Source organism: Neokomagataea thailandica NBRC 106555 (genome assembly GCF_001598495.1).
Classification (GTDB): Bacteria; Pseudomonadota; Alphaproteobacteria; order Acetobacterales; family Acetobacteraceae; genus Gluconobacter; species Gluconobacter thailandicus_A.
Genome location: NZ_BCZB01000003.1, coordinates 57324 through 172666 on the forward strand (window position 1 = coordinate 57324; position 115343 = coordinate 172666).

The 115343-nt window shown below is 48.5% G+C and carries 95 protein-coding genes, 4 tRNA genes and 1 pseudogene (2 of these 100 cut by a window edge); 62 read left to right on the forward strand and 38 right to left on the reverse strand.

Annotated elements, in window-relative coordinates; translation table 11 throughout:
* The 5 genes from NTH01S_RS01520 to NTH01S_RS01540 form a co-directional block, all read left to right on the forward strand.
* Window positions 1–494: the 3' portion of a GntR family transcriptional regulator gene (locus NTH01S_RS01520; protein ID WP_245642051.1), read on the forward strand. 211 nt of this gene lie to the left of the window's left edge; only the last 494 of its 705 coding nucleotides appear in the window; its start codon lies off the left edge, out of view; the stop codon is at window positions 492–494.
* A 195-nt stretch (window positions 495–689) separates the two neighbouring features.
* A complete protein-coding gene (locus tag NTH01S_RS01525) occupies window positions 690–1952 on the forward strand; it encodes an allantoate amidohydrolase (RefSeq protein WP_068168331.1) in 1263 nt (420 codons plus the stop codon).
* A gap of 4 nt (window positions 1953–1956) precedes the next feature.
* Window positions 1957–3186: a pyridoxal-phosphate-dependent aminotransferase family protein gene (locus NTH01S_RS01530; protein ID WP_068168336.1), complete on the forward strand. Its 1230-nt coding sequence runs from the start codon at window positions 1957–1959 to the stop codon at window positions 3184–3186.
* Complete coding sequence (gene puuE / locus NTH01S_RS01535) at window positions 3183–4079, forward strand: allantoinase PuuE (protein ID WP_068168340.1); 897 nt, start codon at window positions 3183–3185, stop codon at window positions 4077–4079. The genes NTH01S_RS01530 and puuE overlap by 4 nt, the downstream gene beginning before the upstream one ends.
* Before the next feature lie 59 nt (window positions 4080–4138).
* Window positions 4139–5725 (forward strand): gamma-glutamyltransferase family protein, encoded by a 1587-nt coding sequence (locus NTH01S_RS01540; RefSeq protein WP_245642053.1) that lies wholly within the window; start codon window positions 4139–4141, stop codon window positions 5723–5725.
* Window positions 5726–5907: 182 nt separating this feature from the next.
* On the opposite strand, the gene guaD is transcribed toward NTH01S_RS01540, so the two are convergent.
* Window positions 5908–7230, reverse strand: a complete 1323-nt coding sequence (guaD, locus tag NTH01S_RS01545; protein WP_068168342.1) for a guanine deaminase — start codon at window positions 7228–7230, stop codon at window positions 5908–5910.
* A 39-nt stretch (window positions 7231–7269) separates the two neighbouring features.
* On the reverse strand, window positions 7270–8202 hold the full coding sequence (locus NTH01S_RS01550; protein ID WP_068168346.1) for a LysR family transcriptional regulator: 933 nt from the start codon (window positions 8200–8202) through the stop codon (window positions 7270–7272).
* Window positions 8203–8327: 125 nt separating this feature from the next.
* Here NTH01S_RS01550 and NTH01S_RS01555 point away from each other — a divergent pair, with 125 nt between their 5' ends.
* Genes NTH01S_RS01555 through NTH01S_RS01575 form a run of 5 tightly spaced genes read left to right on the forward strand, consistent with a single transcriptional unit; the run spans window position 8328 to window position 13094 of the window.
* Window positions 8328–9368, forward strand: a complete 1041-nt coding sequence (locus NTH01S_RS01555; RefSeq protein WP_068168348.1) for an aromatic ring-hydroxylating oxygenase subunit alpha — start codon at window positions 8328–8330, stop codon at window positions 9366–9368.
* A gap of 50 nt (window positions 9369–9418) precedes the next feature.
* Window positions 9419–10879, forward strand: coding sequence for an NAD(P)-binding domain-containing protein (locus NTH01S_RS01560; protein ID WP_068168351.1), 1461 nt, complete (start codon window positions 9419–9421; stop codon window positions 10877–10879).
* Window positions 10879–11394, forward strand: a complete 516-nt coding sequence (gene uraD, locus NTH01S_RS01565) for a 2-oxo-4-hydroxy-4-carboxy-5-ureidoimidazoline decarboxylase (protein WP_068168354.1) — start codon at window positions 10879–10881, stop codon at window positions 11392–11394. The genes NTH01S_RS01560 and uraD overlap by 1 nt, the downstream gene beginning before the upstream one ends.
* Window positions 11391–11723, forward strand: coding sequence for a hydroxyisourate hydrolase (uraH, locus tag NTH01S_RS01570; protein WP_068168356.1), 333 nt, complete (start codon window positions 11391–11393; stop codon window positions 11721–11723). Before uraD ends, uraH begins: the two co-directional genes overlap by 4 nt.
* 6 nt (window positions 11724–11729) lie before the next feature.
* A complete protein-coding gene (locus tag NTH01S_RS01575; protein ID WP_068168360.1) occupies window positions 11730–13094 on the forward strand; it encodes a nucleobase:cation symporter-2 family protein in 1365 nt (454 codons plus the stop codon).
* A gap of 211 nt (window positions 13095–13305) precedes the next feature.
* On the opposite strand, the gene NTH01S_RS01580 is transcribed toward NTH01S_RS01575, so the two are convergent.
* The 6 genes from NTH01S_RS01580 to NTH01S_RS01610 all read right to left on the reverse strand — a co-directional run bounded on the left by NTH01S_RS01580 (window position 13306) and on the right by NTH01S_RS01610 (window position 20895).
* Entirely contained in the window at window positions 13306–14697 is a 1392-nt protein-coding gene (locus NTH01S_RS01580; RefSeq protein WP_245642055.1) for a carbohydrate porin, read from the reverse strand.
* A gap of 10 nt (window positions 14698–14707) precedes the next feature.
* Window positions 14708–15673, reverse strand: a complete 966-nt coding sequence (locus NTH01S_RS01585) for a 2-hydroxyacid dehydrogenase (RefSeq protein ID WP_068168362.1) — start codon at window positions 15671–15673, stop codon at window positions 14708–14710.
* A 26-nt stretch (window positions 15674–15699) separates the two neighbouring features.
* A complete protein-coding gene (locus NTH01S_RS01590; protein ID WP_157070828.1) occupies window positions 15700–16497 on the reverse strand; it encodes a 2-keto-4-pentenoate hydratase in 798 nt (265 codons plus the stop codon).
* A 35-nt stretch (window positions 16498–16532) separates the two neighbouring features.
* Complete coding sequence (locus tag NTH01S_RS01595) at window positions 16533–17951, reverse strand: MFS transporter (RefSeq protein WP_084366849.1); 1419 nt, start codon at window positions 17949–17951, stop codon at window positions 16533–16535.
* Window positions 17948–18952 (reverse strand): Gfo/Idh/MocA family protein, encoded by a 1005-nt coding sequence (locus NTH01S_RS01600; RefSeq protein WP_068168366.1) that lies wholly within the window; start codon window positions 18950–18952, stop codon window positions 17948–17950. The genes NTH01S_RS01595 and NTH01S_RS01600 overlap by 4 nt, the downstream gene beginning before the upstream one ends.
* Window positions 18953–19734: 782 nt before the next feature.
* Window positions 19735–20895 (reverse strand): lactonase family protein, encoded by a 1161-nt coding sequence (locus NTH01S_RS01610; protein WP_068168375.1) that lies wholly within the window; start codon window positions 20893–20895, stop codon window positions 19735–19737.
* 515 nt (window positions 20896–21410) lie between these two features.
* Between NTH01S_RS01610 and NTH01S_RS01615 the strand changes: the two genes are divergently transcribed.
* The gene (locus NTH01S_RS01615) at window positions 21411–22871 is read left to right on the forward strand and encodes a catalase (RefSeq protein ID WP_068168377.1); all 1461 of its coding nucleotides are present in this window, start codon (window positions 21411–21413) and stop codon (window positions 22869–22871) included.
* A 526-nt stretch (window positions 22872–23397) separates the two neighbouring features.
* Here NTH01S_RS01615 and NTH01S_RS01620 read toward each other — a convergent pair.
* From NTH01S_RS01620 to NTH01S_RS01655, 9 genes are all read right to left on the reverse strand, one after another.
* Window positions 23398–26658: a TonB-dependent receptor domain-containing protein gene (locus NTH01S_RS01620; RefSeq protein WP_068168381.1), complete on the reverse strand. Its 3261-nt coding sequence runs from the start codon at window positions 26656–26658 to the stop codon at window positions 23398–23400.
* A gap of 455 nt (window positions 26659–27113) precedes the next feature.
* Complete coding sequence (locus tag NTH01S_RS01625; protein ID WP_068168384.1) at window positions 27114–28154, reverse strand: L-idonate 5-dehydrogenase; 1041 nt, start codon at window positions 28152–28154, stop codon at window positions 27114–27116.
* Window positions 28155–28601: 447 nt separating this feature from the next.
* A complete protein-coding gene (locus NTH01S_RS11970) occupies window positions 28602–28967 on the reverse strand; it encodes a DDE-type integrase/transposase/recombinase (RefSeq protein ID WP_218015967.1) in 366 nt (121 codons plus the stop codon).
* Between the two features lie 52 nt (window positions 28968–29019).
* Window positions 29020–29259, reverse strand: a complete 240-nt coding sequence (locus NTH01S_RS12200) for a DUF6538 domain-containing protein (protein WP_370664289.1) — start codon at window positions 29257–29259, stop codon at window positions 29020–29022.
* Window positions 29260–29352: 93 nt separating this feature from the next.
* Window positions 29353–29438: transfer RNA gene (locus tag NTH01S_RS01635), tRNA-Leu, on the reverse strand.
* Between the two features lie 9 nt (window positions 29439–29447).
* On the reverse strand, window positions 29448–30128 hold the full coding sequence (locus NTH01S_RS01640; protein ID WP_068168387.1) for a M48 family metallopeptidase: 681 nt from the start codon (window positions 30126–30128) through the stop codon (window positions 29448–29450).
* An 18-nt stretch (window positions 30129–30146) separates the two neighbouring features.
* Entirely contained in the window at window positions 30147–30626 is a 480-nt protein-coding gene (locus tag NTH01S_RS01645) for a YcgN family cysteine cluster protein (RefSeq protein ID WP_068168664.1), read from the reverse strand.
* A gap of 409 nt (window positions 30627–31035) precedes the next feature.
* Entirely contained in the window at window positions 31036–31722 is a 687-nt protein-coding gene (locus tag NTH01S_RS01650) for an extracellular solute-binding protein (protein ID WP_169802028.1), read from the reverse strand.
* Window positions 31723–32182: 460 nt separating this feature from the next.
* Window positions 32183–33328, reverse strand: a complete 1146-nt coding sequence (locus NTH01S_RS01655) for an ABC transporter ATP-binding protein (protein ID WP_068168393.1) — start codon at window positions 33326–33328, stop codon at window positions 32183–32185.
* A 77-nt stretch (window positions 33329–33405) separates the two neighbouring features.
* Between NTH01S_RS01655 and NTH01S_RS01660 the strand changes: the two genes are divergently transcribed.
* From NTH01S_RS01660 to NTH01S_RS01695, 9 genes are all read left to right on the forward strand, one after another.
* The gene (locus tag NTH01S_RS01660) at window positions 33406–33684 is read left to right on the forward strand and encodes a hypothetical protein (protein ID WP_068168399.1); all 279 of its coding nucleotides are present in this window, start codon (window positions 33406–33408) and stop codon (window positions 33682–33684) included.
* A 77-nt stretch (window positions 33685–33761) separates the two neighbouring features.
* On the forward strand, window positions 33762–34196 hold the full coding sequence (locus NTH01S_RS01665) for a hypothetical protein (RefSeq protein WP_068168401.1): 435 nt from the start codon (window positions 33762–33764) through the stop codon (window positions 34194–34196).
* A 60-nt stretch (window positions 34197–34256) separates the two neighbouring features.
* The gene (locus tag NTH01S_RS01670; RefSeq protein WP_068168404.1) at window positions 34257–34451 is read left to right on the forward strand and encodes a DUF1656 domain-containing protein; all 195 of its coding nucleotides are present in this window, start codon (window positions 34257–34259) and stop codon (window positions 34449–34451) included.
* A 72-nt stretch (window positions 34452–34523) separates the two neighbouring features.
* The gene (locus tag NTH01S_RS01675) at window positions 34524–35435 is read left to right on the forward strand and encodes an efflux RND transporter periplasmic adaptor subunit (RefSeq protein WP_068168407.1); all 912 of its coding nucleotides are present in this window, start codon (window positions 34524–34526) and stop codon (window positions 35433–35435) included.
* Between the two features lie 2 nt (window positions 35436–35437).
* Window positions 35438–36943, forward strand: coding sequence for an efflux transporter outer membrane subunit (locus NTH01S_RS01680; protein WP_068168409.1), 1506 nt, complete (start codon window positions 35438–35440; stop codon window positions 36941–36943).
* 82 nt (window positions 36944–37025) lie between these two features.
* Window positions 37026–37190, forward strand: coding sequence for a hypothetical protein (locus NTH01S_RS11840; RefSeq protein ID WP_169802029.1), 165 nt, complete (start codon window positions 37026–37028; stop codon window positions 37188–37190).
* The gene (locus NTH01S_RS01685; RefSeq protein ID WP_068168412.1) at window positions 37187–38068 is read left to right on the forward strand and encodes a DnaJ C-terminal domain-containing protein; all 882 of its coding nucleotides are present in this window, start codon (window positions 37187–37189) and stop codon (window positions 38066–38068) included. Before NTH01S_RS11840 ends, NTH01S_RS01685 begins: the two co-directional genes overlap by 4 nt.
* A 101-nt stretch (window positions 38069–38169) precedes the next feature.
* Window positions 38170–39600 carry a peptide MFS transporter gene (locus NTH01S_RS01690; RefSeq protein WP_068168415.1) on the forward strand — a complete coding sequence of 477 codons (1431 nt, stop codon included), beginning with the start codon at window positions 38170–38172 and terminating at the stop codon, window positions 39598–39600.
* A gap of 50 nt (window positions 39601–39650) precedes the next feature.
* The gene (locus tag NTH01S_RS01695; RefSeq protein ID WP_068168419.1) at window positions 39651–41132 is read left to right on the forward strand and encodes a glycosyltransferase family 2 protein; all 1482 of its coding nucleotides are present in this window, start codon (window positions 39651–39653) and stop codon (window positions 41130–41132) included.
* Here NTH01S_RS01695 and NTH01S_RS01700 read toward each other — a convergent pair.
* The 3 genes from NTH01S_RS01700 to NTH01S_RS01710 are packed head-to-tail and all read right to left on the reverse strand — an operon-like array spanning window position 41119 to window position 43993.
* Window positions 41119–42129, reverse strand: coding sequence for a zinc-binding alcohol dehydrogenase family protein (locus NTH01S_RS01700; RefSeq protein ID WP_068168421.1), 1011 nt, complete (start codon window positions 42127–42129; stop codon window positions 41119–41121). The genes NTH01S_RS01695 and NTH01S_RS01700 overlap by 14 nt on opposite strands.
* Before the next feature lie 28 nt (window positions 42130–42157).
* A complete protein-coding gene (gene ubiM, locus NTH01S_RS01705) occupies window positions 42158–43342 on the reverse strand; it encodes a 5-demethoxyubiquinol-8 5-hydroxylase UbiM (RefSeq protein WP_068168425.1) in 1185 nt (394 codons plus the stop codon).
* 3 nt (window positions 43343–43345) lie between these two features.
* On the reverse strand, window positions 43346–43993 hold the full coding sequence (locus NTH01S_RS01710; protein ID WP_084366857.1) for a nitroreductase family protein: 648 nt from the start codon (window positions 43991–43993) through the stop codon (window positions 43346–43348).
* Between the two features lie 47 nt (window positions 43994–44040).
* Between NTH01S_RS01710 and hisB the strand changes: the two genes are divergently transcribed.
* From hisB to NTH01S_RS01750, 8 genes are all read left to right on the forward strand, one after another.
* A complete protein-coding gene (gene hisB / locus NTH01S_RS01715; protein ID WP_068168428.1) occupies window positions 44041–44637 on the forward strand; it encodes an imidazoleglycerol-phosphate dehydratase HisB in 597 nt (198 codons plus the stop codon).
* Window positions 44634–45017, forward strand: coding sequence for a hypothetical protein (locus tag NTH01S_RS01720; protein WP_068168430.1), 384 nt, complete (start codon window positions 44634–44636; stop codon window positions 45015–45017). The genes hisB and NTH01S_RS01720 overlap by 4 nt, the downstream gene beginning before the upstream one ends.
* On the forward strand, window positions 45002–45640 hold the full coding sequence (hisH, locus tag NTH01S_RS01725; protein ID WP_068168433.1) for an imidazole glycerol phosphate synthase subunit HisH: 639 nt from the start codon (window positions 45002–45004) through the stop codon (window positions 45638–45640). The genes NTH01S_RS01720 and hisH overlap by 16 nt, the downstream gene beginning before the upstream one ends.
* Window positions 45628–46962 carry a 1-(5-phosphoribosyl)-5-[(5-phosphoribosylamino)methylideneamino]imidazole-4-carboxamide isomerase gene (gene hisA, locus NTH01S_RS01730; RefSeq protein ID WP_068168436.1) on the forward strand — a complete coding sequence of 445 codons (1335 nt, stop codon included), beginning with the start codon at window positions 45628–45630 and terminating at the stop codon, window positions 46960–46962. Before hisH ends, hisA begins: the two co-directional genes overlap by 13 nt.
* Entirely contained in the window at window positions 46956–47717 is a 762-nt protein-coding gene (hisF, locus tag NTH01S_RS01735; RefSeq protein ID WP_068168437.1) for an imidazole glycerol phosphate synthase subunit HisF, read from the forward strand. The genes hisA and hisF overlap by 7 nt, the downstream gene beginning before the upstream one ends.
* A 4-nt stretch (window positions 47718–47721) precedes the next feature.
* Complete coding sequence (locus tag NTH01S_RS01740) at window positions 47722–48087, forward strand: phosphoribosyl-ATP diphosphatase (RefSeq protein WP_068168440.1); 366 nt, start codon at window positions 47722–47724, stop codon at window positions 48085–48087.
* A gap of 11 nt (window positions 48088–48098) precedes the next feature.
* A complete protein-coding gene (locus tag NTH01S_RS01745; protein WP_068168444.1) occupies window positions 48099–48464 on the forward strand; it encodes a histidine triad nucleotide-binding protein in 366 nt (121 codons plus the stop codon).
* Window positions 48465–48512: 48 nt separating this feature from the next.
* Window positions 48513–48588, forward strand: a tRNA-Glu gene (locus NTH01S_RS01750).
* Window positions 48589–50291: 1703 nt separating this feature from the next.
* Here the strand turns inward: NTH01S_RS01750 and NTH01S_RS01755 are convergent.
* On the reverse strand, window positions 50292–52457 hold the full coding sequence (locus NTH01S_RS01755) for a Hint domain-containing protein (protein ID WP_084366859.1): 2166 nt from the start codon (window positions 52455–52457) through the stop codon (window positions 50292–50294).
* Between the two features lie 999 nt (window positions 52458–53456).
* Between NTH01S_RS01755 and NTH01S_RS01760 the strand changes: the two genes are divergently transcribed.
* The 10 genes and pseudogenes from NTH01S_RS01760 (at window position 53457) to NTH01S_RS01805 (ending at window position 72258) form a co-directional block, all read left to right on the forward strand.
* Complete coding sequence (locus tag NTH01S_RS01760; protein ID WP_169802030.1) at window positions 53457–57371, forward strand: beta strand repeat-containing protein; 3915 nt, start codon at window positions 53457–53459, stop codon at window positions 57369–57371.
* Complete coding sequence (locus NTH01S_RS01765; protein ID WP_068168456.1) at window positions 57371–59149, forward strand: ShlB/FhaC/HecB family hemolysin secretion/activation protein; 1779 nt, start codon at window positions 57371–57373, stop codon at window positions 59147–59149. The genes NTH01S_RS01760 and NTH01S_RS01765 overlap by 1 nt, the downstream gene beginning before the upstream one ends.
* Window positions 59150–59360: 211 nt before the next feature.
* Window positions 59361–61004, forward strand: coding sequence for a glycoside hydrolase family 68 protein (locus NTH01S_RS01770; RefSeq protein WP_084366863.1), 1644 nt, complete (start codon window positions 59361–59363; stop codon window positions 61002–61004).
* Window positions 61005–61741: 737 nt separating this feature from the next.
* Window positions 61742–62923: an acyl-CoA dehydrogenase family protein gene (locus NTH01S_RS01775; RefSeq protein WP_068168459.1), complete on the forward strand. Its 1182-nt coding sequence runs from the start codon at window positions 61742–61744 to the stop codon at window positions 62921–62923.
* Window positions 62887–64299: an NtaA/DmoA family FMN-dependent monooxygenase gene (locus NTH01S_RS01780; protein ID WP_245642063.1), complete on the forward strand. Its 1413-nt coding sequence runs from the start codon at window positions 62887–62889 to the stop codon at window positions 64297–64299. The genes NTH01S_RS01775 and NTH01S_RS01780 overlap by 37 nt, the downstream gene beginning before the upstream one ends.
* Complete coding sequence (ssuD, locus tag NTH01S_RS01785) at window positions 64296–65468, forward strand: FMNH2-dependent alkanesulfonate monooxygenase (RefSeq protein WP_068168462.1); 1173 nt, start codon at window positions 64296–64298, stop codon at window positions 65466–65468. The genes NTH01S_RS01780 and ssuD overlap by 4 nt, the downstream gene beginning before the upstream one ends.
* A complete protein-coding gene (locus NTH01S_RS01790) occupies window positions 65465–66781 on the forward strand; it encodes an FAD/NAD(P)-binding protein (protein WP_068168465.1) in 1317 nt (438 codons plus the stop codon). The genes ssuD and NTH01S_RS01790 overlap by 4 nt, the downstream gene beginning before the upstream one ends.
* Entirely contained in the window at window positions 66778–68223 is a 1446-nt protein-coding gene (locus NTH01S_RS01795) for an MFS transporter (protein ID WP_068168468.1), read from the forward strand. Before NTH01S_RS01790 ends, NTH01S_RS01795 begins: the two co-directional genes overlap by 4 nt.
* Window positions 68224–68732: 509 nt before the next feature.
* Window positions 68733–70820, forward strand: a pseudogene (locus NTH01S_RS01800) (TonB-dependent receptor family protein); the annotation flags it as partial.
* Window positions 70821–70878: 58 nt separating this feature from the next.
* On the forward strand, window positions 70879–72258 hold the full coding sequence (locus tag NTH01S_RS01805; RefSeq protein ID WP_174523592.1) for an LLM class flavin-dependent oxidoreductase: 1380 nt from the start codon (window positions 70879–70881) through the stop codon (window positions 72256–72258).
* Window positions 72259–72403: 145 nt separating this feature from the next.
* On the opposite strand, the gene NTH01S_RS01810 is transcribed toward NTH01S_RS01805, so the two are convergent.
* The 7 genes from NTH01S_RS01810 to NTH01S_RS01840 form a co-directional block, all read right to left on the reverse strand.
* The gene (locus NTH01S_RS01810; RefSeq protein WP_068168469.1) at window positions 72404–73804 is read right to left on the reverse strand and encodes a c-type cytochrome; all 1401 of its coding nucleotides are present in this window, start codon (window positions 73802–73804) and stop codon (window positions 72404–72406) included.
* 3 nt (window positions 73805–73807) lie between these two features.
* Complete coding sequence (locus NTH01S_RS01815) at window positions 73808–75469, reverse strand: GMC family oxidoreductase (protein WP_068168473.1); 1662 nt, start codon at window positions 75467–75469, stop codon at window positions 73808–73810.
* Between the two features lie 4 nt (window positions 75470–75473).
* Window positions 75474–76109, reverse strand: a complete 636-nt coding sequence (locus tag NTH01S_RS01820) for a sugar dehydrogenase complex small subunit (RefSeq protein ID WP_157070830.1) — start codon at window positions 76107–76109, stop codon at window positions 75474–75476.
* A gap of 252 nt (window positions 76110–76361) precedes the next feature.
* A tRNA-Ser gene (locus NTH01S_RS01825) sits at window positions 76362–76452 on the reverse strand.
* An 18-nt stretch (window positions 76453–76470) separates the two neighbouring features.
* The gene (locus NTH01S_RS01830) at window positions 76471–77127 is read right to left on the reverse strand and encodes a phosphoribosylanthranilate isomerase (RefSeq protein ID WP_068168479.1); all 657 of its coding nucleotides are present in this window, start codon (window positions 77125–77127) and stop codon (window positions 76471–76473) included.
* Window positions 77128–77137: 10 nt separating this feature from the next.
* Entirely contained in the window at window positions 77138–77848 is a 711-nt protein-coding gene (gene pyrF / locus NTH01S_RS01835) for an orotidine-5'-phosphate decarboxylase (protein ID WP_068168482.1), read from the reverse strand.
* Between the two features lie 13 nt (window positions 77849–77861).
* Window positions 77862–78191 carry a lipopolysaccharide assembly protein LapA domain-containing protein gene (locus tag NTH01S_RS01840; protein WP_068168485.1) on the reverse strand — a complete coding sequence of 110 codons (330 nt, stop codon included), beginning with the start codon at window positions 78189–78191 and terminating at the stop codon, window positions 77862–77864.
* Between the two features lie 348 nt (window positions 78192–78539).
* Between NTH01S_RS01840 and NTH01S_RS01845 the strand changes: the two genes are divergently transcribed.
* Genes NTH01S_RS01845 through NTH01S_RS01865 form a run of 5 tightly spaced genes read left to right on the forward strand, consistent with a single transcriptional unit; the run spans window position 78540 to window position 85413 of the window.
* Complete coding sequence (locus NTH01S_RS01845) at window positions 78540–79049, forward strand: protein-export chaperone SecB (protein WP_068168488.1); 510 nt, start codon at window positions 78540–78542, stop codon at window positions 79047–79049.
* Window positions 79050–79100: 51 nt separating this feature from the next.
* Entirely contained in the window at window positions 79101–82292 is a 3192-nt protein-coding gene (locus NTH01S_RS01850; protein ID WP_068168492.1) for a glycosyltransferase, read from the forward strand.
* Window positions 82293–82295: 3 nt separating this feature from the next.
* A complete protein-coding gene (locus tag NTH01S_RS01855; RefSeq protein WP_068168493.1) occupies window positions 82296–83708 on the forward strand; it encodes a M20/M25/M40 family metallo-hydrolase in 1413 nt (470 codons plus the stop codon).
* Complete coding sequence (gene pdxA / locus NTH01S_RS01860; RefSeq protein WP_068168496.1) at window positions 83705–84706, forward strand: 4-hydroxythreonine-4-phosphate dehydrogenase PdxA; 1002 nt, start codon at window positions 83705–83707, stop codon at window positions 84704–84706. Before NTH01S_RS01855 ends, pdxA begins: the two co-directional genes overlap by 4 nt.
* Window positions 84703–85413 (forward strand): pyridoxine 5'-phosphate synthase, encoded by a 711-nt coding sequence (locus tag NTH01S_RS01865; RefSeq protein ID WP_068168497.1) that lies wholly within the window; start codon window positions 84703–84705, stop codon window positions 85411–85413. Before pdxA ends, NTH01S_RS01865 begins: the two co-directional genes overlap by 4 nt.
* Before the next feature lie 40 nt (window positions 85414–85453).
* On the opposite strand, the gene NTH01S_RS01870 is transcribed toward NTH01S_RS01865, so the two are convergent.
* Window positions 85454–86050: a hypothetical protein gene (locus NTH01S_RS01870; RefSeq protein WP_068168499.1), complete on the reverse strand. Its 597-nt coding sequence runs from the start codon at window positions 86048–86050 to the stop codon at window positions 85454–85456.
* A 265-nt stretch (window positions 86051–86315) separates the two neighbouring features.
* Here NTH01S_RS01870 and NTH01S_RS01875 point away from each other — a divergent pair, with 265 nt between their 5' ends.
* Window positions 86316–86540 carry a DUF3126 family protein gene (locus tag NTH01S_RS01875; RefSeq protein ID WP_068168502.1) on the forward strand — a complete coding sequence of 75 codons (225 nt, stop codon included), beginning with the start codon at window positions 86316–86318 and terminating at the stop codon, window positions 86538–86540.
* A 7-nt stretch (window positions 86541–86547) separates the two neighbouring features.
* Here the strand turns inward: NTH01S_RS01875 and NTH01S_RS01880 are convergent, their stop codons facing one another.
* Window positions 86548–87108 (reverse strand): DUF2939 domain-containing protein, encoded by a 561-nt coding sequence (locus NTH01S_RS01880; protein ID WP_068168505.1) that lies wholly within the window; start codon window positions 87106–87108, stop codon window positions 86548–86550.
* Between the two features lie 92 nt (window positions 87109–87200).
* On the opposite strand from NTH01S_RS01880, the gene NTH01S_RS01885 reads away from it, so the two are divergent.
* The 4 genes from NTH01S_RS01885 (at window position 87201) to pyk (ending at window position 90810) form a co-directional block, all read left to right on the forward strand.
* Window positions 87201–87980, forward strand: a complete 780-nt coding sequence (locus tag NTH01S_RS01885; RefSeq protein ID WP_084366869.1) for a HesA/MoeB/ThiF family protein — start codon at window positions 87201–87203, stop codon at window positions 87978–87980.
* Window positions 87980–88357, forward strand: coding sequence for a DsrE/DsrF/DrsH-like family protein (locus NTH01S_RS01890; RefSeq protein WP_068168511.1), 378 nt, complete (start codon window positions 87980–87982; stop codon window positions 88355–88357). The genes NTH01S_RS01885 and NTH01S_RS01890 overlap by 1 nt, the downstream gene beginning before the upstream one ends.
* Window positions 88358–88450: 93 nt before the next feature.
* A complete protein-coding gene (locus NTH01S_RS01895; RefSeq protein WP_370664290.1) occupies window positions 88451–89353 on the forward strand; it encodes an SH3 domain-containing protein in 903 nt (300 codons plus the stop codon).
* A 26-nt stretch (window positions 89354–89379) separates the two neighbouring features.
* Window positions 89380–90810: a pyruvate kinase gene (gene pyk, locus NTH01S_RS01900; protein WP_068168515.1), complete on the forward strand. Its 1431-nt coding sequence runs from the start codon at window positions 89380–89382 to the stop codon at window positions 90808–90810.
* A 43-nt stretch (window positions 90811–90853) separates the two neighbouring features.
* Here the strand turns inward: pyk and NTH01S_RS01905 are convergent, their stop codons facing one another.
* Both NTH01S_RS01905 and NTH01S_RS01910 read right to left on the reverse strand, forming a co-directional pair.
* The gene (locus NTH01S_RS01905) at window positions 90854–91732 is read right to left on the reverse strand and encodes a prephenate dehydrogenase/arogenate dehydrogenase family protein (RefSeq protein ID WP_068168521.1); all 879 of its coding nucleotides are present in this window, start codon (window positions 91730–91732) and stop codon (window positions 90854–90856) included.
* A 27-nt stretch (window positions 91733–91759) separates the two neighbouring features.
* Window positions 91760–92794, reverse strand: coding sequence for a lysylphosphatidylglycerol synthase domain-containing protein (locus NTH01S_RS01910; protein WP_068168524.1), 1035 nt, complete (start codon window positions 92792–92794; stop codon window positions 91760–91762).
* A gap of 154 nt (window positions 92795–92948) precedes the next feature.
* Here NTH01S_RS01910 and hpnA point away from each other — a divergent pair, with 154 nt between their 5' ends.
* From hpnA to NTH01S_RS01925, 3 genes are read left to right on the forward strand one after another with little or no spacing between them, the layout of a single operon-like run.
* A complete protein-coding gene (gene hpnA / locus NTH01S_RS01915) occupies window positions 92949–93944 on the forward strand; it encodes a hopanoid-associated sugar epimerase (RefSeq protein ID WP_068168527.1) in 996 nt (331 codons plus the stop codon).
* Window positions 93944–95089 carry a glycosyltransferase gene (locus NTH01S_RS01920; RefSeq protein WP_068168531.1) on the forward strand — a complete coding sequence of 382 codons (1146 nt, stop codon included), beginning with the start codon at window positions 93944–93946 and terminating at the stop codon, window positions 95087–95089. Before hpnA ends, NTH01S_RS01920 begins: the two co-directional genes overlap by 1 nt.
* On the forward strand, window positions 95086–95940 hold the full coding sequence (locus NTH01S_RS01925; protein ID WP_068168534.1) for a squalene/phytoene synthase family protein: 855 nt from the start codon (window positions 95086–95088) through the stop codon (window positions 95938–95940). Before NTH01S_RS01920 ends, NTH01S_RS01925 begins: the two co-directional genes overlap by 4 nt.
* A 58-nt stretch (window positions 95941–95998) precedes the next feature.
* On the opposite strand, the gene NTH01S_RS01930 is transcribed toward NTH01S_RS01925, so the two are convergent.
* Window positions 95999–97177, reverse strand: coding sequence for a pyridoxal phosphate-dependent aminotransferase (locus NTH01S_RS01930; RefSeq protein ID WP_068168537.1), 1179 nt, complete (start codon window positions 97175–97177; stop codon window positions 95999–96001).
* Window positions 97178–97434: 257 nt separating this feature from the next.
* Between NTH01S_RS01930 and hpnD the strand changes: the two genes are divergently transcribed.
* From hpnD to NTH01S_RS01950, 4 genes are all read left to right on the forward strand, one after another.
* Window positions 97435–98310, forward strand: coding sequence for a presqualene diphosphate synthase HpnD (gene hpnD, locus NTH01S_RS01935; protein ID WP_068168685.1), 876 nt, complete (start codon window positions 97435–97437; stop codon window positions 98308–98310).
* A 20-nt stretch (window positions 98311–98330) separates the two neighbouring features.
* Window positions 98331–99635, forward strand: a complete 1305-nt coding sequence (hpnE, locus tag NTH01S_RS01940; protein WP_068168542.1) for a hydroxysqualene dehydroxylase HpnE — start codon at window positions 98331–98333, stop codon at window positions 99633–99635.
* 131 nt (window positions 99636–99766) lie between these two features.
* Entirely contained in the window at window positions 99767–101740 is a 1974-nt protein-coding gene (shc, locus tag NTH01S_RS01945) for a squalene--hopene cyclase (protein ID WP_068168544.1), read from the forward strand.
* A complete protein-coding gene (locus NTH01S_RS01950) occupies window positions 101740–102378 on the forward strand; it encodes a phosphorylase family protein (RefSeq protein ID WP_068168548.1) in 639 nt (212 codons plus the stop codon). Before shc ends, NTH01S_RS01950 begins: the two co-directional genes overlap by 1 nt.
* A 54-nt stretch (window positions 102379–102432) precedes the next feature.
* Here NTH01S_RS01950 and NTH01S_RS01955 read toward each other — a convergent pair whose 3' ends face one another.
* On the reverse strand, window positions 102433–103233 hold the full coding sequence (locus NTH01S_RS01955) for an RlmE family RNA methyltransferase (protein WP_068168551.1): 801 nt from the start codon (window positions 103231–103233) through the stop codon (window positions 102433–102435).
* Complete coding sequence (locus NTH01S_RS01960; protein ID WP_174523595.1) at window positions 103230–104363, reverse strand: Ppx/GppA phosphatase family protein; 1134 nt, start codon at window positions 104361–104363, stop codon at window positions 103230–103232. Before NTH01S_RS01960 ends, NTH01S_RS01955 begins: the two co-directional genes overlap by 4 nt.
* A 159-nt stretch (window positions 104364–104522) precedes the next feature.
* Between NTH01S_RS01960 and NTH01S_RS01965 the strand changes: the two genes are divergently transcribed.
* The 3 genes from NTH01S_RS01965 (at window position 104523) to NTH01S_RS01975 (ending at window position 107610) form a co-directional block, all read left to right on the forward strand.
* Window positions 104523–104596 (forward strand) — tRNA-Gln (locus tag NTH01S_RS01965).
* A gap of 158 nt (window positions 104597–104754) precedes the next feature.
* A complete protein-coding gene (guaB, locus tag NTH01S_RS01970; RefSeq protein ID WP_068168554.1) occupies window positions 104755–106236 on the forward strand; it encodes an IMP dehydrogenase in 1482 nt (493 codons plus the stop codon).
* 57 nt (window positions 106237–106293) lie between these two features.
* On the forward strand, window positions 106294–107610 hold the full coding sequence (locus NTH01S_RS01975) for an RsmB/NOP family class I SAM-dependent RNA methyltransferase (RefSeq protein WP_068168557.1): 1317 nt from the start codon (window positions 106294–106296) through the stop codon (window positions 107608–107610).
* Here NTH01S_RS01975 and NTH01S_RS01980 read toward each other — a convergent pair.
* Complete coding sequence (locus tag NTH01S_RS01980; RefSeq protein WP_068168559.1) at window positions 107570–108067, reverse strand: GNAT family N-acetyltransferase; 498 nt, start codon at window positions 108065–108067, stop codon at window positions 107570–107572. The genes NTH01S_RS01975 and NTH01S_RS01980 overlap by 41 nt on opposite strands.
* Before the next feature lie 102 nt (window positions 108068–108169).
* Between NTH01S_RS01980 and NTH01S_RS01985 the strand changes: the two genes are divergently transcribed.
* Entirely contained in the window at window positions 108170–109996 is a 1827-nt protein-coding gene (locus NTH01S_RS01985) for a cation:proton antiporter (protein WP_068168563.1), read from the forward strand.
* On the opposite strand, the gene NTH01S_RS01990 is transcribed toward NTH01S_RS01985, so the two are convergent.
* Window positions 109978–110496 carry a L,D-transpeptidase family protein gene (locus tag NTH01S_RS01990; protein WP_068168566.1) on the reverse strand — a complete coding sequence of 173 codons (519 nt, stop codon included), beginning with the start codon at window positions 110494–110496 and terminating at the stop codon, window positions 109978–109980. The two genes, NTH01S_RS01985 and NTH01S_RS01990, sit on opposite strands and share 19 nt — an antisense overlap.
* Window positions 110497–110652: 156 nt before the next feature.
* Between NTH01S_RS01990 and NTH01S_RS01995 the strand changes: the two genes are divergently transcribed.
* The gene (locus NTH01S_RS01995; RefSeq protein ID WP_068168569.1) at window positions 110653–111378 is read left to right on the forward strand and encodes a response regulator transcription factor; all 726 of its coding nucleotides are present in this window, start codon (window positions 110653–110655) and stop codon (window positions 111376–111378) included.
* A 9-nt stretch (window positions 111379–111387) separates the two neighbouring features.
* Here NTH01S_RS01995 and NTH01S_RS02000 read toward each other — a convergent pair whose 3' ends face one another.
* The gene (locus tag NTH01S_RS02000) at window positions 111388–112188 is read right to left on the reverse strand and encodes an exodeoxyribonuclease III (protein WP_068168571.1); all 801 of its coding nucleotides are present in this window, start codon (window positions 112186–112188) and stop codon (window positions 111388–111390) included.
* An 88-nt stretch (window positions 112189–112276) separates the two neighbouring features.
* Between NTH01S_RS02000 and NTH01S_RS02005 the strand changes: the two genes are divergently transcribed.
* Both NTH01S_RS02005 and uvrC read left to right on the forward strand, forming a co-directional pair.
* Window positions 112277–113293, forward strand: coding sequence for a dipeptidase (locus tag NTH01S_RS02005; protein ID WP_068168575.1), 1017 nt, complete (start codon window positions 112277–112279; stop codon window positions 113291–113293).
* Between the two features lie 286 nt (window positions 113294–113579).
* Window positions 113580–115343 carry the 5' portion of an excinuclease ABC subunit UvrC gene (uvrC, locus tag NTH01S_RS02010; RefSeq protein WP_068168687.1) on the forward strand. It continues 171 nt past the right edge of the window, so only the first 1764 of its 1935 coding nucleotides appear in the window; its start codon is at window positions 113580–113582; its stop codon lies beyond the right edge, outside the window.

Genomic DNA, 115343 nt, shown 5'->3' on the forward strand with positions numbered 1-115343 from the left:
GCCCAGGTAAGGGGGCAATGGTGGCAAGGCCGGGGCCAGAAGATGCACAACATATTTTAGAAGCGCGGCGTGTTTTGGAAGTAGGGCTCCTAGAGCATCCTTGTCGTACGTTGACGGTCGAAAATTATGCGCATTTGAAAGCGATTATCGATAAAGAACAGCAGAGCCACGAAAAAGGGGATGCTCTAGAACTTATTCGTTTGTCGGGGCAGTTTCACCTTGATTTGACAGTATTGGTGGGAAATCAGGTAATTGCAGAAATACAACGTGAACTCATTTTACGTACGTCTTTAATTATTGCGCTTTTCGAGCGCCAAAAAGCGACATGTTGTTTGACCGTTGATCATGGGATGATTTTGGATGCTGTATGGCAGGGTCGCTTACACGAAGCCTCTCGTTTGATGGGGCGGCATTTATTAGAGATTGAACACAACCTTGACTTTAAAATGTCACCACCACCGGCAACGTCTTTGACGGCATTATTGCCGAGGTGAGATGGGTTGTTCTATTTTTTAGAACGGTGGGATCTGAAATTGGATATATCTAAGAATGGTAATGGTGTGTGATAGTTTTGCAGCCGTTTTTTATGTGCCTTCGCTGAGGGCATATGAGGTTGCTAGGCCGCGCAGTAATACGGAAGAGTGAGGTTAAGTGTCTGACGTAAACTCTATATTGTGTTTGTTCTGTGTATGAGTGAGATGATGACAACGGGGCAGAATGTCGTTGCGCGCTGTCGTTTATTGAGTGCAGGTGTTTACTCTGAAACGCAAGATGGTCTTTTTCGACCTTGGCTATCAGATTCTTTCTTTCAGGCGCAGGCAATACTCTCTGAATGGATGATTCAGGCGGGGATGCAGGTACGTTATGACGCTGCCGGTAATCTTATAGGGCGATATGAAGCGTGCATTCCGGGGCAGGCTGCAATTTTGTTCGGGTCACATATTGATACGGTTGCGAATGGTGGCTGCTTTGATGGATTATTAGGGGTCATACTTGCAATCTCTGTGGTTGAGCAGCTTTCTCAGGCTCAAAAACGTTATCCTTTTGCGATTGAGATTATTGCATTTGGGGATGAAGAAGGTTCAGCATTTCCGGTTTCCATGATGACCTCTAGGGCCGTGAGCGGTGAGGTTAATCCGGAAGATTGGGCCTTGATAGGCCCGAGTGGTACTGTCGCTGAGGTGATGCGTGCGCGGGGGTTGTCGTGCTCAGATTTATCAAAAGCAGGGCGTAACGCGGAAGATATTATAGCGTTTGTGGAGGCGCATATTGAGCAGGGGCCTGTTTTGGAGGCGCAGGAATTCTCACTTGCGGCGGTACGTTCGATTGCAGCGCAGCGCCGTGGCACGGTCACGATTATTGGGCATGCGGGGCATGCGGGTACATTGCCGATGGTGATGCGTCGTGATGCTTTGGCGGCGGCAGCTGAAGCTGTGCTGAGTGTTGAGCGTGTTGCTGTAGAGTTTCCGTATGGGGCCGAAGGTGGTCTTGTTGCTACGGTGGGGCGTTTAGAAGTTTTTCCAGGCGGCAGCAATGTTGTGGCAGATCGGGTGGAGTTTTCATTGGACGTCAGGGCCGGTGCGCGATCGTTACGTGACGCTGCGGTTCAGCAGATAGAAAATGCGTTTCGGGATTTGGCGCAGCGTCGTGGCGTGACGCTGTCATGCGCATGGCAGCAAGATTTGGAGGGGGCGGAATGTGATCCGACCTTGGTGCGGATGATGCAGAAAGCTGCCGAATCTGAGGGGGGGAGTGATGTTGCGCTGGTCAGTGGCGCGGGTCACGATACTATGGTGATGGCGCGGCGTTGGCCTTCCGTTATGTTGTTTATACGTAGCCCCGGCGGCATCAGTCATCACCCAGATGAAACAGTGTTGGAAGACGATGTTGATGCGGCCCATCGGACACTTCTTGGTTTTCTTGAACGTTTGAACCTTAATCAAAAGAATTAGAGCTATGCCACCGATTTTTCCTGTTCTTGATATGCCGCAGCGTCTTTTGATGGGGGCGGGGCCGTGTAATGTTCATCCGCGCGTTTTGCGTGCGATGGCGTGTGATGTTATTGGGCAGATGGACCCAGAAATGACAGCGTGCATGGATGAAACGGCCGAGCTTTATCGGCAAGTGTTTCGTACGCGTAACCGCCATACACTCTTGATTGATGGCACAGCTCGGGCCGCTATTGAGGCGGCTTTGGTGTCTTTAGTGACGCCGGGTATGAAGGTAGTGGTGCTGCGTATTGGACGCTTCGGCCTTTTATTGGCAGAAATTATTGAACGTGTTGGTGGGATCGTGTGTCCGGTTGATGTGCCTTGGGGGGAGGTTGTTTCAACCGAAGCGGTTAGGGCAGCGATTGAGCAGCATAAACCGGGGTTACTGGTTAGTGTTCATGGTGATACATCTACCACGACAGCGCAGCCTTTGGCGGAGATTGGTACGCTGTGTCGAGACAATAATGTTTTGTTTTATGTGGATGCTACTGCGACATTGGGCGGAATGCCTTTAGAAGTGGATGCTTGGGGTATTGATGTGGCAACGGGTGGCTTGCAGAAGTGCTTGGGCGGCCCACCCGGTAGTGCGCCAATTACGATGTCAGAACGTGCTGTTGAGGCGATTATGGCGCGTAGACATGATGAAGCGGGTATTCGTAGTGCTGCCCCACAGGGAGAGGGGCCGGTTATCCGTTCCAATTATTTTGATTTGGCGATGATTATTAATTACTGGTCTGCTGAACGTATTAATCATCATACAGAAGCGACGAGCATGCTGTATGCCGCACGTGAAGCGGCCCAAGTTGCTTTGGAAGAGGGGATGGATGCACGCTTCGCGCGCCATGCCCGTGCAGGGGCGGCGGTTGTTGCGGGTATCCGTGCTATGGGGTTACGCGTCTATGGTGATGATAGCACGCGCATGAGTAACGTAACGGGAGTGTGGGTGCCTGAGGGGTGTGACCCTAACCGGGTACGTTCTTTGCTACGTACTGAGTTTGAAATTGAGATTGTCTCGTCCTTTGGGCCGCTTACTGGAAAAATTTGGCGCATTGGTGCCATGGGTGTGAATGCGGCAAAGCATAAAATTCTACTGACGTTAGCCGCACTGGAAGCTGTTTTGGCTGGAGAGGGCGTGGAGGTTGTGCGTGGTGCTGGTATTGATGCAGCACGGGCGGCTTGGGAGGCGCATTCATGAGTGTATATCCGCGCGATATGATTGGATATGGGGCAACACCTCCAGATCCAAAATGGCCAAATGGCGCGCGTTTAGCGTTGCAATTTGTTGTGAATTATGAAGAAGGTGCTGAAAATACGATCTTGCACGGGGATGCCGGGTCAGAAGCTTTTTTATCCGAAATGGTGGGCACACAGTCGATTATCGGTGCGCGCTGTATGCAGATGGAAAGTCTGTATGAGTATGGGGCGCGTGCGGGGTTTTGGCGTTTATATCGTCTGTTTCAGCAGGCTGGTTTTCCGGTAACGGTGTTTGGTGTGGCGCTAGCTTTGGCGCGCAACCCAGATGTTGTGGCGGCGATGAAAGATGCGCAGTGGGAAATTGCGAGCCATGGTTTGCGTTGGATTGATTACCAGCATATTCCAGAAGAAATTGAGCGGGCGCATATTCGTGAAGCTATTGCGTTACACGAAAAAGTAACGGGATCACGACCGCAAGGTTGGTACCAAGGGCGAACGAGTCCGCAAACGGCGCGTTTGGCAATGGAAGAAGGGCCGTTTGTTTATGACGCGGACTCTTATGCAGATGACCTGCCCTATTATCATGAGATTAATTGCCAGCAGCAACTGATTGTTCCGTATACGCTGGATGCAAATGATATGAAATTTGCAGCGCTGAATGGCTTTACGGAAGGAGAGCAGTTTTTTCGTTATTTGCGCGATCATTTTGACCAGCTTTACGCAGAGGGTGGGCGGATGATGTCTGTGGGGCTTCATTGCCGCCTTGCAGGTAAGCCAGCGCGTGCACGTGCTTTGGCAAAATTCATTGAGCATGTACAAGCGCATGATGGGGTGTGGGTTGCGACGCGACTGGATATAGCCCGGCATTGGCTGACACATTTTCCTGCACGCTAGGACTAAGTGGGGCTTTACGTGATGGTGGAGCCTCTATCAAAGAGAAAGAGTTTAGAGTTATGCAAACTCCGTTTTCACGTCGTGGGATGGTGAGTGCACCACACCATTTGGCCAGTCAGGCGGGGTTAGATATTTTGAAAGCTGGTGGCACCGCTATTGAGGCGACTGTTGCCATGGCAGCAACGTTATCTGCTGTTTACCCTCATATGACGGGGTTAGGTGGAGATGCGTTTTGGCTTATTTTGTGGCCGGATGGGCGTAATGTTTCAATTGAGGCATGTGGTGCTTTAGCGCATGCTGCCGATGCGGCATTCTATGCTGGTTATGACCAGATCCCGTGGCGTGGCGGTTTGGCTGCAAATACTGTTGCGGGTACGGTCGCAGGATGGGAAAAAGCTCTACAGATGAGTGCGGAACAGCAGCCTAATTTGCCTTTGGAGCGTTTATTGCGTGATGCAATTTATTATGCGGAACATGGGCGTGTTGTTACGCAGGGTGAGGCTGATTTATTAAAGGAAAAACAGTCTGAATTGATAGGTAATACTGCGTTTGCAGAACAGTTTTATCCTAATGGGGAGCCCCTCGAAGCGGGGAGTGTTCAGGCCATGCCGGGTTTGGCTAAGACACTTAAAATTTTGTTGCGTGATGGTTTGCGGTCCTTTTATGAAGGGGCAATAGCGCGAATGATTGCTGAAGATCTTGCGGATGTTGGCAGTCCTGTGCGGTATGAAGATGGCGCAGAATATAATGCAGCGTTAAAAGAACCTTTGATGGTTGAGTATTCTTGTGGTCATATTTTAAATACCGCTCCACCTACGCAAGGGGTGGCATCATTATTGATTTTGGCTTTGCAGGATCGTTTGCGGCCATGTGGCGAAGCGGAGAGTGCTGATTATATTCATGGATTGGTGGAAGCGACCAAAATATCTTTTCAATATAGAAATAAAAATATAGATGGCCGATTGGAGGCTGAGCAGCATGCTCGGGATTTATTAAATAATACGGCGGCTCTTGATGATAGCGCTGCAAAAATTGATATGAAAACGTCTCTACCGTGGAATGAACAAACTCAATGGGGCGATACGACGTGGATGGGGGCGGTGGATCATCATGGTATCGCGGTGAGTTTTATTCAGAGTATTTATTTTGAGTTCGGTTCTGGAATTTTGTTGCCGCAAACTGGTTTGATTTGGCAAAATCGAGGCACTTCTTTTCGGTTGGCCAAAGCGGGGTGGAATGCTTTAACCCCGGGGCAAAAGCCGTTTCATACGCTCAACCCGGCTGCAGCACGCTTAAAAGATGGTCGGGTGATGGTTTATGGAACGATGGGTGGCGAAGGGCAGCCGCAAACGCAGGCGGTTATTTTTAGCCGATATGTTCAGCACGGCATATCTTTGCAGGAGGCTGTTTGTCGCCCGCGTTGGTTGTTGGGTCGTACATGGGGAGAAGAAAGTACATCTTTAAAAATGGAGCCTGGTTTTCATGCTGACGTATTGGATGAATTACGCCAACGAGGCCATGATGTTGAGTTACTTTCTACTCGGTCGGGGTTGATGGGGCACGCAGGTGCCTTGGTGCGGTATCAGGGGGGGCGTTTAGAAGGGGCAACGGACCCGCGTAGTGACGGTGCTGTTGCCGCATGGTGATAATGAGATGTTTATTTGATTTCTATTCATGTATTTTTAGAAATAGTTTTAATTTGTTTTATTTATTGAATTAATATAGATAAATTTATATTGATATGGAAATATATATTTTGGTATAAAATTTATTATTATGTAAATGAGGATTGGTAATGAATTTATGTGTATCATGTTTTTCTGCTCAGTTATGGGGTAGAAGATTTTTGATAGACTTTTTTTCCGGCGACATAGGTGGCTGAGATGCTCCGGTCATCGCCTAACATCATGAGCGCGAAAAGTATGTCGGAGAGGTTATCGGCGCTTTGAGTGCGTATGCGCCCCAATGGGGTGGCAGCTGGGTCTAGCACGCAAAGATCAGCGAAATGGCCGGGAATAATGTTTCCAATTTGATCGTCTAAGCCGAGTGCTTCCGCGCCACCGACGGTTGCGAGCCAGAGGCCCTGTGCGGGGTGTAAAGAGGTGTTTAATCCTTGGGCCACTTTATAACTATCGGATAAGACTTGTAATAATGACAGGGTTGGGCCTGCGCCAATGTCGCTGCCAAGACCAGTTTTTACACGACGTTCAGGTTTTAATGCTCGAAAGAGTGGAAAAGAACCTGAGCCGAGGAATTGGTTTGAAGACGGGCAGTGGGCAATGGAGCAGCCTGTATCGTGGCAGCGTTGGAAATCTTCTTCCCGTGCATGGACGGCATGAGCAAGAATGGAGCGGGGGCGTAAAAGTCCTGCTTTATCATAGACATCAAGGTAAGAATGACGGTGCGGGAAGAGGTCTTTTACCCACGCAATTTCGGCTTTGTTTTCAAGCAGATGTGTGTGCATGAAGACATCGTGGTGTTCGGACAAGAGCGTACCTGCTGCGTCAAGCTGTGCTTCTGTGCTGGTAGGGGCAAATCGTGGGGTGACGGCATAGAGTTGACGGTGGGTGCCGTGCCATCGTTGAATAAGGGTTTGTGAATCATCGTAAGCTTTTTGTGCGGTATCGCGGAGGTTATCGGGGGCGTTACGGTCCATTAAGACTTTTCCGGCAACCATGCATGTGTTGAGTTTGCTTGATTCCGTGAAGAAAGCATTTACAGATTCAGGGTGGACCGTACAGAATACTGCTGCCGTAGTGGTGCCTGCTTTTAAGAGTTCAGACAGAAAAGAGCGGGCGATGGTGTGGGCGTAATCTGGGTCTGAAAAACGGGCCTCTACGGGGAAAACATAATTGTTCAGCCAGCTTAAAAGCTGTTCACCATAAGAGGCGACCATAGGAAGCTGAGGGTAGTGAACGTGTGTATCCACCATGCCGGCCATGAGGAGTTGATTAGGATAATGATCAATGGGTGTGTGTGCTGACAGCTTGGTACGCCCGTTGTCCCATGAGGATACAGAATGGATGCGTCCTTCTTCGATAATGATAAGGCCATCGTCTTCGTAGTGAAGAGCGGATAGGGGGGCATCATTGGTGAAAGGGTTGTCTTTAAAAGACAGAAAAGGAGCGCGAATGGCGGATTGTTGGGGCATGCTGTCTGTATCCGTTTTATTGAATATGTATCGGTGGATTTAGGCGTCTTTCATAAGGTTCTGCATATTCTCCTGTAGCTCTAAGAAGTGAATTTCTATTTTTTGTAGGAGCAACCGAGCGGCGCTGGAGAGGGTTCTTGAGCGATCCACGCATAAAGCGGCTGTGAGTGGCGTTAATTTTTCATTCGAAATATGCGTGAAGGCAATTTTTGTCTCTTCAACTTCTTCCATGACATCTGCGTAGCTCATGATGCTGATACCATAATTCTTGCAGATCATAGATTTAATCATATCGATGCTGTCCGATGATAGGACCTCATTCATTTCTATTCCGGTTTCAATTTCTAAAATGTCAATTTTGCGGCGCAAGGCCAGTGGTAGAGCAGGTGCGATAATATCGTGTTCCATACAGGCGCTAAAGCGTTGATGTTTCTTATAAGAGAGAGGGTGCCCAGGTGGGCTTATAAAGCCGAGGGGAAATTCAATATATGAACGTACGATTAGGTCACGTACGTTGCCAGGATCAAATAAAATTGCCAGATCGGCTTCACCGCGTGCGAGGGCCGGGCCGATGTCTTTGCTGTTTCGAACAAATATATTTACGACGATACCAGGATGTGTCAGGCGAAGGTTTCGGATTAACCGAGGCATAAAGCCGCGTGTCATCGCGTTTGGGATCATAAGATTCACTGAGCCGCGCCGTAGTCCTTTCAGGTCATCCACCTGAGTGAGAAAACTATCCATGTCTTTGGTCCAGCGCTTGGCTTGGTCCAGCAGCATCTCGCCTGCGGTTGTCAGGCGTAGGCCTGTGGGTAGGCGTTCAAAGAGTGGGGTGCCGAGTGTTTGTTCGCCTTGAAGGATTTGTCGATCAATGGCGGAGGCGGAAATTCTCAGGTTTTCGGATGCTTTTCGGATCGATTGGTGTTGTGCAACGGCAATGAAATAGCGCAGAAAGCGTGAAAATGCCGGCATGTAGGTGTTCTCTTTTTTAGAATGAAAAAGACGAAAATTAGATATATCTTAGAATGTCTCGTACGTGAAATAGTCTTTGTGCATGTTGTGTGTGTTATGTCTATCCGAAGCTGAGAGCGTGTTATATGTCCGAATGTCTTAAAAACTCAGTGCAATTACCCCGTAACTGCACGTTTGAGCCGGAAGACTGGGAAATTCTCTCTCATTTTTGGTACCCAATCGCTCTTGCGCGAGAGGTCGAAGCAAAGCCTTTGGGGGTGACCCTTCTGGATGAAACCCTTGTTGTCTATCGTGCGGGTACAGAAATTGTGGTTGCGCAGGATCTGTGTCCACATCGTGGGGTGCCGCTCAGCATGGGGCAGGGGGATGGAAAAACGATTGCCTGTGCGTATCATGGCTTTCGTTTTGGAGAAGGGGGGCGCTGTGTACGTATTCCTGCGCACCCAACCGCCAATATCCCTAAAAACATGAATCTGCAAAGTTATCCCGTTAAGGAACAATATGGCTTAATCTGGACGTGCTTGGCGGATGATGGCACGCGCTCCGTTCCGGATATGCCGCATTGGGATGAGGCTGAATTCCAGCAAATTACATGCCCCTCTATTGATATTGCGGGATTTGCTGGAAGGCAGGTTGAGGGCTTTTTAGATGTCGCACATTTTGCTTTTGTGCATACGGAGACATTCGCCGATCCCGGTAATGCAGAAGTTCCAGCTTATATGCCTAAATTTACGCAGGAAGGCTTTGAAGCGCAGTATCGTAGTACGGTTGGTAATTACCCGATTGGTGTTTGCGGCAGTGCGCCAGAGGGTTTCGAGTGGTTGCGGCATTTTCGTTTGTCTGTGCCATTTACCGCGACGCTTGAGATCCATTTTCCAGAGGGAGCCCGTTTGGTGATTATGAATGCAGCTTCTCCTGTATCTGCGCGAAAAACGCGCATGTTTGCGCCGATCTGCCGGAATTTTGATAAAGAATTGCCTGTGCAGGATGTCTATGATTTCAACCTACGTGTTTTTGAGGAAGATCGTTTGTTGGTGGAAGCGCAAAAACCAGAATGTTTGCCACTAGATCCAACCTTGGAAGCGCATGTGATGGCTGATCGTAGTTCTATCGCCTATAGGCGGAGTTTGAGGGATTTGGGGCTAAGTCGATTCTTTATTGCGTAAATGTTGTGTGTGTTATCAAAATATCTTTTTGACCTGTGATTAAGGCTTTAATGACTGTGAAACATGGTGCTGCTGACCGTTTAAAAGAGCTCTCTGCTAAGGCGAAGGAAGATCTGGCAAAAATTGCTTATGCTAGTGGTGAGTGGTCTCTTACAAGGCAGCATAAGGGGCAGCATGTTCTCGATGTCGCGATTATTGGGGCGGGGCAAGGCGGCCTTGCTGCGTCTTTTGCTTTGCGCCGCTTAGGGGTTACGAATACTCAAATTTTTGAACGTGCGTCTGAGGGGAAAGAGGGGCCGTGGACGACGTTTGCTCGGATGATCACGTTGCGTACACCGAAGCACGTAACCGGGCCAGACCTTGGTATTCCTTCATTAACACCACAGTCATGGTTTGAAGCGCGCTATGGTGCGGATGCATGGCGAAAGCTGGACAAAATTCCCCGTCAGGATTGGCAATCTTATTTGGATTGGTTGCGGCAGACATTAGCGTTGCCGGTAGAGTATGGTGCGGCTCTTACCCATATTGGCTGGGAGGATGGCGTAATTCGTTTAACCCTAAATGGCATTGAAGGGCAGCGCGACGTTTTTACGCGGAAGCTGGTGCTTGCCACGGGGATTGATGGCGGGGGAGAATGGTTTATCCCGGAATTTATTAAAAATAATGTGCCAAAAGAGTATTATGCACATACGCATGAGGCAATTGATTTTGAAGCTTTGCGCGGTAAGCGTATTGGGGTTTTAGGGGCTGGTGCCTCGGCTTTTGATAATGCAGCAACGGCTCTAGAGGCCGGTGCTGGGCGGGTAGAGTTGGCTTTTCGACGGAAAGAGTTGCCTAAGGTTAACCCTTACCGTTGGATGGAAAATGCTGGATTTTTAGCGCATTTTGCGAAGCTTCCAGATATTACAAGATGGCGGTTTATGAATCATATTTATGGGTTAAACCAACCGCCTCCACAAGATACATTTTGGCGTTGCCGTCAGTTTGAAAGTTTTACATTATTGCCCGCTACACCATGGCTCTCTGCATCGGTGTCAGAAGACGGGAAAACGGTAGAGGTTCAAACGCCGGATGGTGTGCGTGTTTATGACTTTTTGATCGTTGGGACAGGATTTACCGTTGACTTGGCACGGCGCCCTGAAATGTGCGATGTGGCGCCTGCTGTTGCGTGCTGGCAGGATCGTTTTTCCGCCCCCAAAGGGGAGGAGAATGCATTATTATCTTGCCATCCATATCTGGGAGATCACTTCCAATTTTTACCGAAAGATCCTCAGTCTCCACAAGCCGATATGTTGTCTGCGATCCATAATTTTACCTTCTCAGCAACGCCGAGTATGGGGCTCAGTGGGTCTTCTATTAGTGGTATGCGCTTTGGTGTTGAGCGTCTTGCGCGAGGGATCGCGGAGGATCTTTTTGTTCAGGATGGAGATTTGCATCTAGGGAGTTTGTTGTCTTATCAGGCGGCAGAACTCATCAGTTTAGAGCCTCCGCCAGAGGGATGGGGCGAATAATGGCGCAATTAACATTGGACGCTGTCAATCAGTTGTCACGCGGCTCTTTTATAGAGTGCTTTGGTGGTATTTATGAGCATTCGCCGTGGATTGCAGATAAGGCGTATGATTTTCATCCGTTTACGTCGTTTCAAGCGATGAAAAAGATTTTTTCGGATATTATTCAAAGGGCAGGCTTAGAGCGGCAGATGAGATTGGTGCGCGCACATCCTGAACTTGGTCATCGTGCAGGTATTGATCCGGAGTTGAGTCCTGAATCCACATTAGAGCAGGGGCAGGCTGGGTTGGATCGTTTGACGCAGAAGGAATATGACCAGTTTAAGCGTTTAAATGATGCGTATACCGCCCGGTTCCGGATGCCGTTTGTTATTTGTGTACGCCAGGCTAATAAGAATCTTATCTTGGATGCCATGGAAAAGCGGCTTATGAGCACGCCTGAAGCTGAATTAAAAACGGCTTTGGAACATATTGACCGCATTGCAGATTTGCGCCTTCAAGATCAGGTTATGTTATGAGCTCTCTTTCAACACATGTATTGGACACTGTGTCTGGCCTTCCTGCAGAGGGGGTAAGCTTGCGCTTATATCTGGCGCAAGAAGTTTTGTTTGAAGGGGTAACCAATAGCGATGGTCGTTGCCCCGCCCTCCGAGACATCTCGTTAAACGCTGGAACATATCGTTTAGAGTTTGAGGTCGGAGCCTATTTCCGGGACGTACACGCAGTTTTGGAAGAGCCAGTTTTTTTAGAGACCGTACCGATTGTTTTTGGCTTGCCCGGAGGACGACATGCTCATGTTCCTCTGCTGGTATCTCCTTATAGTTATTCAACGTATCGTGGAAGCTAAGAAAGTATGACAGTAAATACTCATGAAGTAGCTTCTGAGCGCCATCCGGTTGACCAAATACCGTCTTGGTGGAAGACGATTGCTTTTGGTTTGCAGCATGTGCTCACGTTTTATGCTGCTGCTGTGGCTGTTCCTGTGCTTCTGGCAAGTGCATTAAAATTACCTAAAGACGTTTTGGAGCATTTGATTAGTGCAGATTTGTTTACGTGTGGGATTGCATCTCTTATTCAAGCGGTAGGTATTGGTCGGATTGGTGTACGGCTACCTCTTTTGCAGGGGGTGTCTTTTACATCTTTAGCGCCAATGATTGCGATTGGTGCGGCAGGTCCTGGGGGTGTTGATGGGCTTCGTGATGTATATGGGGCTGTTATAGCATCTGGAATTATTACATTTTTTATAGCGCCATGGTTTGCTCGGTTGGCACGTTTTTTGCCTCCAGTTGTCACTGGGACGGTTATTTTGGTGATTGGTATGACGCTTCTTCCAGTCGCAACGAATGATATTTTCGCAGAAAGTGTTGTCGTCGGAGGGCATGGTTATCTGAAGGGGCTGTATTATGGTCTTGGAACGTTATTATGCATACTGGCTATACAGAGGTTCGGACGAGGTTTTTTTGCGAGCATCGCTGTTCTGGTTGGGCTCGTTATTGGAACTATTGTAGCATGGTGCGTAGGTGATGCGCATTTCGCAGATGTTGTCAAAGCTGATAATTTTGCGATGACGATGCCATTCCATTTTGGTTTGCCCCATTTTCAGATTGTTCCGATCGTATCGATTATCATTGTTATGATGGTAAGCCTGATGGAAACCTGCGGCAATCTTTATGCCGTTGGTGAGATTGTTGATAAGCCTATTACGAGGCGGGATATTATTAGCGCAGTGCGTGCAGATGGGGTGGCGACGTGTTTGGGTGGGATTTTTAATTCATTTCCCTATACATGTTTTGCAGAAAACGTTGGGCTCGTTCGTTTAACGCAGGTGAAAAGTCGTTGGGTTGTGGCAAGTGCTGCGTGTATTATGATTGTTTTAGGATGTATCCCCAAACTTTCAGCCATTGTGGCGGGAATACCTTTGGCGGTTCTTGGGGGAGCATCTTTGGCGATGTTCGCGGCTGTGGCGGTCGTGGGAGTACAGATGTTGTCGCGTGCGCGTTTGGACCGGCCTAATAATGTTATTATTGTTGGCACGAGTTTAGCGCTATCCTCTCTCATGACGACGCAGCCTCACCTGATTGCTGATTTACCAAGTTGGGCGCAGGTTATTTTTGGTAGTGGTATTCCTGTAGGAGCATTTTCCGCTTTGTCTCTTCATATATTATTTAATTGCTTACCATCACGGCAATCGGGTCAGATTTTAGATGAAGTAGACTAGAGGTATATAATATATACGTATAGACACGCTTCGCTTCATTAAAATGATCTGCCGTAAAAATTTTTGGCTACACAACGCAATGATCGAATGATAAAGTGACGTTCTCTCCAATATCTTGCCTTTAGTAACTATAGGTTTCTCTTTTGTGGTGGTGAGATATTGGTATCACGTAATTATTTACATCGTAGTGTGAATATAAAAATATTGAAACTTATAGGGTTGCGTGCAATTTAAATCCGAGAGCATCAATGTTTTTTTTATTACTTTGTAAGTTAGGATTCCATATATGCTGATAATCAGGCTGTATAGCAAATCCATGATAGATATGGATATTGTATGTTACTTCTAAAGACATGACGTGGCTCTGTGGAAAAATACCTCTTCGAAAATTATAATTAATCCATTGATTACGGTTTAACTCAGGGCTAGCGAAGGTTTCTGACCATTCTATGCCAAACGTATCATGCGGTCTTCTGGAGAAGATGCCGCTATCAACAATTCCAGCGTAGTATTGATAGCTGTATGGACCATTATTGCTTTGGTTTCGTGTAAAACCCGTTAGCATATATAATCCGTTTAAAGGCCCATGACCATGACGGATAAGCATTTGATCTGCTTGTACCCATAATTGGGTTTTGCCATTTGTCCATCGGTATGGTCGCCCGGTTAATGCGGCGGGTTGGTTGACACTATCAAAGTAATTGTCTCGGTAATTTGAACTATCGTATGCGATACCAATTTTGTAGTGTCCAACGAGTTCATTGGGGCCGAAGGATGGAATTAGGCCAATTTCTGTTGGTAAATAAAATCCAGTATACCGGTTCAGGCTCATATTAAACCCGGTTCGATCATAGCGTATGGTATTTAAGCCGGGATTAACACCATATAAGCCAGTTTGTATATAAAGACCATGGAGCGGCCAGTAACGGATGCGTGCACCCCATGTTGATCCGGGATATGTGCCATAACCAGGCGAGCCACGAGTGAGGGATTTAGGAATACCACAATTTGCTTTATTCATAAAATTACAAAAAAGTGGCGAATTGGCAAAGTCTATATTAACAGGCATTTTCCCAAATGCGATTTGTAGCCGTTTATTGGCGAGATCTTGTGTGCCGTAAATATAGACAAGATGCACAGCGACATTTCCTCCACCGCCGTAAATTTCTTGAAAGCCGTTGAGCGAATTATCTCCCAAATCCCCGGCGAGATTACGGCCTGCGCGGTTAATAATGACAGCGTGTGTGATGAAGCCTTTCCAGCCAATTAATTTTTCCCAATTGAGGTCAAGCTCTAAGCCTATTTGGTGTGCATAGGCGGCTTTTCCTCCACCGCCGCCGTTAAGGGCCATAATGCTTTCTGTTGTATAATCCAGAACAAGACCAATTCCTTTTTTGTTCAGTCCACGTAGTAATTCTCCCCACGGGGTTAGCATATGCTCTACAGGTGGTGTGAATGGTGTATTCGCGTAGGCTGTGGGGGTATCGAGAGAGAATAACGGGGATGTTAGGGAAACGGGGCCGCGATATTGCGCCCGTGCCTGTTGGAAGAGGCACGGTATTCCTGCGCATAGAAGCATCGCGAGGAGAAGTGACCGGCGCATTTGAATTGCCTTATGAAGCAGTTGTACTAGCGCCTGATGAGGGCGTCTTTGGAAGGACGGGAGAGATAAGCGGGCGACCTGAAAAATGCGCTAAAAGGTTATCGACAACGCATTGTCCCATTGTCAGGCGTGTCTCGACGGTTGCACTCGCACGGTGTGGTTGTAAAACGACATTCTCCATGGAGAGGAGGGCTTCTGGTACGTTGGGTTCATGCTCAAAGACATCTAGAGCGGCAGCGCCGAGTACACCGTTTTGCAGGGCTGTAATGAGTGCTGTTTCATCAACAAGGCTGCCACGAGAGACATTGATGAGTAACCCTTTAGGGCCGAGTGCCTCTAGAATGTTTTGATTGATGCTGTGGTAGGTTTGAGGGGTCGCGCTGGCGGAAAGAACAAGAATATCATTCTTCTGGGCGAGTTCGAGAAGAGACGGTACAAAATACGCGTTATTTAAGTGTAGGTTGTGGGTGTGATGATACGATACAGGCATATCAAAGCCATAAGCACGACGAGCAACAGCTTTTCCTACATGCCCCATACCAAAGATACCTAGACGTTTTCCGCTCGCTTTATGGGCCAGAGGAAGCGTATTCTTGCCCCATTGCCGCGTACGGATAAAGTGATCTCCTGTAGGGACCTGTCTGAGGGCAGAAAGAAGAAGGGCAAAAGCGAGATCCGCCACATCATCGGTCAAAATACCGGGTGTCGTGGTGACGTGGATGCCACGGCGTACTGTTTCGTTGAGGTTTACGGCATCGGTCCCAACACCATTGATGGCGATGATTTCTAGCGCAGGTAGGGCCGCGAGAAGTGGGGCCGGTACGCCAGTGGCTCCCCCCGTAGCAATGGCTTGGATCCTCGGGGCGATGGGGAGTACCGCTTCAAGTGAATGATAGGGGTGTACGGTGAAAGCGTCCCGCAGGGCGCTTTCAATCGTGGGCATCATAGGTTCTATGAGCAAGAGATGCGGTTTCATGGGCGATAAAACTCTGTAAGAGGACTTTAGGGAAGATGAACGGTAATGCTGCCGAGAGAAGCGAACTTCGCTTTGGCAGTGGTGCCTGCTTCAACGAATATCGTTCCGGTCGTGGAGCCTGTGGTGACAATGTCTCCCGCTTTGATCGGAAAGCCTTGTGCGGCTGCATGTTTTGCAAGCCATACAAGCATGCGCAGGGGATCTCCTGCGGAGTTACCTCCTTTATGCTCGGCGAGGAGCTGTGCGTTGGCCGTAAGGCGTACGGGTTCTTCTACGGGGGTTAATGAGGCCCAATCTGTGAGGGCATCTCCATAAATTAAGGCGCCGTGATTGCCTTGGTCTGCGAGGTGGAGCAAGGCGGTTTGTGTTCCTATTTTACGAAAACGCGTATCACAAATTTCGATAGCCGGATGTGCGCTGATGATGGCGGAAAAAACCTCTTCGCGCGTTACATCATCCTTTGGGGCGGGCAAGTCTTTTCCAAAACGGTAAACAATCTCTGCTTCAACGCCGTAAAAATGGCAGAGCTCTTTTGGCAGGGTGGTTTCACCTTGAAATAAAGTGGCGGCATGAATGGGGGCGCTGAATGGCTCTGCTGTCGGGGTGGGGGCGCCCACTTTCCAGCCACGGACAGGGCCGAGCGTTTTGCTCATTGCTGTCGCAACAGATTTTTGTATGGCGTAGGCTTCGGACGCTGTTTGTGGCGCATAAGGGAAGGGTGTTTCAAGAATAGGTTGGTGGTTGAGGCGAGCCTCGATGAGGGCCTGTGCGCATAGGTCTAGAGCGGTTTTTTGGTCATGAGAGGCAGTGTTAAGAGCGGTCATACGGCACCTATGTAAGAGAGAGAAAAAGGAGGAAGTCAGAAGCTATCGGCTTCAGATAAAAGGTCTCGGTCTTTTGTCTCGGGAATGTAAAAGGTAGCGATGATGGCTAAAATAGAGAGAAAGACCACGTATAGAGAAAGAGGGATCCAAGCATATAAGCCACTTTGTACGCCACCGATGTGGAAGCGTGAGAAAAGGGCGATTAATGCTTCTCCGACCATAGGGGAAATACCGCCGGCTATGACGGAGGAAAATTCGCGCGTGAAGGATACGGCGGTATAGCGGTGGTAAACGCCGAACATTTCAGGAAGAAAAGCCCCCTGGGTTCCAAACATTCCCCAAGTAGCGATACCGAGCGCTATGGCTAGGGCAATCAAGGAAAAAATAGGGTTACCACGGCTGAAAGTATACCAAACGGGTATGGCTGTAATGGCTTGTAGTATAGCGAAAGCTCGGTAAACGCGGGTGCGGCCGTACCGATCGCTGAGATATCCAGCACCAGGAATAGTCATTGCGCCGACGAGAGCTGCGCCAATGAGGGCAAGAGTTCCCCAGCGTCCCCCCATACCTACGGTGTGTACGAGATAGCTGATAGCGAGGACTTGGTATATTGATGAGCCGCCATTTTCAGCCATACGCAGTCCGAGGCCACCGAGAATAGGGCGCCGCGACGCTGTTAATATGTCACGCAAAGAGCGCTTTTGACGTGGTGCGGTCTCTTCTTCATTTTGGGCTTTATGAAAGGCTGGTGATTCTTTCAAATGCAAGCGCATATAAAGAGCGATGACCAACAAAATGAGACTGAAGAGAAATGGAACGCGCCATAACCAAGTCTCGGCAATGTTGGGAACACCGACGAGCATAAAAAAATAAATGAGACCGGCGCAGACGGTGCCCATTTGGATACCCAAAAATGGTAAGGCTGCAAAATAACCACGGCGGCCGCGCGGGGCGCTCTCCGTCATCATCACGGCTGCGCCGGCTTGTTCCGCACCTGCACCGAGGCCCTGCAAAATACGCATAGTAATGAGCAGTAAGGGCGCGGCAATGCCGATGTGCGCGTAGGACGGAATGAGGCCAATGCCGGCGCTGGCAAAGCCCATAAGGGTAACGGTGATGAGGAGGACCACTTTGCGGCCTACTCTATCTCCCAAACGGCCAAAAATAACGCCACCGATCGGCCGGACGGCAAAACCGATGAAATAAGTAGCGAAACTCGCTACGAGCCCCATGCTTGGTATGCTGCTGGGGAAGAATAGGGGGCCGAAGACGAGCGCTGCCGCTAGAGAATATAACGCAAAGTCATAATATTCCATGGCGCTACCGATGGAACATGTCCACGCTGTGCGGCGCAGTTCAGCCAAAGGCATGGGAGTACGATCATGGTGTTCAGCTACGTCTACTATGCTCTGATCAGGAGGCGTTGAGGCGTTAAGCGCTGTGAAAGTGTTCATGGGAGGTGTACTTCTACCTGACGCCCTGTCTGGATGGCAGTTTTCAAGGCGAGTGCAATATGGAGGGCAGCACGGCCGTCCTGTCCTGTCGCTGCGGGGGTATCTTGGCCGATAATGGCCTTTCTGAAGCGCTCAAGTGCATAATAATACAGGTTATGATGTACGATTGGGATGGCATGTTCGCCGGTTGTATTTCGGAGGTGAAGGGAGCCGATAGGTTTTTGACTCATACAGTCCCGCGCAATGAGAGCGCCTGTTTCGCCAAAGACTTCCACGCCACCCGGTGCAGAAGGAACGGCGTAAGAGCCATGAATTTGTACGAGCAGATCTCCGGGAAAGCGAAGGACAGCCATAATCCCATCTTCTACACCGCGTGTGCCGCGTCGTCCGCTTTGTGACATGGCAAAAACATGGGTGGGGTCTGACCCCAATAGAAAACGTAGTGTGTCAATGTCGTGGATTGTGCTATCGAGTATTAACCCGCCATCTGTAGAATTAACCCGCCAACCTGCATTGCTAGGGTCAATAAAATTGGCATGGAATACGCGTACAGTATTTAACTGACCGATCGATCCATCATGTATTTTTTGGCGCAGAGCCTGATGCACGGCAGAACAGCGCAGGTGATGATTGGTTCCGAATACGACCCCTGATTTCTGTGCTGCTTTTATGATGGATGAAGCTTCTGAAAGGGTAAGTGCTAAGGGTTTTTCGCATAGTATATGCTTACCTGCTAAGGCTGAAGCCATTGCCTGCGCATAATGTTTGGCGTTATGCGTGCTGATATAGACAGCGTGAATGTCCGGGTCTTCAAGGATGTCTGACAGGTGGGTGGTGCTGTGTGGGATGTGGTGTTTCCGGGCAAATGCTGTGCCACGTTCAGCATCACTGCTGAGCACCGACTTAATGGAAAAGCTAGGTTGAGAGCGGATTGCATCAATCATCCATTCGTTTGCCACATTACTCGCTCCAATAAGAGCCCATTGCATGTGTTCTGTCATGAAATCTGTCCTACTTTACCGCTACAGAAGGGTGAGAACAGCGTTACCACATTGTAGAATAATGATTACTTCACATATTTATGTTCGTGCTCAGTAAGCTATACAGTTTACGATAAAATATCCTTATTTTCTGTGATTAAATCTAATTATTAAGTCGTAAAAAGAAAAATACTATCGCGATTAAGTGATGAGTTACCTCTTGAAAGGTTCTCATCAGATATTGGAGGCGCGCAATGGTTCTATGGCGGTCGATGGAATGCCTTACGCCAGAAGTAGGAGAGGCAGTAACGGTTACCCTAACGTGGAAGTGTTGGGTTTGTTCGTATCGTGAAGCTGATGAAACGACTCCTGATGAGCCGCAGGTTTGGCCTGTGCAATCCTCTTATTCAAGGAGGCGCAGTGCTGCGTATGAGGAAACCTGTTTTTGAACCCGCATAATGCCATAGTTTTTGCTAAGATCGGATAGATCATAGCTATGTCATTAGAATGGGTTAGGGAGATAAGAGTATCAATATGACAGAGCAATAGATCTTCTTTTATAGACATTGCCATTTTCAATGGGAAGGGTTGGTCTTTGATATATTTGTGTTCTATTTAATTCTAGATATACTGGGGAAAACGGTTCGGATGTTTCACATTGAAGCCCTATAAAGGGTGAGCGGTCTGTATGCGTCTATGACCACTCATGGGGCTGATAACATGTGCAGTGTGGTACGATAATGCGGATGTTCCCACTAACGCTGTTCGGCATATGGTTGTAGGTTTTTTTAATTACTATGCCTTCAACGTTGACGTTCAAGATTTGCTCCAGATCCCGGAAGGGGGGTATCGCCCTGAACGCTGAGGGTTGTGCCGTTCCATGATAGCGTTCTTAACATATGATCTACACCACCTTGGGTGAGGATTTGTGTGCCATCTGGCGAGAAAATTAGTCCTTGCGGCCAGAGAGGGCCCGGAGCCTGAGCAAGCTGTGTTAAATGGCCGTTTGACAGTCGGAAGACTGTTACGATACCGCGTGCGTGATAAAGGGGGGAGGCGTCAGGCATAGCGGAGCCGTTCTGTGAAACGACGGCGAGATATTGTCCGTCAGGCGAAATATCCGTTCCCTCTGGTGCGTTTGGCACCATAACACGGTCAACCTCTTTGAGGTTGGGTGTCTGTAGATCAAGCATAACAATGCTTCCGGGTTTACCGTGACCATGCCCGAGGACATTTACAGACATGTAATGGCCGTCTGGAGTGATACGTAAAGTCCATGCGCCCGGGGAGAGGGGGAGGGGGTTTGGTTCAACTTGAAGGTGATCACCATTCAAGTTGATGGTATAAATAAGATCACCTTTCCATAAGCTCACAAAAGCACGTTTGCCATCGGGGGCAATGGTGACACCACCAACGAACCCGCCTTTGACCGGTAGAGTGACGTTTTGGGCGTGTGACAGACGGCCATCCACAGCGCGGAACCACGTAATAGAACCAGATTTTCCGTTTGCGACAAGCATATGCTGCCCATCCGGTGAGAGGCGTAATGTTGTTGCGCCTGGCTGGGAGCGTGTCGTTTGTATAACCCGTATTGGGGTGGCTTGTAGGTCAATGACACTAATCTGATCATTCGGGATGATTTTATCTTCAAGCCTATTGGGCTGTGCGGCAGAGCTAAGATATGCGTAATGGCCATCAGGAGAGATGGTTAAAGCCGTTGGAGGACCTACTACGCTTGCTGCTGCGGGGATACTACCCGTGACGTGCCATAAATTATCTTTTTCTCGGGCGATTTTACTTAATGTGTCTGGGAGTATGTGAGGTGGAAGGATTTGTACGCCGTTTTGTAGTAATGTGTGGCCGTCATTTGCAGAAAGTACGATCTGAGCATGAACAGGGGTGGCGCTTAGGAAGAAATATGGAGAGAGTAACCCAACCCAAAAGAAGGTGCGTATAGGGCTCATGTTAGATGCCTTGCTTAATTATCATGTTATTGATGTTAAAACTCATATAATTGATCATTAAACAAATAAAATTCTCGTTACCGAATGAAATATATTTTAAATAATACTGTGATATTATTCTTAAAAAAGACATAACTGATCTATGATTTGTAATATATTTATATGAAATGCGTTAGATACTGATTGATTCGATCACGGAAAAGAAAAATTTGTTTTGCAAGATCATGCTCGGTGGTTTCGGTTTTCTTTTATTGGCGAAGGATAATGCCTGCTGGTTGGAGAAAATGGGTATAAATGTCCAGATGTTCAGCAGCATGTAACTTATATGTGCTGTTAATAATCATTATAAATCTCCAATCGTGAGTTATATATTATTGATTTATATATACGGAATAATATATTTATTATTGTATCTAATTCTCAAAAAATTAAATAAAAATGTTTCTTCATGGGAACTTAAAAGTCCTAATCTCTTTTTGGTGGAGTATGCTTCACTTTGGGCGGAGAGACATTCTATGTCTACGGATCATCTGAAAACAGCGACAACGGATGCTGGGGCACCAGTTTCCAGCACTGAGAATTCATTAAGCGTTGGTGCTGATGGGCCTATCGTTTTACACGATCATTATTTGATCGAACAAATGGCGGCGTTTAACCGTGAAATGATACCGGATCGTCAGCCGCACGCTAAAGGTGGTGGGGCTTTTGGGTATTTTGAAGTTACGCATGATGTAAGCTGTTATACTAAAGCAAATTTTTTGCAAAAAGGCCAAAAGACGGACGTTGTCATTCGCTTTTCTACCGTTGCAGGTGAGGCGGGTAGCCCAGATACATGGCGTGATCCTCGGGGCTTCTCGGTAAAATTCTATACCGAGGAGGGAAATTTTGACATGGTGGGTAACAACACGCCTGTCTTCTTTATTCGTGATCCCATGAAATTCCAGCATTTTATTCATTCGCAGAAGCGCCGTGCGGATAGTGGACTGCGTGATAATGATATGCAGTGGGATTTTTGGACACTCTGCCCAGAAACAGCCCACCAGGTCACGTGGCTTATGGGTGACCGTGGTATTCCGGCGACATGGCGCCATATGGACGGTTTCTCAAGCCACACTTACATGTGGATTAATGATGAGGGGGAGCGTTTTTGGGTAAAGTACCACTTTAAAACGGATCAAGGTATTAAGTGTCTTACACAAGACCAAGCGGATCAATTAGCGGGGAGCGATGCGGATTACCACCGTCGTGACCTTTTTGAATCTATTAAGCGTGGTGAGTATCCAAGCTGGACGCTTAAAATGCAAATCATGCCTTACGAAGAGGCTAAAACCTATAAAATCAACCCCTTTGATCTCACCAAGGTATGGCCTCAAAGTGAATATCCTTTGATTGAAGTGGGTAAACTTGTTCTTGACCGTAACCCAACGGATTTCTTTACTCAGATTGAGCAAGCGGCTTTTGAGCCGAATAACTATGTACCGGGTACGGGGCTCTCACCGGATAAGATGCTTCTGGGTCGCTCTTTTGCTTATGCGGATGCCCACCGTGCGCGTTTAGGGGGGAATTATAAGCAAATCCCCGTGAATGCCCCTAAGTGTCCTGTCCACTCTTATTCCAAGGGTGGAGCCATGCGTAGTGTGAACACTTCTGATCCCGTGTATTCACCGAACACAAAGGGTGGACCAGTCAGTAACCCTGGGCGCTATCCTGAAGATGCTGTATGGGCTGTTGATGGTGAGTTTGTCAGAGCTGCTTATACACTGCGCGCTGAGGATAATGATTTTAGCCAAGCTCAGAAACTCGTGAATGACGTGATGGATGACGCTGCACGTGAGCGCCTCGTTCAAAACGTTGTTGGGCATATTTTGGGGGGAGTGCAAGAGCCTGTTCTGTCTCGTGTATTTGAGTATTGGAAGAATGTTGATTCTCAATTGGGACAGCGTATTCAGGATGAGGTGTTGAGAAAACAAAAATAATTTTTCTTGTAATATGGCTCTTAAAGAGGTTAATAAGCCGATGAGGGCCATATTTTTATTTATTTTTTATTTCTATTTGTGGTTTATTTACTTTGAGATAAATTTTACTCTATAAAAAAACGGACTTACGAAGTGCCGGACCTTTTCGGTCAGATGAATGAATTTTGGTAAAATAACCTCTGGTTGAACCGTTATGTAAAAAATATAATTTTCCACTGCGGAGTGTACCTTTTAAAGGCTTGCTGTGAGTGCGGCCAATTTCATTTTCTAAATATGAAGTTAATTTAAGTATTATATTTTCATTTGCGACTGTCTTATTATTATTTTGAATAATTATAAGGTGTATTTTTTATATATCTGTCAGGACAATTTTTATTGTGCTTATAGGATAGGTTCATGCCGCTTGGGAGAGATGTCACTTAAGCTGTAATGTGGGCAGTGCTTTGGGTTATCAAATATATAAAAACGGCCCAACACGAGGCTGGGCCGTTTCACGGGGTACGGTTTTAGACTTTAGGTCGTAACCTTAGAAAACATCCGCATGGAAACCAAAGAGGAACGAGCGGCCGATAATGGCTTGGGCATATCGGTTGACGCTACCAACATATGGGAAGGGTGGGTGTTCTCCTGTGATATTGTTGACGTTAAAGAAGACAGTATATTTCTTGGCAAACTGATAGGACATGTTCGTATTGAACATGAAAAACTGGTTAAAGAATGGATATTGGTAAGTGCTGAGCGGGTTTTGGACGCTTTGCTGAGACTTGCCGTACCACTGTGTCTGCCATTGGAAGCTAAACGGACCACGCATATAGGTGAGGTTCGCTGTCATATTATCTTTGGGGGTTGTGCTTGTGCCGTATTGTTGTGTGACAACTCCACCAATGCTTTGGTTGCTTAAGAAATAATGCAGTTCTGTTGCGTGCAGATCAAGCGAGCCTGCGTTATCTGGTAAGCCTAGGCGGGAGAGCTCTAGGTTATAATCCACCATGAACTGAGCAACACGGCTTTCGATGCCCCCGATATTTTGGAAGCTGTCATTAAAGTTTGTAATTTGGTGCGTTGTTGCGTCACGGGTGATTAGGCTGCAATAAGGGCTGCTATTATAGCCTGATGTGTCGTAGCAGGCATCCATGATATATTGCACGCCCGGTTGTTGGATTGCGCCCGTCAAGCGCACATCAATATAGTCACCTTGAATGGTCAGACCCGGAATGAAATGTGGGGTAAAGACGAAACCTGCACTGACGGACGTTCCCACTTCGTTTTGAAGATGGCGGTTACCACCTGCACGGCCTTCCACTGTGGCATTGCTAATGAGTGACTGGAAGCCTTTTGGCACGCCGGCCGCGGCGCAGTTTGCAGCACGAATGGCAGGGTTGGAGCCGCCATTGATATAGTTTGTATCGCACGGGTCGTTACCGTATTCAAAATCGGTGCTTTGTGGTGCGAATAGTTCTGCCGTACCGGGGGCACGCAGGGAGCGCGTATAGTTTCCACGGAATGTCAGGTCTTTAAATGGTGAGAGTGACGCACCACCAGTATAGGACCAGTAAGACCCCGTCATGTTGTTATAAATATAACGGGCAGAGGAGTTCATTGAAGCATGATAAATGAGGGGAATGTTCATGCTTGGCTTGACGAGTGGAATATCCATCTCGGTAAAGCCTTCATGGGTGTGGTAGCTGCCATAGGTTGAGGGTTGGCACGTAGCGTAGCCGTATTGTTGTTGGCAATTGCCATTAACAATGACGCCTTGGTTAAAGGCATCAGGCTCGAAATTAAATGCCTCCCGGCGGTGTTCATAACCAATGAGCCACTGCACACCGCCGCCCGGTAAGTGGAACAGCGTGGTATGGGCCGTGAGGTTGACATCAAGCTGTGTGTTGCGGGTTGCAACAGATGCAGGGGATGTAATGTAGTTGACGGCGCTCTGGCTGGCTTGACCATTACCAAAAAGGTTAAGCGGTGAGCAACTGGCGCTTTTTGTTGCCATGGGTGAATTTGTATAGCCGGGCATGCAGATGATATTTCCGGCGGAATCTGTTGTGGCGTTTAAGGCATTAGCAAAGTTTTGGTTATTAACCTGATCTTGGAACGTTACGCTTGAGTTGTCACCGTAATTTGCGTTTGCATCCCATTCAACCTTACGCCCTAAGACGCTGAAATCTCCCTTAAAGCCGCCTACCAAGCGGTACATTTCATTTTTGGTTGTATAACGGCCGCTATAAATATCTGTTGATGCGCGGGCCATGTAGAATTGATTTGTGGGTGAACCAGCTGCGGCCAGGCCATTGGCAATGGTCGCTTGTTCTGCAGAGGTCAAGAACGGGTTATTCGTGTTCATGATGAGGTTGCCCGCCGGCATGCCAGCAGAAGCAAAGCTGGCAGTGCTGTAATATGGCTGGCCGATGGTATTGGTTGAATCATATCGGTCATACCATGCTTCACCATAAGCCGTTATATGATCCGTAATATCATAGTGGGCAAGACTGGTGAGGGCCACGCGGCCGGTTTGATCAAGTAAGTTCGCAAAACGTGATTGAGGAAAACCGTTACCGCCCGATACGGTGTAGGGGGAGGCGGGGGAGTTTGCCGTATCATATGTAATGGGGATAAGGCTTTTCCCATTTGGAGAAAACTGCAATACCTGACCTGCGGCGTTGGTAATCCCGGCTTGAGGCGCAATACCCGTGCCGGCAGCATTTTGACCAAAAGGCATGGCGTCAGAGGTTACAGGAATACCGGATTGGGTGTAGATAATATCGCGCTGGTTGCGGGCCAAGCCTTGGCTGTATGATTGACCAGAGACAGCAAGGTTGAAAGGGGAATCCGTACCATACCAGTAAGGCCGTGCATCTGCGGGAAGGCCGTATTGCTTTGTATATTCGACATCAAGCGTTACGTTGCCACGGTCATGGTTGAAGTTATGCCCGCCTAAGAACTCTACTTTATCATTCACGGCGTCCAAGTCTTGGCTCCAGCCCGCTTGACCGTTAACGTGAAGCCCCTCAACATTTTGCTTAAGCTGCATATTGACCGCGCCTGCAATCGCATCAGCACCATATGTTGGTGAGCCACCTGTTGCGAGGGTATCGACACGGTCAATCAGGCCGTCTGGAATTTCGGTAACGTCCACGGCGTCACCAGAGACATTCCCATAGAGGGACGCAGAGGCACCGGACACAAAGCGGTGTCCGTTGACAAGAGTTAGTGTACGTTCAGAGCCCATGTTGAGCAGGTTGAGGAAGGTTTGTCCTGCACCTGACCCGCCGCCAGTGCCAAATGGCGTGGCTGCACCAACGGCGAAAGCTGGGTTTTCCGTAAGGAGCGCAGTGCCAACATTGGTATAGCCGCGGCGCTGAATTTGTGCGCCCGATACTGAAACGATCGGTTGAATCGCGTCAATGGAGTTCCGAATAAGGCGGGAACCCACCACTTTTACTTCTTCGACGCCACCGGCTTCGACGGCCCCTGTTGCATCAATTTTGGGGGCTGCTGTTAGTAATGTCTTTTTTTGCGCGCTGGATGGAATGGAGTTTGCTGTTTGAAGTGTTTGAGGCGCGTTGGGCGAAGATGTTTTGGCTGGGGTATTATGCGCTATAGAGGCGCGCTTTGTTTTCTTCGCGTGAGAAACGGCTTTATGTTTTGCGCCTGATATGGCTGCTGCGTTGCCCATGGCAGGGAGTGCTGCATATGAAATACCTGCGCACAGGCATACTTTGAAAGCCACTTGGTAAAGGGTGGATAAGTTGATGGTCTTCTTTTTATGTAAAATCGTAGGCATTAATGGCTCCGCACGCTATATGCCACAGGCAATGTCATTTCGTTTCGATGATTGCATGGAGAATTTGTTTTCTCTACCGAAATAATACACGAAAAATCACTGTATTTCTAAATGTGTCATTTTTGTCGCAATATGTTGCGGGACGCTACGGTTTTATTAATTAATTTTTAAATACGTCTTTTTGTCTGATTTTGTAAGGGGGAATAATTATATTAACCATTTGAATTTATTGTAATAATTTTATTTTAAGGTGACTATTACCTACATATTGTAGGAACAAAATGTCTTTCTCAAAAAATAGTAGCCAGTCGATATGGGGGGCTTGAAAAACATAACCGTCAGGAGGTTTAGCATGAGAAAATTATTGATAAAACGATACGATGCAACATTGATTGTGTTGACATACCCCAGCAGGTGGTAGGGGTATGTTGCTTGACCTCGATGTGATGTAATCATTACATTTCTAAAATAACTTTAGACGATTTTTTCCTATCCATTGATAATGCAAAAGCTTCGGAGTATTGTTCCAGTGGAAAGCTCCTCGTAATGAGATGCGCGGCAATCCATGGATTATTTGCAAGAATGTGTAGGGCATTTTCAAATTCGTGATCAAAGCGGAACGTGCCGCGATAATCAATCTCACGAGCGATGATTTGTGATAGAGGGGCGGAAACATCACCGGGTGGAAACATGCCGACCTGTATGAGCGTGCCGCCTTTTTGTGTCCGCATAATGGCATTGGAGAGCGCTGTACTGGCACCTGTTGCCTCAAAGACAATGTCATATTCATCTTCATGTACTGCCTGGGACGTATTGAAGACTGCTGTCGCTCCAAGATGATGCGCGATAGTGAGGGCAAAATCGTGTAGGTCTGTTGCGACAATGGATTGCGCACCGCCAACCTTTAAACCTGCAACGATGAGGGAGCCGATGGGGCCTGCACCCTGGACCATAACCTTTTTTCCACGGATGTCTCCAGCGCGTGCAATAGCATGCAGGGCGACGGAAAAAGGTTCTGCCATGCTTGCCGCTTTGACATCTAGCCCTGCTGGCAGTGCGTGTAGCTGTGTTGATTGTACAACCATGTGCCGACGAAAACCCCCGTCCGTGTGGGGGTACCGCGCAGCACTGCCAAAGAAACACATATTACGACAAAGATGGCGCATGCCGCGCATACACTCCGGGCAATGACCGCAAGGGCGCGCCGGATGAATGGCAACGGCCTCTCCCACTTGGAAGCGGCTTTCTCCGGGGCCTAAAGCTTCCACAAACCCTGATACTTCATGACCAAGAATCATTGGTTCTTTGAGGACGGAGGCTCCAACACCGCCATGCATCAAATAATGCATATCGGATCCACAGATTCCGCCCCAAGCCAAGCGTATAAGGGTCTGCCCTTCAAGGGGAGGGGCTAGGGGTAATGTATCAAGGCGCAGATCACCTTTTTGGTGAATAACGAGCGCTTCTGTTGTGGTGTTATGTTTAATATCGAACATACTCGACTCCTTTAGCGATAAAGAGTTATGCGAGTGAAATAATTATTATATAATTTTTATGTTTTCATCTCACATTTATGAGATTACTTATCCTTTATGTTTAAATTTTATCGTCAATTATTTATTCAACATCTCGTATGCGGACATTTAACAACCCTTTGACTGTGTAAAGGGGCATGGTGCTGTTATATTATTTTTTTTGAGCTGAAGGCTCCTGACTTTGAGCGTATTTAAGCTACGAGAAAGGTTGCAGTATTACACGGTGCGAAGGCTTGGAGGTGATGAATATGTTGTGTGAGAGCGTTGGCGCTAACGGCGGGTGGAACGAAGAGATTACAGATGGCAGCGAAAACGGAGATGAATCTCTGACAGCCGTTCGGTAATCGGCATTTTTGCATGACTTTCTCACGTTTTCGCAGTGGTAATCAGCCCTTTGTAGGAAATATGTCAGACAGACCGGCCGAGTTTACGTTTGGTGGCTCCATAAAATTTCAGCTTAGCTGTAATCATGGGGCGCGGACGTACTCCTTGTTGACGCAAAAGGCACCTCAATGAACTCCTAGCGACCTTGGCATTATGGCGTGTTTGTAGAATTTCATCAAGGACATAACCGTCTTGGTCAACGATATGCCGCAGCCCATGGATCTGGCTACCAATGACAATCCTGACTTCGTCCAGATGCCATATATCACCGCGTCTGGCGGGTTTTCGCTGTAAACGACGGGCATAACCCGCACCAAACTTAATGCTCCAGCGACGGATTGTCTTATGCGACACCACAACCCTACGCTCTAGAACTGTCTCCTCGATCAAATGAAAGTTCAGAGGAAAACGGAGATACAGCCACACTGCATGTGCGATCACTTCACACGGAAAACGGTGCCGTTTGTAGCCCATTAGCGTTTTGTGAAATTTCGTTAGACACGATTTTCAGTCCTGAAAATAGATTATTTGTCAATTGATAAATTGCACATGAGCGATTTTTTGCAACAGATTTATTATTGGTATCGAGTGCTATCCAAATCTCACCTTTTCCCAAAACTGGACGTAAGGGAAGGGGTACTTTCTGCCTGAATGAGTATCCTGATTCGCGTCTGATAATCACTGAAAAGCCATTGAGTGTAGCAACTCGGTGTAGCAAAACCGAGTTAAGGTTTAAGGAAACCTGAAAAACTCTAATGATTTCAATGAATTAAAGTGGTGCGAGCTGCGGGACTCGAACCCGCACGCCCATTCGGACTCAAGATTTTAAGTCTTGTGCGTCTACCATTCCGCCAAGCTCGCACTGCGTTGCTAGGGAACCCGTAACAACGCAGGCCCGTTTTGGCGCAACCAGCGCTCGGCTGCAAGCCTTCCTGAGCATCCTTTTGAAAAAAAATGATCAACATGGCCCCAAAATGCCGGACTGTGATCAAAATGCGTCAGATGTGAGAGCTCATGCACCATAATATAAGACTGAACAGTGGGTGGACACATAATTAAGCGCCAGCTCAACATGATCCGTCCTGCACGGGTGCAGCTACCCCATCGGCTTCGTACGTTACGAATATCAATTTTGATAACGTGAGCATTCATGCGCTGCGCTTCTTCTTGCAACAGAACGGGTAAATTCTTATTTGCAAGCGCTCTTAGAAAACGTTGCACGCGGCTTTCTACATGCTCGCTGTGACCACTGACCTGTAAGCCATTCGATGTCAGCACACATCCCTGACGTGCCATAGGTGCATGATATATCGGCGTTGGCACGCCATTGAGTAATACAGAACCGCCATCCCCCAGAAAGGGAGGTGCAGGAAGGCTAGCATTGGCTTTGTTAATCCAATCCTCGTGCTGTCGAATGAACGACCTTACATATTGCTGCGTCAGGTGTGCGGGGTAAGCTGCTATCACGCAGCCAGATGTAGGGTCAGCGCGCAAGGTAATACGGCGTGCACGTTTTGATGGGCGCAACTGAACGGAAGGAACTGGTACCACGCCTAGAATACCTTAATGTTATTTTATACGGGATGGTGACGCTGAGTTCTCGGGCCATTCGCCAGGCCAGTCCACAATATGATCTTCTAATAAACCTGCGCGGCGCTCGCTAATACAGCGCTGAGAAACGGAAGCACCGCTCTGATGTACGCCATCTCTGGTGCCTGACCGCAAAGGGTGCCACTCAGGTAAATCATAACCCTCTTTAATGAGTTGATATGAGCAACTCGGGGGAAGCCAATCAAGATCTGCGAGGATTTTGGGGGTTAATGTTACGCAATCTGGAACTTTGCGGTGTCGTTTTGCGTAATCTGTACAAAGGCACGTTTGTGTATCTAAGAGGCGGCAGGCAACATTTGTGTGAGCAATCTCGTTCGTATCTTCGTCTCTTAACTTATGCAGACAGCACCGCCCGCAGCCATCACATAAAGATTCCCACTCATCGGCAGTCATCTTCTCTAGCGGAACGTGCCGCCAAAAATCAGTTTTATCGGTCACCAGAATGCTCTGTACAAAATTATTACAAATACCGTGATGCATACCGAAATTGTCAAAGGTACAGCAAGGAGCGGAAACCATAATTTTTGAAGTCGTACAGAAGGTGTTGCCCCTAACCCAAGTGCTGCTCTCTCCGTCCCAGAAGGAAGAGATAGATAACGTGCGACGCAAGGAAACATAACAATGGGAGAATTTAATACTCCATAAATTATGGGGAAATAGGATGCGCCCAAATTATCTCTAAGGTAGATGTATATGAAGAATGACACCATCATGAGCGGCAATAAAGTTATTAATCCTATAATTTTTAAGATATTTTTTGGAATAAATCGTACACATAGAGTTCCTAATAAGGATCCCATTATAATGCCGCATAAAAAAAGACTTATAAAAATAAAAAAAGAGTCTATCATTGTGGCGTGTTCCTACTAAACCAATTTAGAAAGCGCTTTTCCAGCGCAGGTCCGTTTTCCTTCCAGAATGCGTCATCGACATTCAGTGTATTCTGTACCGTTGCTGTGGGGGTATTTTTTTCGAAATGATCAATAGTTTTTATCGTATTAATGATATTTTTTTCTGCATCATTTGAAACATTTTGTGGAATTGCCCAGAATAATGATATTTTCAGGCTATGATTCATTTGTGTGCCGAAGGTAGGTTCTGTTTTGACGTGAGAGAAAGGCGTAATTTCTTCTAACGGGGCGCTCGTCATCAGAGCGCTACGTTGTTGCATAATGTGATGAGCATCACTCGGGGTGCGCCACCATATTATGTAGGGCCTTAAAAGGTCCAGCTTATGAAAAGCACGCTCAACGCCTGATGGAGATGATAAAAGCGTATAAACACTCTCTGGCGCTACGCCATCAGCCAAAAGGGTAATTTCCAAGGTCGTACGCGCACCAAAGTATAAGCCACGCCGACCGGGGTGTCTGGCAATATCCCAAAAATCCTGCCAGTCTGGGGCGGTTGTTAAGCGTGACCGATCCCAAGCAAGAGCTAGTGTTTGTGTGCCTGCTGGCATGCCACAGTCTGCTGGGGATTCCAGAGAATGGAACCAATGCTGCAAACACCCAGTTTCTAGCTGACTGCCATTCATTAAAACAGCCCCCCAAAGGGCCGGGATGGTTTGCGTCATTTTTTCAAGAGTAGCATCTGCTCCATCCCACTCTGTAAGGGGATATGAAGTGATAGGCGAGGAGAGGGTGCCCGCAAAAATACTACCTTCTGGGAGGGCAATTCTTAATTGTGAAACTGCTACAGGTTTCTGTCCTGTATGCGGGTGAGTATGTCGATGTGGAGAATTGAAATGCCCTCTATGGTGAACGGCAGTACGAGCATACACCTGAGGGATAAAGGGCGTACATATTAAAGCCGCACTTAAGCCGCAGGACGCAATGCGCCCGATATGCTTCTTTATGGCAGCCCGTAGAATCATAGCGTATGAAGCTCCTTATAAGGACCGCGTGGAGCGTAAAGAGGCAAAAAGAGCAACAGAATCATTCACCTAAAAAATTTATATACAAAAGAACATCTTTGAGGGGATATATCACGCAACGCTAGTATAGGTCGACCTCTAACGGGAATACCGTGGCTTGGGCTGCTGGCCATGCTATCGTCGTCTGAGTGCCATTTTTGGGAATTTTTTGCGCCTGTATGGGCGGACGATGTATTTCGATATCAGTTCCATCAGCACATCGTACTTTCATGCGGATATGGTCGCCAAGGTGAAGAGTCTCAATAAGGGTGCCTTGTACTGGCGGAAGCTCGTCGTCACTGGAAATCAGGTTTTTTCCAAAAAATGGGGAGATACGGTCTGGGCGCACACATACCATACACGTATCGCCAATATGTAATTTATGAGCGTGCTCATGCAGCGAAGAGCTTGCTTCCACAACACCGCCACAGGCTAAATGCACCGTATAAATATCATCATACTCATCAGTGATTTGGCCGGTAAGGGCATTGGCATTGCCAAACAATGTTGCAACATAAGCGCTGATTGGGCGCTCATATAATATGGACGCTGGTGCTGACTGTAATAGCGTGCGGCCATTAAAGAGGGCTATGATACCATCAGAACGTAATGCAATTTCTTGACGCCCCTCTGAACGAATAATGCTTAATCCCAATGCTCTTTGCAGACGGGTTAGTAAGGCTTCCACTCGCCGTGCAGCAGGCACAGTGAGGCTTGAAAGGGGGTCGTCCAGTAATAATACATCTCCCTTGTACGCAAGGGCTCGGGCTAGTTTTGTGCGCAGTTGTTTTTCAGTAGAGAGCATTTTGGGTAGAAGCGTAGCAACATCATCAAGACCCAACAGAGAGATCAGATGCGCGGTGTTCGCTGCGGCCGTTCCTTTGTCCTGCTGCTGCGCTCGACACGCAAAGTTGATATTCGCTCGTACAGTAAGGTGCGGAAAGAGCGGATCTCGTTCACTTACTAAAGCGATGCGGCGCTTGCCCGCAGGGCAGGGTGTGATATCGACCCCATTCAAGGTGAGGCGGCCACCGATACAAGGTTGAAAACCTGCGATAATATCGAGAAGTAGCGCGAGCGCGGCCATATCGGTTCCTAGAAGAACCAGCGTTTCACCTTTTATCAATTCAAGATCGCAAGCCTTATCCTGAAGGCCGATACGCAAATTCTCCACCTTGAAGAGGGCGGAAGGGGCGGGTTTGTGCGTGTTCTGAAGGCGGGCGACCATGAAACTTCCCGTGGCGATAAGGCGTTAAGATCAAAGAGAATGCCACGTCTAGGGCACTCATACGTGAGGATTTGAACATGAGCGAAGATCGCGTCAAGGAAAACGTCGAACAGGTGCGCTATGAAGCACAAGAACATATTGAAAGTTTGCGTGCGCAGGTGGAGCAGGTGTTAAAAGATATTGTGACCCCTAATCTGTTGAAAGCTGCGGATAAAACGGATGTGGCCGTTGCAAATGCGCGGAAATTCAAGGATTATGAAATTGAAAATGTATCGACGCGTGTACGCGCTCAACCAATCGCGGCTATTTTAATTTCTGCAGCTATTGGTTTTGTGGCTGGTCGTTTTTCACGGTAAAGTCCGTTTTCTGGCCTTTCCGTTCTAACGACCACGAGAGCGCTGCCCGTCTTGTCAAGAAAGGTTGTTAACCCTTCATGAAACCGCTTGAACTTGGTCAAGAAGTCCTTTCCGCACAAGGGCAAATCCTTTCACGAACTGCTTTGCGTGTTGCGCGGCGTGCTGCTTTTGGCGTTGTTGCGCTGACATTCCTCTTTTTCTTCGTGATTGCTTTACACGGTCTCCTTTGGGCATTGTGTTTAGATGTGGCGGGTTTGAGCCACGTGAAAGCTGCCTTGTGCGTGCTTGGTTTTGATTTCTTCTTTATCGTATTGTTTGGCGCTTTGGCGGCATGGTCAATTCCAGACTTGGTAACGATTGAAGCGCGTATTCGTCGAGATCGTAAGTTAATGGAATTGAAGCAAGCTATTGCGTTGTCTACCCTTACGGGTATTTTACTCGGCCCCGTAGGGCGAGGAACGGCGGGAGGGGTATTCTCACTGTTTAAGAAAATTCTGCGCCGTAAAGGCTAACAAGTAAGGGGGCTTTAAGGCCCCCTTACTTGTTTGTAGTCTTGAGGAAAGCACAGAATCATGCTCGCAGAGTTTGATATTTTTGGGGTCTTTGTAGCCCCTATTTCGGTATACGCACTTATTGCCCTAATCATTACGTTGGTTTTAAGGCGTATTCTTTGGAAAACAGGCATTTTATCATGGTTTTGGCATGTGCCACTTTTTGAAATTGCTTTCTTTGTTTGTACATTGTGCTTATTGCTGATGTACGTATAAAGGTTAAGAGATTGGATTACATCGCAAGACAGTCCATGCTGACTTGTAAGACTACGTTAGGATGAAGGGGCCATGCACCGCCTCCGCCGTATTTCAAGTTTTGTGTTAACATTCCTCGTTGTTGTTGCCGCTCTCATACTGGGGCGCGTGATGTGGCAAATTTACGAGCTTTCTCCTTGGACCCGTGATGGGCGGGTGCGTGTATATGTTGTTAATGCAGCCCCTGAAGTCTCAGGCACAGTCATCTCCGTTCCTGTTATTGATAACCAGTATGTCCATCGTGGTGACCCGCTCTTTGTGCTGGACCCTCTGCGTTTCCGGCTTGATATTGCCTCCGCACGAGCAAAATTGGCTCAAGTAAAAGCAGAGCTTGCCTTGCGGGAAGCTGATGCCCGACGCCGCCACGGCTTAGGGGGGTTAGTCTCGGCCGAAGAGGAAGAAGACTTTAACGCTCGCGTAGATGTGCAAAAAGGCTATGTCGATGCCGCCAAGGCAGCCTTAGATACGGCTGAGTTGAACCTACAGCGCTCAACCGTATATGCATCAGTTGATGGTTACGTAACGAACCTGAATTTGCGCGTAGGGAATTACGCGCATGCTGGTCAATCGGGGATGGCTATTATTGATGCTCATTCTTTTTGGATTAATGGCTATTTTGAAGAGACTAAACTCCATGGTGTTCGCTTAGGTGATCACGCTTCTGTAAAGCTTATGGGGTATCATGATCTTGCTTCGGCACATGTTGTGAGTATTGGTCGAGGTATTAATGATGAAAATGGCACTTCTGACCATTTGGGTTTGCCGGATGTGAATCCTATTTTTACGTGGGTTCGTCTCGCGCAACGTATCCCTGTTAGGCTGGAATTCGACCGTGTGCCAGACAGCGTTACGCTGGTAGCAGGTATGACAGGAACAATTACCATCGGTGATACCCCTCATGGTATGCATGGTCGCTTGACCACTTGGCTACAGAATCATCTTTAAATATGCGCTCTTTTCATTGTTTAACTGTTTTCGGTTGTGTGGCTCTTCTGAGTGTTGGAGGGTGCCGTGTAGGGCCTAATTTTACGCCCGATCACTTTACACCGCCGTCAGCTTTCACGGATCAGGGTAAGCCGATAACGGCTGAAGAAAGAGCGCGGACGGAAGCTGCTCTTAAAGATTGGTGGCGTCTCTTCAAAGACCCAATTTTAGATAATCTGGTGCAGAGCGCCATCAAAGGGAATTACAACCTTCAAATCGCCGCACAACACGTTGTTGTAGAACAAGCATTGCGGCGTGAAGCTGCATCAGCGTGGTATCCACAGTTAGATGCAACTGCGGGCGGTGGCGATGATCGTTATTCTATTTCTGTCGATAACTGGCCCTTGCGTCCAGGTAACCCTGCGAACCAACCACATGCCTCCGTTCTAACATATGGAGCTCGTGCCAGTTGGGAAATTGACCTTTTCGGTCATATTAGCCGCCAAGTTGAAGCGCAGTCACATGAAATTACGGTGTCCGTCGAAGAGCAGCGCGCTTTACTTGTTGCTATATTATCTGAACTCGCCTCTGATTATGTGGCCCTAAGAGGGGTTCAGGCACGCTTAGATGTTGTAGAACATGATATCGGCATTGCTTCTGACACGCTCGCCCTAACACAGCGTTTATATACAAAAGGGTTGGCCAATTCTTTAGATGTTGCGCAAGTGACAGCAAGTCAGCGCATGGATGAAGCACGCATTCCGCCGCTACATGCTGAGCAAGATCGTCTCATTCACGCGATCGCTGTGTTAACGGGTGAAATGCCGGGTTCATTGGAAAATACGTTAAAACAAAGACGCCCAATGCCTGAAGTGCCTGAACTGCCAGCAGCACTGCCGTCTGAAGTTATCGCGCAGCGTGCTGATATCCGAGCGCAAGAAGCGCGTTATGCTGCGGCGACTGCGCGTGTCGGTGTGGCTGTTACGCAGCTTTATCCACGCTTTGTGATTCCTATGACGTTTAATCCGAATGCTTCAGCGATGTACCAAGCCTTTCAGCTTGGTGCTATGAGCTGGAGTGTGATGATGTTGGCATCTGTGCCTTTAATGCATGGCGGACGAAATAACGCTGCCATTATTCAAGCACATGCTGAAGCTGAGGCTGATCGCCTATCCTATAGACAAACAGTACTTAAATCATTTCAAGAAGTAGAAGACTCATTAAGTGATTGGGAACAAGACGAAGAACTTGTTAAGCACTACGAGCAGGCTGTACACGCTTCGAAGCTTGCACAGAGTAGAGCGCAGAAACGTTATACTGTCGGTCTGACAAGTATTTTAGATGTTTTATCGACCAACCGGTTGGCACTCCGTGCTGAAGAAAGCCGTACACTAGCTCAAGCAGCACGTTTGCGTGATGCGGTAACATTATACACAGCTATTGGTGCGGGCTGGCAAGGGTATAAGCCCCCTGAGCTTCCTGTAAGTTTAAAACAACAGAGTATTTGGGCGCGTGCTTTCTCACCATAAATGGTAACAAAAGCTTTGTTTTTCTATTGAAACTGAACTCTAAACACCACAAATTGCGGTCAGATATAATGAAGGTACGACGATGAGCAATCACTATGACGAGCACCCGGTGGAAGATTTTTTAAAGCCAAAAATTGCCTCTCTGATCAATGAGGCGCGTGCTGCAGGGTATCCTCAAGACGTTATCGTGGCGGTATTGATTGATTTGTTAGACAATGACACATGCGAAGGAGGCCCGGCATTATGAAGGACCCTTATGCCATCTTGGGAATTAATAAAAGCGCAACAGATAAAGATATTCGCAGTGCGTATCGTCGTTTAGCAAAACAATATCATCCAGATCACAATCCCAATAATGTAGAAGCAGAAGAAAAATTCAAAGCTGTGGGGCAGGCCTATAATATCCTTGGCGATAAGGAGAAGCGTGAGCAATTTGATCGAGGAGAAATTGGCGCTGACGGTCAAGCTCATGGTCCGTTCGGTGCAGGAGGGTTTGGTAGTAGACAGGGCTTCCATCAGGAAGATTTAGGTTCATTCTTTTCTGATATGTTCGGGGGTGGTTTCAGCGGTGATTTCCAAGCTGGTGGAACCGCAGGGCGCCGCACTTCAAAAGGCTCCGACCGACGTTACGAAGTGAGCATTACTTTCGTACAAGCAATACTAGGAACGACATTAGATCTTGCTCTTGGGGAGGGTGGACATACAGAAGTTAAAGTACCGCCAGGGCTGGAGGATGGACAAACGTTACGCGTGCGTGGGAAAGGGGCACCGGGCCGAACAATGCGGCCGGGGCAACCTGGTATTCCAGGAGACGCTCTTATTACAGTTTCTGTAAAAGAGGATGCGCGCTTTACCCGAAGTGGGCGCAATATCCGCATGGTACAAAGCGTACCACTCAAAATTGCTGTCCTAGGTGGTAAGGTTACAATAGATACGCCAGCCGGTGCTGTAACCGTAAAAATCCCTAAGCACTCGGATAGTGGTAAAATTCTACGTTTAGGCGGACGCGGCGTTGGAGCATCACGTCAGAACCCTGCTGGAGATTTGTTGGTAACATTACAAATTCAAGTTGGGGATTTGGCTACGGAATTAGAGCCATTTTTAGAAAGTCTTCCGGAGGCGTAGAGGTCCTTTTATATTTTTGCCTCTTGTCGCCAGGGCTCTGTTTGGCGCAAGGTGTAATGAGATTTTTAATTTAGGATTTCAACGCCTTGCAGCCAAAAATAGTGCCGACTTCTCTTCAACGGCATCGTGGATTTTCAGTCGTACTTGCCATTGAGTTGTGGGAACGCTTTGGTTTTTATGGCATGCAGGCTGTACTCACCATCTTTATGGTTGAGCAGCTTCACCTGAGTGATTACCGTGTCAATATGCTCTTAGGAGCATCATCCGCTTTAATGTATATTATGCCCGTTTTAGGCGGTGCTCTTGGGGATCGCGTAATTGGTTCTCGTCGTGCCATGTTGGTTGGCGCTTTAGGGCTTATGTTAGGTTATGTGTGTTTAGCTCTCCTGCCACAATCTCTGACGTATCTGTGCATCTCTTTATCGTTTATTTCTGTTGGCAATGGTCTTTTTAAGCCCAATGCGGGAAACATCGTCAGAAAAATATATGAAGGAGATAATGAATTGTTGGATACTATATTCACAATATATTATATGTGCGTAAATATAGGTTCAACTATATCCATTTTACTTATGCCTTGGATACAGTCTTATTTTGGTCCGAGATCAGCATTTTTATTTTGTGCTATAGGATTGTTGATTGGGATATTATATTATTGTATCAAATCATCTCATTTAGACATTTTGAATTTAGAGAATTATAAGAAGAAAAATACAAAAAACATCATCTCTGTTATTTTTGGAGCCTTTCTCTCTGTTATTGTATGCAATGTTATTCTGCAAAATGCTTGGGTTGCCCAAAAAGGGATTATTTTATCTGCAACATTGGTATTTTTATTTTGGATATTTATTTATATAAAATCAAAAGAAGAAGAAAGGAAAAAACTTATTATAAGCTATTTTTTATCTATTTTGGGATCTTTTTATTATATTTTCTACCAGCAGAGCATTACCTCCTTGACGCTTTATACAATGAGAGATGTTTCTGGTGATTTTACGCTTTGTGGAAAAACTTTATGGCATTTTACGCCGGGACAATTTCAGTCTTTGAATCCGATGTGGATACTTTTATTAAGCCCCTTACTTGCTTGGTTATATCAAAAGATCGGTAAAATACAAAAAAATCCAAGTATTTTACAAAAAATGCTCATCGGATATGGTGTATTGTCTTTGGCATTTTATTTATGGTGGCAATCTAGTCTGAAGGGAGGAAATCATATTTCTCCATGGGTTATGGTGGGGGGCTATGGATGCATGTCTATGGCGGAATTATTAACGGGCGGTTTAGGATTGGCTGTCGTCGCGCGCTATACCCCCGCTCGATTGGGGGGGGTAGTAAGTGGATCTGTGTATGCTCTTTGGGGTATTGCGATGTATGTAGGGAGTATCATTGCTAACCTCGTAAGTGATTCATCTAGAACCCTTATAGGAGCGGCGATATATGCAGATCTTTTTAGAGAGTTATGCTTCGCCTCCATGATAATTTTTCTCTCAGGCATTGTATTGCATAAGTTGGGGGGTATATTTTTCTAGTATGAAGGGTTAATTTTTTTGTATGAGTGCGCTATGAGGTCTTTAAGTTAATGGAATTTAATCCCCTCCCGCGCGTAGCTGTTGTTGCTATTGTTCGTGATGAAGCTACAGATATTCTAAGCTGGCTTGGATGGTATATTAAGCTCGGTGTCGAAACACTGGTTATCTTCGATGACGGTTCATCGGATGGAACGGAGCGTATCATCGCAGATGCGGTGTATACTCATGATATTCGTTTATATAAAATTGAAAATGGGAATGGGGCGCATATAGAGCGTCAAAAAAATATTTATCTGTATGCTTTGAAAGAGCTTAAAAAAACACATGATTGGGTAGGTTTTTTTGATTCTGATGAATACTTATATTTAGAAAATTCATATTCAATTCCCGCTTATTTAGAAAAAATATCTCAAAATGTTGGTGCTATAGGTTTCCACTGGTGCAATTATGGAAGTTCGGGTCATGTCTTAAAACCGAACACATCACTTATCCACGCGTTTGATCACCATTCGCACTCCAATGAAACAATTAACCGACATATAAAGACTCTTCTGCGTACAGATAGTTGGTCTGGCGAATGGGAAAACGTTCATTGTTTTCCCTTGCAACGCGGTAGATATGTTGATGCATCCGGTAACGATATTGAGTGGAGCACTCTAAAGGGCGTGACAGCGCACCCACCGACATGGGAGGGGGGACGTATACTACATTACCAAACACGCAGTATGGAGCACTACGTCGAAAGAGCTAAGCGTCGTAAAGATATAGAACTGCACGTATATAATTTTTTTCAGTCAGACTGTAATGAACTATATTATCAGGAACCTAAAAAATATATTGATGATGTGAATAAATGGTCTCGTAAAGTTCTCGACTATTCATATATGCGCGCTTTAAATACATTGATAAATTTAATTAAAATAGAAAAAACAGAAAATATATCAGGTATTAATTTTAATATATTTGAACTTACCAATATAAACGGAGATGGATTGTGCTTTGAAAAAAATAGAATTATTACTCAAAAAAATAGGTATAATTTAGATGGAAAATTATTCGTCATTTACTCGGGGGAGTTTTTGGGTGATTATGTTTATATATTCTGCTGCAATCAATATGGTTATTTAAATAATATAAATTTATATGATAACTATGCGATAGGAGTAAGTTTTACAAAGCTGATAGCTACCTTATCGGGAGAAGGAAATAATCTCTTATTACAGAGAATAGAGAATAAAAAATATCTACGCTTGCGGGGTGACGAGAATTACCCTGTTGAAACAATAAATTACTCCGAAATTGATGAAAATTCCTTATTCTCATTTAAGGATTATGATAAAAAATCAATAAATGTTTCCTTATTTATACTCCTACAAGACGCGCTTTCGAAGAAAATTACTCTAAAAACCTTGGTACGCATTGCGCAGCGAGATCTGAAAAATACAGTATCACTATTGCCGTTGCTTATTCCAAATTTACCACAGGCTGATAGAGAAAAGTTCGAAACAGTATTAGGGTTTAAAATCCAGTAAGCACGGTTTTTCCTATAGTCATACCGCTTTCTTGGGCCTGATGCGCCGTTAAAAGATTGGGTAGTGTTATTGGTCCCAAATTCGTATGACAGGTGCTTCGTAACAGTCCTGTTTCCACTAAAGACGTAATTTGAGAAAGAATATGGCCTTGTGCAGCCATATCTGGTGTATCAAAAAGCGGCCGTGTAAACATAAACTCCCAATGCACGGATAATGACTTACGCTTGAATGGCATAATATCAAAACTTCCTGGATCATCAATTAAGGCCAAAGAACCTTGAGGGGACAGAATTTTTAAAATGGCGTCTTTATGCTTTGCTGTGTGTGTGAGGCTTGCAACGTAACGGACTTCTGGGATGCCAATACGCTTTAACTCTTGATCGAGAGGGCGAGTGTGGTTGATGATATGGTGTGCCCCCATTTCTTCACACCATTTATACGTTTCTGGGCGTGAAGCTGTTGCGATAACGCGCAATCCTGTTAAACGGCGCGCGAGTTGAATAAGAATAGACCCAACACCACCTGCGCCGCCGATGATCAGAAGACTATCACCAGAAAAAATACTGCCATTCGGCACACGCAAGCGATCGAACAATAATTCCCACGCAGTAATTGCCGTTAAAGGCATGGCTGCAGCCTGATAATCATCGAGTGTCTTAGGAGCATGTGCAATCAACCGCTCATCCACTGCTTGATACTGAGCGTTACTGCCTGCGCGTGAGGCGCTCCCAGCATAAAACACACGATCTCCCGAGCGGAAGTTATAAACATTTCCTCCGGTAGCAACGATGGTTCCGCACGCATCGTAGCCGAGAATACGTGCACGCTCTTCGGGTGGATTTATCTGACGTAGTTTGGTATCGACGGGATTAACAGAAACAGCCGAAATCTCGACAATAACATCATGAAGTCCCGGTTCAGGCGTAGGGACAGACAATTCGACTAAGGCATCACTATCTGCCAGATTTGTCGCACGTAGATGCCCAAAAGCTTTCATAACCTATATCCTTTTAATGTATAAATAATTATTTTTGTCTGTCCATTAACATACCGGTAATCGCCTTTTTAAAAGGCATCAGATGATTGGCTAGGTTAAGTCCTAAACGGCGAACCACCATAGCAGGGCGGCTATCACGCGTATATAAAGTGGCTATTGCGTTAGTGCCTGCATAGAGGGGTAATGTTGCACGTCTATGTTGACGTTCATATTGCATTAACACGCGTGTAGTCCCCGCATCACCGGGGCCATTAGCAATAGCACGCGCCAAGGTTTCTTGCGCACGCAAACCTAAATTAAAGCCATGCGCTGTAATTGGATGCATACCAACGGCCGCATCGCCAATCAGTGCTAAACGTGCTGCCCTAAAACGATGAGCAAAAACGGTTTTCAAGGGATAAGAACAGCGTTCACTGTCCAAAGACAGTTCGCCCAGACGGCCACCGGAGCGTTGTGTGATCTCAGCGTTGAAGGCTTCTTCATCACATATGCTCAGACGATCAATGTCTTCTTTTTCTAAAGTAAGAACGAGGGAAGAGACATGCCTCGCCCGCTCATCAGGAGCGACTGGCAAGAATGCGATTGTTTGCCCTGCATCAAACCACTGTAAAGCTGTATGGTCATGTGGCTTCTGATGACGGACCCGGCATACAAGAATACTACGCTTAAAGTCGTCAATAATTGCGCCGATACCGGCAGATTCACGCATGCGGGAAAAGCGACCATCTGCAGCGACGATCAAATCTGCTGTTAAGGCCTCTCCGCCATTCAGCACCACTCGCGCCGAACGTTCAGTATGTACAGTTTGTTCAATGTGAGTACCGGCACGAATGGTTAAACGTGGCGTTCGTGCCGCGATACGATACAATGATTGGCGGATAAAGTGATTGGCCACCATAAAGCCAAGAGCATTTGGTCCGTCTTTTGGAGCATTAAAGATCAACGGAAGAGTATGATCTTTTCCCGTCTCCACGCGTGCTGTATGCATGGGGCAAATAACATTCTCTGGTATTTCATCCCATGCTCCAGCACGTTTTAACCAATGGGCAGCATGATGTGTTAGAGCGATTTCACGTCCATCAAAAGGCGGGTCCGCTAGAATGCTTTGTGGCGAACGTTCAAGTATGCAAACTTGCCGTCCATCACGGGCTAGTGAAATACCGCAAGCCAAACCAGTGGGGCCACCGCCAATAATGATGACGTCGTAATGCATGTTCTAGCCTTCATCTGCCGCAAAAGAGACCGGTTTGCCCTGCCATAAGGCCATATAAGATTCAATATCTGGGCGGCGTTTCTTGGGGATATCTCCAGACGGCGTACCAATGAGCAAAAGCCCCTCAAGGCGGTGTGGTGCAGGAAGGCCCAAGTTTTCTAGAAAAGAACGGTCTTTTTGGAACGCTCCAGTGACCCACACACCACCAAACCCTTCCACGTGCAGCGCGTTAAGAACATTCATGGCGCCCGCAGCAAGAGCCATTTCTTGTTCAACAACCGGGATTTTCGCTTCTGGTTGAGCATGAAAGCCAAGCGCTATAATCGCCGGCATTGTACGCATACGCTCACGGCGCCTTAAGCGATTAGCTTCCGGCATATCGGGGGATTGACGCAAAAGTGCTTCATAAAACTGGGAGGCAAAGGACTCACGGTATGCTCCGGTGATGACCGTATAACGCCAAGGACGGAGTCTTCCATGATCAGGGGCGCGTAATCCTGCTGAGAGGATACGAGCAAGCTGGTTACCAGCAGGGGCAGGCTCAACGAGTTGATCAGTTGAGGCGCGTGAGAGAAGGGCATCGAGAACAGATTGGCTCATATAAAGAGATATGGAACGGACCGTCCATTCCGCCAAGGGGAAAGATTGCATGCCGGAAGAGCGTGGCAATAACTGCCCGGGTGGTGTAACAATACCGTATGAACGATACACGTCACGCAGAGCTGGCGCGCGCGACCAGCGAAACCGATATCTCCATTGCTCTTACCTTGGATGGTGAAGGACGCTCTGACATCCAAACAGGCATTGGTTTTTTTGACCATATGCTGACTGCCCTTGCACGTCACGGCGGTTTAGATCTGACCGTGCATGCTAAGGGGGATCTGCACATTGACGGTCATCATACAGTTGAAGATATCGGAATCGTACTGGGGCAGGTTCTACGTCAAGCCGTTGGGGACAAGCGCGGTATTGAACGCTTTGGTCATGCTTTGGTGCCATTAGATGAGGCCTTGTGTGAAGCTGTAGTTGATCTGTCCGGCCGTCCTTACCTCGCGTGGAATGTTATATTCACACGTGAGAAAATCGGTGAGATGGACACAGAACTCTTTGAAGAATTTTTCCGGGCGTTTGCTATGTCTGCCCATATTGCTCTGCACCTGACCACCAAGTCCGGCACAAACGCTCATCATATTGCAGAGAGCACCTTTAAGGCTGTGGCGCGTGCTTTAAGAATGGCTATTTCCCGTGACCCACGTGCAATCGGCACCATCCCATCTACAAAGGGGGTGCTGTGAAAACGTATCGAGCTTTTATCTCCCCTGCAGCTGATATTGTGCTTGTGAAGCAAGGGGGGGCTCGTCGTGTTCTGCTCTTGGGGCCACTCGGCCTTTTATGGCTTGGGTCTTGGATAGGGGCACTATGCGCAGCCTCAATAGAGATCCTCGCGTTAAAATTTTGTCCCATGCCATATGAATGGGCTGTACTCTGTGCCTGCCATTTTATATTCGCCGTTTTCTTTCCCGAACTGCGCCAATGGGAATTAACATTGGCTGGATACAACCATTATGAGGGAGACATGATCATCGCTCCCAATCATAATCAAGCCTTGCTGCGTATACTGGACCGCCAAGTCTTCACTGATGCACCACCGGAGCTGCCATGCGTGTTGTCGTAATTGATTATAACGGAGGCAATCTTGCGTCTGCTGCCGAGGCGGCCCGCAAGTCTGCTGCACGTTTTGACCTGAACGCTGATGTCGTCATCTCACGTGAACCTCATACCATTCTTAATGCTGACCGCCTTATTTTGCCCGGGCAGGGTGCTATGGCCGATTGCGCCAAAGGGTTAGGTCAGGAGTTACGCGGCTTATTAGAAGAAGCAACAGCAAACGGCACCCCCTTTCTGGGGATTTGCGTTGGCATGCAGCTCATGTGTGACTACGGTGTTGAATACGGACGCACAGAAGGTCTGGGGTGGATTTCTGGCTCTATTCAGCGCATGAGCGAGGCTGAAAAAAACAATTTACGCTTGCCACATATGGGCTGGAACACACTCGACTTTACACCGGGCCAGCATCATCTGACCAAAGGGCTAACACCGGGAGAGCACGGGTATTTTGTGCATTCTTATGCCCTTCATAACGGTGACCAGAGTGACCTCGTGGCGAGCAGTCATTATGGCGAACAAGTGCCAGCTATTGTTGCGCGTGGTAATCGTTGCGGCACGCAATTTCACGTAGAGAAAAGCCAAGATGTTGGCCTGATGATCATGGGTAATTTTCTTAAATGGGACGTGTAAAGATCGTTTGTGAACGTGTCTCTTCAGGGTTATCTGAAGATGACTTGGAAATGCTGTGTGAAGCCGCGCTTGCGGGTATTTTAGATGGCGGTGGGTTTGGGTGGGTTCGCCCGCCGAGTAGAGACGTTCTGAAACGCTATTTTGAAGGCTTACAACTCGTTCAAGAGCGCCATCTTTACGTGATACGTGACGAAGAGGGCCTTATCTGTGGTGCAGGGCAGTTAGTACGCCCTCCCGCCAGCTATGAAGCACATGCAGCGACAGCCACGCTGACCGCCTTTTTTATTGCTCCCTATGCACGTGGGCGCGGGTTAGGAAAAACATTAATAGCAACCATGCTCCAAGGAGCAAAAGCCATTGGTTGCAAAGTTGTAAATTGTGATGTTCGTGAAACACATAGTGGTGCAATTCGTCTCTTTCGTTCGTTTGGCTTCGAACAATGGGGGACACATCCTTATTACGCCCGGATCGGAGGCCAGACAGTGCGCGGTATTTTTCTTTCCAAACTTCTTGCAGATGACCATGAAGCAGCAGAGTGGCGTATGTCTCCCGAAACGGGCGTGACGCATGGAACAGTACGTAAACCCCTGACGCTCTATCCTGCGATTGATTTAAAAGATGGTGCTTGCGTACGGTTGCGGCGCGGTGAAATGGATGATGCGACACATTATTCTGATGACCCCGGCGCTCAAGCAAAGACTTTTGCTGATGCGGGTTGCCAATATCTCCATGTCGTTGATTTAAATGGTGCTTTTGCTGGCCGATCAGTCAATTACGCTGCCATTGAAGCTATTGTCCGCGCCACGGACCTTCCAGTTCAGTTAGGGGGAGGGATACGCGATATGGAAGGGATTGAGCGTTGGCTTTCTGCCGGTGTGGAGCGTGTTATTTTGGGCTCCGTTGCTGTGAAAGATCCAGAGCTGGTGCGCCAGGCGGCTCGTGCTTTCCCTGGGCGCATCGTCGCCGGAATTGATGCTCGTCATGGTAAAGTCGCGACAGAAGGTTGGGCTGAAGTCTCTGAACTTGAGGCCAATGACCTCGCATTGCGGATGGAAGATGCCGGCGTATCGGCGGTTATTTTCACCGAAATCAGTCGTGATGGTATGCTAGCAGGGCTTGACCTTGAGCAAACGGCAGCTATGGCGAAGTCTCTGTCTATTCCAGTCATTGCAAGCGGCGGCGTGGGAACATTAGAGCATTTGCGGGCTCTACGTGATATCGCGCAGGATGTGCCGGGGATCTCAGGCGCCATTGTGGGGCGGGCCCTTTATGATGGCCGCGTACACTTAGATGAAGCGTTGGAGTTGTTTAAATCATGTTAAAGCTCCGCGTTATTCCCTGCCTTGACGTGAAAGACGGCAGGGTCGTTAAAGGCGTAAACTTTGTCTCCCTTCGCGATGCTGGAGATCCCGTTGAGCAGGCCAAGCTCTACGATGCGGCTGGCGCGGATGAACTGACCTTTTTGGATATTACCGCTAGCGTTGAGAACCGTGATACGATTTTAGATGTCGTACGGCGTACAGCAGAAGCCATCTGCCTGCCTTTAACCGTTGGCGGTGGCGTTCGTAGCTGTGACGATATGCGGCGCCTTTTGCTCTCTGGCGCAGATAAATGTGCCGTAAACTCTGCGGCAATTCGTAATCCCAATCTCATTGCAGAAGCGGCAGAACGTTTTGGCTCTCAGTGTATCGTTGTGGCTATTGATGCGCGTTCAAACGGGAAGGGGGGATGGGAAGTTTACGCCAAGGGCGGCCGAGAACCAACCGGGCTAGATGCCATTGAATGGGCTAAGCGTATGGCGGATCTAGGTGCCGGAGAAATTCTTCTAACAAGTATGGACCGAGACGGCACAAAAGCAGGGTTTGATTTGGATCTCTTACGTGCTGTGTGCGGTGCTGTGACGGTTCCAGTCGTTGCATCCGGTGGTGTGGGGACTGCGGAACATTTTGTGGATGGCGCACATGCCGGTGCAAGTGCATTGCTTGCCGCTAGTGTATTCCACTTTGGCCAATTAAGCGTTGGCGACGTTAAAAAAACAATGAAAGAAGCTGGGTTACCAGTTCGTATAGGGAGATAAAATTATGGCAAAAGCCGATAAAAAAATTGAAAGCGTCCCCGTAGACCATATTTTACACCGCCTCTACGAGACTGTTCTCTCGCGTCGTGGCACAGACCCAAATTTAAGTCACTCTGCTCGCCTCATGGCGCGTGGCCGGAATAAAGTCGCTCAAAAATTTGGGGAAGAGGCAGTTGAATGTCTCATTGAAGCCGTAAATGGTAACCGCAAAGAACTGATTAGTGAGAGTGCTGATGTTCTCTATCATTTGATCGTCATGCTAGTTGATTGTGGTGTATCTCTTGATGATGTGTGGAAAGAACTCAAGCGTCGAGAGGGTGTAAGTGGTATTACTGAAAAGTTGTCTCGTCCCCAGAAAAAGCCTGAATAAGGATTTCCAACGTGACCTACGATCAAAATAATATATTTTCCCGTATTTTACGGGACGAGATTCCCTGTAATAAAGTATATGAAAATGAATATGCACTTGCATTTCATGACATAGCACCACATGCACCTGTACATATTTTGGTTATTCCTAAAGGAGCATATGAATCTATTATTGATTTCAGCGCACATGCTTCATCTGATGAAGTTTCAGGCTTTTGGAAAGCCGTCTCTCATGTTGCGGACCAGCAGGGCATCACGAAAGATGGTTGCCGCATTCTTAGTAATGTTGGCGCCAATGGCGGGCAAGAAGTCCCCCATTTTCACGTACATCTGCTCGGCGGCGTTTTCTTGGGGCCAATTTTGTTCAAAAAACTGTAAAACTACTTGCATGGAGTGGTAGAGCCTGATAAAAGCCGCTTCACTCTAGTCCCGTTCGTCTAGAGGCCTAGGACACCGCCCTCTCACGGCGGCAACACGGGTTCGAATCCCGTACGGGACACCATGTAAAATCTAATAAAATTAAGGATTTTGCACGGTTCTTCATTATGAATGTTGTCTATCATAATACAACTTGCGTAAAGTACGCGTAAGAAGAACAAAACAACATAACTCAAGAAACAAAAAAGCAAACCGATTGACCTCGATCACGGCACTCAGATACTTCACCGGATAATGCTCTACCGTATCCGGAAGCTTAAAATCGCTGATGGCAATGCCGTAAGTGAGGGTTTAATCCGTGTTGAGCGTGCTGGGCTTTTGTTTGTCGGCTCTGCTTAAAAATTCCTAGCAGCTATAGTGTTCCGTGTCGGCGAAATGCCCTCGTATCATTGTTCTTATTGATCGCTCGGTTCAGATATTCTCATCCCGATATAGATCCCATCAACGCGCTAGATTCTGGAAATCCTGTGTATCTCCAATACCAATATAAGCGCTTGTCCATTGTCTAGTGCTGAACTCAGCGATAAATCATTGAATGATCGATGTTGATACCACGCTCAGCCAGCATGGCTTATACCCGTGAGCGTTCAAAGAAATACATCACCATAAAATAACGCCCCTTGAAAGCACTCTTATCAATAGCCCTGCCTCAAAACCCAGCGAGTTTCCAAATAAGTGCTAAAACTTTATGACAGGGCTCGTCTAGGGCATGTGGGAGAGGTTTTGATCGCGACATGTCTAGCATATTTTGGAAGCAGAAATGCCGAGTGTCATTGCCTTAAATGCTTCGCCGAGCAGGCCAGATATTATTTTATCCGCAGCTGAGCTCCTACAGGTCGCAGGTGCTGAAGTCTCATGGGAGCAAGCTTGTCATCAAGCGGAGTGGCAATGGAGTGAAAAATTACCTTCAGTCATTTCAGAGAAGCGGCGACAAGGAGCTTCGGCGCTGGCTTTGTCAATATATCCCATTGTTTCGGCATCGGGGGTAATGTTTGGTCACTCTGAGGAATGATGTAACGCACGGGCGGGCCTACAAGAACCCGCATGGGCTCCCGTCCCGGAACGAAGCAGTGCTACAGCCGGTAAATTAATTACCTTGTCACCGTGCGTTATGCCTATATACATAGCGAAATTATAAAAGAGAAATTAAGCATGGCGAGAATCACCCTGACGGGAATTTTTGAGCCTATACACGCTAATCTCTAAAAGGGATGTTGGATATTGGTCGTGGTCCGCAAGCTACCTTGCAAGCTGTTGGTCATGTTGTGTTGAATTCCATCCGTGATTGTATTCGTCGATAGCTTCAGCTTGATAGTAGCGAATTTCTGCTTCTTAACTTGGTTTATGTGCTGACGAAGAAGGGTCCGGGCATTTTACGTGGTCCTAATTTTAAAAAAGGACTTGATGAGTCGTTGACGGTCAGGTGACGGGCAATGTTCTACGCTGAAAAAAGGGGGGGAATAAGGTGTATGCGGGTGTGCATCAGTTTAGTATGGTGATTCAGTCGAAAAATGACAGCCCAGAAAATGCTGCAAGTTGATTGCCAAGCTCGTTCAGCCGAGTGAGGCGTTCGTCGACTAAGTCATTTAATCATCGCCTCCATATCGTCAGTATATGAGAAGGGAGGCAGTGAGAAGCAGCCCGCTAATAGATCGTTTTCAAAATTTTTATATGAAAAAATCACGAAATAAAATTATTTAACACTATATAAATCATATTATATTCAATATGCGCAAATATATAAATTTGCGCATATTGAATTGAAAATTAAGCGATAATACCCATTTCTTCGAATATTTCTTCCGACAGGAGATATGGACCTTCATTTTTTATTTGAATAGCCAGCATACCGAAGGTGTTAGGCGCACGTTTTCCTAAAGGCAAAAGAGCATCACCATTTGTCCAGCGGGCATTTTTCTCTTCAAGAGAAACCCAACCCACCAACTCTTTTTCTGCGAGATGAGTGGTGATGTTATGCGTCTGTGCTCCATCAAATAAGGTAATTTCACCAACAGAAACACCAAAATAGCGTCGATCATCAACAAATGGACCAATCACATCGTGAGGGCGACTTGCGTTAGAAACGATACGTACTGTCTCAATGCCGCTTGGGATCATAAACATGACTCGCCCGTTATATTGACGTGAAGCCCGTATTACAGATCCATTTTCTGTCATGAGATACATATTGCTCTCATAAGAAAGGGGGATAGCATTAGCTAAAACAGGGTAGCCGGACTTATTCGCGCGCTTTTCAATTTCACGAAAGATTGGTTCAACAAATTCACGCGCAACTCCTAAAGGTGCCGCAGCATCTTCCTCCCAAGTCAGTTCACGACTATGAGGAATAGACATTACAGCATGGTTTTGGCTGAAATAACGGCGACTACCCGTATCGAGATAGCTTTCTGTCAGCATTCCATCAGAATTAATTACAGAATGTTCTTCAGTTTCAATATGATAATAATCATATGATGCAAATGATTGATCATACACAATGGAACTGCCATTCACGAGCATGCGCGCAGGTATAAACTTCCCTTTCAAAAATAAGCAATGCTCTGATGTGATCAGTAAGTCTTTAAAAGGAACATTCTCTGCAATAGCGTCTTTAAGTATCCGTACGGGATACCCGGATTTATCATTAGGAAGGTGCGGGCGGGTATGGCAGGTAGACTGTCCAGCCCAAGTCACACGACGTATAACCTCTTCTCCATTCACATAAGCAATAATTTCATCACCAATACTTAAGTTTTCAACCGCACATAATGTATCTTTTGTGCGTATTAGGGTTCCCGGTAAAAAACAGGGCGTTGTCCCTTCATATGTTACAACACCACCGGCGCTATCTGAAAATTGACCTGTATATCCTTTTCCAACATCAAAGTTATATAAATTTGATCCACTGGTAATTGTTAAAATTCCAGTATCATTACTGTAGTTTAGTGTTCCTGGGATATGAACATTAAACTGATCACCTTGACTGAAGCCTCTTAAAGCACCAACAAAACTACGTCCATTAATAATATCAAGAGTATTATTTCCACCACTAAAATTAAAAACTTGTCCTTGACCAGAGTTTATCCCATTTAATGTGAGTCGCGATCCTTGTGAGAGGTTAACTTGACCTGTTTCTGCCCCGCTTGATGCTAAAGAATTAAATAAAGTTAAATTTCCATTAATAATATCGATTTCACCATTGTTAATATAGCTGCCAGAACCTCCAATAATTGATAAATTACCTCCACCGTTACCTTGTTCCGAGTATTTCCAAATGCCTGTGTTAATAAACCCTCCAGATCCAACTGATGTAATGGATGTAGATCCCCCGGATAGATTTAAATTGAATTTTCCAGAGTTATTAATTCCTTTGAAATTTAAATTAAAAGTTGAACCACTTGTTGCGGTAGAATTATCTATTGAAAATACACCGTTGTTTGTAAAATAATCTGTTAAATTACCCCAGTTTGCAGAAAAACCAGTGCCTCCATTATCAGCTATTTTTACGGTACCATTGTTTATGAATTTTCCTAAATAAAAAGCGTTTACTGTAGATGCGCCTGATAAATCTATATCAATTAAGCTGGAAGAATCATTTATTATAGATTTATAGGATAATACTATAGATGAACCCGTTGTGGCATTTTTATCAATGATAATAATCTGGCCAGAATTTTGGGATAAAGTTGTATTAGCCCCATCACCAATTCGGACGGTAGATCCAGATGCGCTTGTGGATGTTATATATGAAATAATACCATTATTGTTTAAATTTCCTTGGAAGTTTAAAGTTCCTCCACCGGGAGGAGTAAACAAAAACTGCGCCCCAGAGTTGTTATTTATAGTGTATGCCACACCAGATACTACGTTGTAAATATCTGAAGATTTAACACTTATATTATTGGTTCCGCCAGTTGGAGAAATTATAGCCATAACGAATCATTCCTGGTGATTAAAAAACAAACAACAAATATATAAAAATTTTTACCCTGAAAAGAAAAAGTTTGTTTTTAATTAACTTATTTCATATATATATCGATAAAAAATTTTAAAGAAATGATATTTAAAATTGTTATTTGAAATAATAAAATTTATAAATTAAGTTAATAACTATAAATTTTTAATTTTTATTAATAAATTTAATGACAATTTACTTTTGTGTGTGTTGAATTTTTTTCATATTTTGATGAGCATTTAAATTTAAATGGTCGTGATAAGGATTTATGTTTTAAATTTAGTTATGGAAAGACGTTGTCTTCTTTCATTAATGACCGAATCGGAGATGATGGACGTGCCGGATGAGGGTGTGTCCATTGGGAGGGGCGCTGCCTGGTTTGGCGTTGTTTGCAGCGTAAAATGGGGACAAATTCCGTACTGAGATTTAGGTGTTAGCAACGAATTGTCTCATGCGGCCCCGCGTGCGTAGTATTTTTTCATCAAGCGACAGCACTGAGGAAGCCGAAAATATAGTCATACAATATGAGTAATTATCTGCACGAAAAATGGTGTCGTTTGTAATGAACTGGAGGCGCATTGGTCACGGTCATTCAGTGCATGAAATTGAAGGTGACATCATTATTAATCAATAATACCAAACAACAGCCTAAAATTTAAATACAGATCTATAATATATTTCAATTTAAGGGTAACATCATGAAGTAAATACATTGATATGAGGGGTATTATAGCCTTTGAGGCGTTAAAAATCAAACTAAAAATGGATGGGATTTAATTTTGCCACAGATCTTTCATTGCATCGATCGCTATAAAATAATTGGTTTTTGAACTTTTCCTCTTTTAAAAATCATATCATTTTACTATAGGGCCTTTTAATAAATTGATATTTAACAAGGCCCCGAGCATGATTATAAAAAAATACTATTTTTAAGTGGATTTTCAGCTTTAACACCTTTGGTCGCTTTGGGGCAGAGTTTGCCGTCCGGGGGGCATTATATTGCCGGGAATGGTAACATTTCATCCGCTACGAGTGGGGTGACTGTGAATCAAAATAGTTCACGGGGAATTATCGACTGGCATAATTTTTCTATTGGGCAAGGTGGCATTGTTCAATTTAATAACGGTAAGGGTGCCACGTTAAATCGTGTGACGGGTGAACAGGCAACGGCCATTCAGGGGCGCTTAGGTGCAACTGGAAGTATCTTTTTGATTAACCCTAATGGTGTTGTCATTGGACAAAATGGGCAGGTTGTTACCGGCGGAAGCTTTGTTGCATCAACGCGTGATGTATCAAATGCGAATTTCATGCAGAGTGGAGATCTGCAATTCGCAGGCAACTCTTCCGGGAAAGTGGTGAACAAAGGTCATATTCTCAGTGATAAAGGTAATGTTGTTCTAATTGGCGCGTCGGTTGAAAATAAAGGGACGATTTCATCCGGTCAAGGAACAGTCGCTTTGGCTGCGGGTGATACCGTTATGCTAAAAGAGAGTTCTGGCCCGGATAGTCTCTATATTGTAGTGAAGGGGAATGGGCAAGGAAATGTTCTAAATACAGGGGATATTCGCGCCGCCGCCGCTAAATTAGAAGCCGCACGAGGTAACGTGTATGCTCTGGCAGGAAACCATCAAGGTCTTATTCAAGCCGCAGGGACATCACAGGTTAATGGTCAGGTATGGTTAACGGCGCCCCAAGGGAAGGTTGTCGTTAAAGATACAGTCATTTCAGCGCATAATGTTTCTGGCTCTGGTGGATCTGTTACCGCAAATGGTCATGACGTCATCATCGGTCAAAATGGCACGATTGATGTTTCGGCCGTGCAAGGCGGTAAAAATGGGGGGCGGATCCTTGTCGGGGTAGATGGTGCAGGTGGCGCACATCTTGCGCGCACGACACACATTGCTGCAGGCGCTTCATTGAAGGCATCGGGTAAGGAGAGTGGTCAAGGCGGTTTCATTGAGACGTCTGGTCATAATTTGCAGGTTGATAAAGCCGTTATTGATGCCGGGAAAGGAGGGAATTGGTTCCTGGACCCGGATGACCTGACGATTGACGCCAACGCGGCTGGAACTATTTCTTCTGCATTGAATGCAGGCACGAATGTTAGCGAGCAAACCACAGCAACTGTTTCGAGTGGTGTCGGGAATGTAAGCGCAGGACAAGGTGACATTACACTCGCCGCACCTATATCGTGGGGCAGTGATGCAACCTTAGCGCTCTCTGCTTGGCGGAATGTGAATGTTAATGCGCCAGTAACGATTTCTGGAAATGGCACATTAAACATTACCACGAATGGTGCTGGAGCCACGGCTAATCCCGGCGGCCTGAACTTTGCGGGTGGTTCTGTTCATTTTACGGCCCCCGTAGGCGGAGCCTTGCTCATTAATGCTCAGCCTTATACCCTTGTGCGTGATGTTGCATCGTTGCAGAACGTACAGGACACGGGTTACTACGCTTTAGCTAATAATATTGATGTGAGTAGTGCAACAGGGTTCACTCCAATTGCGCAAGATGGCTTTACAGGCACCTTTAATGGGCTGGGTAATACGCTTTCTAATCTGAATATTAATTCTAATGCATATTCTGTCGGTTTGTTTGGACAAATTGCCTCGGGTGGTTTGGTCACAGATTTGCATATGAATAATGCGCAGGTGAGTGGATCAGGGTCTTATACAGGCGCTCTCGCTGGCATGAACTCTGGGACGATTGCGAATAGTTCTGTAAGTGGCTCTATAAATGCGGCAGTATCAGGTGTTCCAGCTCTTGTCGGTGGCTTGGTTGGTTATACGACGGGTGTTTTAAGTAATATATACTCCTCCATGACTATTTCTGTATCGGGTGATACGGCGAATGTGGTTGGTGGTGTGACAGGTTGGAACACCGGCTCCATCAATGGCAGCACCACAACGGGGAATACTTCCGTTCAGGGAAGTGGCTCTAATATTGTTGGTGGTTTTGCGGGACAGAATGATGGGCAAATTACCCAGTCTAGTGCGGCAGGCTCTGTTACCTTCGCGGCAGATTCAGCGAATGGCGTAAGCGTACCAAGTACAATTGGTGGTTTTGCGGGCTACAATACGGGGACTATAGATCACGTCTTCGCGTCTGGCGCTGTGTCTAACCAAGGGACAGGATCCACCAGCAATACAGGTGGCCTTGTCGGTTGGAATGTCTCTGGCACGATTATGAACGCGTCGGCTGCAGGGAATGTATCAGGCACAGATAATACGTCTATTGGTGGTTTGGTCGGCGAAAATGATGCGAGCTTGCAAAATATTGCCGCATCAGGAGCCGTTTCTAATCTGACCTCCGGTGCAAATGCGGGCAATATAGGCGGCTTGGTTGGCCTTAGTATTGTTGGCGCAACTATTGATGGCGCGCAGGCTACGGGCGCCGTGAGCGGCAACAATAATACCAATATGGGTGGCTTAGTCGGGTATTCTATTGGTAGTGTATCGAACTCTTCTGCTAGTGGCACTGTTTCTGGGCACGATAACGCTCAGTTTGGTGGTTTAATTGGGTTTAATGAGGGAGCAGTATCCAATGTCTCCGCCTATGGGCATGTTATGGGGGATTCATCAGCCCAAGATATTAAGTCTGCCGGTGGTCTGATTGGTCTTAACAGTGGGACAGTGACGGTTGCGTCTGCATCTGGTGCTGTAGACGGGCGAGATATTGATAACCTAGGTGGTTTGATCGGGAATAATAAGGGCTCAATCACTGCGGCTTATGCGACGGGTGCAGTTAATGATATGACGAGCCTGATCCCTGTAGCGAGTGTAGGCGGCTTGGTCGGTTGGAACTGGGATGTCGGCATTTTGAATAGTGTTTATGCTACAGGGAAAACAAGCGTTACGAATAATGGTATTGTTGGCGGCCTTGTCGGTGAGAACAACGGATCCGTTACAGATGCTTATGCTACGGGTACCGTTTCAGGTGCGGGAAATAGCTTGGTTGGAGCTATTTCCGGTGAGAATACAGCACACTTTCAAGGTGTTTACTTCAATACGGATACTTCTGTCGTTTCGTCCTCTATCGGTACGGGTAGTAAGCAAGGTATTCAAGGCTTAACAACAGCTCAGTGGGTTTTGAATGGCCCAATGGTTTCTGGTAGTCGTAACCAGTTCTCCACGCCATCCGCATGGGTGTCTGGGTCGCCATACCCTATTCTGAGAGCGTTACCATATATCACTGTAGCGGGCGGTCTAGCGCGCGTATACGGGACAAATACTCAATCGAACACGACTACGACGGCCGTAGATCAGAATGGTAAGAACGTCGTATCACTCCTGAATACCAGTTCTCTGGTCTGGACACAGTACGGCACAAGCTCAACAAATGTTGGGCAGTATGGCGGTATTAGTGGGGCTGGCGTCACTGCTCCGCAAGGATATCAGGTTACATATTCGGGTGTATTGAATATCACGCCAGCTCTTCTAACCGTCACGGCTTTAAGCCAAAGTGGTTTATTCGCTACAGTGCCAACCTTAAACGCTAATGGTTTCGTTGTTTATGGGTTATCTAATGGAGATACAGTGACGGGGGCGCATTTATCAACAAATGCATCACAGTTTAGTTCTCCATTGTTGATTTATAATATTTTCGTTGATTCTATTCAGGGTCGTGGAATTGGTAATTATAATATTCAATACAATAAAGGTAATTATACAATATCTCCATTTTATTATGGTGTTCCGATCTTCTGGCCAGAAAGTGCAGATGTCTCCAACCTGCAAAGCATGATGCATCGTCCAAGCACTGCGCATCAGTGTGTTACAGCGCCTGTCGTTTCTAATGCACCTGATGTCTTCTCAAAATATCCCACCAATCCATGCGCTGAGATTAAAGTCCAGCTTCCATCTTATAGTGATCATTTGGGAGAAAAATTCTAATGATTAAGCTTCGTTTTCAATACTTCCTAATGGTTGCAACAGCACTTTCTGTATCCGTACCGGAAGTGGGACACGCGCAGGCTTATCAGCGTTTAGCCCCTAAGGCATTGCCGAAAACACCATCTAAAAATGTCATTGTGGCTCCTCCTGCGGAGGCTGCTCCCCTGCCATCATCTGATGCAAGCATCCTTGCTGAATTAAAGGGGCTGGTTTTTGTCGCACATGCTGAGGCGGTACAGGCTAATGGCGTGACGAACGCGGGAGGCATAGTTGCACAGGATTTGCCTTTTTTGCATGCAGCAGATTTCTATCATGAGGCGCAATCGTTTCTGGGTAAGCCGGTGAGCATTGCTAAGCTAAATGTTATTGCAAAATCTGTTAGCAATTTTTATGCGCAGCATGGTCGGCCGTTTGTATATGTTTCAATCCCGCCGCAGAATATCAGCACAGGCATCGTACAGATGGTTGTGACAGAATATCGCCTGGGTGAGATTAAGGTTACAGGCAACCGGTGGTTCTCATCTTCTTTGCTTTCAGGAGAGAGTGGCTTGAAGGCTGGGGAAGTATTAAGTCTGCCGCAGATACAGTCTGGCTTAGATCGTTTGAATGCGAATGCTTTTAGAACGGTCAATGCGCTATTCGCACCGGGAGCAGTGCCGGGAACCACCGACCTTACGCTGAAAACACAAGATCGTCTGCCTCTGCATGTTTATGGGTCGTATGATAATGCAGGCGTCCCTAACTTAGGATCATCCGAATGGGCGCTTGGCGGTTCATGGGGCAATGTTGCTGGTTTGGACCAGACATTGTCGTATCAATTCACGCATAGTGTTAGTGATTTATATAGTGGGCATGCTATCAGTTGGATGGCACCTTTGCCATGGAAAGACCGCGTGCAGGTGTTTGGGTCTTATTCGTACGAGCACCCACAATATGGCGCTTATGGCTCTTACTTCACGCAGGCAGGCCATAGTGGGCAAGCAAGCATTCGGTATATTCATGATTTGCCGACGTTAAACTTTGGGCACGATCTGAAGCTGACGCATGATGTGCAAATTGGTTATGATTTTAAGACAACTGACAATAGCTTAGAGTTTGGTGGGGTCCATGTTTTTGGAAGCTCGGCCGAGGTTAATCAATTCCCAATCATTTATGATGGGGTGATGACAGATCATTATGGCCGTACCAGTTTTAGTAATACTCTGGTGTTTAGTCCTGGCGGCTTAACCGGTGGAAACCATAAGGCAAACTTTCAGACACTCGTGCCGGGTGCATCTACGAGCTATGTGTACGATACATTTAGTCTAGCGCGTACAACATGGCTCCCTGCAGGTCTCTCTTGGCTTTTGCAAGCGCAAGGGCAAGTGGCTAGCAGCAACCTAATGTACAGCAATCAGTTGGCGTTGGGTGGACTATACTCCGCGCGTGGCTATGCGACGGATACTGCACTCGGCAGTCAGGGCGTAAGTGTAACGAATGAACTACGCCTACCAGCCTTTAGCTTTTTTGGGCACAAAGACAGCGCACTGAAAGATCAAGAGCAGGTCGGTGTGTTTTATGATTATGGCCATGTGTTACAACGCCATACCATTCCTCAAGCAGTCAACGAAGCTGACCTCTCAAGTGTAGGGTTAGATGTGAACAGCACCGTCGGACGGTACGTATCGCTGACCTTTAATATGGGGTGGCGCTTGCATGGTGTTCCTGCTCTGCGTGAAATGAATGGGTTTGGAGGTAAGGGTGGTTTTGGGAATTTCATTGTGACGGTAGGGTACTGATGAAATTCTCAAAAGATATTAAGGGTGCAGTAGGTGGAGGCAATATGGCCCTACCTTTTGTAGAGACTTAAGCGCTCTTTAAAGTGTGGTATGTAGCGGTTTTTGTAGGGTTGATTAAATTCCGCTATTTTCTGTTAACTTAGGGTCATTAAAAATGACAGATCTTCTTTTGGTATAAAAACTAAGGTAGGTCTGTCGGTTAGGAAGTTTCATGCGTAATACGTACTATCATACGAAATGTCTTGCTTTTCTAGCTACAGCTCTTACGCTTTTCTCTGTTACAGAGGCTTTGGCGCAAGATGCGCAACGTCCACCAGCGCCGGGGACTATGCCTTTAAAATCAATGCCACAGTATCTTCCTGTAGAGCCAGGGTTTCCTGCTCCTAGCACGCATACTGGCAATGCGTATGCTCCCGAAGCAAATTATACGAGCAGATGGACGCGTGCAGATGCACGGCAGATTAAGGCGCTATCTAACCCTAACATGCCGGCAAACGCCAATTCACTCCCGCTTTCATTGACGATGCCTACAATCTCTAAAGATTTCCCTGTAACGAACGACCAGTATTGGATTTGGGATACATGGCCTTTAACCGATGGTGCAGGAAACCAGTATAGCTATAACGGATGGGAGGTTATTTTCTGCCTCACGGCAGATAGAAATGCCGGGTATGATTTTGGTAATAGACATGTACATGCACGGCTTGGTTATTTCTACCGTCGTGCGGGCCTTCCTGCCTCATCGCGGCCTGTAAATGGTGGTTGGATTTATGGGGGGCATTTATTTCCAGAAGGGAGTAGTGAAGCTTTATTTGCCGGGCGTGAAGGAGTTAGGGCGCAGTGGTCCGGTTCCACGCGTATTACCCAAGTGGGCACGAATGGGGTAATGGCTTTTTATACGGACGCACTCTTTCCTAGTGATGGCCCTATGGATGCGATTATTACGCTTGCCAATGGGCAAATACACTCTGATAATACACATGTGTGGTTTACCGGCTTTAATCAACATATACCGCTTTTGCACCCTGATGGGCATTATTATCAGACGCGTGAGCAGAACCCCTATGTCTCATTTCGTGACCCGTACACTTTCAATGACCCAGCTCACCCTGGCAAAACCTATATGGTATTCGCAGGGAACTCTTCTGGGGTACGTGGGGATACACCTTGCGATGCGTCAGACCTAGGGTATCAACCCGGTGAAAAATACAGTGAGACACTTGATCAGGTTAATCAGTCGGGTGCGATTTTTCAGAGAGCTAATATCGGTCTTGCCGTTGCTACTAGAGGCGACTTAACGCAATGGCAGTTTTTGCCTCCTCTGGTATCAGCGAATTGTGTGAATGATCAAATGGAGCGCCCCCAAATATATATGCAAAATGGTGATTATTACTTACTTACGATTAGTCACCGAACAACTTTTGCAGCAGGCATAGATGGTCCAGATGGAGAGTATGGTTTCTATGGACATGGAATTCGTAGTGACTGGGTGCCTTTAAACAATGGTAGTGGGTTGATGTTGGGGAACCCTACTAACTTACAGACTGCTGCTGGTACAGATTGGGCCTTGAATCCAGATCAGAATTTGAACACTTATCAAACGTATTCACACTATGTCATGCCGGGTGGGAAAGTACAGTCTTTCATTGATATGATCCAATATCGCTGGGGCGGTTCATTAGCACCTATTGTGCGCCTTAAGTTCCAAGGGGCTAATACTGCTTTGGACACGACATACGGCCAAAATGGCCTTGGCGCTTATGGGGATATTAGTGCGAATGTCGCTAACACTAACATTTCAGGCATGATGCAAGACATGCGCTCTAAATATGGAACGCAGAATTTTATAAAATAATTGATCTCTTTTTGATATTGAGGTGTATGAATTTCTTTCATATGCCTCATTAAAATTATTGTCTATCGGTACTCTCATTGTTAACGAGAGTACCAGTCAAACCCTGTGGTTTTTTATTGCCTCTGTGATTTTATTTCTCCTACATTAATTTTTTGGCTATTATAAGGGAGGACGGTTGGGATGCCCTGTTGTATAGTTAGGTGAAGGGGGCAGATACTCCATTCGTCTTTCATTTTCAAATTCGTTAAGAATAATTTTGATATATTTTTTTATAGAAGTAATATCTAAATAATTAGGCCGACTGATTTATAAAGCCCCGGCCTGTGACAGTGCAATCAACGAACTCAAGAAAAACAGTAATCTTTCGGACATAGAGAAACACTGCCAGGTAAAGTATCTGAATGACGTGATCGATACTGGTAAAATAAAACTGTTCTCTTCTTCAAAAGTCTTAAAATTTCTATGGGACCATCAAGAATTTCAAGCTCCTGCGTGCCCCAAAAAAGGATAAGCCACACTCTTTTAATTTTAAGAAAGCATCATGGGATAAGAGTGTCTCATAGAAAGAGAATTCAGGTTAAATGCCGTTAACTTAAATTTGTAACCGGGCTGTTTTACCCAGCCTATAAATAACTAATTATTATGGTTATTTATAATAATAAACATTTAGTTTGACGATTTAAAAAAATAGTGACTAGATCGTGTTTAGTGGATTTAAAACCAAATGGAATAGTTGTATGTCAGCTCTCTCACTAGAGGCATTGAAGGAAGTTTTCGCGAGTATAGGCCAGGACGCTGTGGGGCGTGATCACCGTCAGGTAGATATTCACGCAACAGTGCAGAGCTTGCTCACATCCGGGGTAGGGCGTCTTCGTGTACCGGTAGAGAGTGGGGGGTTAGGGCTTAGTTTGCGTGAAAGCTTTGGGTTATTAAGAGATTTAGCCGCAGCTGATTCTAATATTCCTCAGATTATCCGTGCCCATTTTGCATTTGTTGAAGGACTGCGCCAGCAGGGTAAGGCGGCAGGGTATTGGTTTGATATTGTTAATAATAACGTTTTGTTCGGCGCAGCGATGGCAGAGCGTGGCCCTGAAACAGCCATAACGACTAATGTTTCATCGACGCCAGAAGGATTGCGCTTGAATGGGCGCAAATATTACTCAACAGGCACACTCTACGCGGATTGGATTGTTGTCTGGGCCGCTGAGGGAGAGGGGCGGGTACGCTTGGTTGTGCCATCTGAAGCAGAAGGCGTGACACGGATTGATGATTGGGATGGGTTTGGGCAGCGTTTAACAGGGAGTGGCACAACCGTTTTTGAGAATGTTCATATAAAGCCTGAATGGATTTTAGATCGCTTACAGGCCGATGAACTGCCAGCTCACCCGTATTTGGCAACCTATTATCAACATTTTCATTTGGTGACTTTGGCCGGGATCGCGCAGGCTGTTTTGCGTGATGCCGTTGCATTTGTGCAGCCACGGACACGCGCTTTTGGTACGCCGGGGCGTGTCATTCAACGTGAGGACCCTGTGGTCCAGAGCGTTATAGGGCGGCTATCAGCACTGGCGTTTTCAACGCGTACGCTTGCAGATCATATTTCGGATGAACTCGCAAAGGCGGAACCGGCATGGGAAGCGTCTGACTTAGATAATCCCATTTTCGAGCAGGTGCAGGAAGAAGCGTTCCAAGCGCAGCAAATTATTATTGAACAAACCCTTGAGGCAGCGACGCTCTTATTTGATGTCGGCGGGGCTTCAGCAACCTCTGAGGCGTTGGGCTTAGACCGTCACTGGCGCAATGCGCGCGTATTAGCATCCCATAACCCGAGCCCTCAGCGCCTGCGTGAATTGGGAGATCTTGCACTGAATGGTACACGTTTATGGACGCCTTACCGCAAGCGTTTGAGCGGCCTGTAACCATGGTGCGAACGCTACACGTTAATTTATTTGAGATGGCATGTGTTAGTCATATCGTCCATGGGATGTGGCGCGCCCCTGAGAATGCGCGGCATCGTGTGGGTGAGCTGACGTTTTGGTTGGATTTGGCACGCCGAGCTGAAGCTGCGGGGGTGGAAGCGATTTTTCTTGCCGATGTAATCGGGGTTTATGATCGTTTTCAAGGTACAGCGCCAGCACTCCGCACGGGTATGCAGATTCCTAATCTCGATCCGTTGTCTATCGTTCCTGCGATGGCGGCCGTCACGACACATCTGCATTTCGCGGTAACAGCCTCGACAAGTTATGAGCCTCCCTTTGCGTTCGCACGCCGGATGAGCACATTAGATTTGCTTACGGGGGGGCGTATTGGCTGGAATGTAGTGACCTCCTATTTGCCGAATGCCGCGCGGAATTTTGGCTTGTCCGAAGAGATTGACCATGACGTGCGCTACGACAAGGCGGCTGAGTATCTTGAGGTCTTGTATAAGCTTTGGGAAGGCAGTTGGTCAGAATGGGCCTGGCAGAATGATGCTGCACGGAATGTTGTTACTGAGCCAGAAGGCGTGCGCAGGATAGAGCACGACGGAGAGCACTTTCGTGTTGAGGGGCCGCATCTGGTACAGCCAACACCCCAAAGAACGCCGGTTTTGTTTCAAGCGACGGGCTCTGAACGTGGCCTAAAAACTGCCAGCCTGCATGCGGAAGCGATCTTCATTGGTGGCCGAAATGCTGCTGAAACACGGGCCAATATTCGGCGGACCCGCCAAGCCGCAGAGCAGCAGGGACGTAAAGGAGAGGACCTGCTTTTTTATGTCATGGCGGGTTTGATTGTTGGCCGGACGGAGGCGGAAGCACAGGAGAAACTGGAGCGATACCGCCAGTTTTATGACGTGGAAGCGGCTCATGTTCATGCCCAGGCGGAAATTGATTTACGGGAGTGTGACCCGGATATCACCCTTGGTGAGGCTCTAGTACAAAAGAATGCGTCTTTCGGCAATATGGGAAGGCGTTTTGGAGCAGAGCAGAGAGTGGGGGATGCTTTAACGCAAATCGCTCATTTTGATGAAGGGCGCTATTTTGCCGTGGGAACGCCGGAGCAAATAGCGGACGCTATCGAGGTCTGGCTCGATGACGACGGGATCGATGGTATTAATCTCAGGCAGTATCATTCTTTTGAGACGTTGGATGATTTTGCACAATTAATCGCCCCAGAATTACGCAAGCGTGGGCGTTTGAAACCCAATCCATCCGCACCTGAAACATTCCGCGCTCGGTTGTCCGGGCAAGATCGTGTGAATGCGCGCCACCCTGCGCATTCGTATAAATTTTCTCCTATGGAGACGAGGTTCTCATGAACACGCTTCAATCAGCTCCTGAAAAAATTAATGTTCTTTGGTTTTTGCCTACGCATGGTGACAGCCGTTATCTTGGTACACAAAAAGGTGGGCGGCATGTTGATCTGGCGTATTTGCAGCAAGTTGCGCGTGCTGCAGATCAACTAGGCTATTATGGTGTTCTGTTGCCGACTGGGCGCTCATGTGAGGATTCATGGGTTGTGGCATCAGCCCTGATTCCCAGTACCGAGCGGTTAAAATTTTTAGTCGCTGTGCGGCCGGGTTTGCAGTCACCCACTCTTGCCGCGCGCATGACGTCTACGCTGGATCGTTTGTCTGGTGGGCGCTTGCTGGTTAATATTGTGACGGGTGGTGACCCGCGTGAGAATGGGGGCGATGGTTTATTTTTGGATCATGCCACCCGGTACGAGATTACAGACGAGTTTTTGGATATTTATTCACGTCTTTTGCGTGGTGAAACGGTGGAGCATAAAGGGCCGCATTTCCGTATTGAAGATGGGCGTTTATTGTTTCCGCCGCATCAAGAAGGCGGTCCACCGCTCTTTTTCGGGGGCTCATCAGACGCTGGTATCACAGTGGCGGCAAAGCGGGTTGATAAGTACCTGACATGGGGCGAACCGCCGGCGCAGGTGAAAGAAAAAATTGCGCGTGTCCGTGAGGCCGCAGCGAAGGAGGGGCGTGAGGTCAGTTTCGGTATTCGCTTCCATGTTATCGCGCGTGAGACAACGGCAGAGGCATGGGCGGCAGCGGATAAGCTGATTTCACACCTTGATGATGACACTATTGCTGAGGCGCAAAAGGTATTTTCACGGCTTGATTCCGTCGGGCAAGCACGCATGAGTGCGCTGCATGGTGGACGGCGCGATAAACTCGAAATTAGCCCTAATCTATGGGCTGGGGTAGGGCTCGTACGGGGTGGTGCGGGGACTGCTCTGGTTGGAGACCCAGGGACGATTGCTGAGCGAATTGACGAGTATCGTCGTGCGGGGTGCGATAGTTTTATTCTCTCTGGGTACCCTCACTTGGAGGAGGCTTATAGTTTTGGTGAGCTTGTCTTGCCTTTGTTGCCAACGGCGCATCCGACGAAATCAAATAAAGCCGTGAACAATATGGGGCCTTTCGGTGAGACAATCGCAAACTCTCATCGTCCGCAAGCATCTGTACCGTGAACCCTCTTGTCATCATTGGTGGCGGAGCAAGTGGTGCCATAACGGCACTCAATTTGCGCAAGTTACTGCCTAAAGCGCCACCAATTCTTGTTATTGAGCCGCGCAAGCAGCTTGGTTTGGGTCTAGCTTATAGTACGCAGTGCCTAGAGCACCGGATCAATGTTCCGGCCAGTAAGATGAGCGCTGTGCGTTTGGACCCCACGGATTTTGCGCGCTGGCTTGCGGAGCATGATGATGGCGCGTTGGCTGAAGCGGAAGACCGTTATCCATCGCGTGCGCTGTTTGGGCACTACCTTGCGGATCGTCTCGCGCCTTATGTGCTCGAGGGAACGGTCGTGCATGTGCGGGACCGTGTGGAGCATGTGGAGGGGAGCGGGCCGTTCACTTTGACGACGGCAAGGGGGGATCAGATCGTTGCTGCACGTGTTGTGATTGCGACGTCACATCCGGCCCCGGCTCTTCCGGCATTTCTCGCGCAATCACCGAGGGTGATTGAAAACCCATGGGCAGATAAGGCTTTAGAGGCGATTGGTGCTGATGAGCGCGTGGCGATTATCGGTACGGGTCTGAGTATGGCGGATGTGATCGCCACCCTTTCTGCTCGTGGGCATAGAGCGCCTGTTTTGGCGTTCTCGCGGCGTGGTTTGCGTTCCCGCGGGCACGCTTCAGCACCGTCATCTCCGTTTGGTGTGTATGGCGCTGAGCGTGCAACACGTTTACTGGCACAAATTCGCGAGAATATTGCGCAATCGGGTGACTGGCATGCTGTGATTGATGCCGTGCGGCAGCAAGGATACGCGATTTGGAGCCAGCTTGCGCCCGCCGAGCGGCGGCGTGTGGTGCGGCATTTACGCCCCTTTTGGGATGTACATCGTTTTCGGATCGCGCCTCAAATTGAAGCGACTTTGAATGCGCAAATCGCTGAAAATCGCCTTGAAATTTTGGCTGCGCGCCTTGAAGGAGTTGCTCCAGATGGGACTTTAATGCTGCGAGAGAGGGGCGGGAAACGGCGTCATTGGGTTGCGGATCGCGTGATTAATACGACCGGCCCCGACCATCGCGGCCTTTTGCAAAAGACCTCATTTTTACAAGACTTGGCGCAAGCGGGTCTTATCGCGCCGGATCCGTCGGGGCTTGGTGTACATACAGACCATGATTATCGCGCGGTTGGTCAGAAATCATTGTTCATTATTGGGCCACTGGCACGCGGTACATTTGGTGAATTGATGGGTTTTCCAGAAATTACGGCTCATGCAGAGTTAGGCGCAGCAAGTATTGTGCGAACTCTCACGGGGGAGGGATTTATTCAATGAGTAATGCCGCAACATATTTTACTTCAAGTGAACGCCCCATCATTCGGCATGCAGATGATGTGTCCGCCATTATTAATAATGGCCCTCAAGGGAAAAGCCATGCGAATATCGTAGTTGCATTGGCATTGGGGGGTGTTTTCCTTGATGCATATGATCTGACAACACTGTCTTATGGTATTGAAGACGTTAAAAGCCATTTCCATCTTTCGAATGCGGCTGTGGGGCTAGTTGCAGCGGCACTGAATGCGGGAACGATTATTGGCAGCCTAGTCGGCGGATGGTTAACAGATAGGATCGGCCGTTATGCCGTGTTTATGGCGGATATGGCCTGCTTCGTTGTTGCGGCGCTCGTTGCAGGGTTTGCGCCGAGCGCGACTATCCTGATCCTTGCGCGTTTGGCAATGGGTTTCGGGGTGGGGATGGATTTGCCTGTTGCAATGGCCTTCCTCGCAGAATTTTCTAAATTATCCGGCAAAGGGAGCAAAGCGTCACGTGCTGCGGCGTGGTGCCCTGTATGGTATGCCGCATCATCGGCTTGCTTCCTCTTGGTCTTTGGTTTGAGTAATATTCTGCCATCAGGGCATCCAGATTGGCTCTGGCGAGGGTCATTGGCTTTTGGCGCGGTTCCAGCGTTACTCATTATCTTTGTGCGTGGTCGATATATGAGTGAATCGCCGCTTTGGCTCGCGCGGCAAGGTGACTTAGAAAAGGCAGCCGCTATTTTGCGGAAGTCACATGGTGTTGACCCTGTGCTGGAGATACCCGTTGCAGAAGAAGAAATAAAAATAACACGGCCCAACCCATTATTTCTGTTTAAAAAACCTCTCTTGCGGCGAACAATTCTCATCAACATTATGACGCTGTCGAGTGCGTTTTCTTACTCGGCCATTGCTTTCCAAAGTCCTAGTCTTTTACGTAGCATCCTACATTTGGATACGTTTCACGTTTTAATAGCAACGATTGTATTAAATTTGGTCTTTGCATTTACTGGAGGTTTGATAGGTGTGCGGTTGACGCGGGTTTTATCATCACGCTCATTATCGATCGCGGGATATGTCTTGCAGGTTGTTTCTCTTGCAGCGTTAGCGCTGGCTAGTCGTTCGGATAGTGTTTTGGGCGCAGTAATCGTTTTTGCAGGCTTTGCAGGGTTTTTGTTTGCTCAAGGATTTGGTCCTGGTTGCCAGTTAATGGTCTATCCGACGCTCAGTTATCCGACGGAACTGCGAGGATCAGGTATTGGTCTTGCGCGATTGCTGTCAGGCATTGGTGCCACGGTCGCCCTTGCGTTTCTGCCTAAGATTTACGCAGCATTTGGAAGTAATTTTTTCTGGATTGTATTGTTTGTTACCACGTTGCCGCTAGTCACCCATTTTGTACTGCGTTGGGAGGTCTTTGGGTATGATACAGATACAGATTTGAAACTGCGGCCTCATAATGCATGACGTGATTTATATATAATGATTACTATAGGTTTTATGATTTATTATATATTTTAAATACACCCACATCATTTTGGATCTTGTGGGTGTATAATTATTATTTAGATTCAATGCTGTATGAAATTTTTCGATAAATTTTCCACAAAAATTCTCTTTTGTAAAAACCATCATTAATAACTATTAAAAATGTATGTTTTAATCAATTATGATTCATTGTACGAATTTATATAACAAATTTAGGATTAAACTTTATGATTCGATGTTTTTGCACGTGTCCGTATTCTCCGACCTTCGAGGGCGTTAGGCTGGTGAAGTTTTTTTTGTAAGTTACGGTTATACGCTCCCATAAAGGCAGTATAACCTGAGGTATCAGGATAAAAATTATGTTGCGAAATGGAACGATCGCGCCACAGCCACTTTTATTAGGATTATATCTTGTTGTTGGAGCTGGATATTCAACGGCAAATGCTTCTGACGGCAAAAATAAACACTATGTAAAGCATAATTCTATCACGAAAGATGAGGTGATTACAGTATCCAGAAAGCGTCTATCAGACGTAGAAAGAACTGAACGACAGCTCGCGACGATTCCGGGCGGTACATCCGTGATTGATTCAAAAGAAGTCTTAAAAAGCCGCAATATGACAAATGCTGATGCCTTGGCGCTACAGCCTGGTGTTTTTGCGCAAAGCTCCGGCGGTGGCGATGGGTTACGTTTGTCAATTCGTGGTTCTGGTATTCAGACGGGGGTCAATTATTTCCGTTCTGGTTTGTTGATGATGTTTGATGGTTTGCCGGTCACAATTCCGGCAGGGACACCTTACGAATTATTTGAGCCACTTGGGCTGCGTAGTATTGAAGTGTTACGCGGTGCAAATGCATTTGATTATGGTGGTTTACAGTTGGGGGGCGGCATTAATTATAACTCTCTTACGGGCCGGCAAGCGCAGACATATCAGGCACGTATTGAGGGTGGAAGCTTTGGGTATTTAAAGGAGCAGATCAGTTCTGGGAAAGTCATTGGCCAATCAGATTATTACATAAGTATTACCAATTCCTATCGAGTAGGGTATCAAGATAACACAAGAGCCACATCTTTTGGTGTAGAAGCTAATTTCGGTTATCATTTTAATGATCAAATCGAAACGCGTGTATTCTTCCGCTACAGGCAAACTCAAAATGGGTATCCGGGTTTTTTGACGCGTGATCAGATTTTAAGTGACCCAACGCAATCACAAGCTCCATATCGTGCAATCGCGGCAAAGCGCATACAGCCGGGGTCAAAATTCTACGCGGATATGACAACCATTCATTTTAATGATGATTCTACCTTGCGTCTTGGTCTCGATTTTCAGGATGCACCTATTGATATTGAGCAACAATCAGCCGCAACGATTTGGTTGTATCAGGCGATTGGGGCGGTTGCTGACTACCAGAGGCATGATCGTTTATTCGGAAGGACGAGCAACACAGATATTGGTTACTTGGGATCTCATGACATTACAGGGTGGGAGAAAATTCGTGTTCGTGTGAGTGGAGCATTGGGAGCGGAACTTGCAGGCAAGGGCGCAGGAGGCTTCACAGGAGGATCAACGTTTAATTCCTATTCGAGCCTGCCAATAGGCGCTCTGTTATCCAGCTATAATTATGGTGGAGCGGACGACATTTTGCATGCGAGCAATAATACGGAGATCGTACACCATGTTTGGCTAACCCTCGCAGGGGCTTTAGACCATGAGGCACGCTCCGCGAACGTTACATATCCGACGCAGTCTGGCGTTGAGACGCAGTCGGTAAACTTTGTGCCACGCGCAGGGCTACGCTGGGTGACAAGCTCGCATGCAACGCTCTATGCGAATGTCAGTCGCTCTTTGCAGCCGCCAAATGATTGGAACTATATGACAGGTCATTACTATGACACGGGTCGTATCCAAGCGGGTCTGTCATCGGGGGCCACGAAACTGCGCAACCAAACGGCGACAACCTATGAGGTTGGATCGACGGGTGATTTTTGGCGTAATCATTGGAGTGTCTCCTATTACTACTCCAATGTACGAAATGAATTGTTAACGGTTCAAACGGCAGCCTCACAAGCATCTGGAACGCAGATATATGGCAACGCAACGCCCACGGTACATCAAGGTGTTGAAGCATCGCTCAATACGGATTTGGTAAAGTGGGACGGGAACACATTGTCTCTGCGACAAGCTTATACATGGCAAGATTTTCATTACAAAAATGACGCGAACTTTGGGCGCAATCGTCTTCCTGGTATTCCGGAGCATTTTTATCAAGGAGAGTTACACCTTGAGACAAAAGCTGGGTTTTATGCAGGCTTTACGGCGCAGGTCTCCTCCCATGTCGCGGGAAGTTATGATGATACATATTACGCGCCTGCATATCATATTTTCAATATGAACCTTGGGTATGATTGGCCGGGTAAGCAACGCCAAATCTTCTTAAGCTTCAATAACTTAACAAATACGCATTACGCCTCAATCGTTGTGCCGGGGTACCAAGCCAAGGGGCAACAACTAGCAGTATTTCAGCCGGGCGATGGCTTTGGTGTCTTCGCGGGAGCCTCTCTGGGCTTCAATTAATGTCAGTTCAACAGTTTTTCTCTAGATACAAAAATACGGTTTGCGGAAGGGTATAACGATGTCCGAAATTCTCTTTAATGCCTTTGACATGACGTGTGTCTCACATCAAGCGAGTGGTTTATGGAGGCACCCGCAAGATCAAGCAGATCAATATAATACAATCAGTTATTGGACAAATTTGGCACAAACTCTAGAGCGCGGGTTGTTCGATGGACTTTTTATTGCAGATGTTCTTGGGATGTATGATGTTTATGGTGGAGGCCCACAAGCTGCGCTACGCAATGCATCTCAAGTTCCCGTCAATGACCCGGCAATGACTATTGCCGCTATGGCTGCAGTTACAAATAATTTAGGGTTTGGATTAACGGCTACGCTATCTTTTGAGCATCCTTATCCATTTGCGCGTCGGATGAGTACATTGGACCACCTGACCAACGGTCGTGTTGGCTGGAATATCGTGACGGGTTACCTCAATAGCGCAGCTAAAGGGGTGGGACATGCCAAGCAAGCCGGACATGATACACGCTATGAGATTGCGCATGATTACCTTGATGTTGTGACGAAGCTTTGGAACCAAAGTTGGGATGATGGCGCAGTCCTGCGTGACCGGGAGCGTGGTATTTTCACAGACCCAGATAAGGTACGACGTATTGAACATAACGGGCCGCATTTCTCGATTGATGCTATTCATTTATGTGAACCGTCGCCACAGCGTACTCCCGTATTGTATCAAGCAGGAACTTCGAAAAAAGGCAGGAATTTTGCAGCACAATTTGCGGAATGTGTTTTCCTTGCGGGCCCGTCAGCCCTTGTTGCGCGCGATGCTGTACGCGCTTTGCGGACGGAAGCGGCCCATTTTGGGCGGCCTCGTGAGGCTCTGAAAATTTTTTCTTTGATAACAATTATTACAGATGTTGATGATGCTAGCGCACAAACAAAATATGAAGAATATCGTCAATATGTGAGTTTCGAGGGTGCTTTAACCTTAATGTCAGGATGGACAGGAGTAGATTTTTCTACTTATGCGCCAGATGAACCGATTAAGCATATTCGTAATGACGCGATTCATTCTGCAATCGACTCATTAACAGTCGCTGATCCAGATCGTGTATGGACGATCCGCGAACTTGCAGAACATGCTGCTATCGGTGGGTTAGGGGTAACATTTGTCGGCGGGCCGCAAACAATTGCAGATAAACTGGAAGCGTGGGTCGATGAAACTGATGTTGACGGTTTCAATCTCGCTTATGCAGTGACGCCAGGAAGCTTTAACGATTTTATTGATCATATTGTACCAGAATTGCAGCGACGCGGTCGCTACAAGACGGCTTATAAGCCAGGAACGTTGCGTGAAAAATTATTTGATACGTCTGAGTTTCAATTTGTAAAAGGAACCCGGCGAGAGAGTACGGAAACGTACGTTAAGCGACGCCCATAGTGCCTGGCGAGTTTTCCAGCACGCTTCGATAGGGCAATATGGCGGTTCTTTTGCAAAGTTTCAGGTATAAAGCTGTGCAAAAGAACCCTTAAATTCACACATGTTAAGTGCGTCCCATTGCACCCAACTATCAAGAGACCTCCTATTATGACCGTCGTTTTCTTAGAAAAACACCAATAACAGCGACCATAAATCCCCCCGCGACCAACAAAGCAGGGGTAATATATGGCCCTATTTCAGCAATAAGAGGCTTCGCTCCGCCATGCCGTATACGCGTTACGTCGTCTTCGGTTAGCATGGCATTTGAGTTGCCAAAACGGCTCAATACATAATTTGAAACCGCCGCCACATCAGCATCGGACAGATGCTCAGCATAAGATCCCTGTGAGAAACCTGGCATGAAATAATGCTTCTGACCAATAGTACGATCAACACCATTTAAAATGGTTGCAACTAAATTACTCGGATCGACCGAACCTGTCGCGGTGTTATGAAAGAGCTGAGGATAATAACCATCTTTACTACCTATCCCTGTCGGCTGATGGCATGATGCACAAGCGCCATCATAAAGAAGCGCTCCTTTATTAATACTCTCTAACCGAGCTCCGCGCAGAGTGGAATCTTCATAAGAAATATGGCCGTAGCTGTCCCGTGCAGATCTTTGCTTGGAGTTAACAGGACCACCATGATCATTGGCTGGAATCTGTTGAATATAAGCGACCAATGCCGCAATGTCAGAAGCGCTGAGGTACTGAAAACTATGTTCAATAGCCTCTGCCATCGGACCTGCGGCTTGCGCTTTTCCGGGCACATCGCCTGTCTTTAAATAGAGTGCTATGTCATGCGCACTCCAATCCCCAATACCTGCCGTATGCGAAGCGGTGATATTCGGAGCATACCATGATGATAGTGCAGCTCCGCCCATTGATTGGCTGGGAATTTCAGCCATCAAAGCATTGCGTGGTGTATGGCAGGTATCACAATGCCCTAGCGCAAGAGCAAGATACGCACCACGGTTCACTTCAGCAGAATTCTTGGGGTCTGATACAAATGGCTTTGCGTTTAAGAAAAAGAGGTTCCATCCCCACATGGATACCCTTACGTTAAAAGGGAAGGGGAGATGTGTTAACGGAGAGGATTTATCAACAGGCTCCACCCCTTTCATAAAGTAAATATAAAGATCCTGAATATCTTTATCTGTTAAGCGTGCATATGATGTATAGGGCATGGCTGGGTATAAATATGCACCGTCAGCGCGAATACCCTTCCGAAGAACGCGTTTAAATTGTTCTTCTGTATAATGACCTATACCATATTTTTTGGATGGCGTAATATTGGTCGAGTAAATACTCCCCAAAGGAGAAGAAATACCATAGCCGCCCGCATACGGTAATGCATCATGAGTGGGGCGGGTATGGCAAGCAGCACAATCTGCCGCGATTGCCAAGTAACGCCCACGTGCTATCTGAGCAGCATCATCAGACGCATAAGCAGGCGATACAGAAAGTGCTAAGAGCACAGCCGCGGAGATAGTCAAGCGTTTCATCGCTTACACTTCCCCCGCCTGAAAAGCATGTTGGATAGAATCTGCTGCACGCAAACCTAGAGCAGCCATACTGAGCGTTGTATTCACAACACTGGCCGAGCACATGGCTGCGCCACCTGGTAGCCATAAATTTGTATGATCATGCGCACGGCACCATTGATCAACAACAGAGTTTTTAGGGCTATCCCCCATAATACAACCACCCATAATATGATTATTAGCGTTGTAATCCGTTGTGATCTTTAACTCCGTTCCACCGAGCAAACCGGCAATTTGTGCCACTTGCTCTTTAACCGCCCCAGTACCATGGCGAACATAGTCCCCCACATCGTAATAAATATCCGGGCACGCTAAGCCCAACGGGTCTGTGCGACTAGAGCTCAACGTTAAACGATTATTGGGGTCAGGAAGGGGCTCAAGACTAATCGAAAGATCCACGCCACATGCCGCGCGGCGGCGAATTTCATCATCTAACTCTTGCCCAACCAACCCCAACTCAATAGCCTGCTCAGTCGCGGGGCCTACACGGCTGATATTGTTTAGAATCATTTTATTGGCAGAGTATTTTGAACGGAAATCCCCCGTCCGCGCGCCAACGATACAGCTCGACTGCGCAGGACCACGCCCAAACCATAGAGGTTCATTTGCCAAAAACGTCGCATGAACTCCTGAATGATCCATCATATTACGACCAACCTGGTCAGAAGAATTGGCCAGACCATTCGGGTTACGCTCATTCGCGGCAAGGAGCATTAAACGCGGCGTCTCTATACCATTACAAGCCGCCACAAAAACACGTGCTGTTGCTTTGTGGCTTTTCCGTTCCGCATCGAACCAATGCACCGCCGTAATGCGATTATGTTCATCGGTATCAAATTTATAAACAACGGATTGGTCTAAAGTCACCGTACCAGACGCCTCAGCCTTTTCAACATGCTGAATACCGTTATACATTGCTCCAATCGGGCAGATTGGTTGGCAGTTATTATTTCCACAACATGCTGGCCTTTCATCGTAAGGCGCAACGCTACGACCTTGCGGAATTGGCACAAGCTGAAAACCATGCGGGTTAACAATCTCTGCTACACGACGATCAGCATAGCCAAACGGGATCATATCACGCGGGTAGGGGCGTGAACGTTCTGGAGGAGACTGTAGCGCAACATCATGAGGACCCGAAACCCCCATCTCTTCCTCTGCGCGGCAGTAATAGGGCTCTAAATCATCATACGAGATCGGCCAATCACGCCCTACGCCGTACGTACTGTGCATACGGAAATCGACCGGGAGATGTCGCCAACACGATGCTGCCCAATGCCACGTTGTTCCCCCTACAGTTCGCAAATACCCTTGCTGATAGGCCGAGCCATTAGGGCCATTCAAACCTACATAATCATTTTTAGGGAAATAGAGAGGTGCAGGAGCTAACTCTGACTGAGGATATAACCCTTGAAAATCATTATGGACACGATTGTAAAAGGCCATATTGCGCCACCGCTCAACAAATTCAGAGCGTTGAAAGCGCCGTCCCGCCTCCAAAATCACAACAGAATGTCCCGAGGAGGCCAGTTGATGAGCGATCATCGCTCCCACAACACCAGAGCCAATCACGACAACATCAGCAGATACGTCGCCATTTTTTTCAAAAACAGGATAGGAAACCATGGCATTAATGCCCTTTATGATAGAGCGGTCGATGTGGCTTTAACGGAGCTGCAGGGGCTGGCTTGGTCTCAACAGCAACAGGCGGCGGAGCGGGCGGAGTGACAGCTTTGGGGGACTGAACTGAAACACCGAGCGGCGGCGGGTCTTGCGTCCACCACCCAGGTTCTGCAAAGCAATATGTTGGAACTGGTAAAGCGTCTTGTGTGGGGCGGTACATCAATGCATCATAATATGCGACCATGGGAGCATTCATACGCTGCGTGACAGTGCCCATATACCATGCAGCAATTAGATTATGGACCGTGTCAGCCTGTCCATGTTCTTGGGCTATTCGTAAAATATCACCGGGCGTATCATGCTTATCTATATATGATATCAGATCACGAATTTTTGTGTCATAGTCTAAAAATATACTCTGTAAGGCATGCAAAAGACGTCCTGATATAACAGGATCAAGTGTCATACGGCCTGTTATTTTTTGAGACAAACGGAAAAAGTCATTTTCCAAACTCTCACTGGCATGCACCACAAATGAATCACTTAAAAAAGTAGCCGTAATGGCAGCGCCCATGATGTGAAGCATATGCCGCCGAGGCAGGAGCGGCTTGTCTATGGATGATGAATTAACCTTGTCTACCATAACATAAAATGCCCAAGTGAGTGATAGACGTTGTTGATAGTTATTTTTAGACAAAAAAAAATAAAAACAATTATTATATAAAATCACATCAATGTGATTTGAGTATAGAATTGATATTTTATCGTATTTTTTTCAAAAATTGAAATGCCATTAGCTGGAAATCTTCTTACTGAAGATAAAAATTGTCATGCATCGCCACCTCTTCGGTGGATGCTTAAAGTGCATAAATTTTTAATGAGTTATCTAATGCACTGGCGGAGAGAGTGGGATTCGAACCCACGGTACGCTATTAACGTACACACGCTTTCCAAGCGTGCGCCTTAAGCCGCTCGGCCATCTCTCCTGTCGAGCGATTTGGCTTCTACCCTAACTCTTTTGGGGGCGCAAGAGCCTCTCGCGCATTTTCAACAAATTTTTTGATTAGATCATGCGATTTAAAGCCAATGCGGCCCTCCACCCCGGACGAGACATCCACAGCAGGTGGTGCGCCTTCCTGAATGGCCCGCGCCACATTATCAGGGGTTAAGCCGCCTGCAAGTGCCCAAAAACCTGGCGCTGCCCAATTTTGAGTGATGCCCCAATCAAAGCGCCGCCCCATCCCACCTGGCAAAGAATCAGTTGGTGTCGCTTTCGCCTCTATAACAAAACCGTCGCAGTGCATGCTCAAAGGCAACTCTTCTGCACGCGCGACACCTTTTGATTGCCATACAGGCAGATTAAAAGTGCTACGAATATCGTGGACACGCTCTGAACTATCGTAAATTTGTAAAATATCGAGATTAATAACACTCAAAACATCAGCAATTTCTTGATTAGATGCTTTAACGAACAAGCCAACCAGCCGTGGTCTTTTTGAAGAATGATCCGAATATAAATCGGCAATTTTTTTCAAATCTTCTATGGAAATAAAACGGGGGGAGGGGGCATAAAATACAAGACCAATCCACTCAACCTGCAGCTCTGTGCATAAATGAACCGTCTCTAGATCACGAACACCACAAATTTTTATGCCCACCATAAGAACATCCCTACACGGATTGGAGTTCAGCCTGAATAGCTCTTGCCGCCTCAGCAGGATGAGTAGCACGCGTAATGGGGCGCCCCACCACAATCCAATCGGCTCCCGCACGCGCTGCATCCGTAGGTGTCATGATCCGTTTTTGATCATCAGACGCACTCCCAGCAGGGCGAATACCTGGTACGACGAGTGTTGGCTGACAACCTAAGGCTTGACGCAAAGGAATGATTTCTTTGGATGAGCACACTAGACCATCCGCCCCAGAGGCAATAGCCATTTTCCCCAAACGCAGCACTTGATCTTCAACCGAGCCAGAAACCCCGATCTCTTGCAGCGCATGTTCGTCCATACTGGTCAGCACCGTCACAGCCAGCAGGGTGGGGCGCTCCGCGCTGTTGGGATACGCTGCCTCCAAAGCCTCGCGCGCCCGCTCAATCATAGCAGGCCCGCCGGCCGCATGAATGGTTAACAACTTAGGGTGAATCTGCCCTAAAGCAGACAAGCCACCGGCAACCGTATTTGGAATATCATGGAGCTTAAGGTCTAAAAATAACGGGTGCTTTTGTGCAAACCCCTTAACAGCCTCTAAGCCGCACGCATATGTAAATTCCAGCCCCAATTTCAGTGCATCAACATGCCCGACCAATTGTTGTGCCCAATCATGAGCCTGCTGAATACTCTGCGTGTCTAAAGCGGCAATAAGACGTGTTTTATGAGACATAATTTTCCGAAACTCAGCTTTTAGCGGTAGGGTTAGGGGAGGTAGTAGGCGACGGAGTGGTTTGCTGCAAGCGATCTAGCCGTTGGTGTAGCTCAATCAATTGCCCCTCCAAAGAGCGTACCTGTTGTTCTGCACGCCGCGCACGAGAGCGCTGCCGAAGCTCTCCAACCCACCCCACGATAAACCCGATCAACACGCCCAGTAACCCAACGCCCAGTGCAAGTGTGCCAATAGAAAGCTTCCATCCGAGGAAGAAGAACCAGATATCCTGCTCCATGGGGTTACTCAATGCAAATACCACCAGTGGCGCAAGGAAAAGAATGATGAGAAGAATTCTGAGCATGGTGTAGTGTCCTATCCTGTGAACAGATCATAGAGCAATCAGAATGTATCATCACACATCATTCTGAGCGTATGGCATAAAAGCGCTAAAAACCTAGATGTTGCGTAAGCAAATATAGCGTGACGATAAAAAGATTGCCATGTCGCATAACGAACACAGCCAAAGTTCCAAAAAATAATAGAAAAAGATCTCATAACATTGGAACAATACAGCAATGTTCGACTAGTCAAATTAGAAACTTCATGAGAAAAACAAGAAAGAAAGTCATCTACAAACAGTATCCCTATCCTTAGCGGGATAGGTGGCTGAATGTTTTTTTGACGCAGTATAGAAGGTAGAGCTTTAGAGATGAACGAGCATGCTTACAGTGACACGTTGTCCGGTGCCGCAAATATGGCACCATCAGCACCTCTCAAAAACGTCCTCATTATAGGCTCACAGTATCTACAACGTCTGAACATCGACATTCATAACACCCCCACGGTTTTCCAAGATCTCCCACCTCAGTTACACCTTGGCCTGATTGTAGATGTTACAGCACGTCAAGTCTCCGATGGCCAAAGTGGCTTTGAAGTCAGCCTCGTCATTCGTGCACAAGGCATGCGAAGTGCTCCGAGTGAAGAAAATCCTACACCGGATCTCGTCTATGATATTGCACTATCTTACGCAGGTCTGTTTGGCTTTAATACAAACATAGACCGTATCCATGCTGAACAAGCCCTGCTTGTTGACGCGCCATATCATTTGTTTCCCGCAGCGCGTACGGTTCTTCTAAATACCATTCGTGAAGCCGGGTTCCCAACCATTAATCTTCAACCTATTGATTTTGAAGTTCTTTGGAAGACACGTCGCGCCTAAATATACCCTCTATTTCTCTCCTTCTTGTCTGCCATGTAAGGGTCCATCGCTATGAGCCTTCAGGACTATATCCTCGCTTCCCCCGCCTTCTCTCGAAAGCGCCCCCCATTATGGGGTAGATTTGATGCGACATGGTACGGTGCCCAGTACAAACTCGTTATCCTAGAAACGAGTGGAGAAGGAGAGAGTGTCTTCAGCGATGAATCGCTCGAGAGGCATTGGCTTGAAAAAGGCGCCAAACTTGGCTTGTCCCCCAATCCTTTCTTTGATGAGGAATGGTATCTCAAAGAAAACCCGGATGTTCGTGAGGGAGTGCAGCTAGGAATTTTTGATTGTGGCTTTCTTCATTATTGTGAAAGTGGCTTTTTAAGTCGTGCTCCACACTGGCTTTTTTCTGAAAAAGGCTATTTTTTACACAACCCAGATATTTCTCAGCATATCTTGGGGGAGCAGGGCTTCTGTAATGGATATGATCACTATCTTTCAGTAGGAGACCGAGAAGAGCGAAAACCACACCCTCTCTTTGACCCCTCAGTCTTTAGGGCCGTGAGTCTTCCCAAAGGATACCGATACGATTTTGATCGCAGTGCTTTCAGCCAGTTTATTGAAAAACCAGAGGCCGGAAAACGTCGATGCTCGTGGTATTTTGATCCTGAGTGGTACGTTCAGCAATACCCCGATGTTGCTGACGCTATCGAGAACAAGATCTATCTTAACCCTCTGCACCATTATCTCACGAATGGTGACCCGGAAGCATTCGACCCTAACCCATGGTTTAGTGAAAGTGATTATGCTCGGCGTTACCCTGACGTCGCCGCCATCGTAAAAAATGGAGGGTTTCGCAACACGTATGAGCACTTCATCCGCTTTGGCAGCCGCGAGTTACGCGTTCCCAAAGATGGGGTTGATTTAATTTCTTTTTCTCAAGAACCTGGCGTTCAAAGGCGTCTGCGCACATCCGTAAACCGTGATATATTTGTATTATGGGTACAAAATCAAAGCGCGCCGATTGTCCAGTCCACAGCAGAAGCGGCTACACCACAGCAATATCAACACCTAGGGTTACGGCGCCCCGAAACATTAATTCCCTCTATTATTCGTTCACCTCTGACCTTTAAACCCGGCCCTAGACCCGCGATCAGTGCCATTATTTCAACATGTAACCAATTTCGTGAAACACTCGCCACATTAACCGCGCTTCACGCCAACACAAACGGCGCCATTGAAGTCATTCTCATGGATGGCGGCTCTATTGATGAAACTAATAGTATTCATCGCTTAATACACGGCATCAAAGTTGTACGCCGTCCACCATCTGAAAATGCATTTCAACGCCTCTATTACGGCGTTTCATCAGCCTCTTCTCCTGTCGTATTACTAATCCCTCCCGGCGCGGAACTGTTTCCTTCCGCCCTCAAAGGCATGGCGCCTCTTTTTCGTGACCCAGATGTATGGATGGCTGGCGGGCAATCACTCGGATATGACGCTCTTGTTTTAGAAGCTGGTACTATTATTTGGCGTGATGGTTCTTACTTACCTTATGGGCAGGGACTTCGTGCCAATGAACCAACGATCGCATTCCGCCGCTATGTCGATGCTATTACCGTTGGGCCACTTCTCTGCCGACGCACAAAATTTCTAGAACACGCACAACCCGATGCGCCGATTGTAGGATATAACGCGCATATTCTCTCCTTATGTTTAGCGATGCGGCAAGCTAACGGGCGCATTGTTTATGATCCCGCCTTCCTGAGCCGCAATCCGCATATTGAAAGCGTCCCGCCAGAGTTCGACCTCCGTAACCGAACATGGCTGCGGCGTCGCTACGCACCTTTGCTCTCTCGTTCTTCTATTTCCGGTACATCACCCGAGCGTGCACGCTTAGCCACAGGCACACCCACCGTACTCTTTCTGTGTGACCGTATCCCTAAACCAGAGCTTGGCACACCTTACCTGCGTTATTTAGACATTATCTCAGGTCTCAATCATGCGGGCTATCATGTCGTTCTATACCCACTTTTTGGGGATATTCCGGACCTCGTTGCGCGTGCGCTCAACTTTCCCCCTGAAGTCGAAATCATGGAGGATATGGACCTCTCAGAACTCGGCTCTTTCATCGCATCTCGAGCAGGGTCATTTGATTACGTCTGGATCAACAGAAGCCCCGTCCTACACCGCGTCTCCAATATCTTAATTGAGCATGCACAATCTTTACCCGACCTCGGGTTTATCTTCGACCTTAACGGGAGTGGCGCGGCAGAACCTTATATGCGCCGCCGTGTGGGAGCGGTGGATGACAAAGAAACAAAATTTGATGATCTAGAACGCGAAGTCGAAGCAACATGGGCCTGCCAAGCTTTGGTAGCTAGCTATGCAGAGGAAGCCGAGGATCTACGTCAGCTAGGCTACGGCAATATCTTAACCTTACCTAACCGCGCCCCCTCAACACCCGCCGCCTACCCGGACTTCCATGCACGCTCTGGCCTGCTGTTCCTCTTGCCTATTCACAATACCGGTGACGCCGTACATGATGGCCTTAATTGGTTTATGCACGACGTGCTCCCGATTCTGGATCAAGCTTTACCAAAAGACGTCACCATCTTGTTGGCGGGCCATTACGGAGAAGGCATTGATCTGACGGATTATATTTCGTCTAGCAGAGTTGAAGGCCTACCCGATTACATAGACCGTGAATCTCTACTGCGATCACGACGCTTGCTGATTGACCCCACCCGCGTTTCCAGCATTGTGCCACATGAAGTTTTGGACGCAGCCGCTCATGGCCTTCCAGCAATTTTGACTGAAACCGTTCTTCAACAAATCGGCTGGCAAGACGGAGTAGAAACACAATCTGGCGGCTTCTGTGACCCGCAACGCTTTGCCCATGCTGTGATTGAATTATATCAAAATGAGCGCATATGGACACATTATGCAGCTCAAGCATTTCAATCCGTGCAAAATCCAGAGGCACAAACGCACTTCATGGCCACGCTGGCAGCCATCATGGATATGGCTTCTGGACGTAGTCCTATCCCTGTTCCAGATCTCGCGCCACGCCTAATTAGCAAATCAGAGCATTCTGTTCTATTCACACCGGCACCACTGCGCTTACAACCGAACTTAACAATGACCGAGGCACCAGAAACGTTATCTCAAGACCATGATGATGAGGATGACGGTGCACCGGTGACCGGCGCGTTCACACCGCGCTTGGGTATTTCCCTTCCTAATCAGGACCGTTAATACATGTCTTCTTTCACAGTTTTACCCTCTGTATTGGCCCATATTGATAACACGTTAGACCAATCCATTGAGCGGCTGTGTACTCTTTTGCGTATCCCGAGCGTTTCCACGCAGCCCAACCATGCAGAAGACTGCCGCCATGCTGCAAACTGGCTCAAAGAAACGCTTATAGAGCTGGGAATGGATGCTGATCTGCATGAAGTGCAGTGGTCAGCTCCTGGCCATCCAATGGTTGTTGGGCACACCCCTAAGCGTCCCAATAAGCCGCATGTTTTATTCTATGGTCATTACGATGTTCAGCCAACTGACCCTGAGCACCTTTGGACTGCCCCTGCCTTTGAACCTCGTATTGTAGAAGAAGCCTCTGGCCGCAAAGTGATCGTAGCGCGCGGCGCGAGTGATGACAAAGGTCAAGTCATGACCTTCTTGGAAGCATGCCGGGCATGGAAAACCATTCATGGTGAACTCCCCATCACAGTCAGTGTTCTTCTGGAAGGGGAAGAGGAATGCGGCGGAGCAAACCTTCTTCCATTCCTTAAACAAAATGCTGACAGCCTGCGCGCAGATGTTGTGCTCGTCTGTGACACCGCAATGGCAGACCGAAAAACCCCCGGCATTACCACATCACTTCGTGGCTTAATGGCCGAAGAAATCCGTATTGAATGCGCAAGCCACGATCTACACTCAGGCATTTACGGCAATGCGGCCGCAAACCCTATTGCGGTCCTATGTCAAATTTTGGCGGATCTACGAGCCGATGATGGAAGCGTAACATTACCCGGCTTTTACGATGGCGTTTGTGAACCATCCGATGAGGTTAGAGCACGTTGGAAACAACTTTTCCCAGACGATTCAGCCCTGCTTGAAGAAACTGGCCTGTCTGTCGCTGCCGGTGAAAAAGGCTATACAGCCGTTGAACAAACATGGTGCCGCCCAAGCTGTGAAATCAATGGCATCTCTGGTGGCTATGAAGGCGAGGGCTTTAAGACCGTTCTCCCAGCCGTGGCTATGGCAAAAGTGTCCTTTCGTCTCGTCCCCGGTCAAGACCCAGAACGCCTACGCGCCATTTTTAGAGACTTCGTACAAGCACGCCTGCCAAAAGATGCCAAAGTCAGCTTCACATCCCATGGTGGCTCTACTGGCTTCGCTGTCTCCGAGAAAAGTACCTTCTTAAAACCTGCGTTGGAAGCATTAACGGATGAGTGGAACGTCCCAGCAGCCACCGTCGGTTCTGGTGGCTCTATCCCCGTTGCAGGTGAAGTGCATGAAGCGCTTGGCTTAGACACTCTCTTGATTGGCTTTGCACAGTCAGATGACCGCATCCACTCACCCAATGAACAATACGGCCTTGATTCTTTCCATAAAGGCACGCGCTCATGGGCGCGCCTCCTTGCTCGTTTTGCTGAGCTGTCATGACTTACCCGCCTCTCGCCCTCACATTAGGGGACCCTGCGGGAATAGGGCCGGAACTAACAGTCTCTGCGTGGGAAACACTCAGACTAAGTGAGCATTGTTTTTTCTGGCTGGGTGACCCAGCCTTATTAAACAATGTTATTCCCACCGAGATTATCAGCACTCCACTTGAAGCAAGGCGTGTGTTTCCGCACGCCTTGCCAGTATTACCTCTTCTTTGTACGGTTCCAGTCGTGCCGGGGCAGCCAAACGCGCAGAATGCTCAAACAATTATTAGCAGCATTCAACAAGCCACACAGCTTACCCTCTCACAAGATGCATCTGGAGTGGTCACCAACCCAATCGCAAAACATATTTTAGCGGAAAGCGGTTTCCCTCATCCCGGACATACAGAATTCCTTGCGGAACTATGCTCCGCGCCGGGGCACGAAATTATGATGCTGGCATCACCGGAACTCAGAGTGGTACCCGTCACAATTCACGTTTCATTGCAAACCGCAATTACAACCCTAACCACGCAGCGTATTGTCGATGTAGCCCGTATCACACATCACGCCTTAATCCGCGACTTTGGAATTCAAAGCCCCCGCTTGGCCATTGCCGGATTGAACCCACATGCCGGAGAGGCGGGGCTGATGGGGCACGAAGAACAAACCATTATCACTCCCGCTATCAACATATTACGGGCTCAAGGTATAAACGCTCAAGGCCCATACCCACCAGACACGATGTTCAGTGCAACAGCACGCACGCGCTATGATGCCGCCATCTGTATGTATCATGATCAAGGCCTCATACCGCTTAAAACCTTAGACATGGCACAAGGCGTTAACATTACACTCGGTTTACCCATCGTGCGCACATCACCGGATCACGGTACGGCTTTTGACATTGCACGCGCCCTTGATCATTCCCCTAGAGCAGCAGATGCACGCAGCCTTATTGCCGCCATTCGTACCGCTTCAACGATGGTACAACACAGGAAAGAAAACGCCGTATGATACGCTTGGGTGTAAATGTGGATCACGTCGCCACCATCCGAAATGCACGCGGTGGGGAACATCCAGACCCAGTCTGCGCTGCTCAAACAGCATTACAGCACGGTGCTGACGGCATTACAGCGCATTTACGTGAAGATCGGCGTCATATTAAAGATTCTGATATGACCCGCCTCCGTGCTCTTCCTGCGCCACTCAATTTTGAAATGGCGGCCACAGAAGAGATGATCACCCTAGCATGCGCCCTTCAACCTCATGCATGCTGCCTCGTCCCGGAAAAGCGCGAAGAAGTCACTACCGAAGGTGGCCTCAATGTCGTTGACCAGATCTCTGCGCTGTCTCCCTTGGTCATGCGCCTCAAGGATGCAGGTATCCGCGTCTCTTTATTCATTGACCCTGATGCACGCCAAATTCAAGCTGCATCACAGCTCGGCGTTCCGGTCGTTGAACTCCATACAGGTGCCTATGCGCATGGTGGGGTAGGGGAGTTAGAACGCCTCTTTAAAGCGGCAGACATAGTAAAGGAATGCGGCATCGAACTACACGCCGGACATGGGCTCACATATAGCAATGTCCTACCGATCCGTAACTTGCCCGGGCTAAAAGAACTCAATATCGGGCATTTTTTAATCGGACAATCCGTCTTTGAAGGGCTCGGTGGTGCCGTTCAACATATGAAAACCCTCATCAATTCAGGGCCTACTCCCTAGCCAAACTGGCGGCCTTTCAAGACAAGGCCGCCATAATCTCTTATTTGGCAGGCTGTATCAGAGGTTGAGTTTTATCATCTGAAAATTTAGGCACAAATGCGCCGGACTGGCTTGAATACGTCGCACTCGTGCTTTGTGGCGGTGTAGCTGGGGGGTGGAACGCTGAAACCGGTCCAAATGGCCCTGCATCAACACGACGCATCGTTGATTCACGCTGCCGCGCACAACCACGCGTTATGATCGAACAAATACCATCCTGGCCGATATATTCATCATCATTGCCCGTATAATGCACTTCAGACACACGATCATGATCAAGACGCAAAACCATTCGACATGATGTACCACCACCACCAAAAGCCGATTGATACATTTTAATCATCGATTGCGCAGGAATAAACCCAGAGTCTGAAAGCGTTGGGACAGGCTGCGTCCCGTCATATTGCCAGATTTCTGTCGTATCGTTGAGCTTCTTTGTGCTGCCTGGCAGACCAGCACACGCCTGAAGGTCATAGCTGGTCATGCCAACCATTTCGAGCTGTGCTTTATGTGCATTTCGTGAATCAAAATACCCACACCCAGACAGCCCACCCAGCGCAGTAAGCGCGATCATGGTAAAAAATGGAGCCTGACGCATTATCTCTCCTGAACGCGTAAATTTCACACCGAACCGACACATGAGCTCCACTTAGACGCAAGCTCATGATCACAGTACCAAAGAGCTTAACATCTGACAGGCGCAGAGGTTCAAGAAAGATTGACGGTTCCCCTAACCCCATGGCTTGGGCTACATGGCTACGACCACCTCAATAAGAAGAACTTTTTTCGAAAGTTTCTTCTGCCATTTTTCATAGACGCGATCTGACTGCAAAAGTGAGACGTGACCACGTACAGGAGCAATCATGGCTGAACTTACTGCATCTGAGGTGACACGCCTCCAGACCACGCTACAACGCCTTCTGGGCTCTCCCAAATTAACGGTCAATAAGCCTGCCCGTAAGGGAATGAGCGTTGAAATCTCCGTAGCTGGAGAAGTCATCGGCACTGTTCACCGCGATGAAGACGAAGGCGAAATCTCTTACGCCATCCACATGACACTCTTGGAAGAAGACCTGCCGCCAGCCTAAGGCAGCGTCACGCCTGCCGCATAATCTGCGGCAGGTGGATACCAGTTAGCCGCCATCCCCAATGCTCAAAAGTCATCTGCAACGTATAAAACGTTTGCATATCTGATTTGATCCTCACGTCACAATGGCGGAACCCTACGAAGCGAACACTGAACATACCCCACGAAAAATGTGTTTGTGGGTCATGCCCAGCCTGCGCAAAAGGCATACTGTGCTCAATCAAAGCAAAGAACACCGCAGGTGTTAAAGACGTCTCCATCACATGAGCAGAGGCGGCCATAGCAAAAGAATGGCCAAAATCTGGCAAATCATCCTCTCCTTGCGACTGCTGAGCGTTGATCGCCTCACGCAAGGAAAGAGAGAGGGCGCTCCAGTCAATATGTCGTTCAAGACGTTGAGCATCATGCTCTCTCACCGCCTCTTTAAGCTCCCAGAGCGCGATAAAAGGGGAGATGACATAAGCCGCCAGAATTATAATTAAAGTCGCAAAGATGTGCTTTTTAAATGACCACATGCGCTTGACGGACATCCGTTTGTTCGCAAAAAACGGAGCAAAGGCAACGCTCATAGCTGTCTCCGTAAGGGTCGAAATTATACAATGACACCGCAGCAAATTAGACCTTTTGAGCAGTATAAGTCAGCTATTATCGTGAGGGCATCATGTTAAATTTCACGGATGTCGAATTAGAGCGCTACGCTCGCCATATTTTGGTTCCAGAAATTGGTGCCATTGGCCAAGCACGCTGCCGCGATGCTTCCGTCCTGATTATCGGGATCGGGGGGTTAGGAGCGCCCTTGGCTCAACAACTGGCCGCCTCGGGCATTGGGCGCATTGGCCTCATCGATGATGATCATATCGACCGAAGCAACCTACAACGGCAAATTTTATACGATACGCCCTCAATCGGGGCGCTTAAAACGGATATCGCACGTGAAAAACTTACCGCACTCAACCCACATATTCGCATAGAAACCTACGCAGAACGAGCAACAACCAGCCTATTGGCAAAGCTTCTGCCATCTTATGACCTCGTATGTGATGGAACGGATAATTTTCGTACACGCTTCAACGTCTCGGACGCCTGCACCCACTACGGCAAAACCTTAATATCTGGAGCGGTTCAAGGCCTAGGCGGACAGGTGGCTACATTCCGCCCACAACATCACGGGCCATGTTACCGATGCCTCTTCCCTGATGCTGATGAAAACGAAACCCTGAACTGCTCTCGCGCAGGCGTGCTCGGGCCCGCCACAAGCGTCATCGGTAGCCTTATGGCGGTAGAAACTCTCAAAGAGGTGATGCAACTCACTCCCCAAACGCCAGAACACACTATTGTAACGTCATGGGATGCGCTTAAAAGCACTTTTCGTCGCTTTGAACTAACACGCAATCCAGATTGCACGGCACATTCATCCAGTAACGAAGTGGTTCTTACATAATGTCAAAGCCCCTCTTTATCAGCCTCGCTGACAATTCATGGCAACGCGCTCATTATGCCTTTGTTCTTGCCGCGAGTTCTCTTTCTATTGGGCGTCCCGTAACGTTATTCGCAGGAGGTTTGAGTGTATTTTCATTAACTCATCAATGGTCAAATTTGATAAATATCACCCCAGATCATGTATTGATTGACCGTAATGTCGCCAGTTTACAGGAATTACGTGATGCTTGCCTCGAAATGGGCGGAGTCTTTTTGGCCTGCGAAGCGGGTATGGCACTCGCCAAAATAATGCCGGAAGATTTGATTGATGGCGTAGAAGCCAGTGGCATGGTGCGCTTTTTGGCCGAAATTGGCGATAATTCTATGATCGTCGTGTAAGTTTTTTTCTGGTATTCACTTTTAACAATGCTGTTGCACAATTTGGTGTCTTGCCGAAACGCTTAAGGATTGGCAGGGATGCTGGTCATGGAGATGACGGTAACCTTGATGAAGCCCACTACCACATATAGCCTACTCATGGCTGGCCTCGCGGGTCTTGTTTTTACATCACAAGCCCATGCTGCCCATCACCGGCATCACCATCATAAAGCACTAAGCTCTGGAGCTGAGCCTCATAGCCCCGCCCCACACCACACCGCCCCTGACGGTGCAAAGCACCACAAACACCATCAGCGCCCCCATGCAGCAACGAAAACCGTTGCTACTACTGCTGCGGCAGGTGCAGCAGCAGTAGTAGCACATCAAACCGATACTGCCGCCGCGGCAGAACCGCAACAAGCGGCTCCCGATTCATCGCAACCCAGCAGCGATAAAGGCAGCAATACTGGCTTGCCTATTCCTCGTTTTGCTGCCTTACGAGCCGATAAGGTCTATCTCCGGAGAGGGCCGGGTGATCGTTACCCCATTGATTGGGTTTATCACCGCCGAGGTCTTCCTGTTGAGATCGAACGTGAGTTTGACGTTTGGCGCCTGGTTGAAGACTCAGACGGCGTCAAGGGGTGGGTGCACCAAGCCACATTGTTTGGCAGCAGAACATTCGTCATTCCTGGACTTTCGGCGCAGGGCAATACGGCCCAGCCCAATGAAGCGAGTGAACGAGAAGGGGACCATGTCGGCCGTGCTGATGCACGCGTGCTCGGCTATGTCACCAATCAGAATGATGCCCGGTTACAGAAAGACGGCGCTCTTCTTATGAGCCGTGCCGATGATGACAGTGATGTCGTCGCGGTGCTGAAACCGGGCACGGTAGGTAATATCAGAACCTGCCCAACCGCCACGCAGTGGTGCCATGTTGTCGTTAAAGGCTACGCAGGATGGTTGCCACGGCGTTCCCTCTGGGGGCTTCTCCCCGGAGAGACGATTCAGTCCAATTGAATGTATAAGCACGAGGACGCCCAGAGATGACATCCAGTTCACATCATCGCCGCACAAGGATCGTCGCAACACTTGGCCCGGCTTCGTCCTCGCCTGAAATGATCCTTTCGCTCGCTCAGGCGGGTGTTAACGTTTTCCGCCTCAATTTCTCGCATGGTGCCCATGCGGATCATGGTGAGCGCCATGCTGCCATTCGTGCCGCCGAAGAAAAAATTGGCCGCCCACTGGCTATTCTTGCCGATCTGCAAGGCCCTAAATTACGCGTAGGCGTTTTTGAAAACGGTCCCGTCTTCCTCAAAGAAGGTCAACGCTTCCGCCTTGATCTTGATAAGACACCCGGCACGATTGAGCGCGTTAACCTGCCGCACCCAGAAATTATTTCGGCTGCAGAAGTCGGCAGCAATCTATTGCTGGATGACGGAAAGCTGAAAATCCGCGTTATCGAAAAACATGATGACGCATTGATCACGGAAGTCATCGTTGGTGGCAAACTCTCCGAACGTAAGGGCGTAAACGTTCCTGACGTTGCTCTGCCAATCCCCGCGCTCACCGAAAAAGATCGCAAAGATTTTGACTTTGCTCTCTCTCTCGGCGTTGACTTTGTTGCTCTGTCCTTTGTTCAGCGCCCAGAAGACGTTGCCGAAGCCAAGAAAATTGCTGCTGGCCGCGCATGGATCATCACCAAGCTTGAAAAACCACAAGCTATGGACGCACTTGAGCCCATCGTCCGTGAATCAGACGGCTTGATGGTCGCGCGTGGTGACCTCGGCGTTGAACTGCCACCAGAAGAAGTCCCTGTTGCTCAAAAGCGCATTATTACCTTAGCACGTGAGCTTGGCCGTCCGGTCATTGTGGCAACGCAAATGCTGGAAAGCATGATCGAAAGCCCAACACCAACACGCGCTGAAGTGTCAGACGTCTCTAACGCTGTCTATGACGGCGCTGATGCTGTAATGCTTTCGGCTGAAAGTGCTGCAGGCAAATATCCGCTTGAAGCTGTGTCCATCATGGCGCGTATCGTTGCTCGTGTAGAGCAAGATAAAGAATGGCGTCATCGCATTGATAACGCTCGCCCGAAGTCAGAGGGCACAATTCAAGGCGCCATCGTGCAAGCAGCATGGCAAGTGAGTCGTGAGTTGCATACCAAAGCCATTGCCGCACATACCCGCAGTGGCCGTGGCGCATTGATTATGGCACGTGAACGCCCCGCAAGCCCAATTTTGGTTCTGACACCAGAACTGACGGTCGCTCGCCGCCTCTGCGTTGTTTGGGGGACGTTCCCACATGTTGTCGAACGTGACCGTCAAGCACATGGCATTGAAGACCTCGCCGTTCCTGCTGCAGAACTCGCTCTCTCAAACGGGTTCTGCGTAAAGGATGATCACATCCTCGTTCTCGCAGGACTACCATACGGCCACTCTGGCAGCACCAATACGCTACGCGTCATTAAGGCCTAACAGCTTAAACTCTGAACTCCCGCAGCATTAAAACTGCGGGGGTTCAAGCTTGCCTATTATGAATCAAAGAACGGCGTATACGTCGGCCCCGATGAATTTTGGCCGTAATCGCATCATCATCCCCACGCCGGATCGCATCAGCCATAGATTGTGTATCTTGTATAAAACGCTCAAGCGTTTCTAAAAGAACATCTCGATTAGCCGTAAAAATATCCCGCCACATCACCGGATCAGATGCTGCAATACGTGTAAAGTCACGGAATCCAGATGCTGCATAATCCAGTACGGCAGAGCGCATTTCACCAGATAAATTATCGGCCGTATCACAAATGGTAAACGCCAATAAATGGGGAAGGTGACTCACCATTGCACAAATACGGTCATGGTCTTCCGCCGTCAGAATCTTGGTGCGCGCTCCACAGTTCTCCCAAAATTGTTGTATTTTTTCGCACGCCCATGCAGCAGAATCTTCGGACGGAATGAGCAATGCCCACCGCCCTTCAAACAACTCAGCAAATCCCGCATCGGGACCGGAAAACTCTGTTCCTGCCATGGGGTGAGACGGGACATACTCCACACCTTCAGGCAAAAACGAAGGGATCGTTCGGCCTAATTCACCGCGTACTGAAGCAACATCCGTCAAAAGTGTCCCCGGTTGCAAAAAAGGCGCCAAAGAACGCGCAACAAGTTCAACGGCACGTACCGGCACCGAGAGCACGACGCAATCAGCGTGTGCCACATCTGCCGGGTCCATCGTTACATCATCCGCTAAGCCCAATTCTCGCACCCGTGCAAGAACCGTAGCGTCTCGGTCCATAACAATCAAACGCTCAGCCAATTGCCCATCACGCCGAGCGCGCCGCAAGATAGATGAACCGATAAGCCCCGGACCGATCACCATGAGTGTTTTAAAAAGTGGCATAACGTGAGATCTCAAAGGTAAAGAGCCTTACCCATTCGTCGATGGATCAGATACCTGAAGGCGCAAGCGCCGGACTTCCACAAATTGCCAGTACAGCAAGACAGGAATACCGATCATCAGATCCCGCCCACGCCGCAACAAAGAGAGGCTCAGCGCAATCTCGGAATCAATTCCAAACATCATGCCCAAAGCAACATACGCAGCCTCTTGTACCCCTAAAGAAGCAGGCACCAAGAAGCCGGCAGACATAATGCCGCACACAACACCTTCAATCGCGAGAGCAGACATAAACCCTGTATGAGCCCCAAGGAGTGAAAGAGCCAACCATGTCAAACCGGCCCCAGCAACCCAACACAAAAAATGGGAAAACGCTCCAAGAGCAATACGATCTGCACGCCCCCATAGCTCTTCCAACCTCTCTTGAAAAACAACACTGTCATCAATGAGGTTTTCACTCCATCCCGCAGCGATGTGACGCCCCAAAAACTGCGCGCTACGTTGCAAGATTGTGCCGCCACGCAACTGCGTCCAAATAAACGCAGCAATACCTAGGCTCAATAACACCATGCCGATCGACAAAGGCCAGATGAAGCGTGCAGCACCATCATGCCCAACGAGGCACAAGACAGCCAGCAACACAAAAGCAATCTGCCCCAAAACTTCCGTCGTGATATCAACAAGGTTTGATGCAACACCCTCAGGCCAGCGTAAAACTGTGCCCTCACGACTGACAGGATTGCGCCCTGCAAGCGTTGCACGCACACCAATGGCAATGCCGCCAAGCTGTGAGAAGGGGAGACAGGTTGCTGCTGCGTCTCGTGCCAAGCGTGCGCCAATGAGGCGCACAGCACCAATCTGAGGCACAGACCCTTTCCACGCTAGCCCGAGCCCGATATCAACTAAAAGTTGATACCCGACGACCAACAAAAAGCCGCCAAGCCCCACCTTACTCAGGGCTTGAAGAACAGGATGGATACCCGCGCGTGCCGCGATAACCGTAAACAGAACCAAGCCGAAGCAGGTCAAAAAGATGGGGAGTGTTTTTTTCAAGGCTTTCGTCACAAATCGTTTGCCACCGCTCTAGCCTACCGCACCCAATTATTCCAGCCTTTCAGGTGCTTTCCCCACCGATCATGGAACAGTATGCTAAGACAGCTTTTAACGTGGTAATCCTTTTCGCCACGGTGTTATACGATTTTAAGGAGCACTACGACCCATGGAAGACATTACGCTCATAACCGGCGCAACCGGCTTCGTAGGCTCTGCTGTCGCGCGCACATTACAAGAACGCGGTCACAAACTGCGCCTTATGGTACGTCCCACCTCAGACCGCACAAATGTTGCTGAGCTTGATGCTGACATTGTCATCGCTGATTTTTCTGATCCAGCAAGTTTAAAACGCATTATGGAAAACGTGAAATATGTTTTCCATGTTGCTGCTGATTACCGTTTATGGGTCCCGGACCCTGCCGTCATGATGAGCGCTAATGTGGATGGTACACGCAACCTGATGCTCGCCGCACAAAATGCCGGGGTAGAGCGCATTGTCTATTGTTCTTCTGTCGCTGCTCTTGGCTTACGCTCAGATGGCATTGCAGCAGACGAAACAACGCCCATTAGTGAAGACAAGGTCATAGGCACCTACAAACTCTCTAAATACCGTGCCGAACAAGTTGTTTTGGACCTTATCAAATCACATAATCTCCCTGCGGTCATCGTAAACCCCTCTACACCTGTAGGCCCACGCGATATTAAGCCAACACCCACAGGACAAATGATCTTAGAATGCGCATCCGCCAAAATGCCCGCTTACGTTGAAACGGGCCTCAACATCGTCCATGTTGATGACGTTGCTGAAGGACATGCCCTCGCACTAGAACGCGGCAAAATTGGTGAGAAATACATTCTCGGAGGCGAAAACATGTCCTTAGGAGATTTGTTTAATCTCGTCAGTGAAGTGGCTTGTGTGAAACCACCGCGCGTGAAACTGCGCCAGTCTTGGCTCTACCCCGTAGCGCTCGTGTCAGAATGGCTGGCAAGAGGTTTTAAAATTGAGCCGCGCGTTACCCGTGAAACCCTCGCTATGTCTCGGAAATTAATGTATTTTTCTTCTCTTAAAGCACAACGTGAATTAGGCTACGCACCCCGTCCAGCTCGTGATGCCGTGACCGATGCCGTATCATGGTTTCGCCTGAATGGGCGCGTCCAATAATGCTACGCACCGGTTCTGCTCTGACGAGCCTTGGCGCTTGGGTCTATCTTGGCATGTTTCACGGGCGCTTTTGGCAAAGCGGTCCCTTGCTTGAGCCGCGCGACACCCCTTCTTCAGCTCCGGATGTAGCAATCGTTGTCCCCGCACGCGATGAAGCTGAATCTGTTAAAGCCTGCCTGAAGTCTCTTTTAGCGCAAGACTATAACGGCACTCTCTCGGTTATCCTTGTTGATGATAACAGCACGGATGGCACCGGTGACCTAGCACGCTCCGTTCCGGACCCTAAAAAGCGCTTAACGGTCCTTACGGGAGAAAACCGTCCCGCCGGTTGGAGCGGAAAACTATGGGCCGTCCATCAGGGCGTTCAGCACGCCCTTACCAACATTGGCCCTCATGGGTATATTCTACTCACAGACGCGGATATTCTGCATGCGCGTACACATGTAGCCAGCTTAGTCTCAAAAGCTCGTGATGATAACCTAGATCTTGTCTCCGAGATGGTCGCGCTGAACTGCGAAAGCCAAGCAGAGCGCTTTCTCGTGCCCGCATTCGTATATTTCTTTGCCATGTTATATCCGTTCTCGCGCACGGCGGACCCATCCTCACGGGTCGCCGGCGCAGCAGGCGGCACTATTCTCCTGCGCCGCCGCGCGTTGGAGCGTATTGGTGGCATAGAAACCCTCAAAGGCGCCCTCATTGATGATTGTACGCTTGCTGCTCACGTCAAGCGCAGTGGTGGACGCCTCTATCTCGGTCACAGTGCTCAAGCGTGGTCCATTCGCCCTTATCAAGGGGCTCATGACGTTTGGAAGATGATCGCACGTACGGCCTATGTACAGTTACGATACTCCCCTTTATTGCTGGTCGGTACCGTCATCGGGATGGGATTTGTTTGGCTTTTGCCTATCTTTTATGCCGTTTTTGCAAAGGGCCGACCCCGCAAAATTGGCCTCCTCACTTACCTCATTTCGTGCGCAACATTTCTTCCAACATTGCGCCGATTTGAACTCCCATTATGGCGCGCTTTACCACTCCCTCTCGTAGCCGCATTTTACATGGCTGCCACAATTGGCTCCGCTATTAACCACCACCGGGGCACGGGCGTGCAGTGGAAAGAGCGTGCGTATAAGGATGATGCAGCATGAACCATGATGATATATGGGGCACCAAGGACGTCACCTCCGCTAAGGGGAAGGGAGATGAAAATTTCCCCGTTGGCTCTTTCCTGATTGCCAAACAACACCGCCCGATTGTCCATACATATTACAATTTCGCCCGTGTCACGGACGACATGGTAGACACCGCCGAACTTACGCCATCGGAAAAAATTTCCCGGCTGCGTGGCATGGCTGCGGTCATACGCGGTGAAATTGATGCCCCTTTACGCGCAGATGCTCAAACGGCTGTCACGTTACGTACGGCACTTTTAGAACGCAAAATCCCACTGGAAGTCGCGACTGACCTGACAGAAGCATTCTGCATGGATGCTGAGAAAAACCGCTATCAGAGCTGGGACGAGTTACTGCATTACTGTGCATATTCCGCCAATCCAGTAGGCCGCTTCTTGCTTCACCTCCACGGTGAATCTCAAGACGCTTTTGCCGCCGGAGATGCTTTAAGCAGCGCATTGCAAGTCTTGAACCATCTGCAAGATGTGACCCATGACCTCAAAACACTAGATCGTTGCTATGTGCCGCTTCCGTGGCTGGCAGAAGAGCAGTGCACCATTAATGATCTGCGCTTAGTTCGCAGCAAACCCGGAATACGGCGCGTTTTTGACCGCATGCTGGATGGAGTTGATGCTCTAAACCGTGAGGCACGTATTTTACCCCAGCTCGTGCAAGACCGGCGGATGCGTATGGAAGCGGCGGTGATTGTTCAGTTATCACACAGCCTTGCGCAGAATTTACGTAAAAAAGACCCCATCGCCGAACGCGTGTCTTTAAGCAAAATCAATGGCCTACAAGCGCTCATCTACAGCGCCAAACATATCTAATTCTCAAAATCGTTCTGCGCATATGAACCTCACACTGCGCAGAACGACATTTCACGAATTATGTAATAATGCGATCCAGCGCCGCACAGAAAGCTTTCATTTCTGCCATAGAGCCGACCGTAATACGAGACGCATTTGGCCAAACTGGCCATGACCGACCAATCAAGATCTTTTCTTGTAAGAAAGCGTCTTTAATCGGTGCCGCAGGGCGCTGCCAGTCAATCACAAACATATTCGCATCAGACGGGATGTAACGAATGCCGCGCTTTTGCAAATGAGCAAAGGTCATATTGCGTGCCGCGATCATTTCACGCTTACGCTCCGCAATGTCTGCATGCATCGTTAGGCTTTTTGTACCGCACGCCACAGCAGGGATCGGCAGCATGTAGCTTTGATTTTCACCATCGTAACGCATCATTTTTTTGTGCAGATCAGGGCGTGTAATGCTCAAGCCCAGACGCAAGCCAGCCATTGCAAACATCTTGGAGAATGTCCGCAACACCACCACGTCTTTGCCAGCACGCACCAAAGACAGCGCACTTGGTGAATCCGAGAAGTGAATATAAGCTTCATCAACAAGAACGATGGCGTCCTTTGGCTTGTTTTCCACGAGCCACGCAATATCTTCCAACGGTGTTACCGTACCCGTTGGGTTATTTGGGCTACAAACATAATAGACGCCGGCATTCGGGTTTGCTTTAAGCATGGCACGAACATCGGTCTTATAACCATTTTGTGCGTCTAGCGGCACTTTCGTGAGGGGAATTTTCAACCACTCAGCCGTCACCCAACCCGCTTCATAGCTTGGATCAGCCGTCACCAAACCGCGTGTCGGGGAGCAGAACGTTACAATCGTACGACAAAGCGGATCAGAGGACCCACCCCATGGCATGATCGTCTCTTCCGGCATGTTTTCTGTTGCGGCAAACGTCTTGATCAAATTTGTACGCATCATGCCGGTAGGGTCATAGCGGTTGCCGTGGAATACAGCTTCTGCCCCTAATTTTGCAGCCGCAGGGAAGGGGCCTGTCCAACATTCATTGCTACCAATACGGACGAGCTTCGTTACATCGACACCTGTTGGTATTGCGGTCAGTGCGCGGGCATGCGCATTCCGTAAAGTGGCCTGGAAAGCCATTCCTGCACCGAGAACAGCAGCGACACGCCCTAGATGACGGCGAGAATAACCACGAGAAAGCAGGTCTTCACGACCTTCTTTTGTTAGGGTGTCAGACATGTTCGCTCCAGATTTGAAAAAATATCGAAACATACTAATATCGAAACGAAATCACTTGAAAAGCCCCTTTTTACAGTTTTTGATCGGGGAAAGCATTTTTCTTTAAAGAAACATTTCTCTTCACATGACACGCATCATTTGTGATGTTTTTACATCAGTATTGGCAGCAGTTTATGCTCCCCCCTTCGAAGCGCCCTTTGTCTCTTTTGCGTTTAACGCTATGAGACATGCTCTTACTGCCTGAGGAGAAGAAAAACATGGTTTTTGGTGGATTGTGCGCCTCACCCGGCCTTCCATGCGCGCAGGCTGACCTTGACCATGTTGCCAGCATCGTCACCCGTTCGGGAACATCCTTTGGGCGCGGAATGAAGGTTTTGCCGCAGGCACGCCGCCAAGGCATGTTCGCCGTTTACGCTTTTTGCCGCGAAGTGGATGACATCGCGGATGGTGATGCTGGCGTTACAGATCCTGCACATTCTCTTGCTGAATGGCATCAACGCATAAAGTATCTTTTCGAAGGTGAAGCGCGCAATGCATTGGACCGCGTACTGGTCGCCACGATCATGCGCTTCGCTCTGAAAGCACAAGATTTTCATGACGTCATTGACGGTATGATCATGGATTGCGGCGCTCCTATTGTTGCGCCTGATGAAAAAACACTGGACCTCTATTGCGACCGTGTCGCCTCCGCCGTAGGGCGTTTATCTGTCTGTGTTTTTGGTGATACCTCACCAGAAGCGCGCAAGGTCGCCTACCATCTTGGGCGTGCGTTACAAATTACGAATATCCTACGAGACCTCGGCGAAGATGCCCAACGGGGCCGCCTCTACCTACCAACAGAATTGCTGGAGCGGTTTGATGTGCCAACCGTTCCCACTGAAGCACTTTACGCTCATGGCCTTGACCCAGTGTGCCGTGTTCTAGCTCGTAGAGCCCAAGATCACTTTCGTGACGCACATCACGCAATGCGCCTTTGCAAAGCCAAAGCGATGCGCCCAGCACGCATGATGGCCGCATCCTATCAACCTGTCTTATCTGCCCTTCTAAAACGCGGATGGAAAAATCCCGATCAAACCTTAGACGTTTCCAAAGCATGGCGCGCCACCCGTGCTTTCATAGCGTATGTAAAATAAACAGCAGGCGTTATTTCTCCATGAGTCGTGTTCATATTATTGGCGGTGGCCTTGCCGGGCTTTCCGCAGCCGTTGAGCTAGCCGCACAAGCGCAAGTCACAATTTACGAAGCTGGCCCAGCTTGTGGTGGCCGCGCACGCTCCTTTTACGATCGCACGCTTGATGCTGTTATCGACAACGGAAACCATCTGCTGCTCTCCGCAAATGAGCTCACCTTTCGTTACCTCGATATTATAAGCGCACGCCATACGATTACCGGCCCAGACACCCCCATTTTCCCGTTTTTTGACCTTTCCGAGCATCGCGGATGGACACTGCACCTCTCTCGCGGAAAAATTCCTTTTTGGATGTTACCGGGTGGGCGCCGCGTTCCGGGGATGAAATTAAAAGAATTAGGTGCTTTGTGGAAGCTCGTACGCGCCAAAGCTGAAACCACCGTTGAATCATGCTTAGGTGAGGGGACGCTGAGCCGGAAATTACTCGCTCCCTTCGCCATATCGGCCCTGAATACAGATTTAGAGACGGGAAGTGCCCGGCTTCTCGGCAACATTGTCCAAAAATCATTAGCGCGTGGCGGTCATGCCTGCTTGCCCCGCTTTCCAAAAGTTGGCCTTTCAGAAAGCTTTGTTGACCCTGCGCTAGATTATCTGAAGCGCTACCATGCCCAAATCCATTGCAGCACACGCGTCACCAGCCTCAACCAAGACGGTGACGGTGGCCGTATTACCTCTTTCGAAACGTCTAACGGGGTCATCACGGTCGATGAAGGCGATTACGTCATTCTGGCCGTCACAGCACCTGTTGCGCAAAATTTACTCCCCACATTACCCACTCCGGATGCCTTTGAGAGCATTGCAAACGCCCATTTCCGCCTTCCAGAAGACATCACCGCACGGGGCATCGTAGATCAAGCCCGTTTTGTTGGCTTGGTCGGCGGTGTTTCAGAATGGCTCTTTCTCAAAGGCCATATCCTGTCCGTAACCGTGAGTGCAGCCAACCGGTATGCCAAACGTGATTCCAGTGAAATGCTCGCCACTATCTGGTCTGAAGTCCGCCGCGCTCTTGATCCCGTTCTCCCAACACCACTCCCTGTCGCCATGCCCCCCGCACGCCTCTTGCGCGAAAAGCGTGCTACTTTTGCCGCCACCCCAGAGCAGGACAAAAAACGTCCTCGGACACGAGATGGGCATATCATCACAGGCCTTAGCAACCTTGCCCTCGCAGGGGACTGGACGCAGACTGAACTCCCTTCGACCATCGAAGGCGCTATTCAGTCAGGCTTGGCGGCTGTTTCTGCGGCCGGTTTCCGCTCCCCTATCATATAAATGACGCTATGATGACAAACTGAACGGCTCAAGATATAATAACTATTTTTAGCCTCGCGGCTAATCTACACCGTCACGCACCAACACGTGTGGCAACATCAAAAAACCACAACAAAGGGAGGAAGTGTCTAGTGAGCGAGACTTTGGTGCGCGAAAAAACGAACGACGCGAAGACCGATAACGCGGCGGTCGAGCGGGCCATTGAAAGCGCCCATAAGGCACTTGGTGGACGCCAAAAAGCGGATGGACACTGGGTCTTCGAGCTCGAAGCTGACGCCACCATTCCGGCAGAATATGTCCTTCTGGAGCATTACCTAGACCGTATTGACTTAGAGCGTCAGGCGAAAATTGGGGGGTACCTACGTCGCATTCAGGGAGAACATGGAGGGTGGCCTCTTTACCATGATGGCGGCTTTGAACTCTCTGCCAGCGTGAAAGCGTATTTTGCCCTAAAAGCCATCGGGGACGATATTAACGCTCCCCATATGAAACGCGCGCGTGAAGCGATCCTTGACCATGGTGGCGCCGCACATAGTAATGTTTTTACCCGCTTTCAGCTTGCCCTTTTTGGTGAGGTTCCTTGGCAAGCGACACCTGTTATGCCTGTTGAGCTGATGCTCTTACCCCGTAAGGCATTTTTTTCCATGTGGAATATGTCTTACTGGTCACGCACGGTCGTCGCGCCATTGCTCGTCTTAGCTGCGCTGCGCCCTTGTGCTATTAACCCCCATAACATCCACGTCCGCGAATTATTTGTACAACCCCCCGAAGACGTCAAAGACTGGATACAAGGGCCGTTTCGTTCACGCTGGGGACGTTTCTTCAAACATCTTGATACCGCATTACGTCCTATAATCCCGCACATTCCCCGCAATGTGCACGATAAAGCCATCAAAGCCGCCATTGACTTCATTGAGCCACGCCTCAGCGAAGGTGGCCTCGGGGCGATTTACCCCGCAATGGCCAATGTCGTCATGATGTATCGCGCTCTTGGCGTTGCGGATGATGACCAGCGCGTTGTCACCGCATGGCAATCCATCCAAGACTTATTAGTCGAAAAGAATGGTGAGATTTACTGCCAGCCATGCGTCTCTCCTGTTTGGGATACTGGCTTATCGGGCCTCGCCATGATGGAGGCAGCATCCGGCGCTCGTGCCACCGAACGTGAAAAAACAATGGCGTCACTACGCCGCAGCGCAGAGTGGTTGCGTGACCGTCAAATTTTAGACGTCAAAGGCGACTGGGCCATGAACACTTCGCCTGACCTCCGCCCCGGCGGTTGGGCGTTTCAGTACGAGAATGACTACTATCCAGATGTCGATGATACCGCCGTCGTCGGCATGCTCCTACATCGCGTTGATCCTGAAGGAAACCAAGACGCCATTGAGCGTGCACGCGAATGGATCATTGGTATGCAAAGCACTAATGGGGGGTGGGGCGCTTTCGATATTGATAATGATCTCGACCTCCTCAACCATATTCCCTTCTCAGATCATGGCGCTTTGCTTGACCCTCCAACGGCTGATGTTTCAGCACGCTGTATCTCCTTTTTAGCACAGCTCGGATACGCAGAAGACCGGCCCATTATTGACCGTGCTTTGGCTTACCTACGCAGCGATCAAGAAACGAATGGCAGTTGGTTTGGGCGTTGGGGCACAAACTATATTTATGGGACATGGTCCGTACTCTGCGCTCTTAACATTGCGGGCGTTCCCCATGAAGACCCCATGATTCAACGGGCCGTCACGTGGTTAAAAAGCGTACAGCGTGCAGATGGCGGCTGGGGCGAAGATTGCGCGTCTTACGAAGGCGCGCAGCCCGGACAGTACAAAGAAAGCCTACCATCCCAGACAGCATGGGCCGTTTTAGGTCTTATGGCTGTAGGAGAGCGTAATAGTGATGCCGTACAACACGGAATCCATTTCTTAACACAGGCACAAGATGATAAAGGCGAATGGCACGAAGAACCTTATAATGCCGTCGGTTTCCCAAAGGTCTTCTATCTACGCTACCATGGGTACAAACAATTTTTCCCTTTAACGGCCCTAGCACGTTACCGTAATCTCGGAGACAGCAATAGCGGTCGTGTGGAGGTCGGTTTCTGATGTTAGGTGTTTTAACAGGCTTACGCCAAGAAGCGCGGATTATCCGCCGCTTCCTCCCTGATGTTCCGGTTGCCCTCAGCTATGCTGACCCGATACGGGCGGAGCGTGAAACACAACGCCTGGTCGATATTGGATGTACGCATCTTCTTTCATTTGGCTGCGCTGGTGGCCTTCAGCCAGATTTGGCGCCCGGCACTGTCCTCTCGGCTAATCACGTCATTGTGGATGGTGAGCGCATGGAGTGTGATGAACACCTCAGCCAACATTTCGGCGCTGAACGTCTTTTGCGCGGCGGTGTATTGCACAGTGACGTTCTCGTTGCCACACAGGAAGACAAACACTACGCGGCCACATCAAGCCTCTGCCTAGCGGTTGATATGGAGAGTGGTTACGTCGCCCAATCTGGGCTGCCTTTTGCTGTTTTGCGTGTTATTTGTGATGATGCAGAGCGCAGCCTTCCACCTGCCGCCACAGAAGGCATGCGCGAGGGAAAAGTTTATCTTCCCGGCCTATTGAAATCTCTCCTCACTGCGCCTCAACAAATTCCATCGCTCATGGCGTTAGGGCGTGATGTTTCCTTGGCACAAAAAGAAATTTTAGATTTCTTAACGGCTAACCCGCCCCCTTTAGATGTTTAAAGAAGCCTCTCTTCCAGCTAGCTATGTCGTTAGCTGGAAGAGAAAAAAGACCGCTTAAACGTCGTCTTTAAGACGTTCGGGGCGGAAGCCAGTAGCAACAACATAAAGCTCACTGGACTCTTTGCGAGAGGCGGGGGGCTTAACGTGCCGCACTGTCGCAAAGGCATTCTTCATCGAATCCAGCATTTGCTTTTCAGATCCGCCTTGGAAGACCTTAGCAATAAAGCTTCCACCCTCAGCGAGAACCTGCAACGCAAAGTCCAATGCACCTTCTGCAAGGCCCATAATACGCACGTGGTCCGTCGCCGCATGTCCCGTCGTATTGGGTGCCATGTCAGACATCACAATATCAGCCGGACCACCCAGAATATCTTTTAGCCGATCAGGCATCTCTGGGTCTGTGAAATCACCCTCAATGATCGTTGCCCCTGCTACTGGGTCCACAGGCAAAAGATCAACCCCCGCAATGTTCTCCGCACCACGCTTAACCGCAACCTGTGTCCACCCCCCGGGAGCAGCGCCAAGATCAATCACTTTTACGCCCGGTTTAATCAATGAGAAACGGTCATCCAGTTCGATCAGCTTAAAGGCTGCACGAGACCGCCACCCTTGCTTACGCGCCGCCGCGACATATGGGTCATTAAGCTGGCGGTTCAACCAACGTTGCTGGGCCGTAGTGCGCCCACGCGCTGTCCGCAGGGAAATACTCTTATTACGCGCTGTTTTAACCGTGGCACCATCTTCTGTAGAAGATGCCACACCAGGCGCCGCTGCACTTTTTAGCGCTTTACCAGGAACGCGCTTAGGAGCGTCTTTTTTTGTACGAGGACCGGAGGGGGAACGAGGTGGTTTCATAACGTCACATAATTATTCAAAAAATCGGCACCATGGGTTGCCGTGTAGGGCTTAGCGAAGTTCGACGCCCCCGTGCGGCGACGAACCGATGCAGAATAAAGCGCATGATCACGCGCCATTCGGGCCAACATACCATCACGAAGGCCCCGATCCGCAATGGTAACCTGCTGAATTGGCCACATTTGATAAATTGCTTCAAAAATTGCGCAACCGGGCAACACATAGCGCGACCGATCAGGCCCCACACACGGATGTTCGATCAACCCTTGCGGCCCAATATGCCGCAAAGTGCGGATCGCTTCACACATATTTTCGCCCGGCAAGGTCGCCCCATCAATCATGGCGCGATTATAACGGGGCAGGGCAAGCGCTACCCCCGCAAGGGTCGTCACAGTCCCAGACGTACCAATCAACCTTGTGCGCCCCTGAAGAACTTCACGGTATATTCTATGAATCGACTCAAAGGGGGCTAATTGATCAAAGACATGGTTGACCATGTCATCATAAGACGTTCCATGACCACTTCCAAATGTTTCCTCAAGGGAAATTACCCCGAGAGGCAAACTTGTGGTGCCAATTAATGTATGCTCATTGCGGCGGTGATCAAGACGTACCCACGCAATCTCTGTTGAGCCACCACCAATGTCAAACAGCACGCCGCGTTCAGCATTTTGTGCGTTAGAACATTGATTAAAAAGGGCCGAACAGCTTTCTACAGCAAGCTCAGCTTCCTCACGGGGGCTGATAATATCAATTTTCAAGCCTGTTTCACGCAACACCCGCGCAAGAAAATCACGGCCATTTCCCGCACGACGGCAGGCCTCCGTTGCAACCGCACGAAGCTCAGTCAGTGGCCATTGATGGAGACGCTCCGCGCAAATCCGTAAGGCTTCTATGGTACGGTTCATGGCATCTTCCGCCAAGCGCCCACTGACCTTTAAACCTTCACCCAGCCCTACGCAGCGATTAAAACTATCAACGATCCGAAAGCCAGAGGCGGTACGGGCCGCAATCATCAAGCGACAATTATTCGTCCCGAGATCAATGGCAGCGAAGAACGGTCCAGCATAACGACCGGGCATGCTGCGCTGCTGCGCGCACCCTATCATTCCTGCTTCCCGTTCTGGCATCGACATTACGTTCGCCCCCGATAAAAACCACTATGGCTGTTTATTATTCTACATGACGCCGAATATGCTTTTCCCGCAAGGGGATTATTTTTTCTTCTGAAAAATGAAAAAACTCTCTTGCACATTTAAGTCACTATCGCTAGAAATCACCTCACCGCTTGGGAGATAGTTTAGCGGTAGAACTACCGGCTCTGACCCGGTCAGCCCTGGTTCGAATCCAGGTCTCCCAGCCAAAATTACCACAAAATTTTATACCCAAAAACGCTAAAAAACACTTCCTGTGTTTACTAAAAATAGCTATTAAGACCCGCCAACAGCCGAGGCGGCTTTTGGCACGCCCGGCACTGAATACTTCGGCGCACTTGCGCCCGAAAAAACGGGGTATGCGGGCATGACTACTTCTTCTCTTCACGATCGTATCCGTGAAGCACTGGCTTATGATGACGTTCTGGTTGAACCAGCCGAATCATCCGTTCTGCCAGCGCAAGCTAATACGCGCACACGCCTGACGCGTACAATCGAACTCAACATCCCCCTCATGTCCTCTGCCATGGATACCGTCACCGAAGACGCAATGGCGATTGCTATGGCCCAGCAGGGCGGCATGGGCGTTATTCACAAAAACCTCTCCGTCGAAGAGCAGGCCGAGCAGGTTCGCCGCGTGAAGCGTTTTGAATCGGGCATGGTCGTGAACCCCATCACGGTTGGGCCAGATCAAACCTTTTCTGATGTTGAAGCACTGAAAGCACGCCACGGCGTTTCAGGCCTTCCTGTTGTAGAAGAGGGCAGTGGGCGCCTGCTTGGCATTCTCACCAGCCGCGACATGCGCTTCAATACGGACCCCAATACCCGTGTCCGTGACCTTATGACGCATGAAAACCTTGTGACCGTTAAGAATGGTGCAGCCCCAGCGGAAGCACGTGCACTTCTTCATCGTCACCGCATTGAAAAATTGCTCGTTGTTGATGATTCTGAGCGCTGCGTTGGTTTGATCACCGTCAAGGACATGGACAAAGCGATTACGCATCCTTTAGCCATTAAAGATGACCAAGGCCGCCTCCGTTGTGCTGCTGCAATCGGCGTTGGCCAAGATGGTCTGCAACGCGCAGAAGCGCTCATTGCTGCTGGCGTTGACGTGCTGGTTGTGGATACCGCACACGGTCACTCACGCGGCGTTCTGGAAACAGTAGAAAAACTAAAGGCCCGTGATCCAGCTATTCAAATTATCGCTGGTAACGTCGCAACACCTGAAGCAGCACGCGCGCTTATTGCCGCTGGCGTAGACTGTGTAAAAATCGGCATTGGGCCAGGCTCTATCTGCACAACACGCGTTGTTGCAGGCGTGGGCGTACCTCAATTCTCCGCCGTTATGGAAACAGCCGCAGCCTGCCATGAACACGGCATCTCCGCCATTGCTGACGGTGGCCTGCGGACGTCTGGCGATATCGTGAAGGCGATTGGCGCTGGCGCAGATGTTGTCATGGTCGGTTCTTTGCTGGCCGGCACCGACGAAAGCCCTGGCGAAACCTTCTTGTATCAAGGCCGTGCTTACAAAGCTTATCGTGGCATGGGCTCTCTCGGTGCAATGGCACAAGGTTCTGCGGATCGTTACTTCCAAGGTGAAGTCCGTGACACATTGAAGCTCGTCCCAGAAGGCATCGAAGGCCAGGTTGCGTACAAGGGAGGGATGGCTCCTGTCGTACATCAACTCGTTGGTGGCCTTAAAGCAGGCATGGGCTATACCGGCTCAGCGACCGTTCCTGACCTTCAGACACGAGCTCGCTTCCGCCGCATCACCAATGCCGGTTTGCGTGAAAGCCATGTCCATGATGTCACGATCACACGTGAATCCCCAAATTATCGCCGGGATTAATCGTTAGAGAGGCTTCTGCCTCTCGCTATTCCGCCAGAAACGGGTTAGGGGGTCGACATGACCCCTGCAGCCCGCCTTTCTGGCGCGATTGATCTGCTTTGTGCGATCCAGAACGCCCCCCGCCGTCCTGCAGATGCGACGGCAAATGCTTTTTTCCGTGAACGCCGTTACATCGGCGGCGGTGACCGACGCGCTATTTCAGCCATTGTATGGGATGTGTTGAGAAGCTGGCGTCGTCTACACTGGCATTTTTCTGATCTCACCGGCGCGATTTCGCCACGCCTGCTCAGTGCCGCCAGTTTGCTTCTGGGCGGAGAGAACATGGACAATGTCCGTGCGTTGTTTGGCACAGATCGTTACGCACCATCGCCTCTCACATCACGCGAAGATATTGCCCTAAAAAAGCTAGAAGGGCGCTCACTTTCAAGCCCGAAACAGCCCCGCGCTGTACGTTTAGAGTATCCTGATTGGATTGAACCAATCTTACTCGAAACGTTCGGTGACCGCCTCGAAGCAGAAATGCTTGCCTTGCTGGAAGCTCCAACGCTTGACCTGCGCGTAAACTTGCTCAAAGGCACGCGTGAGGCTGCCATTAAAGCCCTTCGCAATGAATCATTAAAAGCCGAACCCACGGCTTTATCCCCTTGGGGCATGCGCCTTGATGGCCGCCAACCCGTTACGGCAGCACAAGCCTTCCGTGATGGCTTGGTCGAAATTCAAGATGAAGGCTCTCAGTTGGTCGTCCTGGCAGCTGATGCAAAATCTGAGCATCGTGTGCTTGACTATTGCGCGGGGGCAGGCGGAAAAACTCTAGCTCTTGCCATGACGATGGATAATCGCGGACATATTGTTGCCTGTGATGTCCATGAAAAGCGCCTAGAAGGTGCCGTCAAACGTTTACGCCGTGCTGGCGTCCATAACGTTGAGCGGCACTTGCTGGTGAGCGGTGACAAATGGGCAAAACGCCGTGCTGGCAGCTTTGATCGTGTACTGGTCGATGCTCCGTGCTCAGGCACGGGCACATGGCGCCGCAACCCCGATGCACGCCTGCGCCTGACACAAACGGACATCGAAGAACTTCTGGTAAAACAGGCTGAAATTCTGGACCGTGCTGCATCTTTGGTGAAGCCGGGTGGGCGCATGATTTATGCAACATGCTCTCTCTTAGCACAGGAAAATGCCGTACAGATCGCAGCCTTCTTGAAGCGCCGTACGGATTACCGCCTCCTCACAGGAGAGGAAATGCCAGAGACTCTGCCTGAGAAGCTGCGTCAACGCGGTTCTTTCGCCCTTACGCCTCAGCAAGACGGTACGGACGGCTTCTTCGCATGCGTTATGGAACGTGTGGTGGAGAAGAAAGACGACGCCACATAATCAGAGCATCGACCATCCCATATGTGGGGTGGTCGAACGCTTCCGGCACGCGTCCGACGACCTCAAAACCAAGATGGCGCCATAGCTCTATGGCCCGCTCATTGGTGCTCACCACAAAATTGAACTGCATCGCCCGATACCCAAGGGATGCAGCTTCTTTCAGAGCATGCTCCGCCATTAACCGACCAGCCCCATAACCGGGCCGCGCGACAAAACCTGCATTCGCCGTATGTGCCCCAGCACCTTTTTGATTAGCACGTATGTAAAACGTGCCAACAATATGATGGTCGGCTGTTTCCGCTACATAAACCCGATGTTCTTCTTGCATCCAATATGACAACACTTGGCGCTGTGACCAATGTTTAGGCAATGCATAAGTATCACCGCTCCGTATAACCGGAGCCAGACATTGCCAAATTTCATCACGATCAAAAGAACGGGCAGGGCGAATAATCATAACCTGCACCTTAAGAGACGAGTGCACCATTAGGCAACGCGCTTCTCTTCCGATATATTCATTCACAGCGACCGCGTTTAACCAACGGACCCAACTGCCATTATGCCTCCCAATTTACCGTATGATATTTTCATAGGCATTGCCTTAACCTTTGGCGCCGGAATTTTAGCACAATGGGTCGCTTGGAAGCTCCGTCTACCAGCCATTGTCCTGCTCTTTACAATTGGCCTGATCGTCGGCCCAGGTCTCGACCTCCTGCACCCATCAGAGAGCATGGGGTGGGTCTTCCGCCCTCTGGTTTCATTGCTGGTGGCTATTGTGGTGTTTGAAGGAGGTATGGCCCTCGATATTCGGCAGTTAAGAGATGCTGGGGAAGGGGTCATGCGCCTCACTCTGGTCGCACTCCCCATTAATTGGGTACTTGGATCCCTCGCAGCCCACTTTGTGGCGCATCTTGAGTGGGGCACATCACTGCTTTTTGGAGCAATCATCGTTGTAACCGGCCCTACGGTCATTCTTCCATTGCTGCGCAGCGCCAAACTCAAACCAAGACTTGCTGCTTTCCTCCGATGGGAAGCGATCGTTAATGACCCCCTTGGGGCCATTCTTGCTGCCGTCGTTTTGCAACTCCTCATGCTGCATGTTGATGTGCATACAAGCGTTTTCTTCACACACACCTTGCCGGACCTCTTATCTGCTACAGCTCTTTCTATCGCTGCAGGTATTGCGCCAGCTTATATGATCCGTACGCTCTTTGTACGCGATCTTATGCCTGAAATTTTGAAGATGCCTGCACTGCTTAGCCTTGCACTCGTCATCTTCTCAGCCTGTAATACGGAGATGGAGGGGGCTGGTCTCATTGCCGTCACCGTGTTTGGTATGGCCCTGACCAACCTTCATATTCCCGGTATAGCAGAGCTGAGACGCAATAAAGAGTCTCTAGTCGTACTCGTTGTCTCGGTCCTCTTTATCCTGCTCACCGCAGACTTACAGCGTGGTGCACTCGCTCATCTTTCCATACCCATTATGGCGCTTACCTTCGTTGTTCTTTTTGCGGTACGGCCACTTGGTATCTTCTTAGCCACTCTAGGATCCGATATGACATGGCGTGAGCGTGTTTTTGTCGGCTGGATCGCTCCCCGAGGTATTGTTGCGGCCGCAGTTGCAGGCGCATCCGGGATTCGCCTGCACGACTCAGGATATCACTCGGCAGACTTGATTATGCCCGCCGTCTTTGGCGTCATTGCTGTCACCATGCTTTTACACGGTTTCTCCTTACGCCCCTTAGCGCGTAGCATGAAACTGTCTTTTTCCAGCGAACCTGCTCTTGCCATCGTGGGGGCCAGCGCATGGTCCATCAACCTCGCAACGACCTTAAAAGCGGCTGCTGTACCCATTTTGATGGTCGATAGTCGCGCTAACGCTCTTATGCCGGCAGCACGTCAAAAAATATCGGTTTTACGGGCTGAACTCTTATCCCGCCACGGACAAGAAGCCCTCGAAGAGCGTCCAGCAGATTATCTCATCAGCACCACGGCAGACGGTATTTATAATGGCATGATTTGTGGTCATCTTGCTCCTGCGTTAGGGCGTGAACGCGTCTTCCAAATCAGCCCTGGCGTTGCCCGCCTAGACTTGTACCATGGTCTATCACGAGACGCCCGTGGCAAAGTCCTAGGGGAACCCGCGTGGAACTTCATGCTCTTTGAATCACTCTTCGGGCAAGGCTGGCGGTTTTCCACCCAACCCGCCACAGAAGGGGATGGCGAAACATTTGGCAAACGAGAAAACCGGCTCGACCTTATGTTTATTCGCCGCAAAGCTGGCATCTTCATTCTATCTGCTGAAGATCAAACCCCCGCAACACCCGTCGAAGGGGATCTGCTCGTTTTCATGACCCCGCCAGAACCTCAACCCATTGAAGGCTGAGGCACCGTTATAGAAACCAGTCCTTGGGCCAGAAGCTGCCTCAAACCGGCTTCCTCTAAAGCTATGCACCCTTCCGTATAACCTTTGGTTGGCGGAAGATGCAAAAAAATTGCAGAGCCTTTGCCCGGGACTGGGGGCTGGTCGTTCCACCCTAACACCACACAAATATCATACGCGTGGTCAGTACGCCAAAGCGTCTCACACGAGGCTTTATGGGGTAAAAAAACCTGCTGATTATAGGCCGGATGGCTGGTATCATCACACCAGCCATCTCGGGGAGAGAGTGGCTCTATTAATAAACCTGCACCCGATTGCGGACGCTGCACCCGATCGGCACGGTAAAATATTTTTCGTAATAAAAGTGTCCCAACAGGCGTTGCTTGGTCCCCTTCGACCTTATTTTGCCGTATTCCCCCGCCACCTATCCGGGCGCGATAGTACAGGCCACCTGCCTGTACAAAAGGTTCACCATCTCGAAAGATCAAATTTGCTTTAATCATCTGGATATTCCCTTTCCGAAGCAAAGTTGCCATAGTCGATGCACGAGGATGTGTCTTGACTCTTTTGCACAAGTAGCGCCACGGCCTTTGTCGGTAATGACGCAACTTTCGGACGGGACAGGATACCCGATCAAAATAGGACGAAGACAGGCTATCATGACATCTTCCCGCCCCATTCTCGTTATTGACGATGATGATACACTCCGCCGCTTATTAACAGAACAACTCAAACACGGCGGCGAGCTTGAACCCGTGGAAGCCGCAGATCTCAAATCCGCGCGTGAACTCCTCAACGCTCCCGGCGCGCGCTTTGATGCGATGCTCCTTGATATCACTCTACCCGATGGTGATGGTCGTGATTTTTGCGCTGAGTTACGCCGAAAAGGCGTCACAATGCCCATTATTATGCTGACCGGCTCTGATGCCGAGAGTGACGTCATCCGTGGCTTGGACGCGGGCGCCAATGACTACGTCGCTAAGCCCTTCCGTGTTGCTGAACTCTTAGCACGACTTCGGGCGCAACTGCGAATTTTTGAAAATAGCGAAGATGCTATTTTTGAAATTGGCCCTTACGCATTCCGTCCTTCAGCGAAATTGCTCATCGAGACGGCACGCAACCGGCGTATCCGCCTGACAGAAAAAGAAGCTGCAATCCTCAAATACCTTTACCGCGCAGGCCAACGTGCCGTCTCGCGCCAACTTCTACTCAATGAAGTCTGGGGTTATAATGCGGCCGTCACGACGCATACACTGGAAACGCATATCTACCGTCTGCGCCAAAAAATTGAAATGAACCCGGCAAAAGCGTCCATTCTTTTGACCGAGAATGGCGGTTACCGCCTAGACCCCAATGCTCGCCTCACAAGCAATGGGGCAGCATAAAGCAACGCGTTAAGCGATAACTTCAAGGTCCATCATGACTGGAACATGGTCAGATGGACCTTCCCAATCACGAACGTCTTTGAGAACACGACACGCCTTAACACCCGCCAACAAATCCGGGCTGACCCAAATATGATCTAAACGACGTCCCCGATTAGACTTCTTCCAATCTCGGTTACGATACGACCACCACGTATAAAGCTTCTCGGGTTCCGGAATAAGATGACGCATCGCGTCCACAAAACCAGTATCTTGCCATGCATTGAGCGCTTTCACCTCAATCGGTGTATGGCTAACAATTTTTAAAAGCTGCTTATGACTCCACACGTCATGCTCACGCGGCGCGATATTCAAATCACCGACCAAGATACTGCTTTTAAAAGTGTCCTTCGCGAAAAACGCGCGTGCCTCTTCTAAGAAAGCCAACTTATGCGCGAATTTATCATTTTCATTGGGGTCAGGGACGTCTCCACCTGCGGGAACGTAGAAGTTATGAACTAATACCCGGCCAGTTGGTAATTGAACCCAAGCGGCAACATACCGGCTATCACCTCGGCCGCACCAATCTGGTGCATTCTGTACAGCCTCCAAAGGGTAACGCGATAAAATCGCAACACCGTTATACCCTTTCATGCCCCAATAAACATAATACTTCCAACCCATTTCCTGAAGCTGCTCTACTGGAAATAGCGGGTCAGGCACTTTTGTTTCTTGCAGGCAGATCACATCTGGCTGCTCATCACACGTCAGTTTCTCCAACAAGGGGAGGCGCAAACGTAATGAATTAATGTTCCATGTCATCAGACGCATGAGTGCAGTGCCCTTTTCAAGATAATCTGTACCACGAGGACTGATCACCCTCTTGCAGAAATGGCAACAATCCCCACACTAAGGAATTATGACAGCAGCAATCAGCCCGTTTCTCACCTTCGATACGCATATCGACATTCCTTGGCCAGATCAGGACGATATGATGGCCTCAGAAACCCTGCGTAAAGTGGATTACCACAAAGCGCGCAAAGGAGGCCTTCATAGCGTTTGTCTGGCCGCTTACATACCACAAGGACCACTGACGGCTGAAGGGCATGCAGAAGCTTTCCAGCGCGCTCAGGACATGTTGTCCGTGATCACATCACTCCCTCAGCACACAACACCATCCACTCCGTTACGGTTATGCCATACGGCAGACAGCATTATTAAAGCCCGAAAAGACGGGGATTTTGCTGTGGTTCCTGTCATTGAAAATGCTTATGCCGTAGGAGAAAACCCTGAAAACATCGGCTTTTTCGCAAAAAATTTTGGTGTTCGGTATATCACCCTTACGCATAACGGACATAATGCCCTAGCAGATGCAGCCATTGCACGCTCCGACTTAGGCGATGCACCCACACGCCATGGTGGTCTCTCCGCTATCGGCCGCGCAGTCATCACGGCCATGAATGAGCATGGTATTGTCATTGACGTCTCACATGCTGCACGCTCAACCATGATGCAGGCGACGGAGATTTCTACAACGCCAATCGTTGCCAGCCATTCATGCGTACGTACACTCTGTGATCACCCACGCAACCTAGATGATGACCAACTCCTTCGCTTGCGTGATACAGGTGGCGTTATCCAGATCACAGCAATGGGCAGCTTCTTACGCAAAGGTGGGGGCGGTACATTAGATGACCTTATCAACCATGTTCGCTACGTTGCTGATAAGATTGGCAGTCAGCACGTCGGCATATCGTCTGATTTCGACGGCGGCGGGGGAATTCAAGGATGGGCAGACGCCTCCCAGACTCACAACGTTACGCAAGCACTTGTAAAGGCAGGATTCGTAAATGACGAGCTCAATGCCATTTGGGGGGGAAACATGCTGCGACTACTGCATAGCGCTGAAGTGCATGCGAAATACCCAATAAAATAAGGGGAGAGAGTGTAAGGGCGTCGATAGAGATCGGCGTCTACTGCCATAAACATGACCCTTTGTCCACGGACATTCCGCACAGATGTAAATTTAATGCGATTGCATGTCTTTTACGGCACCCTGAATAAGAACGAAAGTAAAACATGTTTATTTTCAATAACTTACGTTAATTGCCCAAAAAACAGGCAATCCGAAAGCAAGTCTGGAAGATCAAGGGCTTCATGATTCTGTCATACCTCCACCCACAGACTTGTCCACAGGATCAGTGGATGACTATAACCTCATCATGACCGATACAGCAGCCACCACTCCCATACCCCAAAACACTCCCGAAAAAACCAACGCCGCGTCGCTCACACTCGTTGGAATAGAGACCATTCGTGCTGCCTTAAAAACAATTCCGCATAACTCTGGCGTCTATCGAATGCTGGGCGAAAAAGGGGAGGTGCTCTACGTCGGAAAGGCATTGAACCTTAAAAACCGCGTCTCTTCTTACCTGCGCATACAACAGCTACCAGAACGTTTACGCCGCATGGTATCCCTGACGCGTAATATGGAAATTGTCATCACCTCCAGCGAAGCCGATGCACTCTTGCTGGAGGCAAATTATATCAAGCGCATGAAACCGCGCTTCAATATCTTACTGCGCGACGATAAGAGCCTCCCATGGCTCGTTCTTACGGAGGGTCACGCCTTCCCGCAAATTATGAAGCAACGCGGAAAACCCATTAAAGGCGCAAGCTACTGGGGGCCATTTGCGTCTGCATGGGCCGTCAACCAAACGCTCAATGTCCTTCAACGTAACTTTCTTCTACGTTCATGTTCAGACGCCGTCTTGTCCAGTCGCACCCGCCCATGCCTTTTACATCAAATCAAACGCTGCTCCGCGCCCTGCGTCGACCGCATCTCTAAAGCAGATTACAAGGATCTTTTAACGCAAGCGAAGCTTTTTTTAGCAGGAAAAAATACAGAGCTGCATGAGAAGCTTGTTCAAGAAATGGAAGAAGCCTCGACCAATTTAGAATTTGAACGCGCCGCTTCGATTAGAGATCGTATTCGCAGCTTTACCGGCACCCACCACTCAGGCGTCATTAACCCGACAGACTTGCCAGACACAGATGTCATCGCAATTTGGCAAACCGCCGGACAAAGCTGCATTCAAGTCTTTTTCATCCGTGGCGGCCGCAATAACGGTAACCGCGCTTTCTACCCGTCACACGCTGCAGACGAAGCAGCTTCTGCTGTTTTGAGTGCCTTCTTACTGCAATTTTACGACAATAAGCCGCCTCCCCCCTCACTTCTTATTAATGAGCCATTAGAAGAGCAAAAATTGCTCGAAGCCGCGCTTTCTTCCAAAAGCACCTACAAAATCCAGATGAGCCTTCCTCAGCGCGGACAGAAAAAAGATATTCTAGACCATGCTCTCTTAAATGCTCGTGAAGCCCTTGAGCGTAAACTCGCTGAAAGCACAGGACAACGCCAACTCTTAGAGGGCGTCGCAAAAGCCTTTGACCTTCCGGCCACTCCAAGCCGCATTGAAACTTATGATAACTCACACATCATGGGGCAGGCCCCGTATGGCGTGATGGTGGTTGGTGGACCTGATGGCTTCGAAAAACGGGCCTATCGTAAGTATTCTATTCGAAGCGACATCGCAGCAGGTGATGACTTTGGTATGATGCGTGAAGTCATGGAGCGGCGCTTCAGGCGATCTCGTCTCGAAACAGACGACACTACCCCTTCGGACAAACCCGACCTTCTCCTCATAGACGGAGGGCAGGGGCAGTTTAACGCGGTAAAGAAGATTCTTTCTGAACTTGGCGTAACAGATATTCCAATTGTAGGCATCGCCAAGGGCGTCGATCGTAACGCCGGACGCGAATGGTTTTTTACATCCCATAAACCGCCCTTCCAGCTACCAGAACGTGACCCAGTCCTCTATTATCTTCAGCGCCTGCGCGACGAAGCGCACCGCTTTGCCATTACAACACATCGCAGTGGCCGCTCTAAAAAATTGACATCCTCATCCTTGGATACGATTCCGGGCATT

Bases quoted from the DNA above. Each gene is read 5' to 3' on its own strand.
- NTH01S_RS01525 (WP_068168331.1), top strand. From the start codon at position 690: ATGAGTGAGATGATGACAACGGGGCAGAATGTCGTTGCGCGCTGTCGT.
- NTH01S_RS01530 (WP_068168336.1), top strand. From the start codon at position 1,957: ATGCCACCGATTTTTCCTGTTCTTGATATGCCGCAGCGTCTTTTGATG.
- puuE (WP_068168340.1), top strand. From the start codon at position 3,183: ATGAGTGTATATCCGCGCGATATGATTGGATATGGGGCAACACCTCCA.
- NTH01S_RS01540 (WP_245642053.1), top strand. From the start codon at position 4,139: ATGCAAACTCCGTTTTCACGTCGTGGGATGGTGAGTGCACCACACCAT.
- guaD (WP_068168342.1), bottom strand. From the start codon at position 7,230: ATGCCCCAACAATCCGCCATTCGCGCTCCTTTTCTGTCTTTTAAAGAC.
- NTH01S_RS01550 (WP_068168346.1), bottom strand. From the start codon at position 8,202: ATGCCGGCATTTTCACGCTTTCTGCGCTATTTCATTGCCGTTGCACAA.
- NTH01S_RS01555 (WP_068168348.1), top strand. From the start codon at position 8,328: ATGTCCGAATGTCTTAAAAACTCAGTGCAATTACCCCGTAACTGCACG.
- NTH01S_RS01560 (WP_068168351.1), top strand. From the start codon at position 9,419: ATGACTGTGAAACATGGTGCTGCTGACCGTTTAAAAGAGCTCTCTGCT.
- uraD (WP_068168354.1), top strand. From the start codon at position 10,879: ATGGCGCAATTAACATTGGACGCTGTCAATCAGTTGTCACGCGGCTCT.
- uraH (WP_068168356.1), top strand. From the start codon at position 11,391: ATGAGCTCTCTTTCAACACATGTATTGGACACTGTGTCTGGCCTTCCT.
- NTH01S_RS01575 (WP_068168360.1), top strand. From the start codon at position 11,730: ATGACAGTAAATACTCATGAAGTAGCTTCTGAGCGCCATCCGGTTGAC.
- NTH01S_RS01580 (WP_245642055.1), bottom strand. From the start codon at position 14,697: ATGCGCCGGTCACTTCTCCTCGCGATGCTTCTATGCGCAGGAATACCG.
- NTH01S_RS01585 (WP_068168362.1), bottom strand. From the start codon at position 15,673: ATGAAACCGCATCTCTTGCTCATAGAACCTATGATGCCCACGATTGAA.
- NTH01S_RS01590 (WP_157070828.1), bottom strand. From the start codon at position 16,497: ATGACCGCTCTTAACACTGCCTCTCATGACCAAAAAACCGCTCTAGAC.
- NTH01S_RS01595 (WP_084366849.1), bottom strand. From the start codon at position 17,951: ATGAACACTTTCACAGCGCTTAACGCCTCAACGCCTCCTGATCAGAGC.
- NTH01S_RS01600 (WP_068168366.1), bottom strand. From the start codon at position 18,952: ATGACAGAACACATGCAATGGGCTCTTATTGGAGCGAGTAATGTGGCA.
- NTH01S_RS01610 (WP_068168375.1), bottom strand. From the start codon at position 20,895: ATGAGCCCTATACGCACCTTCTTTTGGGTTGGGTTACTCTCTCCATAT.
- NTH01S_RS01615 (WP_068168377.1), top strand. From the start codon at position 21,411: ATGTCTACGGATCATCTGAAAACAGCGACAACGGATGCTGGGGCACCA.
- NTH01S_RS01620 (WP_068168381.1), bottom strand. From the start codon at position 26,658: ATGCCTACGATTTTACATAAAAAGAAGACCATCAACTTATCCACCCTT.
- NTH01S_RS01625 (WP_068168384.1), bottom strand. From the start codon at position 28,154: ATGTTCGATATTAAACATAACACCACAACAGAAGCGCTCGTTATTCAC.
- NTH01S_RS01650 (WP_169802028.1), bottom strand. From the start codon at position 31,722: ATGAATGGCAGTCAGCTAGAAACTGGGTGTTTGCAGCATTGGTTCCAT.
- NTH01S_RS01655 (WP_068168393.1), bottom strand. From the start codon at position 33,328: ATGGTCGCCCGCCTTCAGAACACGCACAAACCCGCCCCTTCCGCCCTC.
- NTH01S_RS01660 (WP_068168399.1), top strand. From the start codon at position 33,406: ATGAGCGAAGATCGCGTCAAGGAAAACGTCGAACAGGTGCGCTATGAA.
- NTH01S_RS01665 (WP_068168401.1), top strand. From the start codon at position 33,762: ATGAAACCGCTTGAACTTGGTCAAGAAGTCCTTTCCGCACAAGGGCAA.
- NTH01S_RS01670 (WP_068168404.1), top strand. From the start codon at position 34,257: ATGCTCGCAGAGTTTGATATTTTTGGGGTCTTTGTAGCCCCTATTTCG.
- NTH01S_RS01675 (WP_068168407.1), top strand. From the start codon at position 34,524: ATGCACCGCCTCCGCCGTATTTCAAGTTTTGTGTTAACATTCCTCGTT.
- NTH01S_RS01680 (WP_068168409.1), top strand. From the start codon at position 35,438: ATGCGCTCTTTTCATTGTTTAACTGTTTTCGGTTGTGTGGCTCTTCTG.
- NTH01S_RS11840 (WP_169802029.1), top strand. From the start codon at position 37,026: ATGAGCAATCACTATGACGAGCACCCGGTGGAAGATTTTTTAAAGCCA.
- NTH01S_RS01685 (WP_068168412.1), top strand. From the start codon at position 37,187: ATGAAGGACCCTTATGCCATCTTGGGAATTAATAAAAGCGCAACAGAT.
- NTH01S_RS01695 (WP_068168419.1), top strand. From the start codon at position 39,651: ATGGAATTTAATCCCCTCCCGCGCGTAGCTGTTGTTGCTATTGTTCGT.
- NTH01S_RS01700 (WP_068168421.1), bottom strand. From the start codon at position 42,129: ATGAAAGCTTTTGGGCATCTACGTGCGACAAATCTGGCAGATAGTGAT.
- ubiM (WP_068168425.1), bottom strand. From the start codon at position 43,342: ATGCATTACGACGTCATCATTATTGGCGGTGGCCCCACTGGTTTGGCT.
- NTH01S_RS01710 (WP_084366857.1), bottom strand. From the start codon at position 43,993: ATGCAATCTTTCCCCTTGGCGGAATGGACGGTCCGTTCCATATCTCTT.
- hisB (WP_068168428.1), top strand. From the start codon at position 44,041: ATGAACGATACACGTCACGCAGAGCTGGCGCGCGCGACCAGCGAAACC.
- hisH (WP_068168433.1), top strand. From the start codon at position 45,002: ATGCGTGTTGTCGTAATTGATTATAACGGAGGCAATCTTGCGTCTGCT.
- hisA (WP_068168436.1), top strand. From the start codon at position 45,628: ATGGGACGTGTAAAGATCGTTTGTGAACGTGTCTCTTCAGGGTTATCT.
- hisF (WP_068168437.1), top strand. From the start codon at position 46,956: ATGTTAAAGCTCCGCGTTATTCCCTGCCTTGACGTGAAAGACGGCAGG.
- NTH01S_RS01740 (WP_068168440.1), top strand. From the start codon at position 47,722: ATGGCAAAAGCCGATAAAAAAATTGAAAGCGTCCCCGTAGACCATATT.
- NTH01S_RS01755 (WP_084366859.1), bottom strand. From the start codon at position 52,457: ATGGCTATAATTTCTCCAACTGGCGGAACCAATAATATAAGTGTTAAA.
- NTH01S_RS01765 (WP_068168456.1), top strand. From the start codon at position 57,371: ATGATTAAGCTTCGTTTTCAATACTTCCTAATGGTTGCAACAGCACTT.
- NTH01S_RS01770 (WP_084366863.1), top strand. From the start codon at position 59,361: ATGCGTAATACGTACTATCATACGAAATGTCTTGCTTTTCTAGCTACA.
- NTH01S_RS01775 (WP_068168459.1), top strand. From the start codon at position 61,742: ATGTCAGCTCTCTCACTAGAGGCATTGAAGGAAGTTTTCGCGAGTATA.
- NTH01S_RS01780 (WP_245642063.1), top strand. From the start codon at position 62,887: ATGGACGCCTTACCGCAAGCGTTTGAGCGGCCTGTAACCATGGTGCGA.
- ssuD (WP_068168462.1), top strand. From the start codon at position 64,296: ATGAACACGCTTCAATCAGCTCCTGAAAAAATTAATGTTCTTTGGTTT.
- NTH01S_RS01795 (WP_068168468.1), top strand. From the start codon at position 66,778: ATGAGTAATGCCGCAACATATTTTACTTCAAGTGAACGCCCCATCATT.
- NTH01S_RS01805 (WP_174523592.1), top strand. From the start codon at position 70,879: ATGTCCGAAATTCTCTTTAATGCCTTTGACATGACGTGTGTCTCACAT.
- NTH01S_RS01810 (WP_068168469.1), bottom strand. From the start codon at position 73,804: ATGAAACGCTTGACTATCTCCGCGGCTGTGCTCTTAGCACTTTCTGTA.
- NTH01S_RS01815 (WP_068168473.1), bottom strand. From the start codon at position 75,469: ATGGTTTCCTATCCTGTTTTTGAAAAAAATGGCGACGTATCTGCTGAT.
- NTH01S_RS01820 (WP_157070830.1), bottom strand. From the start codon at position 76,109: ATGGTAGACAAGGTTAATTCATCATCCATAGACAAGCCGCTCCTGCCT.
- NTH01S_RS01830 (WP_068168479.1), bottom strand. From the start codon at position 77,127: ATGGTGGGCATAAAAATTTGTGGTGTTCGTGATCTAGAGACGGTTCAT.
- pyrF (WP_068168482.1), bottom strand. From the start codon at position 77,848: ATGTCTCATAAAACACGTCTTATTGCCGCTTTAGACACGCAGAGTATT.
- NTH01S_RS01840 (WP_068168485.1), bottom strand. From the start codon at position 78,191: ATGCTCAGAATTCTTCTCATCATTCTTTTCCTTGCGCCACTGGTGGTA.
- NTH01S_RS01845 (WP_068168488.1), top strand. From the start codon at position 78,540: ATGAACGAGCATGCTTACAGTGACACGTTGTCCGGTGCCGCAAATATG.
- NTH01S_RS01850 (WP_068168492.1), top strand. From the start codon at position 79,101: ATGAGCCTTCAGGACTATATCCTCGCTTCCCCCGCCTTCTCTCGAAAG.
- NTH01S_RS01855 (WP_068168493.1), top strand. From the start codon at position 82,296: ATGTCTTCTTTCACAGTTTTACCCTCTGTATTGGCCCATATTGATAAC.
- pdxA (WP_068168496.1), top strand. From the start codon at position 83,705: ATGACTTACCCGCCTCTCGCCCTCACATTAGGGGACCCTGCGGGAATA.
- NTH01S_RS01865 (WP_068168497.1), top strand. From the start codon at position 84,703: ATGATACGCTTGGGTGTAAATGTGGATCACGTCGCCACCATCCGAAAT.
- NTH01S_RS01870 (WP_068168499.1), bottom strand. From the start codon at position 86,050: ATGCGTCAGGCTCCATTTTTTACCATGATCGCGCTTACTGCGCTGGGT.
- NTH01S_RS01875 (WP_068168502.1), top strand. From the start codon at position 86,316: ATGGCTGAACTTACTGCATCTGAGGTGACACGCCTCCAGACCACGCTA.
- NTH01S_RS01880 (WP_068168505.1), bottom strand. From the start codon at position 87,108: ATGAGCGTTGCCTTTGCTCCGTTTTTTGCGAACAAACGGATGTCCGTC.
- NTH01S_RS01885 (WP_084366869.1), top strand. From the start codon at position 87,201: ATGTTAAATTTCACGGATGTCGAATTAGAGCGCTACGCTCGCCATATT.
- NTH01S_RS01890 (WP_068168511.1), top strand. From the start codon at position 87,980: ATGTCAAAGCCCCTCTTTATCAGCCTCGCTGACAATTCATGGCAACGC.
- NTH01S_RS01895 (WP_370664290.1), top strand. From the start codon at position 88,451: ATGACGGTAACCTTGATGAAGCCCACTACCACATATAGCCTACTCATG.
- pyk (WP_068168515.1), top strand. From the start codon at position 89,380: ATGACATCCAGTTCACATCATCGCCGCACAAGGATCGTCGCAACACTT.
- NTH01S_RS01905 (WP_068168521.1), bottom strand. From the start codon at position 91,732: ATGCCACTTTTTAAAACACTCATGGTGATCGGTCCGGGGCTTATCGGT.
- hpnA (WP_068168527.1), top strand. From the start codon at position 92,949: ATGGAAGACATTACGCTCATAACCGGCGCAACCGGCTTCGTAGGCTCT.
- NTH01S_RS01920 (WP_068168531.1), top strand. From the start codon at position 93,944: ATGCTACGCACCGGTTCTGCTCTGACGAGCCTTGGCGCTTGGGTCTAT.
- NTH01S_RS01925 (WP_068168534.1), top strand. From the start codon at position 95,086: ATGAACCATGATGATATATGGGGCACCAAGGACGTCACCTCCGCTAAG.
- NTH01S_RS01930 (WP_068168537.1), bottom strand. From the start codon at position 97,177: ATGTCTGACACCCTAACAAAAGAAGGTCGTGAAGACCTGCTTTCTCGT.
- hpnD (WP_068168685.1), top strand. From the start codon at position 97,435: ATGGTTTTTGGTGGATTGTGCGCCTCACCCGGCCTTCCATGCGCGCAG.
- hpnE (WP_068168542.1), top strand. From the start codon at position 98,331: ATGAGTCGTGTTCATATTATTGGCGGTGGCCTTGCCGGGCTTTCCGCA.
- NTH01S_RS01950 (WP_068168548.1), top strand. From the start codon at position 101,740: ATGTTAGGTGTTTTAACAGGCTTACGCCAAGAAGCGCGGATTATCCGC.
- NTH01S_RS01955 (WP_068168551.1), bottom strand. From the start codon at position 103,233: ATGAAACCACCTCGTTCCCCCTCCGGTCCTCGTACAAAAAAAGACGCT.
- NTH01S_RS01960 (WP_174523595.1), bottom strand. From the start codon at position 104,363: ATGCCAGAACGGGAAGCAGGAATGATAGGGTGCGCGCAGCAGCGCAGC.
- guaB (WP_068168554.1), top strand. From the start codon at position 104,755: ATGACTACTTCTTCTCTTCACGATCGTATCCGTGAAGCACTGGCTTAT.
- NTH01S_RS01975 (WP_068168557.1), top strand. From the start codon at position 106,294: ATGACCCCTGCAGCCCGCCTTTCTGGCGCGATTGATCTGCTTTGTGCG.
- NTH01S_RS01980 (WP_068168559.1), bottom strand. From the start codon at position 108,067: ATGATTATTCGCCCTGCCCGTTCTTTTGATCGTGATGAAATTTGGCAA.
- NTH01S_RS01985 (WP_068168563.1), top strand. From the start codon at position 108,170: ATGCCTCCCAATTTACCGTATGATATTTTCATAGGCATTGCCTTAACC.
- NTH01S_RS01990 (WP_068168566.1), bottom strand. From the start codon at position 110,496: ATGATTAAAGCAAATTTGATCTTTCGAGATGGTGAACCTTTTGTACAG.
- NTH01S_RS01995 (WP_068168569.1), top strand. From the start codon at position 110,653: ATGACATCTTCCCGCCCCATTCTCGTTATTGACGATGATGATACACTC.
- NTH01S_RS02000 (WP_068168571.1), bottom strand. From the start codon at position 112,188: ATGCGTCTGATGACATGGAACATTAATTCATTACGTTTGCGCCTCCCC.
- NTH01S_RS02005 (WP_068168575.1), top strand. From the start codon at position 112,277: ATGACAGCAGCAATCAGCCCGTTTCTCACCTTCGATACGCATATCGAC.